Genomic DNA, 91,099 nt, shown 5'->3' on the forward strand with positions numbered 1-91,099 from the left:
TCGACGAGCTGGTCGTCGTCGACTCGGGTTCGACCGACCGCACCTCCGAGGTGGCCGCCGCCGCGGGCGCCCGGGTGGTGCACCGGGACGTCATACTTCCGCGCCTGCCCGCCGTGCCCGGCAAGGGCGAGGTGCTGTGGCGCTCCCTGCTCGTCACCCGCGGGGACATCGTCTGCTTCGTCGACGCGGACCTGAGGGACTTCTCGTCCGACTTCGTCTCGGGGATCGTGGGCCCGCTGCTCACGGACCCGGACGTGGACCTGGTGAAGGCCATGTACGACCGCCCCCTCGCCGGCGCCACCGGGCAGGGCGGCCGGGTCACCGAGCTGATGGCGCGCCCGCTGCTCAACATGCACTGGCCGCAGCTGGCCGGCTTCGTGCAGCCGCTCGGCGGCGAGTACGCGGCCCGCCGCTCGCTGCTGGAGCAGCTGCCGTTCCCCGTGGGGTACGGCGTGGAGCTGGGCATGCTGGTGGACGCCCTGCACCTGGTGGGCCTGGACGCCCTGGCCCAGGTGGACGTCGGGGTGCGCAAGCACCGGCACCAGGACGGGCAGGCGCTGGGCCGGATGGCCGCCGCGATCTACCGCACGGCCCAGCTGCGGCTGGCCCGCGGGCATCTGATCCGGCCGTCCCTGACCCAGTTCGAGAGGGGCACGGACGGCTTCGAGCCGCGGACGTACTCCGTGGACACCGAGGAGCGTCCGCCGATGGTGGAGATCGCCGAGTACCAGGCTCGGAAGGCCGCCTGACCGGGGCCGTTTTCGGCCGGGCGCGGCAGATCCGCACGTTTGAGCGTTCGGAGGCCGGGCTAGGTTGAGGCTTATGGCTTCGACGAACGGTGCTGCACAGGTGCTGGTGGCCTCCAACCGGGGTCCCGTCTCGTACACGGTGGGCGAGGACGGTTCGCTGGACGCCAAACGGGGCGGCGGCGGGCTGGTCTCCGGGCTCTCCGCGATCGGCTCCGACGCGGACGCGCTCTGGGTGTGCTCGGCGCTCTCCGACGGCGACCGGGAGGCGGTGCGGCGCGGGGTCGGCGAGGACGGCGTGCGGATGCTGGACATCCCGGCCGACGTGCACGCCGACGCGTACAACGGCATCGCCAACTCGGTCCTGTGGTTCGTGCACCACATGCTCTACCAGACGCCGCTGGAGCCGGTCTTCGACGCGGAGTTCCGGCGGCAGTGGGCGTCCTACGAGGCGTACAACCGGGCGTTCGCCGAGGCGCTGGCCGAAGAGGCGGCGCGGGGCGCGGCGGTCGTGGTGCAGGACTATCACCTGACGCTGGTGCCGGGCATGCTCCGCGAGCTGCGGCCCGACCTGCGCATCGGGCACTTCTCGCACACGCCGTGGGCCCCGCCGGAGTACTTCCGGATGCTGCCGGACGACGTGGCCGGGCAGGTGCTGCGCGGCATGCTCGGCGCGGACCGGCTGGGCTTCCTCACCGAGCGCTGGGCGGAGGCGTTCACCGCGTGCGCCGAACGGTTCGCGGGCGGGCTCGGCGGCACCAGGGTCGGGGTGCACGGCCTCGGCGCCGACGCGGACTTCCTGCGCGAGCGGGCGCACGAGCCGGACGTGGAGGAGCGGATCGCCGCGCTGCGCGAGGAGATCGGCGAGGGCCGCCGCACCATCGTCCGGGTCGACCGCACCGAACTGTCCAAGAACATCGTGCGCGGCCTGCTGGCCTACCGCAGGCTCCTCGAGACCCACGCCGAGTGGCGCGAGCAGGTGGTGCACGTCGCCTTCGCCTACCCCTCCCGGCAGGACCTCGCGGTGTACCGGGACTACACGGCCGAGGTGCAGCGGCTGGCGGACGAGATCAACGCCGAGTACGGAACACCGGGCTGGAAGCCGGTCGTGCTGCACGTCAAGGACGACTTCGCCCGCTCCCTGGCCGCCTACCGGCTGGCCGACGTGGCCCTCGTCAACCCCATCCGCGACGGCATGAACCTCGTCGCCAAGGAGGTCCCGGTCGTCTCCGACGCCGGCTGCGCGCTCGTGCTGTCGCGGGAGGCCGGGGCGCACGAGGAGCTGGGCGAGGACGCGATCACGGTGAACCCCTACGACGTGACGGGCACGGCTACGGCCCTGCACGAGGCGCTGTCGATGCGCCCGGAGGAACGCGCCGAACGCACCAAGCGCCTGGCCGCGGCGGCGACGGCCCTGCCACCGGCCCAGTGGTTCGTCGACCAGCTCGACGCGTTGAGGGGCTGAGCGGCGATGACCGCGAACGCGTTGCCCGAGCCCTTCACGAAGGCCGGGCAGGACGGGCTCACCGCCCTGCTCGCCGATCCCGGCAAGGCACTGATCGCCCTGGACTTCGACGGGACGCTCGCGCCGATCGTGGCCGATCCGGAGCGGGCCCGGGCCCATCCGGAGGCACTCCCCGCGCTGACCGCGCTCGCGCCGAAGGTGGCCGCCGTGGCGGTGATCACCGGCCGGCCCGCCGAGGTCGCCGTACGCAACGGCGGCTTCGCCGACGTGCCCGGTCTTGAGCACCTGGTCGTCCTCGGGCACTACGGCGCCGAGCGGTGGGACGCCCGCAGCGGCGAGGTCGCCGCACCCGACCCGCACCCCGGCGTCGACGCGGTCCGCGCCGAGCTGCCCGGGCTGCTCGAAGGGAGCGGGACCTGGGTCGAGGACAAAGGCCGGGCGGTGGCCGTACACACCCGCCGGGCCGCCGACCCGCAGGCCGCCTTCGAGGCCCTGCGCGAGCCGCTCACCGGCCTGGCGACCCGGCACGGCCTGATCGTCGAGCCCGGCCGCATGGTCCTCGAACTGCGCCCGCCCGGCATGGACAAGGGCGTCGCCCTCACCGAGTTCGCCCGGGAGATCGGCGCCGGCTCCGTCCTCTACGCCGGCGACGACCTCGGCGACCTGCCCGCCTACACCGCCGTCGACACCCTGCGCACCACCGGCACCCCGGGCCTGCTGGTGTGCAGCGGCAGCGACGAGGTGACCGAGCTCAGGGAGCGGGCGGACGTGGTGGTGGACGGCCCGGAGGGTGTGGTGGGGCTGCTGCGAGCACTGGCAAACCGGCTTGGCTGAGGTCGCGCCCCTTCAGGGGCGCGGGGAACTGCGCGAACAACCACGACGCACCCGCACCCCGCAACGGCCGGACACCCCCGAGTCCTCAGCGCTCCGCGCGCCGCGAATCCCGAACCCGCCGCAACCGATTCACCGTCACCGGATCATGCGCCAACGCCCGCGCATCATCCAGCAGGGCATTGAGCAGCTGGTAATACCGCACAGGCGCGAGCCCCAGCTCCTCCCGTATGGCCCGTTCCTTCACACCGGGCCCGGAGAAACCCCGGCGTTCGAGCGCCAGGATGTCCCGCTCCCTGCGCCCGAGCCCCCGCTCACCCGTCTCCTCGTCCATACCCGGCACCGTAACGCCCGCCACCGACAGCACAGCGGAGCTACTCCGCACTCTCCGCCCGGCTCGCCGCCGCCTGGAGGTTGCCGAGGACGCCCGAGGGGCTGCCGCCCGGCGCGACGGCCTTGCCGATCCGCTGCTTGACCTGGGAACTGACGTCCGCCCAGGAGGTCTTGCCGACCGGGTAGAGCTCGGAGGACAACAGCTCCTCCAGGAACGGCTTGAGGTGCCGGTCCTCTTCGGCTGCGGCCATGGTGCCGGACGCGGAGGAGGTGACCGGCAGCAGGTCGTACTCGCGGGAGAAGGCCAGCACGTTCTTCTCGCTGTAGACGAAGTCGAGGAAGTCGCCCACCTGGTCGCGGTGGCCGTTCTTGCGGAACGCCGTCATCCAGTCGGAGACGCCGAGCGTGGACCTGCTCGGGCCCTCGTGGCCCGGAGTGGGCACCATCCCGTACTTGACGCCGCCCTTGGCGGCGATCTTCATCAGCGACGGGTGGCCGTCGAGCATGCCGACCTCGCCCTTGGCGAAGGCGGCGAACGCCGCGGCCCGGTTGAGCCGGCCCGGCGCGACCGGCCCGGTCAGGCCCTTGCCGACCAGGTCCTCCTTCAGCCAGGAGAAGGTGTCGATGTTCTGCGGGGAGTCGATGGCGTAGCTGTCGACGCTGTCGGTGTAGCCGCCCCCGCCGCTGAGCATCCACTGCATGGTCTCGGCCTGCGCCTCCTCCGGGCCGAGGGGCAGCGCGTAGGGGTACTTCACACCCTCCGCCTTGAGCGCCTCGGCGTCCTCGGCCAGGTCCTTCCAGGACTCGGGCGGGGTGATGCCTGCCTTGGCGAAGAGGGCCTTGTTGTAGAAGAGCACGCGCGTGGAGGCGGCGAACGGCATGCCGTACTGCACGCCCTTCACCTGGCCCGCGGAGGCCAGCTGCCCGACGAAGTCGGCCTGCACGGGTATGGAGAGCAGGTCGTCGGCCTTGTAGAGCTGGTTCTTGGCCGCGTAGTCGGCGTACGCGCCGATCTGCGCCATGTCCGGCGGGTCACCGGCGGCGACCATCTCCCGGACCTTGCGGTCGACGTCGTTCCAGGAGTAGACGCTGACGTCGACCTCGACGTCGGGGTGGTCGGCCTCGTACGCGTCGGCCAGCTTGTCCCAGTACTTCTTCGAGCTGTTGGCCGCGTTGTCGCCGTAGTCGGCGGCGACCAGTTTCAGGGTCACGTCGGCGGAGCCGCCCGTGAGGCCGCAGCCGCCGAGGACCGCCGTCATGCCCAGTGCGGACACCACCGCGATCGTTCCTGCCATCCGCCGCTGCACTGCTGTTCTTCCCCAACCCCGGCGTCACCGCCGCCGAAACATTTCGATATCCGGAACAAGGTCTACACCACGTGAGTGGACTAGACCTCTTGCGGGTCCCCGGGTCACACTGTTCCCGTGAGACATGTCATCGCCCTCGACGTGGGCGGCACCGGGATGAAGGCCGCTCTGGCCGGGCCGGGGGGCGAGGTGCTGCACCGGGCCCGCCGGGCGACAGGCCGCGCCCAGGGGCCGGACGCCGTCGTCGCGGGCATCCTCGACTTCGCCGCCGAGCTGCACGCGTACGGCACCGAGCACTTCGGCACGCCCGCGTCCGCCGCCGGCGTGGCCGTCCCCGGCATCGTCGACGAGGCCCGGGGCGTCGCCGCCTACGCGGCCAACCTCGGCTGGCGCGACGTACCGCTGCGCGACCTGCTGGCGCAACGGCTGGAGATCCCGGTCGCCGTCGGGCACGACGTGCGCACCGGCGGTCTCGCCGAGGGCCGGGTCGGTGCGGGCCGGGGCGCGGACCGGTTCCTGTTCGTGGCACTGGGCACCGGCATCGCGGGCGCCATCGGCGTCGACGGCCGGGTCGAGGCGGGCGCGCACGGCTTCGCGGGCGAGATCGGCCACATCGTCGTACGCCCCGGCGGGGCGCCCTGCCCGTGCGGACAGCGCGGCTGCCTGGAGCGCTTCGCGTCGGCGGCGGCCGTGAGCGAGGCCTGGGCCGAGGCCTGCGGCGACCCCGGCGCGGACGCGGCGGACTGCGCGAAGGCGGTGGACTCCGGCGACCCCAGGGCCGGGGCGGTCTGGCAGCAGGCCGTGGACGCCCTGGCCGACGGCCTGGTCACGGCCCTGACCCTGCTGGACCCCCGCACCCTGATCATCGGCGGCGGCTTGGCGGAGGCGGGAGAGACCTTGTTCACGCCGCTGAGGGAGGCCATCCGGCAGCGGATCACCTTCCAGAAACAGCCGTCGCTCGTCCCGGCGGCGCTGGGTGACAGTGCAGGTTGTCTCGGCGCGGGCCTACTGGCCTGGGATCTTCTGGCATCGACCGACCGTATGGAGGTAACCCCCTGATGACGGATGCCCCAGGGGCGCGGGACAGCGTCAATAAGCGGCTCCGCCGCGGAGCGCGACCAGCCACATCCCACCCGCACCCCGCCACATCGGGAACACCCACGGTCCTGGCCGGCGCCACCGTGGTACTCCCCACCGGATCCGTCGAAAACGGCCAGGTGACCATCGACGGCACCCGCATCGCCCGCTCGGCACCGCAAAACGCCCAGGTCATCGACGCAACCGGCCACTACGTCATCCCCGGCTTCGTCGACCTGCACAACCACGGCGGCGGCGGAGCATCCTTCACCTCCGGCTCGGTCGACGACATCCTCAAGGGCATCCACACCCACCGCCTGCACGGCACGACCACCCTGGTCGCCTCCACCGTCACCGGCGACATGGAGTTCCTCACCCGCCGTGCCGGCCTGCTGAGCGAACTGGCCGAGCAGGGCGAGATCGCCGGTGTCCACTTCGAGGGCCCGTTCATCTCCCCCTGCCGCAAGGGCGCCCACTCCGAGGCCCTCCTGCGCGACCCGCACCCCGCGGACGTCCGCAAGCTGATCGACGCGGCCCGGGGCCAGGCCAGGATGCTCACGCTGGCCACCGAGCTCCCCGGCGGCCTGGACTCCGTACGCCTCCTCGCCGACCACGGCGTGATCGCGGCGATCGGCCACACGGACGCCACGTACGAGCAGACGGTGGAGGCCATCGACGCCGGCGCCACGGTCGCCACTCATCTCTTCAACGCGATGCCGCCGCTCGGCCACCGCTCCCCCGGCCCGATCGCCGCGCTGCTGGAGGACGAGCGGATCACGGTCGAGCTGATCAACGACGGCACGCACCTGCACCCCGCCGCGCTGCAGCTGGCGTTCCACCACGCCGGGTCGGACCGGGTCGCGTTCATCACGGACGCGATGGACGCGGCCGGATTCGGCGACGGACGCTACTGGCTGGGCCCTCTGGAGGTGGAGGTCGCGGACGGCGTGGCCCGGCTGGTGGAGGACGGCACGATCGCCGGCTCGACCCTCACCCTGGACCGCGCCTTCAAGCGGGCGGTCACCGTCGACGGACTGTCCGTCGAGGACGCGGTGACGGCCCTGTCCGCCAACCCGGCCCGGCTGCTCGGCCTGGACGACACGATCGGCTCACTGGAGCCCGGAAAACACGCCGACCTGCTGATCCTGGACTCGGCCTACGAGTTGAAGGGCGTGATGCGGCGGGGCGAGTGGGTGGTCGGTCCCCAACTGGGCTGATCCGTCCCGTAGTCGGGAGACGGTGGCCGACTCCAGGACTGGGCCGACCGCCGTCTCTTTGGCATGATCGGGCTACCTGCACGTTCACGTCGGCAAGCGCATCGGGGGAGGTCGGCCCGGGTGATCCTCACGGTCACACTGAACACCGCTCTCGACATCACCTATCGCGTTCGGTCCCTCCGGCCGCACGCCTCGCACCGTGTCTCCGAGGTGACGGAACGCCCCGGCGGCAAGGGGGTCAACGTGGCCCGGGTGCTCGCGGCCCTCGGGCACGGGGTGACGGTGACGGGATTCACGGGCGGGGCGACGGGCCGGGTCGTGCAGGAGAAGCTCGCGGCGGTCCCGGGCGTGGTGGACGAGCTGGTGCCGATCGCGGGCGCGACCCGCCGCACGGTCGCCGTGGTCGACGAGCGCACCGGCGACACGACCCAGCTGAACGAACCGGGCCCGGCGGTCACGCCCGCCGAGTGGTCGGCCTTCCAGGAGGCCTACGCGGACCTGCTCCCCTCCGTCTCAGCGGTGGCTCTGTGCGGCAGCCTGCCGCCGGGCGTCCCGGTGGGCGCGTACGCCGGCCTGGTCCGCACGGCCCGATCCTTCTCGGTCCCGGTCCTGCTGGACACCAGCGGCGAGCCACTGCGCCGGGGCGTCGCAGCCCGCCCGGACATCATCAAGCCGAACGCCGACGAACTGGCGGAACTGACGGGTTCCCACGACCCACTCCGCGCGACCCAGGACGCCCGCCGCCGGGGCGCCGGCGCGGTGGTCGCCTCCCTCGGCTCCGCGGGCCTCCTGGCGGTAACCCGCGACGGCCGCTGGCAAGCCACCCCACCGGCCTCGCTACGAGGCAACCCGACAGGCGCGGGCGACGCGGTGGTGGCAGGCCTGCTCTCGGGCCTGGCAGACCACCTCCCCTGGCCCGACCGCTTGACCCGGGCGACGGCCCTGGCGGCGGCGACGGTGCGGGCACCGGTGGCGGGGGAGTTCGACCGGGGGGTGTACGAGGAGCTGCTGGGAAGGGTGACGGTCTCGGGAGAGGTCAGCGCGGCCTAGCCGACCCTCAGTCCTCGACCTGGCCCGCCTTCAGCCACAGCTTGTCCAGCAGGACATTGCACTTGTCGCCGTCCTGGCAGGACAGCGTGATCGTGTTGGTGCCCTTGTTGAGGGTCGGCCAGGCGTAGGTCTTCGTCCAGCCCTTGGCGAAGTCGCCGTCCGAGGTGTGCGTGAAGTTGCCGAGGTTGAGCTTGTTGCCGAACGGCTTGCCGTTGACGGTGAGGGTCATCTCCTGGTCCTCGTCCACCGTGCTGTAGCGGGCGAAGACCGTGTAGGGGCCCTCCTTCGGGACACCGTTGACGGTCCACGTCACCGAGGAACCGGCCTGGTTGAGGTTCCCGACGTAGATGCCGCCCTCGGACTGGGCGCCCTTGACGTCCTGGGCGAGAGTCGCAGCGCCACCGAGTCGCAGCGCCTTCGCGTCGGTCTCCGGCAGCTCCACCTTGCCCTCGCCGCCCTTGCTCGCCGAAGGGCTCGGCTTCGAGGCCTGGGACTGGGTCGGGTTCGTGCCCACCTCGTCGGACGCGTCGTCCTTGTCCTTGTCGCCGCCCAGCATGGCCACACCGATGCCGATGACGACCGCGGCGACCACCGCGATCGCGCCGATCAGCAGGCCCTTGTGGTTCGGGCCGCGGCCACCCCGGCCGCCACCGCCACCCGCCGGCATCTGCTGCTGCACGGTCTGCGCACCACCCGGCAGCGTCTCCGGCGCCGCGTAATGCGCGTTAGGACGGCCGGCGCCCTGGGCAGTCTGCTGGGGGACCTGGCCGTAGGGCGCGGTCTGAGCGGCCTGCTGCTGGCCGTACGGGCGGGTGCCGACAGCCCGCACCCGGTTGACCGAGTTCGGGTAGCCGTAGCCCCCGGACGGCGGCTGGGCTCCGTTGGCCTGCCCGTCGGCGTAGAGATAGCCGAACGGGTCGTCGTCCTCGGGCGTGCTCGCGCCGTTGTTGCCGGGCGTCATCCCTTGGTCTCCTCAGTCAGGTGCGGTGCATGCGGTACACGGGTGAGTTAGCGAGCCTACCCGCTCCCAGAGACCCAAACGGGTGACTCAGACCGCATCAACTCGCTGACCAGGGCTTCACCCGGCGCGTCTGTGTTGTTTGGGACGAGATCGTTTCTCGACGTACATCCGCTCGTCAGCGGATTTCAACACTTCGTCCGCCGTCATTCCACAGTGTGCCCATCCGATGCCGAAGCTGGCACCGACCCGGACGGCCCGCCCCTCCGCGCGGATGGGCTGGATGATCTCGTTGCGCAGCCGGACCGCGAGGTCCTGCGCGTCGGCGCGCCCCAGCCCGTCGGCCAGGATGACGAATTCGTCACCCCCGAGCCGGGCGACGGTGTCCCCGTCGCGGACGCCGTTGCTCAGCCGCCGGGCGACCTCGATGAGAACCGCGTCACCCGCGTTGTGCCCGAACCGGTCGTTGATCGACTTGAAGCCGTCGAGGTCGCAGAAGAGCACGGCGAGGCCCTTGGTGCCGTCGTCGTGGCTCCCGTCCGGGGCGATGGTGTGCACGTGGTGGTCGTAGGCGTCGTAGGACTCGGGGCCCTGCCGGAAGTCGAAGCCGGGCCCGACCACGTCGAAGTCGGGATGGCCGTAGGCCGCGTCGACGGATTCCACGGCGGTGCGCGGGGACGACGCGCGTTGACAGAGGCGGGCGGACAGGCGCGAGCGCAGCTCCGCGGAGTTCGGCAGGCCGGTGAGCGAGTCGTGCGAGGCGCGGTGGGCGAGCTGGAGCTCGCGGCGCTTGCGCTCCTCGATGTCCTCGACGTGGGTGAGGAGGAAACGCGGGCCGTCGGCGGCGTCGGCGACCACGCTGTTGCGCAGGCTGACCCAGACGTACGTGCCGTCCCGGCGGCCGAGGCGCAGCTCCGCGCGTCCGCCCTCCGCCGAGGTGCGCAGCAGGGTGCCTATGTCCTCGGGATGGACCAGATCGGAGAAGGAGTAGCGGCGCATCGCGGAGGCGGGGCGGCCCAGCAGCCGGCACAGCGCGTCGTTGGTGCGCAGGATCCGGCCGTGCTGGTCGCCGCCCATCTCGGCGATGGCCATGCCGGACGGTGCGTACTCGAAGGCCTGCCGGAAGCTTTCCTCGCTCGCCCGCAGTGCCTGCTGCTCGCGCTCCAGGCGGACCAGCGCGCGCTGCATGTTGGCGCGCAGCCGGGCGTTGCTGATGGCGATGGCGGCCTGGAAGGCGTACATCTGGAGCGCCTCGCGGCCCCAGGCCCCGGGCCGGCGGCCGTTGCGCGGCCGGTCCACGGAGAGCACGCCGATCAGTTCGCCGCCCGCCGCGCTGCCCTGCGGGCCCGGCGCGTACATGGGGGCGAAGAGCCGGTCGGCCGGGTGCCACTCGTCCTCGAAGCGGGGGGCGGGGCCGTCGGTGTACCACTGCGGGACGTCGTCGTCGTCGAGGACCCAGCCCTCGGTGTGCGGTATGAACACCAGGTCGCCCCAGTGCTCGCCCATGCCGAGGCGGCGCTCCCAGGACTCGCGCGAGCCGACCCGGCCGGTGATGAGGGCCTCGGCGGCGGGGTTTCCGGCGAAGGCGGCGACGACGAGGTCGCCGTCCGGCCGTACGAGGTTCACGCACGCCAGCTCGTACCCGAGGGCGGTGACGACGCCCTCCGCGACGGTCTGCAGTGTGTCCGCCAGGCTGCGGGCCGTGTTCATGTCGGCCATGACCTGGTGCAGTTGTCGCAGGGACGCAAGACGGACGTAGGGCTCCGACTCGGTCTCCATGCTCGCCCTCCCCCCGAGTACTCGCAGCGATTCAAGGGTTCTCGTCGGCGTATCGCCCCGGCAGCTTCCCCGCCACTGAATCACAGCGCGCTGCTCACTCGGTACACAGGGTCAACAATTCCTGCCCCTTGTGACTCAAGTCACAGGCAAACCTGAACAATTGAGTGGAGTTTCTGCGTTTTCACGTACGTCTACCGAACGCAAACTTTGTCGGATTGCGCACAGCTATTTCCCCGGTACCCGCCCCGGGGCCGCGGATGTCCGCCGGTGGTCCTAAGACCGTGATCGGGCGGGAGTCCGATGCGGGGTCCGCGGGGCGGAGATTAGCGTTCCGGGTGTGCCGAACACTCCCGCTGCCACGTCCCCGATCATTCCGCCGCCCGCCTCCGGGCATGCTGAGGGGGTGAGCAACGACGAGTTCCGCGCCGCCATGTCCCGGCTGGCCTCGGGCGTGGTCCTGGTGACCGCGCAGGAGGCGCCGCTCGACCCGGACGACCCCACGGCGCCGGGCGGCGAGGACGTGGGCATGACGGCCACGGCCTTCATGTCGGTGTCCCTGGATCCACCCCTGGTGCTGGTGAGCCTGCGGGAGGGTTCCCGCATGGACGAGCTGCTGGAGGAGCAGGACCTGTGGGCGGTCTCGGTCCTCTCCGAGAGCCAGCGGCACATCGCGGGCCGCTTCGCGATGAAGGGCCGCGTCAGCGACCGGCTGCTGTTCGCGGACATCCCCTTCACGCGCGGCGAGTACACCGGCTCCCCGCTGGTCGGCGGCGCCCTGGCCGTTCTGGAGTGCCGTACCGAACAGCGTGTGCCCGCCGGTGACCACACACTGGTGATCGGCCGCGTACTGACGGCGGGGGTGCCGAGCGCGGAGGGGGGCCCGCTGGCGTATTTCCGGGGCCGGTACCGGCAGTTGGACTGAGAAAATCCGTTGCCCCGGGCGCGAACCGCTTGCCTAAGGTTCCCGCATGAACATGACCACGACCGGCCCGCGCCTCGAAGAGATCACCGCCGCGAATCTCGACGCCGCCCTCGGCATCCGCGTCCGTCCCGACCAGGAGCACGCGGTCGCCCCGGTCGTGAAGTCCCTCGCCGAGGCCTACGTCCATCCCGGCATCGCCTGGCCCCGCCTGATCGTCGACGGCGACCGCCCGGTCGGCTTCCTCATGGCCTTCCTCGACATCGACTGGTACGAGGACGGCAGCGTCCGCCGCTCGGGCCTGTGGCGGCTGAACATCGCGTCCGGGGAGCAGGGCAAGGGGTACGGCCGTTTCGCCGTCGAGTCCGTCGCCGCCGAACTGCGCCGGCGTGGCAGCGCGCAGCTCTACGTCACCTGGCACCCGGGCCCCGACGGCCCGGGCGACTTCTACCGGGGACTCGGCTTCCGCCCGAACGGGGAGGTCAGCGGGGGCCAGACGGTGGCGGTCCTGGAACTGCCGGTGCCCCAGCGGTCCTGAAAGCCGCCTGGCCCGAGCGGTTCCGAAAGCTGCCCGAGCCCCAGCCGTCCCGAAGCTGCCCCAGCCCCAGCCGTCCCGAAGCTGCCCCAGCCCCAGCCGTCCCGAAGCTGCCCTAGCCCCAGTTCCGCGCGGAGCGCCCCTGCTTCGTCTCCGAGCGCTGCTTCTTCTCCCGCAGCCGGCGTTCGTTGATGCCCCGGGGGATCCGGGTCGGCTTGCGGGGCTTGGGCGGGGGCGCGGTGGCCTCGGCCAGGAGCGCGGTGAGGCGTACGGCCGCGGCCTCGCGGTTGCGCCACTGCGAGCGGTGCTCGGAGGACCGCACGGTGACGACCCCGTCGACCAGCCGCCCGGCCAGCCGCTCCAGGGCCCGCTGCTTCCACACCGCCGGCAGCGCCTCGGTCTTCGCCAGGTCGAAGCTCAGCTCGACCTTCGAGTCGCTGGTGTTGACGTGCTGCCCACCCGGCCCCGACGACCGCGAGAAACGCCACATGAGCTCGGCCTCGGGCAGGGAGACGGAGCCGCGGATGACGTGGTGACCGGACATGCCGTCCATGTTCCCGCTTCTGTCCCGTCCACGTCATCCCAATAACGGCGAGTAAAGAAAGTAAAGGACCTGGAACCTCGCGTACCCCTCTCCACGTTCATGGGGGTAGCTGTAGCTTCGGTGCCGCAGCTTCTTCGCCGCACGTAAACGAGGGAAGGGACTCCCAACAATGGCTGTAAGCCTGTCCAAGGGTGGCAACGTCTCGCTCACCAAGGAGGCTCCGGGCCTGACCGCCGTCACCGTGGGCCTCGGCTGGGACGTCCGCACCACCACCGGCACGGACTTCGACCTCGACGCCTCGGCGATCGCGGTCAACACGCAGGGCAAGGTCTACTCGGACGCCCACTTCGTCTTCTTCAACAACAAGCAGACGCCGGACAACTCCATCGTGCACACCGGCGACAACCGCACGGGCGAGGGCGCCGGCGACGACGAGGCGATCAACGTCAACCTCGCCGCCCTCCCGGCCGACATCGACAAGATCGTCTTCCCGGTCTCGATCTACGACGCCGAGAACCGCAGCCAGAACTTCGGCCAGGTCCGCAACGCCTACATCCGCATCGTCAACCAGGCCGGCGGCGCCGAGATCGCCCGCTACGACCTGTCGGAGGACGCGGCGACGGAGACGGCCATGGTCTTCGGCGAGCTGTACCGCAACGGCGCCGAGTGGAAGTTCCGCGCGGTCGGCCAGGGCTACGCCTCGGGCCTGGTCGGCATCGCCCAGGACTTCGGCGTGAACGTCTGACACACGCCTGAGCGTTGTGAAGAGACCCCCCGGGCCGGACAACCGGCCCGGGGGTCCTCCTCAGGGGCGCGGGGAACTGCGCCACCGGCCACAACCTGCCCGCACCGAACAGAGCACCTGAGCCCCTACGGCGCGTCGAAACCCTCCCCACCCGGGTACGTTCCCCACGTGATCCTCGACCTTCTGCCGCCGGCCCCGCTCGGCGATCCCCTCCTCACCGAGCTGACCGCCCTCTACGCCTCCAACCACGCGTTTCACACCCTGACCGGCGACTTCCCCGACCCGAAGGACATCCGCCCCGAGCAGGTCGCCGCCGCGCTCTCGGCGGAGCGGGAGCAACCCGGCACCGAGATCCTGCTCGCCCGCAGCTTCGGCCGGCTCATCGGCATCGCCGTCACCCTCGCCCACGACCCCGACCCGGCCGACCCGGACCCGTGGATCGGCCTGCTGATGGTGGACGCGCAGCTGCACGGCCAGGGCCACGGCCGCCGCCTGGCCGCACTCGTCGAGGACCGCTTCCGCGCGGCCGGCCGCAACGCCGTCCGTCTCGCCGTCCTGGCGAACAACCCGAAGGCCCTGGCCTTCTGGACCGCCCTCGGCTACGAGATCGTCGACCACCGTGAGGATCTGCGGCACGGGCGCCCCTGCGCGGTGTTGCGCAAGGAGCTGACCACGTCGTAGGGCCCTCAGGGCCGCTCCGGCTTCCCCTCCCCGTACAGCCAGCCCTCCCAGATCCCTTCCAACTCCGCGCCGGGCGCCCGCTTGCCGACATAGGCCGTGAAGTCGGCGGTGTCGGCGTTCCCGTACCGGTGCGTCGCCGCCCACCCCTTGAGGATCGAGAAGAACCGGTCGTCCCCGACGGCCTGCCGCACCTTCTGCAGCACCATCGCCCCCCGCCAGTACACCGGAGGGTCGGAGGTCCGCGCGGCGCTCGGCGGGTCCGCCGGCGGGAACTCCCAGATCTCCTCCCCGGCCTCCTCCGTGTCGAAGTACTCACCGGAGTACACCTCGTCGAACGTCTCCTGGGCGCTCCGTCCGCCGTGGTCCTCCTCCCACAGCCACTCCGCGTACGTCGCGAATCCCTCGTTGAGCCACATGTCCCGCCAGCTCTCGGGCGTGACGGAGTCGCCGTACCACTGGTGGGCGAGCTCATGGACGAGGAACGTGATGCCGGGGGCGCCGGGGAACACCGGCCGGCTCTGGGTCTCCAGGGCGTAGCCGACGAAGCCCGCGCGGTCGACGATCGCGCCGGTGGTGGCGAAGGGGTACGGCCCGAACCGCCGCTCCGACCACCGCAGTACCTCGGGAAGCCGTCCGAGCACGGGCCGGCTCGCCGCCGCCTCGGCCGGGTCGACGGCCGTGTACACGGGCAGGCTCCCGGCCCGGGAGCGGCTGATGTCGAAGCGGCCGATCGCGAGGGTGGCGAGGTAGCTCGCCATCGGTTCACCGCTGTGCCACACGAACGTGGTACGCCCCCGCGCGGTCGTCTCGCTCCGCAACTCCCCGTTGGAAACGGCCCGCAGGCCCTTCGGCACGGTCACCGTGAGGTCGTACGCCGCCTTGTCGGAGGGGTGGTGGTTGCCGGGGAACCACGCCATCGACCCCGTCGGCTCGCCCAGTGCGAGCGCCCCGTCCGAGGTGCACAGCCAGCCCTCCTCGGAGCCGTCCGGGTCGGTGACGGTCTCGGGCGTCCCGGAGTAGCGGACGGTCACGCGGAACGTGTCGTCCCGGTCGATGTCGCCGCGCGGCCGGACGGTGAGTTCCTGCCCGGCGCGGTTCCAGCGGGCGGCGTCGCGTCCGACGGTGATCTGCTCGACCTCCATGCCGAGCAGGTCGAGGTTGAAGGCGGAGAGGTCCTTCGTCGCGCGGGCGGTGAGGGTGGCCGTGCCGGTGAGGTGGTGGGCTCCGGGGTCGTACGCGAGGCGCAGGCCGTAGTGGGTGATGTCGTAGCCGCCGTTGCCGGCCTTCGGGAAGTAGGGGTCGCGGACGCCGGAGCCGCCCGGGGTGCCGTGCACCCCGCCGCCGCAGGCGGTGAGGGCGAGGGCGCAGACGAGCAGGGTGGCTGCGGGCAGGGTGGGGACAAGACGTACAGATCGGGCCACGTTCGCGATCCTACGGGCGCGTGACACCATCACCTCCGTGCTCGACATCGGCTACGCCCTCTCCAACCGCTTCCCCGACCCGCCGCAGACCGACTACCGCCGCGCGGACGTCCGGGCACTGCGGCACGACCTGTTCTGCGGGGACGTCTATCTGGCGGACACCAAGACGGATCACGAGGTGTCCACAGCCTGGGGATGGGTGCCGGTGCTCGACTTCGCGTGGGCGCTGTGCGACATCGTGGAGCGGATCGACCGGGACCCGGCGGGCTCCAGGGCGTCCCGGCCGCAGCGGGCCGAGCTGGACTTCACCGAGTCGACGGACCGGATGCTGTTCGAGCGCCGCTTCGGCTGGGTGGACATCGAGGCCGACTGGATGCGCGCGGAGGAGCCCGCACTCACCGTCTCCCACAGCGAACTGCGCCGCGAGGCCCGGGACTTCCTGCACGACCTGATCGCCGACCTCACCGACCTCCACGACGACCTCGCGGAAAACCCGGCGATCTGGACTCTCCAGGCCCGCTACCCCCGCCTGCCGTAGCCGCCGCCGGGCTCAGGCGGCCTCGGTCCCCGGCTCAGGGGGCCTCAGCCCTCGACGCGGATCCCCCATTGCGCCGCGAGCACCGGCGCCAGATCCAGCAGCTGCGCCGTGCTGATCACCGCCCCCGACAGCCGGTCCAGGCCGCGGCTGATCTCCAGCGACGCGGCGCCGCGCAGGTCGACGTCCGTGAGGGTCGCCGCGTGCAGGTCGGCGCCCTTCAGGGCGCAGTCCACGAACTCCACGCGCTCCAGGCGCGCGCCGCCGAAGTCCGGCTCGACCAGGACGCAGCCCTCGAAGACGACGTCTCTGAGCCGGGCCGTGCGCAGGTTCAGGTAGTCGATCTTGCCGCCGCGGATCAGCACCCGCTCCAGCACCGCCCCGTGCAGCTGCGGTCCGCCGAGCCGGGCGTCGGTCAGCTCCACATCGCGCAGGGTCGCCTCGGCGAGGTCGGTGCCGACGCCCCGGACGCCGGTGAGGACCGAGTCCAGCAGACGGGCGTGCCGCAGCCGGGTCTCGTCCAGCTCGCAGCCCGTCAGGGCACAGTCCATGAAACGGGCGCCCGCTCCGTCCTGCCCGGAGAGGTCGGCGCCTTGGAACTCCAGCCCGTCGTAGTCCCCGTCCGGCTCCAGCTCACCGCCCCCGAACGGCTCCAGCACCGGCAGCCGCACCTCCGGTCGCCGCGCGCCCTTCACACCCGTACCGCCCGCCGCTCTCCTCGCCATGTCCCCATGCTGCACCCCGCCACTGACAATCGCCCTGACCTGCATGGACACCGGTGATGTCACATTCCGGCGCCCTCGATCGGTCGTACTGCGGAAGGCACGCCGGAAGGCGGCCCCGACCCGAGGGAGATCCACGTCATGCACCGCATCACCGTCATCGGCGGCGGCTTCGCCGGACTGACCGCGGCCATCACCGCCGCCGAGGCAGGCGCCGAGGTCACCCTCCACGAGGCCCACCACACGCTCGGCGGCCGGGCGCGCACCGCCGAGGGCCCGTACCGCACCAACGAGGGCCCGCACGCCCTCTACAACGGCGGCCCGCACTGGGCCTGGCTCCGGCAGCGCGACCTCATCGGCCCGCTCGCCCCGCTCCCGCCCCTGGAGGCCGCCCGGCTCCGGCTGCGGCACCAGGGCGTGCTGCGCCGCACCCCGCCCCTCGCCCTGGTGAAGCTGCTGCGCCGGACGGGCCGGCAGGCCCCCGTGGACGCCGACTTCCTGACCTGGGCGACCGGCATCGCGGGCGAGGAGGGAGCCCGGGCCGCCGCCCTCCCCCAAGCTCTCGGCTTCGCTCGAGCAGGGAGGTGCCCCCATCTCGGCGGTCGCCCTGTTCCACCACGACCCCGGGTCGCTGTCGGCCGCGTTCGTGCAGGAGCGGCTGCGCCGGGCCACCAAGCTGCCGCCCGAGGCGCACCACCCGCGCGGCCGTTGGGCGAGCCTCATCGACCGGATGGCCGACCGCACCTGGAACCTGGGTGTCCGGATGGAGACCCTGTCCCGCGTCGAATCGCTCCCCACCGACACACCCGTCGTCGTGGCCACCTCCCTCGACGCCGCCCGCCGCCTGCTCGGCGACGATTCCCTGAGCTGGCCGAGCGGCCGTACCGCCCTCGTCGACCTGGCCGTGCGCACCCGCCGCGGGGACGCCTTCGTGGTCTCCGACCTGGACGCACCGGGCTGGCTGGAGCGGTTCACCGCCCAGGACCGCAGCCTCGCTCCGGCCGGGGAGCAGCTGATCAAGGGGCAGATCCCCCTCGCCCCGCACGAGTCCAAGGCCGACGGCACCGCCCGCGCCGAGCAGTTGCTCGACCTCGGCTTCCCGGGCTGGCGCGAGCGGCTCACCTGGCGGCGCGAGTCGGTGGCGAACGGCCGTACGGGCGCGGTCGACCTGCCCGGCACCAGCCGGCGCGACCGGCCGGCCGTGGACCGGGGCGACGGGGTCTACCTCGCCGGCGACCAGGTCGCGGCCCCCGGAGTGCTGTCGGAGGTGTCCTTCAACAGCGCCCTGACTGCGGTCTCCCTGGCTCTCGGCCGACGCGAGCTTGACCTCAAGCAAGCTTGAGGTTGAAGGCTGGTCGCATCGAACGCCCTGTCAGAGGAAGCGAACGCCCTCCAGAGGAGTCGCCATGTACGCCATCCGCCTGCACGCCTTCGGCCCGGCCGAGAACCTCACCTACGAGGAGGTCGAGGACCCCCGGCCGGGTCCCGGCCAGGTGCGTATCGCCGTACGCGCGGCGGGCGTCCACCTCCTGGACGCCGCCCTGCGCGAGGGCATGCCGGGCGGCCCGGCGAACGAGCCGGCGACCCTGCCCACGGTCCCCGGCCGCGAGGTCGCCGGCGTCGTCGAGTCCCTGGGCGAAGGAGTCGCCGGGCTGTGGCTCGGCAAGCGGGTCGTCGCCCACCTCGGCTTCGTCCCGGGCGGCTACGCCGAACTGGCCGTCACCGAGGCCGAGCGCCTGCACGAGATCCCCGGGAACCTCGACTTCGCCGAAGCCGTGGCCATGATCGGCACGGGCCGTACCGCGATGGGGATCCTGCAGTTCGCCGACCTCGGCCCCGACTCCGTGGTCGTCGTCCCGGCCGCCGCCGGAGGCATCGGCACCCTCCTCGTGCAGTACGCCAAGAACGCCGGCGCGACCGTCGTGGGCCTCGCGGGCGGGCCGGAGAAGACCGCCCGTGTGCAGGCGGGCGGCGCCGATCTCGCCGTCGACTACAAGGACCCCGCCTGGCCCGCGAAGGTCCGCGCCCATCTCGGCGGCAGGGCCGCGACCGTCGTCTTCGACGGGGTCGGCGGGGACATCGCCCGCGAGGCCGTCGCCCTCCTCGGCCCGGGCGGCAGGCACATCGTCTTCGGCTGGTCCGGCGAGGGCATCCACTCCGGCGGCCCCTACCTCGTCGACGGCGTCTCCGAGCAGGTCCTCGGCCCGGCGATGCTGGGCAAGGCCGGCGGACCCGACCCCCTGCGCACCCTCGAACTGCGCGCCCTCACCGAGGCCGCCGCCGGCCGGCTCACCCCGGCCGTGCAGCGCTTCCCGCTCGCCGAGGCGGCGGCCGCGCACCGCGCGCTGGAGACCCGCGGCACGACCGGGAAGGTGGTTCTGGAGCCATGACCCGACGCCCCGCAGGCGGCGACGATTGCGCGGATGCAGGCCGCTCCGATCCATGGTCTTCTGACCAGATGAGTGTCACCCGGACAGGCGCGGACGGCCCTCCCGTGGACACCGACCCGCGCCGCTGGTGGGGCCTGGTCGTCATCGCCCTGGCCCAGCTGATGGTCGTGCTCGACGCGACCATCGTGAACATCGCCCTCCCGTCCGCACAGCGCGACCTCGGCATGTCCGACGGCAACCGGCAGTGGGTCATCACCGCCTACACCCTCGCCTTCGGCGGACTGCTCCTGCTGGGCGGCCGGGTTGCCGACCTGGTCGGCCGCAAGCGGACCTTCGTCATCGGGCTGATCGGCTTCGCCGCCGCCTCCGCGCTCGGCGGCGCCGCCACCGGAGCGGGCATGCTCTTCGGCGCCCGCGCCCTCCAGGGCGTGTTCGCCGCCCTTCTGGCCCCCTCCGCGCTGTCCCTGCTGACGACGACCTTCACCGACCCCAGGGAACGGGGCAAGGCCTTCGGCATCTACGGCGCCCTGGCCGGCAGCGGCGCCGCGCTCGGCTTCATCGTCGGCGGTCTGCTCACCGAGTACCTGGGCTGGCGGTGGTGCCTCTACGTCAACGTGCCCATCGCGATCGCCGCCGTCCTCGGCGCGCTCGCCCTGCTGCACGACCGCCCCGGCCACGCCGGCGCCCGCCTCGACGTCCCCGGCGTCCTGCTCGGCTGCGGCGGCCTCGTCGCAATCGTCTACGGCTTCAGCGAGGCCGAGTCCCGCGGCTGGACCGACCCGATGGTGCTGTCGCTGTTCGCCGGGGGCGCCGTCCTGCTCGCGGTGTTCGTGTGGTGGCAGTCCCGGGCACCCATGCCGCTGCTGCCGCTGCACATCATCCGCGACCGCAACCGCGCCGGGTGCTTCCTGACCATGGCACTGGCCGTGATCGGCATGTTCGGCCTGTTCCTGTTCATGACGTACTACCTCCAGGCCGTGCTCGTGTACTCCCCCGTCAAGACGGGCCTGGCCTTCCTGCCCCTCACGGTCGCCATCATCATCGGCTCGACGCAGATCTCCGCCCGGCTGCTCCAGCGCGTGCCGCCGCGCATGCTGATGGTCCCCGGCATGCTCCTGGCGGCGGGCGGCATGGTGATCCTCACCCGGATGACCACGCACTCCTCCTACGCCACCGAGATCCTGCCCGCGCTGCTGCTGCTCGGCCTCGGCATGGGCCTGACGTTCATGCCGGTCTTCGCCACCGCCACCGCGGGCGTCGCCCCGCACGACTCGGGCGTGACGTCCGCGACGGTCAACACCTCGCAGCAGGTCGGCGGCTCCATCGGCACGGCCCTCCTCAACACCATCGCGACGACCAGCACCGCCACCTACGTCACGGCCCACCTCACCAACCCCTCGGACCGCACCCGGGTCGTCCGCGAAGGCGTCGTCCACGGCTACACCGTCGCCATCTGGTGGGCCGCCGGCATCATGCTGCTGGCCGCACTCATCGCGGGCCTGATGGTGACGACGAAGGCCCCGAAACACGGCGCACCGGCCGACGCGCCCGTACCGGAACCGGCGACGTGAGGGGCGGGGGGCCCGCCCCGGCCTGAGGGGACGGGGTCCCGCCCCGGCTCGGGAGGGGACGGGAAGCCCGGTACCGGAGGGGGACGGGAGGCCCGGTACGGGAGGAGACGGAAAGCCCGGTACAGGAGGGGACGGGATCCCGCCCCGGCTTGGGGGGTGCGGAGCCCGGCGAAATTCGCATGCCCGCCCCGGCGCCCCCCACTACCGTGCCGGGAGTGATCGACATTCCCCGGGAACTGGCGGCATCACAGGAGAAGTTCAACGGCGAGGCGGGCCGCGCCTTCATCGCCGGGCTGCCGGAGCAGACGGCCCGCTTCCTCGGCCACTGGGACCTGAAGCCCGACGGTCCCCCGATGCACGGCGTCTCCGCCCTGGTCGTCCCGGTCATCCGGACCGCCGACGGCACCCCGGCGGTCCTCAAGCTCCAGATCCTCGACGAGGAGAGCGAGGGCGAACCGGTCGCGTTGCGCGCCTGGGACGGCGACGGAGCCGTCCGCCTCCTCGAACACGACGAGCCCACCGGCACCATGCTGCTGGAACGCCTCGACGAGACCCGCATGCTGTCCCAGGTGCCGGACGCCCACCAGGCCGTGGTCACCATCGCCGAGCTCCTGGCCCACCTCACGTCCTTCCCGGCCCCACCCGGCCTGCGCCGCCTCGGCGACATCGCCCAGGGCATGCTCGAACGGACCCCCCGGGCCCTGGGCCGCATCCCCGACCCCGAGGCCCGCCGCCTCGTCGCCGACTGCGCGGCCGCCGTACGCGAGGTAATGGACGAGCCGGGTGATCGCCTCCTGCACTGGGACCTCCACGACGAGAACGTCCTCGCCTCCGGCCGCGCCCCCTGGCTCGCGATCGACCCCAAGCCCCTCGCCGGCGACCCCGGCTTCGAACTGTGGCCCGCCCTGGACAACCGCTACGACCCCGACGACATCCTCTGGCGCTTCGACGCCATGACCGACATCCTCACCCTGGACCGCGACCGCGCCCGCGCCTGGACCCTCGCCCGCCTCCTCCAGAACACCCTGTGGGACATCGAGGAGGGCCGCCCGATCGACGACGCCCGACTGGAGATCGCCCGACGGCTCCGCCATCGGCCCGCTCCCCGGTCACAGTGGCTCCGCGACTGAGTCAGCCCATCGACGAAGGTGTTCGGGTCAGGAGGCCAGTACGCCGCCGAAGACGGGAAGGTTGCGGATCACGCTCCACAGGAGCAGCACGGCGAGCGCGGCCCGCCCCCACCACACCGGGAGAACGCGTGGCCGGAACCTGCCGAAGACGAAGCGCAGCCACACCACCACACCGACCGGCAGAAAAGCGAGCAGCAGGGCGTTGTGGTCCGCTGCCGCCGCCATGTGACCGCGGGTGAGTTCGTGCAGCGCACGCAGGCTCCCGCAGCCGGGGCAGTCGAGTCCTGTGACGGCCCGGAACGGGCAGGCGGGGAACGGACCGGGTCGGGCGGGATCCGCAAGGGCCGTGGCGACGGCGACCGCCGCCAGAAGGAGGGCACCCAACCACGCTTCGAGGGCGGCCCGTCCGCGCGGAGGGCGGCACCCTACGGTCATGGCGCGGGCATGTACTCGGTGGAGGTGTCGGACCCGTGCCGTCCTTGTGCCGACTCGCCACGTGCCGTCGCCACGGACTCCAGGCCAGCCGGACCGGCTTCTCGCGCTGCACGGGCATGCACTGGGCGGCCAGCTCCCCGCGTTCCGTGTCCAAGACCCGGACGACGCCGTCATCACAGGCGACGGCCAGGAGGTTCGCGGGCCCGAGTGCCATGTGCCCGCAAGGACCGACCTGGGCGACCGGCCGCGACTTCGGGGGTGCCGGCGGGGAGCCGCCGGGCGGCGTATGCGGCCTCGGTGACCCGCCCTCCCCCTTCGGGGGCGTCGGCTGCGAGGCGAATATCTGTACCGTCTCGGACGCGAGAAACAGCACGGGTGTGGCCCACTCCAGAGTGCCTTGGCGGACCTTCACCTCTTCGCGGGACAGACGCAGTGGAGCACGTGCCACGTGCCGCTGCTCAACGCCCTCTCGAGATCCTTATAACGGTCCCCGGGCAACCAGTGAACTTCCACTTTCTGCAGGACCTGCACGATCCGATCCCGCTCCTGCTGCGCCTCCAGCGGCGGAAGGTCCTCCGGGAGTGCCGAGACACCCAGTACCCGAAGCGGCAGGGCCAAGGGCATCGGCGAGATCGGGTTCATGAGCCGCAAGTCCCGCACCACGGGTACGCGAAGCGCGAGATAGTCATGGCGAGCCGGATCGACCATGTACTCCCACGGGATACGCGAGACCTGCGGGCCGTCCGGCCGCAGGAGTACGCGCAGCGACTTTCCCTGCTCTCCGGCGCGGATCCGGCACCGGTCGAACTGCGTGAAGATCTGATCCCGCAGGATGGTCCCGGCCAACAGTTTTCCGAATTCGCGAACGGATTGCTCCGGCGCCGACGCGCCCCGCACAATGTTCAAGCTGTACGACTTCACCAACCAGTGGCACACCCGATGTTCCGGTGCGTCCACTCGGCCGTCGGGCGGTCAGGGCATGAACGACGGAATACTTCCGAGGGCATCCGGCGAAGACCGGCGGCGCGCGAAAACCCCAGGCCAGATGATCTCTGACCTGGGGTTCAGGGAGCCCCCTGTCGGATTCGAACCGACGACCTACGCATTACAAGTTGTCCGATCTTGGTCCGGGGGTGTCCGCCGGAGTCCGCGAAGCGTGAGACATCGCCGCTCAGACAGGTCTCCGACTTTGCGGGACGCCAACGGACGTCAGTGGAATCAGGGCCTATTGAGACCAGGATTGAGACCAGGACGAGTTGGCTACGGTCGCGAACCAGTCCGGGCGGCCGAGACGCCCAAAACATCAGGCCCATGCCGACGGCTGCGGCTGTTGCGGGACGGCTTAGCCCTAGGAGCAGTAAGGACCCGGGATCACTCCGCAAATGTCACATGTACGCTCACCAGGATTCACATATGCGGTTCTCCCCCGTGCAGGCAACTGCGGTCCGCAGCAAAGTATCTGATGCGGACCGCAGTCGTTCCTGATGCCTACTTGGCTAGTTCATCAATCCGCCAACCAACGATTCCGGATGATCCCGCAAGCCCCTCGACATCAATCTCGATTTGCGCGGTGACATCCATAATACGTTGACGGACTGGGACACTGTCGCATGCCACGGTCTGCCGCTCTGGGCGTTTCATGGTCACAGTGAGGCGGACCTCCCCCACCCCTGAGCAGACAACAGCAAGCGCGTAGGACTTGCCGCTCGACAAGGCCGGGCGGTGGTGGATTCCGTCGCTTACGCGCTCGAATCCCGACTGCACAAACAGGTCGTCAAGTTCGTCGATTTCTACAACCCCTAGCGCCTCTTCCGCCCGCTTCTCGAGGACCTTCCTCTGGTCATTTGTCACAGAGGGGGAAGCGCTGGGTTTGGGATTTTTTGACGGCCCGCCGTTATCCTCAGGCTCGCCACTGCATCCAACGAGGAAGGCAGCAGACAGGATCGGGACGAGGAGGGTAGCACCGCGGCGCGTGAACCATTTTCCGTAGATCATGTCCGAGTTTCCCAATAACGCCATCCGACCTCCCTGGTCGGCATCTTCACGCTACCGGACCCAAGCTTCTTCTTGCCGCAGCGGTTGGCACTCGTCTCGTACTTTACCCAGCTATACCTCTCACCCCAGGAGCCGTACTGCATGTGCCCGTAGTACCCGCTCTTGATGCGCCGGGAGTACTTGTGCCCCGTTCCAATGCCGAGCTCGCCAACCACCTTGGCGCCAAACTCCGTCTTGGCCTTCGCGAGGAGAACGCCGGCCTCGGCCGTGATGGTCCCGCTCAACTCAAGGCTGATCTTGCCGGATCTCGTGACCTCGACCGTCATCGTCCCACCCGGCCCATCCTTGTATGAGGTGCCGTTCCACCAGGACGGGATGAAATAGTCCTTCTTCCGACCCGAAAGCGCGTACCACTTCTTGTAGGGGTTGTCGCAACGCTGCGTCCCTACATCACCCTCGCCCGTCGCTTCTGGCAGAGCGTTGAGCTCCCTCTCGGCGGCCATCTCTTGGGCCGACATCACAGGCCCCTCGACCGCAGTGCTGCTCGTCTCCTGGGTGACAATTTTTTCTGGCGTGACTCCCTCAGGAGGTGTACCAACCGGCTCCTCAACCGCATAGGAAGTAGCCGTCATTACTGCCCCGAGGGCCAACACTGTGGCCGAAACGAGTAAGCGTCGCGCCGGTGTTCTAGGCAAGTGGATTCCCCTCCCATGCCGCCTGGATTGGCGGCCTGAGAGGAACATACAGCGTTACAGTTATGACAGTCAGTCGATAGTAGATCTAGTGAGGGAAACTTGAGGTTGGCGAAGCAGTTGATTCACACCTCAACTGCCCACGCTGCCATGCGTCGAATCGAGCAGTTCATCCGCCGGGCTGAATCAGAGATCCTGGCCTGCACGTCCAGCGTGCTCGAACGTGCCGCCGCTGCCAAGCATCAGCCAATGTAGGGAGCCGTGCGGGCCCCCGGCGATACGTGAAAGGCCGCTCCACCTGTCCAAGGACGCCATGCGACGCATGGGCGAGTTCTTCGTGCCCGCGCCCTCGACCCCGGATCCGGGCCCCACTGAGACCAGAACTGAGACCGCCGACACCCGCGCGGCCCGTGCCCGGCGCCGCCGCCGCCTCCGCTGACGACAAAACCCCAGGTCGGACCACACCCGACCTGGGGTTCACCAGAGCCCCCTGTCGGATTCGAACCGACGACCTACGCATTACAAGTGCGTTGCTCTGGCCAGCTGAGCTAAGGAGGCGGGTGCCGTGCACCGCGTTGCCGCGCGTGAGGGCGGCACCACTGTACACAGAGCCCGTTACGCCGAGCCACGGCGTTCCGTCCCCTCGGCCGCCTCCCCGACCTCGTAGGCGAACCGATACGCCACCGCCGTCTCACCGGGCCGTGCGGTGAAGTCGCCCTTCCCCGTGAGGCCGGTCAGCTCTCCGCTCCCCGACCCCGGCACCACCTCGAAGGTGCAGTGCACGGCCCCGTCCTCGCCGAACCACCCCCGCTCCTCCACCGCGAAGCTCCCCTCACGACCGTCGACGCGGCCGGTGAGGAGTTCCATGCCGCTGAAGGATCCGGCCTTCGCGGTGACGTAGACGATCGCGTACTCGCAGATCGTCCCGGCTGCCTCGATGCCGCCGGTGAAGGTGTTCCGGACCGAGGCGTGGGCGAGGCGGGGGTTCGCGTCCTCGCCGGGGCCGATCACGCGTTCCTGCCAGTCGGCGAAGGTGAAGTGGCCGGTGGTGGTGGTGAGGGTGGTGCCGGGCATGGGTGGTCCTCTCGGTCGGCTCCGTATGTCCTCGACCAGCCTGGACGCCGTACCTGACATCTCCTGTCAGGTACGGCGGCGCATGCCGCGACAATGGCCTCCATGCGCGCCGACCGGCTCCTCTCCCTGCTCCTGCTGCTCCAGAACCGCGGGCGGATGACCGCGCCCGAGCTCGCCGCCGAGCTGGAGGTGTCGGTGCGGACGGTCTACCGGGACGTCGAGGCACTGGGGGCGGCCGGCGTGCCGGTGTGCGCCGACCGGGGGCCCGAGGGCGGCTACCGGCTGGTCGACGGGTACCGGACGCGGCTGACCGGTCTGACCGACGCCGAGGCCGGTTCGCTGTTCCTCGCCGGGATGCCCGGTCCCGCGCGGGACCTCGGGCTGGGCGCGGTCCTGGCCAGCGCCCAGCTGAAGGTGCAGGCGGCACTGCCCGCGGAGCTCGCCGGCCAGGCGCGGCGGGTGCAGGAGCGGTTCCATCTGGACGCGCCCGCCTGGTTCCGGGAGGCCGACCCGGTGCCGTGTCTGGAGGCCGTGGCGGCGGCCGTGTGGGAGCGGCGGGTGCTGCGGCTGCACTACCGGCGCTGGCGCGGCGAGGTGCGCCGGGAGGTGCGGCCGCTGGGGCTCGTCCTGAAGGGCGGCATCTGGTACCTGGTCGCCCTGGCGGAGGAGACCGTGCGGACCTACCGGGTCTCGCGCGTGCTGGCCGTGGAGGACACGGGCGAGGTCTTCGAGCGTCCCGTGGGGTTCGACCTCGCCGCGTGCTGGGCCGAGTCCTCCCGTCGTCTGGAGGCCGCCCTGCGCCAGGACACCGCCCGGCTGCGGATCTCGCCCCGCGCGCGGCGGCTGCTGCCGATGCAGTTCGGCGCGGCGGGCGCGCACGCCCTGGAGAGCGCGGGCCCGCCCGACGGGGACGGCTGGGTGGAGGTGGAGCTGACCGTCGAGTCGGAGGCGGTGGCCGTGGGCGATCTGCTCCGGCTCGGCCCGGAGGCGGAGGTGCTCGGTCCTCCCGGGCTCCGGCAGGCGGTGGCCCGGGCGGTCGCGGTGCTCGCGGACCGCTACGGGGAACCAGAAACGAACAGGTCCGATCAGCCGTAATGTGCCGCCTCGAAAATTTCCGCGAAGTTCACAGGCCCGGAACTACTGACAGACGTGTGAACGCCGGGTACCGTCCTGAGCCAGTTCACACGCGTGGACTACACCACAACGGCAATCACCGTCGTGGCACCGCCTTCCTACTCGGATCGTCCGGCACGTTCCTGCCGGTAGAAGGGGTTCATTCACCATGGCCACTGTCTCGTTCGACAAGGCGACCCGGATCTACCCGGGTTCCACCAAGCCCGCCGTCGACGCGCTGGAGATTCACATCGAGGACGGCGAGTTCCTCGTCCTCGTCGGCCCCTCCGGCTGCGGCAAGTCCACCTCGCTCCGCATGCTCGCGGGGCTCGAGGACGTCAACGGCGGAGCCATCCGCATCGGCGACCGCGACGTGACGCACCTGCCGCCCAAGGACCGGGACATCGCCATGGTGTTCCAGAACTACGCGCTCTACCCGCACATGACCGTCGCCGACAACATGGGCTTCGCGCTCAAGATCGCCGGCGTGAACAAGGCGGAGATCCGGCAGAAGGTCGAAGAGGCCGCGAAGATCCTCGACCTCACCGAGTACCTGGACCGCAAGCCCAAGGCCCTCTCCGGCGGTCAGCGCCAGCGTGTCGCCATGGGCCGGGCCATCGTGCGTGAGCCCCAGGTCTTCCTCATGGACGAGCCGCTGTCCAACCTGGACGCCAAGCTCCGTGTCTCCACGCGTACGCAGATCGCCTCGCTCCAGCGCCGCCTGGGCATTACCACCGTCTACGTCACCCACGACCAGGTCGAGGCCATGACGATGGGCGACCGCGTGGCGGTCCTCAAGGACGGTCTGCTCCAGCAGATCGACACCCCGCGCAACATGTACGACAAGCCCGCCAACCTCTTCGTGGCCGGCTTCATCGGCTCCCCCGCGATGAACCTCGTCGAGGTGCCGATCACCGACGGCGGCGTGAAGTTCGGCAAGTCGGTCGTTCCGGTGCAGCGCGACGCGATCGCCGCCGCCACCGACAAGACCGTCACCGTCGGCGTCCGCCCCGAGCACTTCGAGGTGGCCGGCGCGGACGCCGAGCTGGGCCTCGCGGTCACGGTGAACGTCGTCGAGGAGCTCGGTGCCGACGCGTACGTCTACGGCACCGCCAAGGTCGGCGACGACTCCAAGGACCTCGTCGTCCGCGTCAGCGGCCGTGACGTCCCGGAGAAGGGCAGCCAGCTGCACGTCGTGCCCCGCTCCGGCGAGACCCACGTGTTCTCGACGTCGACCGGTGCGCGCCTGTCCGACTGATCAACCAGCGAACGCACAACCCCGGGTGAATCACCCAGGTTGACGAAGAGGGCCCCGCGGCGTGCCGTGGGGCCCTTCTCGTTGTCGACAAATACCCCGGCAGACCGGACGTTTCGAGCGTTGTGCGTCAACCCCCTACCCAGAAAGCGGCCCTTTCTCATCCCCCGAACCGGTGACTAAATGTCTACAAACCATTACCGGGCGCTACCCTCACACGCGTGAAGCACTCCATGAACCAACAGACGCGACGCGGCCGGGGCCACGCCCGCCGGATCGGCCGCACCCTCGCTTTCGTCCTGCCCGTCGTCCTGGTGCTCTCCGGGACACTCGCGGTCACCCGGGTCAACTGGTCGGGGAACTCCACGGACCCGGTGCTCACCGCCGCGGACACCTCCGTGGGCACACCGCGAGCCGCCAAGCGCGCGCCTCAGGAGATCCTGCGCGACAAGCTGCTGACCGAACTGCAGGAGGAGGACCCGGGCGTCGCCCTCAGCCACCTCCAGCAGGCCGTCAACGGCCGCCCGTCGCTGGCGAAGCACTGCGCGTCCATCGCCCGCGCCCTCGGCCAGGCCGCCGTCGCGGTCTACGGCCCCACCCGCGCCCAGTCCTACGCGCGCCCGGTCTGCGACACCGCCTTCGCCACCGGCGTCGCCGCCGCGCACAGCTGAGCACACCGCCCTGCCACCGGGTGGGAAGTCCATAACGGCCGACGCGGGATCGATCGTCGGCCGCAGTCCCGGGCGGGACGCCACGTACAGTTCGTGTCCATGAGCGATCCGAGCGCCGCGTCCCGCCCCGTTCAAGCCGTCGTTCTGGCCGGTGGCCAGGGCTCACGGCTGCGTCCCTACACCGACGACCGGCCCAAGCCGATGGTCGAGATCCCCGGGACGGGGACGCCGATCATCGGCCATCAGCTGTCCTGGCTCGCCGACGAGGGTGTGACGGACGTCGTGGTCTCCTGCGGTCACCTCGCCGAGGTGCTGCAGAAGTGGCTGGAGACCGCCGAGTTGCCCGTCTCCGTCACGACGGTCGTCGAGCCGGAGCCCCTCGGGCGCGGCGGCGGCCTCAAGTACGCCGCGGCGCACCTTCCCCACCCCGACCGGCCCTGGTACGCGACGAACGGCGACATCTGGACGCGGTTCTCGCTGCGGGACATGGCCGATTTCCACGCCGAGCGGGACGCCGTCGCGACCCTGGCGCTGGCGCGGCCCCGGCTGCCGTGGGGCGCGGTGCAGACCGACGGCTTCGGGCGCATCACCGACTTCATCGAGGCACCGCCGTCGACGTTCGAGATCAACGCCGGCGTGTACGTCTTCTCCCCCGAGTTCGCCGGGCTGTTGCCGCACCGGGGGGACCACGAACGGACGACGTTCCCTCATCTGGCCCGTGAGCGGCGCCTGGCCGGGTTCACGATCCCCCAGGGGTCGTACTGGCGGGCCATCGACACGGCCAAAGACCTGACCGAGGCGGCGAAGGAACTGACGGCGCTGGGACGCTGAGGGCTCCGCCGGTTGCGCCGGTGGGCGAGGAGCCTGCCCTTCTTCAAGGAACTGCGGGCGTTTGAGCGCCGACAGCCCGGCCGGTTGCCTTCCGCCGGCGGCTGACCGCTCGTCGTGGCTCGTCACGCGGTTCCCCGCGCCCCCTGTTCGCTCCGCTCTGCCGCAGTGCATACGGCACCTACCGCGACTGTGGACGCGGGAAAGCCGCCCGGGTGGTCCAGGCGACGACGAAGGCCGGTGCCACGGAGATCAGCGCCATCCACGGGAGCGCCCCCACCGGGAAGGCGCTCAGCAGCCCCCCGGCCAGGGCCCCTCCCCCGATGCCCAGGTTGAACGCGGAGACGTACCAGGAGGACGCGGCGTCGGGCGCGGTGGCTCCCAGGCGGAGGACGCCCGACTGCAACGTCACCGGTAACGCGGCGAAGGCGACGCCCCACAGGGCCACGGCCGCCACGGCGAGTGGCTGCAGCCGGACGCTCGCACCGAGCAGCACCAGTGAGCCGGCCAGCAGGGCGATGGTGCCGAGCAGGACGGTGTGCGGGCGACGGTCCACCAGGACACCGCCGAGCCATGTCCCCAGGAAGCCCGCCAGTCCGTACACGGCCAGGAGCATGCTGGTGGCGGCCTCACCGAAGGCGGCGGCGTCACGCAGGAGGGGGGGTCACGTAGGTGTACACGGTGAAGTGCCCGAGGACGAGCAGCGCGGTCGCCGCCACCATGCGGGGCAGGCCGGGCAGGCGCAGCGCGCCGCCGGGTCCCGTCGACTGCGGCGGGGCGGGGCGGTGGGGAATGCCGGGCAAGAACCGCTGGGCGGCGGCGAGTGCCGCGAGACCGAGGACCGCAGCGGCGCAGAAGGCACCGCGCCATCCGACGACGCCGCCGAGGACCGTGCCCAGGGGGACACCCAGCACGAGGGCCGCCGAGTTCCCGGCGAAGACGGCAGCTGTCGTGCGGCCAGAGCGGCCGGGCGGGGCGAGAGCGGCCGCGTATCCGGCGACGATCGACCAGAAGACGCCGTGCGCCATGCCGCACAGGAACCGGCCGATCGCCAGTACCGGGTAGCTCTCCGCGGCCGCGGAGAGCACGGTGCCGAGGGAGAAGACCCCGCTCACGGTCATGTAGAGGCGCTTGCGCGGCCAGCCGGCGGTCCAGTGAGTGAGCGGAGCCGCCGTCAGGCCGACGGTGAAGGCGTACACGGTGACCAGCAGCCCCACCCGTGATCGCGCGACCCCCAGATCGTCGCTGATCGGCGTCAGCAACCCGACCGGCAGCAGTTCCGTGGTGACGACGACGAAGGTCGTGGTGGCGAGCACGAGCAGGCCGGCCCGGCGTCGGCCCGGCGACGTCAGGAGCGGACCGGCCTGATCCGTGAGGAGTGGTGCGCTCACGCCGACGTGGCGGGGAGCGCGGCGAGGAACTCGCGTACGTGGCGGAGCCAGGTCGCGCGGTCCGCCGGGTTCAGGATGTGGGCGGCGCCGGGCAGTTCGATCAGCCGGGCGCCCGGGATGCCTTCCGCCAGACGGTACGAGCTCTCGGGCAGCACCAGCCGGTCGCCGGTCGGCGCCGCCACCAGGGTGGGGGCGGACACCCGCGCCAGATCGGCCCGGACGTCCACACGGGAGACCAGGTCGAAGTGGTCCAGCATGCCCGGCGGCATCGCGGCCAGAGTCCGGGCGACCGGTTCGTCGAGGGCGGCCGGTTCGAGGTCCGCCAGGTCCGCCGGGGGCATGCAGGACAGGAGGGCGAGCCGTGCCACGTCCTCCCACCGACCCGCGGCTGCCAGGGACTTGATCAGCCGGGCGGCGAGCGCCAGGACGGGGTCGGCGGCAGCGAAGCCGGCGGTCAGGACGAGGGCCCGCACACGGTCGGGGTGCCGTGTGGCGATCCGGACGGCCACGGCGCTGCCGAGGGACTCCCCGAGGACGGCGAACGAGTCCTGCCCGGCCGCGACGGCGGCCGCGACCAGGCGATCGGCGAGATCGTCCAGGCTCAGGGGTCCGACGGCCACGGCGGAGCCACCGGCCCCGGGGTAGTGCGGGCCGACCAGAGTGTGGTCCTGGGCGAGATCCTCGAGGACGAGGCCGAAGTTCCCCTCGATGCTGCCGCCCGCGCCGTGCGCGAGCAGCAGCGCGGGGCCGCGCCCCTGCACGAGAACGTCGAGGTGAGAGCTGGGAAGCGCGTGATCAGTGGTCATGGCGCCGACGCTAAACTCCGACATCAGTGTCAGAGTCAAATCGCGGCGCGATAAGAGGAGAGCGGGAATGAGGCGACCGGCATGCGCATGAAGGAGATGGTGCGGCGCACCGGCGTCCATGAGCGACTGCTGCGCTACTACGAGCAGCAAGGACTCCTGGCGCCCGACAGGCTGCCCAGCGGTTACCGCGTCTACGGCGAGTCGGACGTCGAGACAGTGCGCCGCATCCGCTGTCTGCTGGCGGCAGGCCTTCCGACCGCTCTGATCTCTCAGGTTCTGCCGTGCATCCGGGCGGACGACGAGCGCCTCATGCCCACCTGTCCGGACCTGCTCGCCCAGCTGCGCCAGGAGGGCGAGCGCATCACCCGCGCCATCGAGGACCTCCAGGCGTCCCACGCGATCCTCGACTCCATCATCGCCGCCGGGCCCCCTGAGGGAGCCGGGACACCGATGTCGCCCGCCTAGCGTGAGAAGGCCCCGCGTCAGTGTGATGCGGGGCCTTCAGGCGTTCTGGTTCGGGTGCTAGCCCAGCAAGCCGCCCACCAGGCCCGGGCGGCCCGTGGAGGAGGAGCCTCCGCTGCCCGAGCCGCCCGTCGAGCCCGAGCCGCCCGTCGCCGTGCCGCCGGAGGTGGGGCCGGTCGTGGTGCTCGGGGCCTGGTCGGCCGGGGAGGTCTGCCGGGGCGGTGCCTGACCCGCGGTGCCCTGGGTCTGACTGGGGGAACCGCCGGTGACGGTGCCGGTGTCGCGGGTGGCCCCGGGCCTGGTCGTGGTACCCGCGCTGGGGCTCGCCGAGCCGGCCGTGGCGCCCTGGGTGGGCGAGGAGGAAGCCGACGGGGTCTGCTTCTGCTTGCGCTTGCCGGGCTCGCCCGGGAGCGGGGAGCCGGGCAGCTCGTTGCGCGGGGCCTCGCCGGGGCCCGGGACGACGACCCGGTCCGCGTCCCGCACGGCGCCACCGAGCAGCGAGCCGACGAGGAGGGTGACGCCGGTGGCGATGGCGGTGACGAGGGCACCGCGCCGCAGCACGTAGCGGCGCAGGTCCCAGATGTCGGCGCGGGGGCCGAGACGGCGCCAGGCACTGCCGGCCAGGCGGCCGTCGACGGAGTAGACGGGGGCGCCGGCGATGATCAGCGGGGACCAGGCGGCGAGGTAGATGATGTCGGGGGTCTCGTAGGCGGGGACGCTCTTCCAGCTGACCGTGACCAGCAGCGCCGCCGACAGCAGGGCGCCCAGGCAGGCGGCGACGCGCTGCCAGCAGCCCAGCACCGTCAGGACGCCGACGATGACCTGCGCGAAGGCGATGACCAGGCCGGCGCCGACCGGGTGCTCGAGGGCGAACTGGCGCAGCGGCTCGGCGACTTCCCACGGGTGCAGGGTGTTGAGCCACTTGACCATGGAGCCGCGCTTGCCGCCTTCGAAGTAGACGGGGTCGCACAGCTTGCCCATGCCCGCGTAGATGGAGATGAAGCCGAGGAAGACGCGCAGCGGGAGCAGGACGACGCCGAGGTTCATCCGGCGCCCGGGGTAGTAGGCGTGCCGGGCCGGGTCGTCGCCGTGCCGCTTGCCCCGGCGCCCGAGGCCGTCCGCTTCGGTGTCGGACTCCTCGAACCCGCCGTCGGCGTAGGCGGGTTCGTCGTAGGCGCTGCCGACCGTGCGCATGGGCGGCAGCAGCCGGGCGCCGTCGGCGGGATCGTGCGTGCGTTGCGGGCCGACGACCGGGGTCTCGACGGTCTGGGCGAGATCGCCCTCGTAGCCGTCGCCGCCGTAGCCCGCGCCCTGGTATCCGGGGCCGTCGTAGCCCGGGCCCACGCGGGAGATCACCTGGGTGGCTCCGGCGTCGGATGCGGGCTCGTCGGCGTGGCGGACGCTCTCGTGCCGCACGGCCTGCAGGAGCCGGTGCGCGCCGGTGTCGTCGGGGGCGGATCTGCCGCTCCAGACGACGGGCCGGCGGCGGGCGGTGGCCCCGTCCGCGCCGCCCCTCACCTGGGGGATGCGGGCGGTGTCCTCGGTGGCGGTCAGATGCCGTGCGACCCGGGCGGACTGGACGCGACGCGTCGAGACGCCCAACTGCACGCGGAAACTCGCGTGATTGACGATGACCTGCGCCGGGTCGCTCGGCACCTTCACCATGCTCAGCGCGGGAGCGTCGTCGAGTCCCGACGAGCGGTCCCCCGTGGGTGTGCGGGGTGTTCTGGTGTCCACACTCATCTAACCGAGTGACGTCGCGTTAGGACACTGCTTTGACCCGCCGGATCTGTCCGGACCCCGTCAAGCTTGCCCTTGTCGCCCCGATGACACCGGAATTACCCCGTTCGGGTGAAGTTCCGGACGCTTGTTCAGCGGCGTCGGCGAGCCGCCTCGTACAGCACGATCCCCGCCGCCACACCGGCGTTGAGCGACTCGGCGCCACCCGGCATCGGGATCCGCACCCGGTGGTCGCAGGTCTCCCCGACCAGCCGGGACAGCCCCTTGCCCTCGCTGCCGACGACGATGACGACGGGGCCGTCCAGCGCCGGAAGCTCACCGATCTCGGACTCGCCGTCGGCGGCCAGGCCGACGACGGTGATGCCGGCCTTCTTGTACGCCTCCAGGGCCCGGGTCAGATTGGTGGCGCGGGCGACCGGGGTGCGGGCCGCCGCACCGGCGGACGTCTTCCAGGCACCGGCCGTCATACCGGCCGCGCGGCGCTCGGGGACGACGACGCCGTGACCGCCGAAGGCGGAGACGGAGCGGACGACCGCGCCGAGGTTGCGCGGGTCGGTGACGCCGTCCAGGGCGACGATCAGCGGGTCCTCGCCCTCGTCGTGGGCGGCGGCCACCAGGTCCTCGGGGTGCGCGTACTCGTACGGCGGGACCTGCAGGACCAGGCCCTGGTGGTTGAGGCCGTTGGTCATCCGGTCCAGCTCGGGACGCGGGGCCTCCATGAGGTTGATGCCGCCACGCTCGGCGGCGACCTGGAGGGCCTCGCGCACCCGCTCGTCGTTGTCGATGAACTGCTGGACGTAGAGGGTCGAGGCCGGGACGCCCTCGCGCAGCGCCTCCAGGACCGGGTTACGCCCGACGACCAGCTCCGACGTGCCCTTGCCGCCGCGGCCGCGCACGGTGGGCCGGCGGACGGCCTGCTTCGCCTTGGCATTGGCGACGCGGTTCTTCTTGTGCCCCTTGCGCATCTCGGCGGGCGGGGTGGGTCCCTTGCCCTCGAGACCCTTGCGCCGCTGGCCGCCACTGCCGACCTGCGCGCCCTTCTTGCCGGACATGCGGCGGTTGTTGGCTGCCATGACCTACCTGTCTCTGCTGTCGCCGTGAGGCGGTGAAGTGCGTACGTCTGTGAAGTGTGCCGCCCGGAGGCCCGGACGGCACAATCGATCTTCCGGCCGCGGCCGGGCTAGCGAGGGCCGAGGCTCCAGCGCGGGCCCTGCGGGCTGTCCTCGATGACCAGGCCGGACTGGCTCAGCTGGTCGCGGATGGCGTCCGCGGTGGGCCAGTCCTTGCGGGCCCGGGCGGCCTCGCGCTGGTCGAGGACCATGCGCACCAGCGTGTCGACCACGCCGTGCAGGTCCTCGCCGCGGTCGCCCTCTCCGGCCCACTGGGCATCCAGCGGATCGAGGCCGAGCACGCCGAGCATCGCGCGGACCTCGGCGAACCGGGCCACGGCGGCTTCCTTGTCGTCGGCGGCCAGCGCGCTGTTGCCCTGCCGGACGGTGGTGTGCACCACGGCGAGGGCCTGCGGCACGCCCAGGTCGTCGTCCATGGCCTCGGCGAAGGCGAGCGGCACCTCGGCGGCGGGCTCGACAACGCCGGCCTTCTCCACGACGCGCTGCACGAAGCCCTCGATCCGCGCGAACGCCGACTCGGCCTCGCGCAGCGCCTCCTCGCTGTACTCGATCATCGAGCGGTAGTGCGGGGTGCCGAGGTAGTAGCGCAGCACGATGGGGCGCCAGCGCTTGACCATCTCGCTGACCAGGACCGAGTTGCCGAGCGACTTGGACATCTTCTCGCCACTCATGGTGACCCAGGCGTTGTGCACCCAGTACCGGGCGAACTCGTCGCCGTAGGCCTTGGCCTGGGCGATCTCGTTCTCGTGGTGCGGGAAGACCAGGTCAAGGCCGCCGCCGTGGATGTCGAAGGCGGCCCCGAGGTACTTGTGCGCCATCGCCGAGCACTCCAGGTGCCAGCCGGGCCGGCCGCGTCCCCACGGCGTCTCCCAGTCGGGCTCGCCGGGCTTGGTGGCCTTCCACATGGCGAAGTCGCGCGGGTCGCGCTTGCCGGTGATGCCCTCCTCGGCGGGCTGCCGCATCTCGTCGAGGTCCTGCCGGGACAGCTCCAGGTAGGAAGGCCAGGAGCGGACGTCGAAGTAGACACTGCCGTCGGCCTCGTAGGCGTGCCCGCGCTCGATGAGGCCGCGCATCATCTCGACCATCTCGGTGATGTGGCCGGTGGCACGCGGCTCGTAGGTGGGCGGCAGGCAACCGAGCACGGTGTAGCCGTCGTTGAAGGCCCGCTCGTTCTCGTAGCCGATGGCCCACCAGGGGCGCTTCTGGTCGGCCGACTTGGTGATGATCTTGTCGTCGATGTCGGTCACGTTCCGCACGAACGTGACGTCGTAGCCGCGGTAGGCGAACCAGCGGCGCATGATGTCGAAGTTCAGCCCGGAGCGGATGTGGCCGATGTGCGGGGCGGCCTGCACGGTGGCACCACACAGGTAGATCGAGACGCAACCCGGCTGGAGCGGGGAGAAGTCACGGATCTGCCGGGCGCTGGTGTCGTACAGGCGAATAGTCACCCCTCCAGGGTAGTGGGCCACGGGGTGTGCCTCGGGTACTTCCCCTCGGGGCGTCCGGATTCGTGACACACACAACGGGAACGCCCCGAGCGCCCGCCCTCAGCCGGTGCGTACGACCAGGGCCGTGGCCACGGCCATCAGTCCTTCCTCCCGGCCGGGGAAGCCCAGCCCGTCCGTCGTCGCGCCCGAGACCGACACCGGGGCTCCGGCCGCCTCCGACAGGAGCTTCTGCGCCTCGTCCCGGCGCTTGCCGATCTTCGGGCGGGGACCCACCACCTGTACGGCGATGTTGCCGATCCGGAAGCCGGCCTCGCGCACGATGCGCGCGGCCTCCGTCAGGAGGGTGACCCCGGAGGCGCCCGACCACTCGGGGCGGCCCGTGCCGAAGTGCTGCCCGAGGTCGCCGAGGCCGGCGGCGGAGAAGAGGGCGTTGCAGGCGGCGTGGGCGACGACGTCCGCGTCGGAGTGGCCGGCCAGACCCGGGCCGGCGTCCTCCCACTTCAGGCCGGCGCACCACAGCTCACGGCCTTCCTCGAAGGCGTGGATGTCGGTGCCGATGCCCACCTGGGGCAGAACAGGCTGGTCAGAAGCCATCGTTGAGCCTCCTGCGGGCGAGGACCGCCTCCGCGAGGACCAGGTCCAGGGGGCGGGTGACCTTGAAGGCCTCCTCGTGGCCGGGGACGGCCACGACCGTGCGGCCGAGCTGCTCGACCATGCCGGCGTCGTCGGTGACCTCGCCGGTCACCGTCTCGTGCGCCCGGACCAGCGTGGCCCGGTCGAAGCCCTGCGGGGTCTGCACCGCGCGCAGCAGCGCGCGCTCCGGCGTGGCGACGACCGGCTCCGGCTCGCCGGGGGTGCCGGCGGGCTGGACCTGCTTGACGGTGTCGGCGAGCGGCAGCGCCGGGACCACGGCCGGGGCGCCGTCCCGTACGGCCTCGATCACGGCGTCGACCGTGTCCACCGGCACCAGCGGCCGGGCCGCGTCGTGGACCAGCACGATGTCGTGGCCGGGCGGCAGCGCGTCCAGGCCGAGCTTCACGGACTCCTGGCGGGTCCGCCCGCCCGGGACGACGAGGAAGTCCGTCCGCTCGGGCAGGGCGTGCGCGTCGAGCAGCGACCTGACCTCGGCGGCGCCGTCGGGCGGTGCCACGACGACGACCAGCCCGACGGCGCGGGAGGCGGCCATCGCGCGGACCGCGTGGATCAGCATGGGGGTACCGCCGAGCGCACGGAGCGCCTTGGGGGCGCCCGGGCCCAGCCGGACACCACGGCCGGCGGCCGGGATCACGGCCGCCGTTCGGGCCGTGGAGGGGCCGGCGGACGGCGAGGGACGCGAATCGTCAGACATCGGTTCCTGTCAGGTTTGTGTGCTGGCCTGGCGTGGGTATGGCCTGGAGGAGTGCCGGGCGCGACGCGCTCGACCGGACCCTTCCGTGACGCTGGTCGAGCCGGCTGCCCGGGCCCGGCACCCCTGAACACCGGGGCGTGAGTGATAACACATTCCGGGGTGACGGCGCATCGGCGCCGGGGTACGAACATGCCGCAGCGCCCGGCGACAGGAATTTCGTCATCGGGCACCGCGGCATTTCGATGTGCAGGCGCGCGCTTGATCAGCTTCGACCAGCAGCCTTGATCAGCAGCTTCGATCGGCGCAGAGCGCTGAGCGACGGGCTTCGCCTCAGGAGGCGAGCACCTCGTCGAGCAGAGCCTCGGCCTTGTCCTCGTTGGTGTTCTCCGCCAGGGCGAGCTCGCTCACCAGAATCTGGCGGGCCTTGGCGAGCATGCGCTTCTCACCGGCGGAGAGTCCGCGCTCGCGCTCACGACGCCACAGGTCACGCACCACTTCCGCGACCTTGATGACATCGCCCGAGGCGAGCTTCTCCAGGTTTGCCTTGTAACGACGGGACCAGTTCGTGGGCTCCTCGGCGTACGGTGCGCGCAGCACCTCGAAGACCCGGTCCAGCCCGTCCTGACCGACCACATCACGCACGCCGACGAACTCCGCATTGTCCGCTGGCACACGTACCGTCAGGTCGCCCTGGGCGACCTTCAGCACCAAGTAGGTCTTGTCCACGCCTTTGATCTGGCGAGTTTCGATGGCCTCGATCAGCGCGGCCCCGTGATGGGGATAGACCACGGTGTCGCCAACCTTGAACGTCATGTGACAGGTACCCCTTCCGTGGCTATCCAGAGTAACACGGAAACTGCGGGTTCTGAATGGCGTTTTCGCAGGTCAGGGCATATCTCGGGGCTTGACAACTCTGACAGGAACGTGCTTCGGACAGGGATCGGAAGAAGGTATTCGCAGGTGGGAGCGGCTCTTCGGGGCGAGTGAAACGCGTACGTTACACACATCCGGAGCATCCTCCAGAGGGCCGAACATCCCCATATGTCTGGTTCCGTATGATCGACTTCCGCTACTCCGTTCGGCGGCCCGAGCCGGGTTCCGGTCGAATCCGTAATTGATCACAAGGTGCCCCGGCGGGCCGTCGGTGATCAATTCCGGGGCGCCCGCGCATTCCTTCACGGAACATTTGCGGTGCCGCCCGGGTCTCTTATGTGAATGCCGGACGGACACCACACCAATGTTGACGCGGGAGTCGTGTGGGACTCAGGTGGGATCACGGGAGTCACGTGAGACTCAGGTGGGATCAACGGTGCCGGGGGGTCGGGTGCGGCCGGACGAGGACGGCTCGGTAACCTAAGGCCCGCTGACAGACACTTAGAGCGGCCTTTTCGGCCGCTCCGCTCGAGTCAAGGAGTTGCCGCCGCCGTGAGCAGCAGCCTTCGACGCGGCACTCTCGCCGCGGCCGCCATCGCGTTCTCGATCGCCTCGCTCGCCGCGTGCGGCGCCGGCACCGATGCCCAGACGCTGGAGATCAAGCCGGACAACGCGGCGACGAGCGTCGGAGACATCAAGGTCCAGAACGCGATCGTCATCACGCAGCCCGACCTCGAGTCGACCGGCCCGGCCGCGATCTCCGCGACCCTCTTCAACTCCGGCAGGACGGCCGAGACGCTGGAGTCCATCACGCTCCCCGGCACCGGCAAGACCGCCGAGCTCAAGCCCGCCAAGGGCGGCAGCCTCAGCATCCCGCCCGGCGGTTCGCTGATCCTGGGTGGCAAGGACAACGCCACGGCGATGCTGCCGAGCAGCCGTGAGGCCGTGCGGGACGGCAACGCCCAGAAGGTCACCTTCACGTTCAGCAAGACGGGTGCCGTGGGCCTGCAGGCGTTCGTCGTCCCCGCCGAGCACTACTTCAAGGAGTGGGGCCCGACCGAGGTGCCGGCCGCGCCGGGCGCCTCGTCGTCCCCGTCCGGTTCGCCCTCGGGCTCGCCGTCCGGTTCTCCCGCCGAGGGTGAGTCGGGCGCGCCCGCGGGCGGTGAGACGCCGGGTGGCCACCAGGCGTCCGGCACGCCGACCGACGCGGCCTCCGCGAGCGCCGGCGCCGGGCACTGAGCAGACGCGACACGAAGGGCGGGGCCTCTCCCGGGAGAGGCCCCGCCCTTCGTGTCGCCGTCGTACGCGGCCGGCTTACGGCTCGAACTTGTAGCCGAGACCGCGGACCGTCACCAGGTAGCGCGGGGCGCCCGGGTCCGGCTCGATCTTCGCCCGCAGGCGCTTGACGTGGACGTCGAGGGTCTTGGTGTCACCGACGTAGTCGGCACCCCAGACGCGGTCGATGAGCTGCATGCGGGTCAGGACGCGGCCGGCGTTGCGCAGCAGCATCTCCAGCAGGTCGAACTCCTTGAGCGGCAGGTCGATCTTGGTGCCGCCGACCGTGACCACGTGCCGGTCGACGTCCATGCGGACCGGACCGGCCTCCAGGGCCGCCGGGGTGACCTCCTCGGGCTCGCCGCGGCGGCGCAGCACGGCACGGATCCGCGCGACCAGCTCGCGCGAGGAGAACGGCTTGGTGACGTAGTCGTCGGCTCCTATCTCCAGTCCGACGACCTTGTCGATCTCACTGTCCTTGGCGGTCACCATGATGACCGGGACGTTGGAACGGCCGCGCAGCTGGCGGCACACCTCTGTGCCCGGCAGGCCGGGCAGCATCAGGTCGAGCAGGACGAGATCGGCGCCGTTGCGCTCGAACTCGTCGAGTCCGTCGGGCCCGGTGGTCGCGACCGCGACCTCGAAGCCCTCCTTGCGGAGCATGTACGACAGGGCGTCGGAGAAGGACTCCTCGTCCTCGACGACGAGCACTCGGGTCACGGAAGGACCTCCGGGGCGGGAAGCGTTTCGTACGCTGTTGATTCGGGGGATGTGGGGGTGGACCGCCCGGCCTCCTCGTCGAGGCCCGCGCCTCCCGCGCGTGTCTCTCGGGCGGGCTGCTGCTGTGCGCCGCGGGCCGCACCGGCCTCAGGCAGCCGCAGGGTGAAGGTGGAGCCCTGGCCTTCGGCGCTCCACACCGTGACCTCCCCGCCGTGCGAGGCGGCCACGTGCTTCACGATCGCCAGCCCGAGTCCGGTGCCGCCGGTGGCACGGGAGCGGGCCGGGTCGACGCGGTAGAAGCGCTCGAAGATGCGCTCCTTGTCCTTGTCGGAGATGCCGATGCCCTGGTCGGTGACGGCGATCTCGATGTGGTCCCCGCCAGGGGCGTTCACACTGCGGGCCGCTATGCCGACGCGGGTGCGGGCGGGTGAGTAGTTGACGGCGTTCTCGACGAGGTTGCCGAGCGCGGCGGCGAGCTGGCCGCGGTTTCCCCAGACGCGCAGGTCGGCGGTGCCCCCCGCGGCCATCGTGATCTGCTTGGCGCCGGCCTGGTGCCGGCAGCGGTCGACGGCCTCGGCGACCAGCTCGTCGACGCGGACCGGCTCGGCGTCCTCCAGCGGGTCGTCGTTCTGCACGCGCGAGAGGTCGATGAGCTCCTGCACCAGGCTGGTGAGCCGGGTGGCCTCGATCTGCATGCGCCCGGCGAACCGCTGGACGGCCTCGGGGTCGTCGGAGGCGTCCATCACGGCCTCGGAGAGCAGCGAGAGGGCTCCGACCGGCGTCTTCAGCTCATGGCTCACGTTGGCGACGAAGTCGCGGCGGACCGCTTCGATGCGGCGGGCCTCGGTGAGGTCCTCCACCAGCAGCAGCACCAGCCGGGAGCCGAGCGGCGCGACCCGCGCGGAGACGGCCAGGGCCTCTCCGCGTCCGGTGCCGCGCCGTGGCAGGTCCAGCTCGACCTGTCGTATCTCGCCGTCCCGCCGGGTGTCCCGGGCCATCTGCAGCATCGGCTCGACCGCGAGCTTGCCGCCACGGACCAGGCCGAGGGCGTACGCCGCCGAGCTGGCCTTGACCACGGCGTCGGCCTCGTCGAGGACGACGGCGGACGACCGGAGCACCGACAGGACCGTGTCCACGCCGGGCGGCAGGATCGCATCGGTGTGCAGGGAGCTACGGGTGGGGCGCTTCTGCTCGCGCTCACTGAAGCGGAACGCCAGCATGGCGATGACACCGGTGAGCACCCCGGCGATCGCAGCCGCTGCGGCGACCGCCGCGTTCACGTCCATGCACCCAGGTTAGGCATGGCTCGGGCACCCTCCACAGCCGTCGGGGTGCGAGCTCGAACACTCGTCGCCCAGAGTTCACCTTGGAGCCAGTATTGGTTCATTTGGGATGCCGGAAACGGACGCGTACGAGGCGGAACGTGGGAGCGTGGGGTTCGGACCGCCGGTAATACGACGGTCGTACCGCCGGTTGTCCGGTGGGCCCCGGCCCTTGGACCCCCGACTGAGACGTACGAGAGGGAAAGCCTGATGCGGGACGCGTACCACGAGGAACTGGACTCGATCGGCGACAGTCTGGTGGAGATGGCCCGGCTGGTCGGGTCGGCGATCGGGCGCGCCACGACCGCCATGCTCGACTCCGACCTGAAGCTGGCCGAGAACGTCATCGAGGCCGACCAGCGGGTCGACGAGCTGCAGCACGACCTGGAGGCCCGGGCCATAGCCCTGCTGGCGCGGCAGCAGCCGGTGGCGACGGACCTGCGCATCGTCGTCACGTCGCTGCGGATGTCGGCCGACCTGGAGCGCTCGGGCGACCTCGCCCAGCACGTGGCGAAGCTCGCGCGCCTGCGCTACCCGGACCGCGCGGTCCCGAGCGATCTGCACGCCACCATCCTGGAGATGGGCCAGCTCGCGCAGCGCCTGATGGCGAAGGCCGCCGAGGTGATCATCACCAAGGACGTCGACCTGGCGCTCCAGCTTGAGCAGGACGACGACGAGATGGACCTGCTGCACCGCACGCTCTTCCAGCACCTGATGGACGACCGCTGGAAGCACGGCATCGAGACGGCCGTGGACGTCACGCTGCTCGGCCGTTACTACGAGCGGTTCGCCGACCACGCGGTGTCGGTCGCCAAGCGCGTGGTGTACCTGGTGACAGGCGAGCACGCGGACGAGCTCCAGGCGGATGTGCAGCCGGAGATCCAGGCGGCCCCGGGAGCGGAGAGCGCCTGACGGCCCGGTCGGTCCGGTCGGGGAGCCGCCCGGTCGGTCCGGTCGGGGGGCGGTCCGGTCGGTCCGGTCGGGGGGCCGGTCGAGGGGTCGGCTGAGGCCGCCCGGGAGCGGGGTCGGAGCCGGGCGCCAGGGCCGGGGCCGGGGCGCGGGGACGCCTCAGTGCGCCGTTGATGCGCCCGGCGGGGCGGGCATCCAATGGGCACAGGCACCAGCCTCGAGGAGGGACCCATGGCCGAATCCCCCAGCACCACGCCCGACCCCGCCCGGCAGCGTGAGACCGAGCAGCCCGCCGAGATCAGGAGCCTGCCCCTGATCGCCGCGTGCGGCTGCGGCTCGGGCTGCGGCTGCGGGTGCCAGTCGGGCAGCCCCTGCCAGTGCGGCTGACGCCGGCGCTTCGTCGTCCGTACGACCTGTGGGGCCCCGGCGGTGTCGCCGGGGCCCCTCGGTGTGGGGTCGCCCGGGTGGCCGTGCGGGCGGAGCATGAGAGGTAGGCAAGGAAGGAGGCGCGAGGCATGCCCAAGTTCATGGATGTCCATCGCGGCATGGAGGGCATCACGGAAGAGCAGCTGCGTGAAGCCCACAACGCGGACCTCGCGATAGAGAAGGACGAGCAGGTCCACTTCGAGATGGCCTGGGCGGATCCGGAGTCCGGCCATGTCTACTGCCTCTCCGAGGCCCCCTCGGCCGAAGCGGTCCAGCGCATTCACGAGCGCGCCGGGCACAAGGCGGACGAGGTGCACCCCGTGCCGTTGACGGTGCGGTGACCTGCCCGGCCCGCGGTTCCCGGCGTCGCGTCCCCGCCCGCCGGGTGCCGCCGGACACGGCCCGTCAGCGCCGCCGGCCGGCGTTGAGGCGGGCCGCCTGGCGAGTCAGGTAGTCGCGTTCGGCGAGGTTGGGGGCCTTGCGGGCGGCCTCGACGTACAGCCGGGCCGCCGTTTCCGGGTCACCGTCGCGTTCGTGGAGATAGGCCGCCACCGCGTCGTAGCGGGGCAGCGAGTCGTCCAGTGCCGCGAGCGCCGCGAGACCGGCGCGCGGTCCGTCGGCCTCGCCCACGGCCACCGCCCGGTTGAGCCGGACGACCGGGCTTTCGGTGAGGCGCGCGAGTTCGTCGTACCACTCCACGATCTGCACCCAGTCGGTCTCCGCGGCGGTGGGCGCGTCGGCGTGCAGCGCCGCGATGGCGGCCTGGGCCTGGAACTCGCCCAGCCGGTCGCGGGCGAGTGCCGCCTGGAGGATCCGGACGCCCTCGGCGATCAGGCGCGTGTCCCACCGGCCGCGGTCCTGCTCCGCGAGCGGCACCAGGCCGCCGTCGGGCGCGGTACGGCCGGCGCGCCGGGCGTGGTGGAGCAGCATGAGCGCGAGCAGCCCCGACACCTCGGGGTGGTCGATCGCGGCCGCGAGCTGCCGGGTGAGCCGGATGGCCTCGGCGGCCAGGTCGAGGTCACCGGAGTAGCCCTCGTTGAAGACGAGGTAGAGGACGCGCAGCACGGTCGCGACATCGCCGGGCTGGTCGAACCGCACGTCGGAGACGGTGCGCTTGGCGCGGCTGATCCGCTGCGCCATGGTCGCCTCCGGCACCAGGTAGGCCTGCGCGATCTGCCGGGTGGTGAGCCCGCCGACGGCGCGCAGGGTGAGCGCGACCGCGGACGACGGGGTCAGCGAGGGGTGGGCGCACAGGAAGTACAGCTGGAGCGTGTCGTCCACGTCGGACGTGGGTCCGGGCGCCGGCTCCTCCTCTACGAGGTCCTCACGTCGGCGGCGGGCGCTGTCCGCGCGCGCCTGATCGAGGAACTTCCGCCAGGCCACGGTGACCAGCCAGCCCTTCGGGTCCCGCGGCCAGTCGGCCGGCCAGACGCGGAACGCCTCGATCAGCGCGTCCTGCACGGCGTCCTCGGCCGCCGCGAAATCGGCTCCGCGGCGGACGAGGATCGTGAGCACGCTGGGCGTGAGGCTGCGGAGCAGTACCTCATCCATGGACGGAGCACTCCGGAATGGTGGGCGGGGCGGTCAGGAACGGGCGCACCTCCAGCCACTCGTGGATCGGCTTCCCGCCCGCCCCGGGGGCGGCCGACAGTTCCCCGGCCAGCTCGACGGCACGGTCGTAGCCGTCGACGTCGATGATCATCCAGCCGGCGATGAGGTCCTTGGTCTCGGCGAACGGCCCGTCCGTGACCGGCGGGCGTCCCTCACCGTCGTACCGGACCCACGCCCCCTCGGGGGCGAGCGCCTGGCCGTCGACGAACTCGCCGGTCTTCTCCAGCCGCGCCGCGAAGTCGTTCATGAACTGGATGTGGGCCGAGATCTCCTCGGGCGTCCACTGGTCCATCGGTACGTCGTTGACCGGGGACGGGGCGCCTCGGTAGTGCTTGAGCAGCAGGTACTTCGCCATGGTGGTTCTCCTCGGTGCCGGTGCGGCCCATCTTGGCCGCTTTCACCCCGGGGACGGAGCCGGACGCGGGTTCTCGACATCGCCGCAGAAGTTTTTTCCCAGGGAGATGTTCACTGCCCGACGCGGCCGTCGATCCGTTCGCGCAGGAGGTCGGCGTGGCCGCAGTGCCGGGCGTACTCGGCGATCTGCGCGACCAGGATGTCGCGGAGCTGGATCTGCCCGCCGGGTTCGGGGCCGTAGTCGGAGTGGCCCGCGTTGCGGGTGCCGAGGTCGGTGATGCCGGCCAGGAAGCGGTCGGTGCGCTCGGTCTCGGCACGCCATTGCCGCCAGGCCGCGTCCACGACCGCCTGGTCGGCGACGGCACCGTTGAAGTCACCGTCCCGGTCCTCCTCCGTGCGGTACAGCTTCGGCGCGTCCTCGCCGGCCATCACCCGGCGCAGGTGCCGCTCGTCCTCGGTCAGGTGCCGCACCAGTCCGAGCAGGGACATCGTGGACGGCGGGACGGATCGCCGGGCCATCTGCTCGGCATCCAGGCCCGCGCACTTCATCTCGAAGGTGAGGCGGTAGTTGCGCAGGTAGTCGAGGAGGATGCCGCGTTCGTCGACGGGCTGGGCGTCGGTCTCGCGGGGGTCGTCGTCGGGGTCGACCCACATGTCGGGGTAGACGGTCGCCCGTGTCCACCGAGTCGTGTCCGCTGCCGCGGGCGTCACTGCTTCGCCGGTGTGCTCACCTGAGACCATGCGGGCATGGTGGCCGAAGTGGGACGGGCCCGCCACCGAATATCGGGGCGCCGGCCGATGTGCTGGGCTTTGGAACGTCTGCCGGCCTGCTGGGTTCCGGACGTCAGCCCGACCCGGTCCACCCACCGCCCCTCCACGGGCATCAGACCGCCATGCGCTCGTCGCTGCGCGTACCCGGAGCGGACGGCCCGACCACCCCGTTGACCACCCGGCAACTGAGGTGATCACCACGGCGGACCGCCGGCTGGTCTCATAGGACCATCAGCCATCGAAGCGGTTCCAGTCGATAGGGAGACCGGCCAGCGGTGCCAGGGCGCTTCGGTGGGTGGCGCCGGCCCAGACACCGAATGTGGGTGGGTGCCCAGGGCCAGAAGGGACGCAGGGGCACAAGGTGCAGCGCTTCGGTGAGTTGCTCGACCTGTGGTGCAGTGAGCTTGCCGGGCAGAGCGAGGTAGTCGACGCCCATGGAGGCCTCGAAGAGGGAGAACTGGATCAGGAAGCCGCCGAGCGGTTCCTGTTCGGCGACCGGCTCCTCGTCGACTTCACGGTCCAGGCAGTCGGATCGGCGTCAGGTCCCTCAAGCGTCCAACCGACGAATCTCAACCCCGCGTCGAACCCACTTCCAACACCGCATGCGAGGCTGACAGGCGAGTGGGTTCGTCATCTCTCCGTACGGAATCGGCGAACCCACGCGTTTCCGTCTCCGCGACTTCAAGGTGATCAACACGTTTCGGGCGGGCCCAGTGCGGGACGGCCCCCGGCGACATCCTGCGAGCGGCACAGGGGTTCGCGTCGTGAGGATGATGGCCGGAGCACCAGTGGTGCGCCTTGCATCAGATGCCCCTGTGTCCGACTTGGGCGACAATGGCTATGAATACACGGCTTCCTCTACGGCGAAATGAGGGAGAACAGTGGGCCTCAACACGCATTTGACCGACGCACAGGAGCAAGCGTTCAAAGAGAACGCGGACGACCTCGCACAGCTGGAACCTCAGCTGGACGAGGTGCGCAGGACGGCCATGTCCCGCCTGGAGAGCGCGGGGCTGGCGGGTGGACCGGACATACTGAACTGCCTGGTCTGCGTTGTGTGTGAGGGGTGGACCCGTGGCAGCAACGGCAGATGCGGCAGTTGCTCCCACGGCTGGTTCTCCCACAACGTGAGATAGCAGTGGGTCATGCGCCGGCCCGTCAGCAAGCCCGTCAGAGGTGCCGCTTGGCCGCCCTGACCAGTCGGCTGATGTCGTCACGAGTCCTGCCCCTGACGTCATCGAGTTCCGTTCTGCCGTCTGCCTTGGACAGCACCGTGACGTCTGCGAGCACGTCCTCCGCGGCCTGACTCAGCGTCTCGTCGTCGGTGAGCATCTGTACGCGAAACAGTGCCTCTTGGGCGTTGGATCGTAGATCGTAGGCGCGGATCCGCACCGTGTCGGGGTCCTCCGGTGGTGGCTGTTCGTGTTCGCAGAACCAGAGGTGAACCAGGCAGCGGCGATAGTTGACCAGTGCGCCGGCGTAGGCGGAGTAGGCATCGAGTCGCTCTTGTCGCAGCTTCTCCTGACGGGCGAACCGATGGCCCCTGTCGGCGGTGCGCTGCTGGAACGCCAGCGTGATCCCCGAACCGAGCAGCGTTCCCAGGACGGCTATGCCGCTGGCGATGATGGTCTCCACATCCCCAGCTGATCACGCATGGCCGTCCTCCGTGGGGTGTTGCGTACGGGCCGGCCCAGCTGCTCGGGCGGAAGCTCCTGGAAGGACGGCGTAAGTGGGCATACGCACGCCTGTGCACGATCCCGGGTAGCGGTAGCCCGTCGGGGCGGACTGAGGCCCTCGCGAAGCTGCTGAACGCGGCTGACTCAACTCGCCCGCGACTTGAACGGCCCTAGGCCAACAGGTTCCGGGTACCGAGGGGCTTCACGGTTTTTCGCGTATCTGATGCCGGGTCAAGTCCGTCTGACGTCCCTAGTCAGGAAGATCTCAAATCTGTCGGACGGGCGGCACACTCTGAGCCCCGCCACACTATCTGGGAGAGTCATGACAAGTAGGTTCACCGAGTTGGCCGTTGACTGCCACGATCCGGAGGGGCTCGCGGTCTTCTGGTGCGAGGTCCTGGACTTCAAGGTGATCGACCGGAGCGAGGGCAAGGTCGAGATCGGCTCCTGGGTTCCGACCGTCGAGGATGTTCGGGTCCGTCAGATGTCGCCCACCCTGCTGTTCATCCAGGTGCCCGAGGGCAAGACCGTGAAAAACCGACTTCACCTCGACGTCAGCCCGATCGACGGCAGCACCGAGGACGAGGTGACCAGATTGCTCGGCCTCGGCGCCACCAAGACGGATGTGGGCCAGGGCTCAGACCGAAACTGGGTGGTCATGGCAGACCCCGAGGGCAACGACTTCTGCGTCCTGCGCACCCTGGCACCGCAGAACTAGGCCGCGAGCGGGCACCCGCACCCGTCACACACTGCAACTATGACGTTGCCGAGAAGACCTCAATGCCAGTCACCGGCCCGCAACAAGGCCCGAAGGCGCCTTCGGAATGGCGCGCAGAAGTCGGGGAGGAGTAGAGACTGGGCTTTGGTTTCCTCGGCCTCCATCACCGTGCAGATGGCAGTAGCCGATCCACCCGGCCGGGTTTCCGCACGCTCGTCCTTGCCGTGTCGCCCCAGCGCAACGCCCAATGAAACGAGTTTGGCAGACGAAGACCCCTGAACTGCGCCATAAAATGCAGTTCAGGGGCCTGATCGGCATTCTTACTTCTTCTTCCCCTGGGTCTTGTCGGGGATCTCCGGGAGCTGGGTTTTTGCTGATCAGGGGCGGTGTTCCGGTGCGCTTGGTGGTCGTCGTTGGTCGTCATTGGCCACTGTCGAGCGACCCCGGACGGCCCAGAGACGGCCCAGCGATGGGGGCCGTTCCCCTGCTACACCGGGCTATCGTGCCATCGTGACAAGCGCGACGGAGCGTCCCCTCCTTTTCCTCGACGTTGACGGTCCACTGATCCCGTTCGGGCTGTCGTCCGGTCGCCCTCAGGCCGCTGCCACAAACGCCTCGGGAAACCCACTGCTGACGCGACTCGACCCTGGGCTCGGATCTCGCCTCACAGCCCTGGGATGCCACCTCGTGTGGGCTACGACCTGGATGGAGGAGGCGAACGAGGTCGTCTCCCCACGCATCGGATTGCCCAGGCTGCCCCTGGTGGAGTGGCCGACCTCTCACGCCGACGAGGGCCCGCGTGGCCTGCACTGGAAAACGCGACACCTCGTCGAGTGGGCCAATGGCCGACCGTTCATCTGGGTCGACGACGAGATCAGCGCCATGGATCGTCTGTGGGTCGATGCCAGTCATTCCGGACCGTCACTGCTTCATCGCGTCGACCCGGCCAAGGGCCTCACGGACGCCGACTTCACCGCGCTCGCCGACTGGCTGCGACTCGTCATACCGAGATGAGCACCGCTTCAGGAGTTCGATCCATCCCCGGCACGGTGGGGCCTTCCTTCGTGCATTGGGACCACGAGCAACCGCCGACATCCGCAGCTGTTCTTAGCCGTTGATGTCAGCGTTGGATGTCATTCAGATCATTTAGAGAGCACCAGGAGGATCAGTTGTAGGGGCATCATGACGAACGCGAGCGACAGCAGCAGTCCGCCGGCCAGCGTCACGCCCGCTGTGCGCCACAGCAGTGTCGAGGCTGTCAGTGAGCAGACGGCCCTGTCGGGCTGCTGACGGTCGTAGACGACTTCGATGCGTCTCGGGTTTCCGCCAATGCGCCTGGCCGCGTAGTCGGGCTCGATCTCGTGCGTCCTGTCCTCCAGGTCGGTATACCGGAAGAACGTCCGCTTGCCCTCTCTCCGGGCGAATGCCGCGACGACCGTGACACCCCGCCTGCGCACGGTCCACCGCTTCCACGCCCACCGGAGCGAGGGCACCACGATCAGCAGACCGAAGAGGGCGGGCACCACCCCGAGCAGCCACCACGCCGCCTGCTGTGGTTCGCCGGCCCACGCCAGCAAGGCGAGTCCGCCGACGTATACGAGAAGGAGAACGATTCCCGCAGCGCGTTCACGGCGTGTCAGCCCCAAGCCCTTCTTCCGGCCGGAGGTGCTGACCGGCCGCTCCTCGACCAGGGCCGCCCCGCCGTGCGCCGGACCGCTGCTGGACCGTGCCCCGTTGGTCACCTCGACGAGCCGGCCCGCTTGGGTGGCGTCGCGGCCTTCCAGGGTGAACACGAGTCCCGGAGCGTCGTCCACGCCCCACAGCGCGATCTCGACCGAGCGCCGCCCCCGGCCCACGGCTCGCGCCTCCTCCACGGCCTCGACCGGTATCCGCCGCCGCAGCCCCTTCTGCTCCAGAACTACGGCCCGGCCCTCCAACCACATGGTCTCGCCGTACCCGCGCAGCGTGATCGACGGCAGTGGCGACAACGGCGGTGACGGCTCATGCCGACGGGACATCAGGACCTCTTTGTTTGGATCCGGAGGGGGTGGCACGAGAACTCCAAAGCATCCCACGTATCCGCCCCAGGGAGCGTCCGTCACCGTGAACCGGCTGGCGGACACCGTTTGCCTCGCCGAGATCCTGGCTTCCTTGTAGGAGCTGCCGCCCCTACGGAAGGCCCGGACACCGCTTCAACTGACGGTACGGCGGCCAAGGGGGGCGGGAATTGAGGGTCCCCGGATTTCGCCGCCTGTATCGAGGTCGGTGCGCTTGTCGTTCACCCGCGGAGCCTTCACCTCCACGGTCCCGGCCGCGGTGGTGACCTTCCTCGGCTGGGGATAGCCGTTGCGCACTACCAGCCGCCGCCCGTTCTCGTCCCGTTGGTCGGCCAACTCGGTGATGTATGCGTTGACCTCGGCTTCCAGCGCGGCGGCCAGCATCCTGCGGGCGCCCTCCCTGACGATCTCGTCCAGCAGCGACGACCCATCTCGCGTGGCGCCGTCTTCGTTGACTACGGTGAGCATGAAGGTGCCTTCCCGACCGACGCCGCGAACGTCGGTCTTGCTCGGTGACCGAGGCTGACGCGGCTCACCTGCAGTGGCGACGTGGAATTCGGCGTGACGCGGAGACCGGCGTCCGTGGCTCATACGCCAAGCCATGGTCCACCTCGGCGGCGGCTGCGGTCTCCGCCAGGGGGAGATCCTTGGCATCGCCGTCGACGCGATCGACTTTGCGGCGGGCACGCTCCACGTGGTCCAGCAGCTCAAGCTGAGCCGCAGCAAGCCCGTGTTCGCCCCACCCAAGGGCGGCAAGCTGCGGGACGTGCCGCTGCCCGGTCCGGTCGCTGATGCCCTACGGGGACAGATGAAGCGGTTCCCGCCGGTGGAGATCACCTTGCCATGGAAGGTGGCGGACGGGCCTCCGGTGACCAAGCGGCTGATCTTCACCGGCCCGCGTGGCGGTCATGTCTGGCGGACGTCCCTCAACGAGGAAGTGTGGAAGCGGGCGCTCGCCTCGGCCGGCGTGATCCCCGAGCGCAAGCCGGGCGAGTCTTACGCCGAGTCCCGCGAGAACGGCATGCACGCCCTCCGCCACTTCTACGCCTCGGTGCTCCTGGACGTCGGGGAGAACATCAAGGCCCTGGCCGAGTACCTCGGCCACTCGGACCCAGGTCTGACACTTCGCGTGTACGCGCACCTGATGCCGTCCAGCCAGGAGCGCACCCGCAGGGCGGTCGCCGCCGTCTTCGAAACAGCGCCCATGGCCTGATGAGGCATTGAGCAGTTGCGCGAGATCCCCTCACGAATGGTTTCGCGCAACCGGGCTCGTGCTCGCCTGCCGTGGTCAGTTGGGTGAGTTATCAACGGGACGGACTGCTCATAGCAGACGGTGTAGCCGTGGTCAGGGCCGGAGCTGAAACCGTCGGCACCGGAGCAGGTGAATCACTCGTAGGTGCTCCACCGTCCCCCAGACCGAACAAGAAGCTCAGGATGAGAACGCACGCTCCGACGGCCGTGATTGCCATGGCCAGGTCACCCTTAGTGGCTCGCCCCTCATGCGCGCCGCTGCTTCGGTGGTACACGATGCAGCCGATGAGGACGCTGACCGCGACAACGAGACCGTTGACCGGGGGAATGTGAAAGGTCACTGCGGGGCCCTTACCTCGATGAAGGCCCTCCCACGGGCCTCTACTGTCGGGGGAGCGCCTCGAAGTAAGGTCCAGATAAGGACTCGTCACGCTGTGCGTACTCTTCCGTACGCAGAGAGTCACCCTCGAGGGCTTTTTTTTGAGGCCCGCCGCTGTGAGAAAGCTGTGGCGAGTGTACCGCTCTACGCGTTCCTTTCACGTGGCTCACCGGCAGGGTGTAACCCCCCAACTCGCCTTCGCCGTAAGGCCTACGACGCCACGTCACCTGCAGACCTAAGTACTGTGACGGCCCGAACACAACAACAAGCCCCCTACCAGCGGACAACCCGCAGGTAGGGGGCTTCTACAGCGCTGCTTACTTCTTCTTCCCCTGGTTCTTGACCGCCTCGATAGCCGCTGCAGCCGCCTCCGGGTCGAGGTACGTGCCGCCCGGGTTCAGGGGCTTGAAGTCGGCGTCGAGCTCGTAGGAGAGCGGGATGCCCGTGGGGATGTTCAGGCCCGCGATGTCCGCGTCGGAGATGCCGTCGAGGTGCTTGACCAGGGCGCGGAGCGAGTTGCCGTGGGCCGCGACCAGGACCGTGCGGCCGGTCAGCAGGTCGGGGACGATCGCGTCGAACCAGTACGGCAGCATGCGGACGACGACGTCCTTCAGGCACTCCGTGCGCGGGCGCAGCTCCGGCGGGAGGGTCGCGTAGCGCGGGTCGGAGAACTGGGAGTACTCGGCGTCGACGTCCAGCGGCGGGGGCGGGGTGTCGTACGACCGGCGCCACAGCATGAACTGCTCCTCGCCGAACTCGGCGAGCGTCTGCGCCTTGTCCTTGCCCTGCAGGGCACCGTAGTGGCGCTCGTTCAGGCGCCACGAGCGGTGGACCGGGATCCAAAGACGGTCCGCGGCCTCCAGGGCCAGCTGGGCCGTGCGGATCGCGCGCTTCTGGAGGGACGTGTGGACCACGTCGGGCAGGAGGTCGGCGTCCTTCAGGAGCTCGCCACCGCGGACTGCCTCCTTCTCGCCCTTCTCGTTGAGGTTCACGTCCACCCAGCCGGTGAACAGGTTCTTCGCGTTCCACTCGCTCTCGCCGTGGCGGAGGAGGATCAGCTTGTACGGTGCGTCGGCCATGCCTCAGAGCGTAATCCACGCTTTCGCCCGTTCGCGTGGCTGCCCGGCAGGCGGACGTTTGACGGGATCTGTTAATTGAGTGGCCCCCGTCAACCATCCACTTGTAGCTTCCCTTGTAACTTGCGCATGCCGCCAGTGCTGCTTACATGCGCCATCCACGCCTGTCGCTTCCCGGGGGATCCATGCCGTACGCCCTGCGTGCCCGACGCGCCGTCCGGGAGACGGTGTCCGGTCTCCCCAGCGCGTTCTGGTGGCTGTGGACCAGCACGCTCGTCAACCGCCTCGGCGGCTTCGTCGCCACGTTCATGGCGCTGTACCTGACCCTCGACCGCGGCTACTCCGCCACGTACGCCGGTCTGGTCGCCGCCCTGCACGGGCTCGGTGGGGTGGTCTCCTCGCTGGGCGGCGGGGTGATGACCGACCGGCTGGGCCGGCGGCCCACCCTGCTGATCGCGCAGTCCTCGACCGCCGTGTCCGTCGCGCTGCTGGGCTTCGTGCGCGACCCGGTCGCGATCGCCGGTGTCGCCTTCCTCGTCGGCATGGCGAGCAACGCCTCGCGGCCCGCCGTGCAGGCGATGATGGCCGACATCGTCCGGCCCGAGGACCGTATCCGCGCCTTCTCCCTGAACTACTGGGCCATCAACCTCGGCTTCGCCGTCTCCTCCATGGCCGCCGGGTTCATCGCCGAGGTCAGCTACCGCGCCGGATTCCTGATCGAGGCGGGGATGACGCTGGCCTGCGCGATCCTCGTCTTCCTGCGGCTGCCGGAGTCCAAGCCGGCCGAGCGGGTGGTGACGGCGGGCGTCCGGGACGACTCCGTCAGCCTGCGCACCGTCCTGCGCGACGGGCGGTACATGAGCGTCGTCGGACTGTCCTTCCTCGTCGCGATGGTCTTCCAGCAGGGCTCGGTGGGGCTGCCGGTGGCCATGGGCGAGGCCGGCTTCTCCCCGGCCGAGTACGGCATGGCCATCGCCGTCAACGGCGTGCTGATCGTCGTCCTGCAGATCCCGGTCACCCGCTTCATCCAGCACCGCGATCCGCGCCGGCTGCTGATCGTCTCGTCCGTCCTCGCGGGGTACGGCTTCGCGCTCACCGCCTTCGCGGGGTCCCTGGGCGTCATCGCGCTCACGGTGTGCGTGTGGACCCTGGCGGAGATCGTCAACGCGCCGACGCAGACCAGTCTCGTCGTACGGCTGTCCCCGGTGCACGGGCGCGGGCGCTACCAGGGCATGTACACGATGTCCTGGTCGGTGGCCGCACTCGTCGCCCCGCTGCTGTCCGGGTTCGTCATCGACCGGTTCGGGGCGGCGTGGCTGTGGGGGCTGTGCGCGGTGGTGGGGACGGCTGCCGGGGTGGGGTACGCCGTGCTGATGCGGCGCCTGCCCGGCGAGGAGAAGGTGGCCGAGCCGTCGGTGGGGGTGCGGCCGCAGCCGGAGGTCGGTGCGGGGTGAGGCGGGACCTGCCGTCGGGCGTGGCGGCCGTCCCGGCGGGATGCCGCGTCCTCATGTGAGGTGTCGTTGAGGCTCGCGACCTCGTGACCCACCGGCCCGTCACATCGGCAGGGAGTACAGCCGTACCCGCCCTGGAGGCCAGTGCGCGTCGTCGTGCAGGGGCGTCACCATCGTGCGCAGCGGCATGGTCACCACGCCGGAGCCGGGCTGTTCGACGAGTACGTCCGTGTCGAGCGGGTGCCATCCGAGGCGCTGGTACAGCGGCACGAGGGAAGGCCGGCAGAACAGGAGCGCGTGCCGAGGGCCCTGCGTGCGAGCGTGGTCGAGGGCTGCCGCGAGCACGAGCCGGGCCAGGCCGCTGCCCCGTACATCGGGCGCTACGGCCACTCCGCCCACGCCCATCACCTCGGCCTGCTCGCCCTCGACCGCGACCGGCAGTCGCAGCAGACCGGCATGGGCCACGAGCCGGCCGTCGAGCCGGACGCCGAAGTGGTCCTCCTTGGGGAGCCAGGTCAGACCGGCCGCGGCAACGCCGAAGGGGTCGTCGCCGCTGCCGAGGATCTCGTCCTGCTCGGTCTTCGTGTAGCTGGAGAGCCGGGTGACGGCCGGTGCCCCAGGGGGCTCGTTCGCGGTCGGATTCGCGGACGGGTTCGCGGACTGGTGCGCAGACATACCAGCATCATGATCCAGAGCTGCGCGGCCGACGCCGGCAGGTTTCCCCCTCTCCGGGAACGGCCGCCCACGACGCCCCCTCCACAACCGGCCGCACTACCCGTCCACGAACCCGAGCTCCGTGTCCGGTCGGCACTGCGGGCAGGCCTTGACCCCGTCGGCGAGGGCGCGCCGGGCATGGTCGCGGTCGACGCCCTTGCTTCGCCGGCCCGCGTTCCAGCAGCCGCCGACATGGACGTACACGGCTTCCTGTCCGGACAGGCCGTGCTCGATCAGCCAGTCCGGCGCGGGGGGCCGGGCCAGGAGACCGCGCCGGCGTTCGGTCTGGCGGCGCTCCTCGTCCGCGATCCACCGGCGGGTGCGTGCCAGGTCGCGCTCCTGCACGCGCTGCAGGAAGCGGAGCAGCGCGAGCCGCGACTCCGGGTCGTTCATGCGTTCGATTCTAGGAGCAGGGTGCTCCCTCGGCCCACCCCCACCCCGACCCCCATCTCCGGGTACGGCACCTTCGGGTCCTCCGGCAGCCCACGCCGGTGGCACCTGGAAGGCGGCGGGGTTACCTCCGAGGTAATCGACGCGCCCCACGCACCCCGGCAGGCTGGGTGCCATGACACCTGCCGACACCGCCGAAGCCACCCGCTCCACCGTCCGGAAGTTCCTCGAGCTCCGGCTCGCCGGCGACACCGAGGGGCTGACGGCTCTCTTCGCCGACACCGTCGACTGGGTGCTCGCCGAAAACCCCGCCGTGCCCTGGATCCGGCCTCGGTCCACCGCCGCCGAGTGCGCGGCGCAGGCCGATGAGCTGGCCCGGTACACCGTCCCCGAGGACGCCCGCGCCTCCGTCGACACGTTCCTCGTCGACGGGACGGACGCCGTGTTGATGGGGCATCTCTCCGGGACCGTCCGGGCGACCGGCAAGCCCTTCGCCGGACCCTTCGCACTGCGGCTCACCGTCGAGGGCGGGCGGATCACCCGGCACCACCTGTACGAGAACAGCGTGTCGATCGCCGCGGCCTGCACACCCTGAGCCCGGCGCCGGACCACCAGGACCGAAGGGGCCACCCGTTGACCGGCCCCGCACGCCCTACGGCCCGGCGCGTGGCCGCGCAGGGCCGTAGCGAGGTCACCCCCCGCCCTCACCCCGCACGACCCGCACGTACTGCCGCCGGTCCTCGTCCCGCACGACCACCCCCAGCCGCAGCAGTTCCCCGCGCAACTCCCGGGCGTCCTCGGCGCCGCCCTCCTCCGTGCGAACCTGCGCGCGGGCCCGCAGCAGGGCGTCCGCGCCCGTGGGCAGGCCGGGGATGCCGGGGACCCAGCGGCGGAACTCGGCGCGGTGCGGATCCTCCTCCGCCCACGGGTAGCCGTGTGCGGTGAGGGTGTCCGCCAGGCGCCGCCAGTTCAGGCCGCAGTTCTCCCGCGCCAGTTCGAGGCTGTCCGGGCCGAGCAGGACGAGCTGCTTGCCGTCCCGGAAGAACACGGAGATCCCGTCGCGGGTGAAGTCCTGGACGCTGTCCCGGACAGCCAGGGTCACGTGGGTGTCGTGGACGCGGACGGACAGCGACTCGTGCACCCCCATGAAGCCGAGCAGCAGGCCGCCGAGCACACCCACCGCGGTCGTACCGAGGGTCAGGGCGGGTTCCGGGACCGAGGTCAGCAGTTCGGCCGGCCCTTCGAGCGGCGCCCACGGCAGGGCGAGCAGCAGGCGGGCGAGGAGCGGGAGCAACGCGCCGGCCACGGCCCCGCAGGCGACGCAGAAGAGCACGATGACCCAGGCCGATTCGGTGAGTTCCGTCGCCCTGCCCGCCTGCGGGCGGGGGCCCTTCCGCATGGGAACGTTCCTGGCTTCCTCCATACGGCCAGTCTCCTCAGCGGCCGTCCGCCCTGTCGTCAGCCGTTGGTCTACGCCCCCGCGACTTTGGTCGCCGGCCCGACTCCCCGGCTCACGGGTGCATCCGCGTCCCCTTCACCACCTTGTCCACCGCGTTCTTCGGGCCGTACACGGCGAGCCCCACCAGGTCCAGGTCCGCGGTCGGCACGGCTCGTACCGCGGCGCGGTTGTCGCGGTCGTTGCCCGTGGCGAAGAGGTCGGAGGTGAAGACCGCGCGGGGCAGGGCGCGGGAGAGGGCACGGGTGTGGGCGGCGGTCAGGGTCTCCTTCGTGGCCTCGAAGACCATGACCGGCTGGCGGAACATGGGGAGGTAGGGCACGCCGTCCGCGTCCTCGTACGGTTCGCCGATCACCTCGGGAATCTCCGTTCCGAGGCCGCTGACCAGGAACGATGTCACGTTGAGGCGCTGCCAGGGCTCCAGGTCCGCGCGCAGCAGTACGGCGATCTTCGTGTCGAAGCGGATCGGCTCCGGGGAGGGTTCGGTGTCCATGCGCCGAGCGTGCCCGCCGGTCCCCGCCGGGGTCTTGTACGTTCTTTGCATGGCCTCCGAGTCCTCCCGGATCGTCTCCGCCTGGCGGCCCGCCGTCGAAGGTGTCGTCGAGGTCTTCCACGCGCGGTTCACCGAGTACGCGTATCCGATGCACGTCCACGACTCCTGGACGCTGCTGATCGTCGACACCGGCGCCGTGCGGTACGACCTCGACCGGCACGAGCACGGCACCCCGCACGACACCGTGACGCTGCTGCCGCCGCACGTGCCGCACAACGGCTCGCCCGTCACCGCCGAGGGCTTCCGCAAGCGGGTGCTGTACCTCGACGGGACGTACCTCGGGGACGAGTTCATCGGGGCCGCCGTCGACCGGCCCGATCTACGCGATCCGCTGCTGCGGCGGCGGGTGGGCCAGGTGCACGGCGCGCTGGGGCGGCCCGGTGCGGAACTGGAGGCCGAGAGCAGGCTGTTGTTCGTCGGGGAGCGGTTGCGCGGGCATCTGCGGAACGAGTCCGTCGCCGCTCGGCCGGCCGATCCCGTGCTCGCCCGGCGGCTGCGCGAGCTGCTCGACGAGCGGATCGTCGAAGGCGTCGTACTGCGCGAGGCGGCCGGGCTGCTCGGCGCCCATCCCGCCCATCTCGTCCGGGCGTTCAGCACGGCCTACGGCATCGCCCCGCACCAGTACCTGACGTCCCTGCGGGTGGGGCGCGCCCGGCGGCTGCTCCTGGAGGGGCACACTCCGGGCGAGGTGGCGGTGGCGACCGGGTTCTACGACCAGTCGCACCTCACCCGGCACTTCCGGAGGCTGGTGGGGGTGCCCCCGGGACGTTACCGGGGCGGTACCGGGCCTGATTAGCGCTCGGGGCGCTGGGTGAGGTGGGCGAACGCGTCGAGGTTGCGGGTCGACTCGCCCCGCGAGACCCGCCACTCGTACTCCCTGCGGATCGCCGAGGCGAAGCCCAGCTCCAGCAGGGTGTTGAAGGCGCCGTCGGAGGCCTCCAGGACCTGGCCGAGCAGGCGGTCGAGTTCGTCGGCGGTGACGGCGGACAGGGAGAGGCGGCCGGTGACGTAGACGTCGCCGTGCTGGTCGACGGCGTAACTCACGCCGTACAGCTTGAGGTTGCGCTCCAGGAGCCAGCGGTGGACGCCCTGCTCGTTCTCGTCGGGGTGGCGGATGACGAAGGCGTTCAGGGACAGGGAGTGGCGGCCGACGAGCAGGGAGAGCGTCGTCTTCAGCTTGCGGGTGCCCGGGAGCTGGGCGACGTAGGTGCCGCGCTCGGGGCTCTCCCACTCCAGGTCGGCGTCCTTGAGCACTCCCTCGATGACCTGTGCCGCACGCTGTTCCTGATCGGTTTCACCCATGCAGCGAGCGTACGCGACGGCGGTGCGCCTGCATCGCGGCCGTGTAGACGTCCGCCGTGGCGGCCGCCGCCGTGTCCCAGCCGAAGGACTGGGCGTGACGGGCCGCCTGGTCGCCCAGCCGGGGCACGAGCTGCGGGTCGTCGGCGAAGTCGCGCAGTACGCGCGCGTAGTCGGCCGGGTCGTGGCCGCGGACGAGGAAGCCGGTGTGCCCGTCGCGCACGGCGATCGGCAGGCCGCCGACCGACGCCGCGAGCACCGGAGTGCCGGCCGCCTGCGCCTCTATGGCGACCAGGCCGAAGGACTCGCTGTAGGAGGGCATGACCAGCACGGAGGCGGCGCGGAACCAGTCCGCCAGCTGCTCCTGGCCGACCGGCGGGCGGAACCGTACGACGTCCGCGATGCCCAGGCGCGCGGCCAGCTTCTGCAGGCCCTCGGGCTTGGCCAGGCCACTGCCGGAAGGGCCGCCGACGACGGGCACGAGGATGCGCGAACGCAGGTCGGGGCGCTCGTCGAGGAGGACGGCGACGGCCCGCAGCAGCACGTCGGGGGCCTTCAGCGGCTGGATGCGGCCGGCGAAGAGCGGGATCAGCGCGTCCCTCGGCAGGCCGAGACGGGCCCGGGCCGCGGCACGGCCGTCGGCGGGCGAGAAGCGGCCGAGGTTCACACCGGGGTGGACCACGGCGACCTTGTCGGCGTCGGCCGTGTAGTGCCGCACCAGTTCGTCGGCCTCTTCGGCGGTGTTGGCGATGAGGCGGTCGGCGGCGGCCACGATCTGGGTCTCGCCGATGACGCGGGCGGCCGGTTCGGGGGTGTCACCGTCGGCCAGGTTGGCGTTCTTGACCTTGGCCATGGTGTGCATGGCGTGCACCAGGGGGACGCCCCAGCGCTGGGCGGCGAGCCAGCCGACGTGGCCGGAGAGCCAGTAGTGGGAGTGGACCAGGTCGTAGTGGCCTGGGCGGTGGTGGGCCCAGGCCTGCATCACGCCGTGGGTGAAGGCGCACAGCTGGGCGGGGAGGTCCTCCTTGTTGAGGCCCTCGTAGGGGCCGGCGTCGACGTGCCGGACGAGGACGCCGGGGGCCAGCTCGACGGTCGGCGGGAGGGCGGCGGCGGTCGCGCGCGTGAAGATCTCGACCTCGATGCCGTGCGCGGCGAGACGCTGGGCGAGTTCGACGATGTAGACGTTCATGCCGCCGGCGTCGCCGGTGCCCGGCTGGTGGAGCGGCGAGGTGTGCACGGAGAGCATGGCGACGCGGCGGGGCCTGCGGTGCAGCCGCAGCCGGGCCGGCGACGACGCGGAGCGCCGGCCGAGCCTGCCGATGTACTGGCTCACGTGGCGTTCCTCCTCGCTCCGGGCATGCCTTCGCAGGGCGCACGGTGCCCTCCGACGGGGTGCAACACCGGAGCGAGGCGCTCCATTTCCCGATTCGGTAGTTTTACCGAATCATTACCGCTTGTCGCTCAACCGTTCGAGGGCGGGCGGCTCCGCCGGCCGGCACGGCCGCACGGGGATCCACCCGGGCCGCAGGAGGTCGCGTCAGGGGCGGCGCGGGGCCGCATACCCTCGTACGCATGACACCCCGCGCCGCCACCCGCCCCCTCGGCACGGTGACGCGTGGGACGACCAACCCCAACCGGCTGCGCCGCATGGACCGCTGGATCGCGGCCACGCACGGCGTCGAGCTGCGCCGCGCCCCCGACCCGGTGGCGGTCGACCTCGGGTACGGCGCCGCCCCCTGGACCGCCGTCGAGCTGTTGCAGCGGCTGCGTACGGTCGCGCCACGCGCGCGCGTGGTCGGCGTCGAGATCGACCCGGCCCGGGTCGCGGCGGCGCTGCCCTACGAACGGGCGGGGCTCGCCTTCCGGCACGGCGGCTTCGAGATCCCGGTCCCGCAGCGACCGCTGCTCGTCCGCGCGGCGAACGTGCTGCGGCAGTACGAGGAGGGCGAGGTCGCGGCCGTGTGGTGGCGGCTGTGCGCACGGCTCGCACCGGCCGACCCGGCGACCGGGTCGCGCGGCGGACTGCTGGTCGAGGGGACCTGCGACGAGATCGGGCGCCGGCACGTATGGGTCGCCCTCGGCCCGGAGGGACCGCGCACGGTCACCTTCGCGACCCGGCTCGCCTCCCTGGAGCGTCCCTCCGACCTGGCGGAGCGCCTGCCGAAGGCGCTCATCCACCGCAACGTCCCGGGCGAGCCGGTGCACGCCTTCCTGCGCGACTTCGACCGCGCCTGGGCGGCCGCCGCGCCCTACGCCTCCTACGGCGCCCGGCAGCGCTGGATCCGCGCGGTACGGGACCTGACCGCCGACTGGCCGGTGGCGGACGGACCGGCGCGATGGCGGCAGGGCGAAGTGACGGTGCGCTGGGAGGCTTTGGCCCCGGGCGCCTGATCACTCCCGTCCCGACACGGCCCGTTGGAACGATCTCTTTGAGTCCTTCGTCACACAGACGGGGAGATCGTCACGCCGGGGCATACCGCCGCCGGGGTGGCGGGAAGGACTACCTCTGTCGCTTTCCGAGCCGACGTGGCAGCATCCCCAGGCGAACCACAAGTTACTGATGGTTAATCAGTTTGGGGGCTGAGGTATGGGAACGGGCAAGCGTGGCCTGATGGCGACCGCGGTGGCCGTGGTCTGCGCGGTCACGGTGCTGGCGGCACCGGGCACGGCGTTCGCCACCCCCACCCCCTCACCCACCCCCAGCGCGGGCCCGGCCCTCGCACCCGCCAAGGACCTCGAGGCCGTCCGCAAGAAGCTCGACACGCTCTACCGCGCCGCGGGCCGCGCCACCGACGAGTACAACGCCGCCGACGAGAAGGCCGACAAGCAGTCCGCCGAAGTCGTCGAGCTGGCCAAGAAGATCGTCAAGGGCCAGGAGAAGCTCCGGAAGCTCAAGGACCGCGCGGGTGCCGCGGCCGCCGCCCAATACCGCGGCGGCGGACTGCCGCCCGAGGCCCATCTGGTGCTGAGCGACGACCCGCAGGACTTCCTCGACGGCGCGGGCCGGGTCCGCGAGGGCCACCACGCGACCAAGGGCCTGCTGGGCGAAGTGACCCGCACCCAGGAGGACTTGGAGCAGTACGCCAAGGACGCCTCGGCGCAGCTGAAGAAGCTGCAGGCGGGCCGCAAGGCCAAGGCCGCCGCGCAGAAGAAGATCGAGAAGCAGATCGCGCAGGCGGAGAAGCTCGAGTCCGCCCTGCAGAAGGAGGAGCAGGAGCGCCTCGCCGAGCTGGAGAAGGAGGCCGCGAACAGGGCGCAGACCGCCTGGCTCGGCTCCGGCATCCTCGAAGACATCAACGGCAAGGCCTCCGAGCAGGGCAAAAAGGCCGTGAAGTACGCCACGGCCCAGATCGGCAAGCCGTACCAGTGGGGCGCCGAGGGCCCCAGGACCTACGACTGCTCGGGCCTGACGTCACAGGCCTGGATCTCCGCCGGGCGCGGGATCCCGCGCACCTCCCAGGAGCAGTGGAAGCGGCTGCGGCACATCGACATCCAGGACATGCGCCCCGGCGACCTCATCATCTACTTCGACGACGCCAGTCATGTCGCCATGTACATCGGCGACGGGGCGATCGTGCACGCGCCGCGCCCCGGGCGGACCGTGACCATCGCGGGCGCCGGAACCATGCCCATCCTCGGGGTGGTGCGGCCGGACGCCGACGCCGGCTGAACGCGGACGGCGGGCGAGTGACGTACGGGGGACCGCACAGGGCCGCACACCGAACAGCCGGGCGCCGCACACCGGATATCGGACATCCGCGGTGACCTGCCCCACGTGACCCACCGCACGCCGCGCCACGAGCAAACCGCGCGCTGACGTGACGTTCGTCATCCCCGCAGCATCTCCGAGCTGTCCAACTGCTGCGCATATCGCGGCATATGACACGGGCCGATGGCACAGCGGCGTGGCTCACACCATTCCAATGCGGCGCCGACACCCGCTATGGTCCCGCTCGGTGGGTCGAGGTCCCTCGCCCCACCGTGCCCTCGGGGGGAGGGAAGGAACCCAAGACGATGCCCGTACCCATACCGCGGCAGAGAGCGATCCCGGCCGTGGAGAGTGGTCAGGCGCAGGCCGCGTCCCCGCGCGGCGGCTCGGCCGAGGAGCCCGTGAAGGACGCCTCGCCCGCAGGCCGCACGCAGGACACCGCCGGGAACACCACGGACAAGGTGGAGAACAACACCGCCCACACCAACCTGACGCTGCTGCTGATCGAGGACGATCCGGCCGGTTCGCCGATCGTGCCGGACATGCTCGACCAGGCAGGCAAGCCGATCCGCGTCCGCACGGCCCGCAACCTGACGGAGGCCGGCCGGCTGCTGACCGACGACGTCCACTGCATCCTGCTGGACCTGGCGCTGCCCGCGCCGGGCCATGGCGACTCCGAGGACGAGCTCGCCGTGCTCCGGCACGTGCTGGAGCTCGCGCCCCGGCACGCCGTCCTGGCGCTGACCGCGTCCGGCGACGCCGAGCGCGGCGCCGAGGCGGTGCGGGTGGGTGCCCAGGACTACCTCTTCCGCGACGAGCTGGACGGCAGGCTGCTGAGCCGGGCGATCCGCTACGCGGTGGAGCGCAAGCGCTCCGAGTCGGCTGAGCGCCGGCTCGCCGAGGGCCGGCTGCGCGCGCAGGAGAACCGCCGCCTGGAGCGCGGCCTGCTGCCGACGCCGCTGCTGGAGGGCTCCTCGCTGCGGTTCGCCGCCCGTTACCGCCCGGGCCGCTCGCGCGCGCTGCTCGGCGGCGACTTCTACGACGTCGTGCGCACGCCGGACGGCACGGTGCACGCCATGATCGGCGACGTCTGCGGGCACGGCCCGGACGAGGCCGCGCTCGGGGTGGAGCTGCGGATCGCGTGGCGGGCGCTGACGCTGGCGGGCCTGTGCGGCGACCAGCTGCTGGGCACGCTGCAGCAGGTGCTGGAGCACGAGCGGGCCGACGACGAGATCTTCGCGACCCTGTGCACGGTGGACATCGCGCCGGACGGCCGCCGCGCCGGGCTGTGCCTGGCGGGTCACCCGTCGCCGCTGCTGGCCCGCCCGGGCAAGCCGGCCCGCCTGCTGCCGTACGACAACAACGGACCGGCCCTCGGCCTGCTCCCCGGCGCCCGCTGGCCCCGTATGCAGGTGGAGCTGGGCGCCGAGTGGAGTCTGATGCTCTACACCGACGGCCTGATCGAGGGCCACATCGGCCGGGGCCGGGAGCGGCTCGGCCAGGACGGCATGACGGAGATGATCCGCCGCCAGTTCGCCGAGGGCCTGCGGGGCGAACAGCTGCTGCGGGCGGCGGTGAACGAGGTGCGCGACCTCAACGGCGGCGAGCTGACGGACGACGTGGCGGTGCTGCTGCTGGACCGGGTGCCGTAGCTCCCGGACGGGCTGGGCCGGGTGCCGTAGCTCCCGGACGGGCTGGGCCGGGTGCCGTAGCTCCCGGACGGGCTGGGCCGGGTGCCGTAGCCTCCCGGTCGTGCTGGGCCGGGCGCCGCAGCGCCGGCCCTCCCGCTCCGAGGGTCTTTACCGGCCGCCGTTCCACGGGCCGTAGGGGCCGTCGCTGCTGGAGCCGCGCCCGGCGCGGCCGCCGCCCGGGAGGGCCCGGATCGCGGGCCGCACGTCGACCATGTACACGATCGTCGCGATGAGGCCGATGATCGGCAGGAACGACAGGATCGGGAAGAGCAGGTTCACCACGAAGGCGATCCCGAGGACGATCAGCCAGAAGGGCTTGGTCTTCTTGTCGGCCGCTCGGTAGGCGTCCTCCCGGCGCACAGCCGCGTCGAACAACGCGAAGCCGCTGAAAACGATCAGAGCCATGCTCAGAAGCCACATCAACCCTGCGAAGCCCTGCATCAGCACAACGTCCACCACCTGACTCGGCTCGTCCTACCCGGTCACCGTACCCGTACAACGGGCCGGGCACCCTCAGGGTGCCCGGCCCGTTGTGGCCGCTCCGCCGTACTACTTCGCGGGCGGGGTGGTCTTCTTGGCGGTGGCCGGCTTGCGCACCGGGGCCTTCTTGGCGACGGGGGCCTTCTTCGCCTGGACGGCGGCGGCCGGCTTCGCCGGCTCCTCCTTGACCTCGACCGGCTGCGGCCTCGGCTTCGGCTCGACGGCCACGGCCAGCTCCTCGACGCCCTCGGCGACGTCCTCGATGCTGTCGGCGGCCTCGCCGCGCCAGGTCCGGACGGCCTGCTCGCCGTGCTCGGCGACCTTCTCGTAGGTCTCGCGGGCCTTGACGGCGTACTCGGCGGCCACGCCGACGCCGCGCAGCGCGAAGTCCTGGGCGCTCTCGCCGAACTTCTTCAGGTCGGAGTCGATCGTGCTGCCGAGCTTCTTGATGTCGACGTCGATGGAGCCGATGAACTCCGTGACCTTGGTCTGCAGGGTCTCCTGCGTCTCCTTGACGCGGGCGGAGGCCTCCTTGGCCCGGGCGGACGCCTTCTCCTGGACGGCCTTGGTGTCGGTGTTGCGTACGGCGTCGAACCGCGCGGGGGCCTCGGAGCGCAGCTGCTCCACCAGGGCCGGCACCTTCTTGGCCTGCTGAAGGGCGAGGTCGGCGGTACCTGCGGCGAAGTAGAGCGGGGTCGGGTTGCTGAGGGTCTTGCGCAGGTCGTCGGTGATGGCCATGGTGATGGTCCTCCCGGATTCTGTATCGCTTGAGGATTCGGCTGAGGGTTGTGTGATCCGCGGCGGGCGGCCCATGCCCTGGTCCGGCTCAGCCGGCCGTCTGCTGCGGATCGGTGTCGCTGCCGCCGGTGCTCTTGCGGGTGCGGCGGGTGGCGGTCGTACCGTCGTCGTTCGTGCTGTCGCTCTGTTCGGCGCTCTTGCGGCTGCGGCGCCGGGCGGACCGACCGCCGTCGGCCGGGCCGGCCGCGGGTATCCCGGTGCCGGGAGCGTCCCCGTCGACGCTCACCGCACCGTCTGCGGTGACGACACCGACGACGCCGGCACCGCCCGCCCCGTCCGCACCGTCGTCGGCCCCGAACCCGTTCTCCTTGCGGAAGGACTCGTAGATCTGCAGCAGCACCTGCTTCTGCCGCTCGTGCAGCGTCGGGTCGGCGAGGATGACGGCACGCGTCTCCACATCGTCCCGATCACGCTCGGCGTCGAGGATGCCGGCCCGGACGTACAGCGTCTCGGCGGAGATCCGCAGCGCCTTGGCGACCTGCTGCAGCACCTCCGCGCTCGGCTTGCGCAGCCCGCGCTCGATCTGGCTGAGATACGGATTGGACACCCCGGCGGCATCGGCGAGCTGCCGCAACGACAGCTGCGCAGTGCGCCGCTGCTCGCGCAGATAGTCACCGAGATTGCCGACGTTGAGCGATGCCATGCCTCCACAGTGCAGCACTCCGCTAACTATTGCAAGCACCCGCTTGCAAAAGTGCGCCAGAGCACTCGGCTGTCGCCCCTCCGCCTGCTCCGGCACGTCCTGACGCGGCACGACTGTCGTGTCAGCGGAACAGGGCGCCATGGTCCGACGCCCACTGCCGGAACGACCTGGCCGCGGACCCGGTGACCCGGGAGACGGTGTCGTGCACCTTCAGCAATGCGTCATTGACGTCCCCGCCCATCAGGTCGAGGACCGCGTCCGCGGTCTCCTCCTCCAAGAAGGAAGCCAGCTGCCGGTGGGCTTCCTCCCGGCTGATCTCGATGCAGGCCACATCCCGCCCCGACGCGGCAGCGATGGCCGCGACTTGCTGCCGAACCGTCACGCGTCCCGGCCCGGTCAGTGCGTACGTCCGCCCCCGATGGCCCGGCTCGGTCAGCGCCGCACGGGCCACCGCCGCGATGTCCGCGGGGTGGACGGTGGGGAGACCGATGTCCGCGTACGGCGCTCGGACCACGCCCTGATCGCGGATCGACTGCGCCCACCACAGGGCGTTCGAGGCGAACTGCGTCGGCCGCAGGACGGTCCAGGCCATGCCGCTGTCCTTGAGCAAGTGCTCGACGACCTGGATCTCGCGGGCCGCGGGCAGATGTGGATGAGTCTGCACCGTGATCGACGACACGAGCACCACATGCTCCACGCCTGCCTGCCGGGCAGCCGCCAGGACCTCCGCTTCCGCCCCCATGCCGGACAGCAGGAACAGCGAGCGCACTCCCTCCAGCGCGGCCTTCCGTGACTCCGCCCGCGCGAGATCGCCCTCGACGGCCACGATCCCTTCGGGGAACGCGGCCCGTCGCACCTCACGAGTCAGACCTCGCACGGGTGCGGCACCGGCCAGGTGCAACTCCCCCAGGAGAGCACTTCCGATGTTCCCGGTCGCGCCGGTCACGAGGATCATCGTCATCTCTTCCTGTCGCCAACCGGTGATCACGTACACGGCACGCTAAGACCTCGATCCCACTTGAGGTCAAGGAATCAGCCCCACGGTCGGTGAGAGCGGGGCTAGGAACGTGCGGGTTGGTTGGCGATCAGAAGAGTGCTGCCGGCAGGGCGGAAGCCCAGGCGTGCGTACATGCGAGCGACGGCGTCCTGCGCATAGGCGAGGAAGACGGTGGTCACTCCGTGGTCACGCGCGTGGCCGGCCAGGGCCGTCGTCACGGCGGCTGCGAGGCCCTGGCGGCGGGCGGTGGGAAGGGTGCCGATGCCGCCGATCTCGGTGGTGGCGTTCGCCGGGTGGTAGTGGCCTGCGGCCAGCGGGGTGCCGTCCGGGGCGAAGGCGGCGACCAGCGTTTTGTGTCCGGCGCGGAGAGTGGGGCGGACCGTTGCCACCGTGCCGTCCCGCATCAGTTCCCCGGCCACCTCCGCCAGCTCCTTGCGACCTGCCGGTTCCATCACCGTGCCCTCCTTCGCGAAGGCCAGGCGGGGAAGGGCGAGGACCGCGGGCAACGCGGGGTCGTCGGCGGTCAGCACGCGGAGCGTCACGCCCTCCGGCAGCGGCCGCGAGGGGAGCCGTTGGCGCGGATCCAACACCATCAGTGGGCGTTCCGCCACGGGCAGGCCGGCGGCCTCGACACGGGAGCGCAGCATCGGTGCCGCCTCGGCCATCCACTCGAAAGCCTCCGGCACGCCGAGCTCGCGCTGCCGTGCCCTCACCCGGGCGATGTCAGCGGCGGTGACCGCCGAGGCCCCCTCCGCGGTGGGCTGGGCATGACTGGGACCGCCGTAGTACGGGGCACCTGGCTTCCTGCGCACGAACAGCCGTAGAGGACCGAACTCTTCGGTCTCGGAGAACAGCAACGGCACGGTGGAGTAGTACTGCTCGATACGGGCAGACAGCGAGTCGCTCATGCGGCGCATCCCACCATGGATAACGAAGACCGGCACTCCGGAGAGAAGTCATCGTCCGTGAGTGGCCTTCCTCCGTACGGCCGGCCACGTAGAACAATCAGGCCAGGAACGAGTGCAGACCGGCCACCGCGAGGGTCTGCTCGGCTTCGTAGGCCTCGAAGGTGCTCACACGTCGGAAGCCGAGGCGGGCGGACAGGTCGAGGGAGCGGGTGTTGGCCGTCTGGGTCACGATCAGGACCGGCTGATCGGGCAGTTCGGAGGCGGCGGCTCGCAACGCGGCGGTGGCTGCCTCGAAGGCCAGTCCCGTACCCCAGGCGGCGCGGCGCAAGACGTAGGTCAGTTCCAGTTCCCCGCCCTCCTCGGTGACGTGTCCGGGGAGGTCGGCGGGGCGTCGGTGGATCAGGAGTACCCCCGCGAGGTCGTCGGTCGTCCGGTCGGCGATGACGAAGGTGCGGGGCTCGTCGGTGACGTGGGCGACGCCCATCGCTTCGAAGTGCTGCTCGACCGCACTCCGCGGCCTCGGGCCACCGAGGTGTAACCGGACCTGGGGATCGGTCTGCAGCTCGATGAGCCCGGCGCGGTCGGCGTCGTGCGCCTTGCGCAGCCGGAGCCGGGGCGTGGTGATCTCCGTGGTGGACAGGGTGGGTGAGGTGGCCACCGAGGCCGGAGGGTTCGGTGTGTGCGGTGTGTGCGGTGTGCGCGGTGTGTTCGACGAGGTCATGCAACCCATCCTGACCGAGCCGCCGCCCCTCGGCCCGGGGGTTCGTTCACCGGACTGACCGACCGCCTCATTCGGGCTCGGCGAGGCCCCCGACGATGCAGAAGGGATGCCCCGCCGGATCCGTGAGCACCCGCCACCTGTCCGCGTTCGGTTGATGCTCCGGCTTGCCGGCGCCCAGCTTCAGCAGCCGTGTCTCCGTCTCGTCCAGATCCGCGACCCGGAAACAGCAGTGCAGCTGTTGGGGAACGGCAGGGTCGGGCCAGCTGGGAGGCCGGTGGTCGTCGATCCGCTGGAAGGCGAGGGAGAGGCCGTTCTCGCCCTCCAGTGCGGCGAAGTCGGCGTCCGACTCCGGATGCAGATCCATTCCGGTGGCCTGCTGATAGAACACCGCCAGGGCGAGCGGATCGGCGCAGTCCAGGGTGATCGCGGTCAACTTCATCCGGCGAGCACCTCCTGGCAGTCCGCCCAGGCCGGTTCGCTCAGCAGGGGGCGGACGCGAGTGAAGAGGTCGAGGAGTTCGGGGCCCCACCGGTCACGGAAGGCGGGATCGAGGCGAGCGAGGTCGATCTCGTTGGCGGCGGACAACTCGGCGAAGTCCCGCCGCGCCTGCGGCTCCGGGGTGTGGCTCCGGCCGGTGAACCGGCCGTGAAACGGTCCGTCGGCCTCCGCCAGCGCCGGATAGGTGGCCCCTCGATCGCACGAGGCGTACAGGTACACCAGAGCCTCGGCCTCGGCACCGACCGCCGCTGCGAGTTCGCCACGGCGATCCAGGGGCAGCAGGGCGTCCGGAAAGCCGTCGGTGCCGTAGAACGCGTGGCACAGTCCCGCCAGTTGGAGGGCCGGGCGGGCGTCCCACGCGGCGAGTTGCCTCTGCACCCGCGTGAGGTGGGCGAGGAGGGTGCCGCCCGGGTGGGCGATGTCCGCCGCGCCGAGCCCGCTCAGGAGCGCGACGGCCGGTCCGGACGCGGCAAGGGAAGCAGGCACAGGGTGGAGTCCTTCCAGCAGTGGTCGGGGCAGCACCAGCAAAGGGGTGGCACCATCAAATCTGTGGACGGACCGGGCCGGCCATCGGTTTGATCCACGTCATGACGACTTCGCGGCAAGCCCTGGTCCGGGCCGCCGCCCGGAACAACGCCGAGTGGTGTGCGGCGATGTGCCGGGCGCACGGGGTGCCGGGCGGGTTCGGGCCCGACGCCTGGGCCGCCCCGGTGCGGACGCCGCTCTTCTACCCCGACGCCGTGACGCTGGGGCCGGACGCCGACCCCGACGCGCTCACCGCCCGGATCGACACGGCCTCGCCCGGTGCCTCGGTCAAGGACAGCTTCGCCGACCTCGACCTGGCGGAGGCCGGGTTCCGGGTACTTTTCGAGGCGCAGTGGATCCACCGGCCCGCCGGGTCGGCAACGGCGGCACCGGATCTCGAATGGGACGTGGCGGGCGACCCGGCCACGCTGCGTGCCTGGGCGCTGGCCTGGGACGACGGGGCGGGGAACGCGGACCTGTTCCGGCCCGGGCTGCTCGCCGATCCGGAGACCTTCGTGATCCTGGGACGCTCCGCCGGCGACACCGAGGGCAGAGTGGTCGCCGGAGCGGTCGCGAGCCGCAGTGAGCAGGTGGTCGGCGTCTCCAACGTCTTCGGGCCGGACGGCGGGCCCGACGCTGCCTGGCCTCTCGTCCTGCACGCACTCGCCCGTCTCTTCCCCACCCTGCCCGTCGTCGGCTACGAGCAGGGCGACGATGTGGCAGTCGCACTCCGGCACGGCTTCGAACCGGTGGGGCCGTTGCGGGTGTGGACGCACGGCGGGTAACCCTCTCAGGCGTCCTCAGCGTTCCGGCCCGGGCACACGCATCCCCCGCGACTCGGCGACCCGCAGCGCGTCGGTCAGGCACTCGGCGAGACGGAGGCCGGCGAAACGGACCTCGGTGTACGGCGAGTTCGGGTCGTCCAGCACCTTGCGGGCGAGGCGGAGCACGTCGGTGCCGGTGGCGAGCTGGACGGCTTCCAAGTCGTCGGCGAGACGGGAGAGGTGGCTGCCGTTGTCGTCGGTCACCAGGTAGCAGGGGTTGCCTTCCGCGGAGAGCCAGGGCAGAAGCCGGGGTGGCGGCGTGACGTGGGCCGGACCCGTGGGGCGTTCCATCAGGCGGCCACCTTCACAAGGGCCGGGCGGCGGCGTTCCTCCAGAGCGGTTTCCTGTTCATGGGCGGCGAGGTAAGGGCGGACGAGGGAAGAGGCGGTCCCGTCGAGAGGGCCGTGCAGGCCGTACGGGGAGCGGTGGCGGGGGAGCTGCGGCGGCTGCGATGCGGAGGGGCAGCTGACGAGGGTGAGGTGCACGTGGGGGAAGAGGTTCCTGCGGGGGCGGCACCGACGCCGTTTCCCGGTGCCGGGGGCGAAGAGAAGGCGCAGCCATTGAAGGGCCCGGGGGATAAGGTCGTGCATGTCGACGCTCCTTGTAAGCGTTGGCCGTGCCCCGGGAGGTCTAGCCACCTCGCCGGGGTCTTTTCGGTCTTCGACGCTACACCTGTATATAGCCCTCTGCATACAAGTGCAGAGGGATCCACACGATCGGGCAGGTGTCTACCGCTCTACGTTGGACGTATGAGCGATACCGAAGCGTCGAAGCCCACTCTGGACCCGATGAGCGCGAGACCGCTCTACATGCAGTTGGCCGACGTCATCGCCGGGAAGATCGCATCCGGGGAGCTGGCGCCGGACAGGCCCATCCCTTCCGAGAACCACCTTGCCGACGAGTACGGCGTAGCACGACTCACCGCGCGACGGGCCGCACAGGAACTCCGTGAGCGCGGCCTGATCGTCACCGTGCGAGGCAAGGGCTCCTTCGTCGTCGAGCAGCCAACCGGTGCGGCACCGGAGGGAAGCGAAAGGACCTGAAGACGTTCCTCGGTCGGAGGATCGCTCGGTAACTGCGTCCCACTACATGCCACATGCCTCTGCTCTCTCTACGCCTTAGTGCGGTGCGAGGCGCCCTCTGCGGCACAGTGAGGGAATGACAGAGCTCCCGCGCTACGAGTACGTGAAACTCGCCGACGCCATCGCCGCGGACATCGCGTCCGGCAAGCTGCCGCAGGGGGCCGCGCTGCCGGGCGAGCGCGCCATGACCGATCTGTACCGCGTGAGCATCGGCACGGTGCGTCGCGCCGTCGTCGAACTCCGGAAACGAGGGCTCGTCGCCACCCTGCCCGCGAAGGGGACCTACGTCATCGGGATGCCGGAGGCAGTCGGCGACACCCCCGAGGAGAACGAGCCGAACGGCTGAGGACCCCGCCCCACCGGGCCCGTCCCGTTACTGCGGCTTGCACGCCAGAAACGTCCCCGCCCGCCGCTTCGACCCGCCCTCCGGCTCCTGCACCACCCGTGTCGTGACCACCAGCCCGGCCCGGGCGAGCAGTTCCGCGATCCGGTCCGGCGGCAGCAGGTGCGACTCGTAGGACACCGGATGGTCGCCGTACGCCCGCGTCGGGCGCAGGTGTTCGCCGTCGCCCACATGGCCCGCCAGCATCAGCCGGCCCCCGGGCGCGAGGACGCGGTGGAACTCGGCGAACACGGTCGGCAGCCACTGCGGCGGGGTGTGGTGGGTGGAGTAGTACGCCAGGATGCCGCCGAGTTCGCCGCTGCCGATCTCCAGTGCGGTCATCGAGCCGACGGTGAAGCGGAGTTCCGGGTACGCGGCCCGGGCCAGTTCGATCATCTTCGGCGACACGTCCACGCCGAACACCGGGACTCCCAGGGCGGCCAGGTGTGCCGTCACCTTGCCGGGGCCGCAGCCCAGGTCGGCGACCGGTCCGAGGGAAGCCGTGAGTTCGGCGAAGGCGGCCAGCAGGGTGCGGGAGACCGGGTCCAGCTCGGCCGGCTCCGGCACGAGTCGGGCGTAGTCGGCGGCGACGGTGTCGTAGGAGTCGCGGACGGCGGTGACGTGGGAGGGCTCGGTCATGCCGCGAAGGTAGGCGACGGCACTGACACCGCGTACTCCGATGCCAGTACGCCGGTTTACTCCCGCCGTAAGACGCCCGTACCGCCCCTTCCCCGGCACGGTGACGGCGTGAAGCCGAACCCGAAACTCAGTCGCCCCGCCCGCCGGGCCGTGCTGGTCGTCCACGTCACCGCCTCCGCGAGCTGGCTCGGGCTCTCGCTCGGGCTGCTCGCGCTCGGGACCACCGCGGCTTCCGACGGATCCGCCGTGACCGTGGAGGCGTCCGTCCGTGCCATGAAGCTCTTCGCCGACTGGCTCCTGATCCCCGTCGCGCTGCTCACGCTCCTCAGCGGCCTGGTGCTGTCGCTGGGCACGGTGTGGGGTCTGGCCAGGTACCGGTGGGTGTACACGAAGTTCTGGCTGACCCTCGCCACGACCACCGCCACGGTGTTCGCCCTGCGCCCCGGGGTGAACTCCGCGGTCACCGCCGTCGCCGCGGGCGGGCCGCTGCCGGACGCCGGTGACGTGCTGTTCGGGCCGGTCGTGTCGCTGTCCGCCTACGTGTTCATGACGGTGATCTCCGTTCTGAAGCCCTGGGGGAAGACGCGGCGCGGCAAAAGGCCCCGTCCCGAAAGGCCAGGCCTACTTGCCTAAAGGCTTTAGGCAGATGCACACTACCTTCAGGCAGAAGGGAGGGTCCTCATGGCACGCGTGGGACTGACGCCGGAGCGGCTGACCGAGGCGGGCGCGGAACTCGCCGACGAGGTCGGCTTCGACCAGGTCACCGTCTCCGCGCTCGCGCGGCGGTTCGACGTCAAGGTCGCGAGCCTGTACTCGCACGTGCGCAACTCCCAGGACCTGAAGACCAGGATCGCCCTGCTCGCCCTCACCGAACTCGCCGACCGCGCCGCCGACGCCCTGGCCGGTCGGGCCGGCAAGGACGCCCTGGCCGCCCTCGCGAACGTGTACCGCGACTACGCCCGGGCACACCCCGGCCGCTACGCCGCGGCCCAGCTGCGGCTCGACCCGCAGACTGCGGCCGCCAGCGCCGGCGTCCGGCACGCGCAGATGACCCGGGCGCTGCTGCGCGGCTACGACCTGACGGAACCGGACCAGACCCACGCGGTCCGGCTGCTCGGCAGCGTCTTCCACGGCTACGTCAGCCTGGAGCTCGGCGGCGGTTTCAGCCACAGCGCCCCGGACACCGAGGAGACCTGGGCCCGGATCCTCGACGCCCTCGACACGCTGCTGCGGAACTGGCCCGCGGCCCCCACCGACCCCCGAGGCTGACACCCATGCACACCGAGCACGACTGGATCACCACGCCGCTCACGGCGGACCTGCTGCGCGGCGCCCTCGACGTGGAGCGCACCGAGCACGGTCTGCTCCCCCACCGCCTGCCGGCCCGGGCCCGCGCGCAGAACACCAACGCGCAGCTGGCGATGGCCGAGGCCCAGCCCTCCGGCGTACGGCTGGTGTTCCGTACCGCCGCGACGGCCGTGGAGCTGGACACGCTGCGCACCAAGCGCGACTACACCGGCTTCCCGTCGCGCCCGGACGGACTGTACGACCTGCTCGTCGACGGCCGCCCGGCCGGCCAGGCCGCCGGGACCGACGGCAACGTCCTGACCGTCGACCTGGCCACCTGGCAGGGAGAGCTCACGTCCGGTCCGGTCGGCACGGTCCGCTTCACGGGCCTGCCCGCGCGGGACAAGGACGTCGAGATCTGGCTGCCGCACAACGAGACCACCGAGCTGGTCGCCCTGCGCGCGGACGCCCCCGTGGCGCCCGCGCCGGACCGGGGGCGCCGGGTGTGGCTGCACCACGGCAGTTCGATCAGCCACGGCTCCGACGCCGCGAGCCCCACGGCCATCTGGCCCGCGATCGCCGCACTGCGGGGCGGTGCGGAGCTGGTCAACCTCGGCTTCGGCGGCAGCGCGATGCTCGACCCGTTCACCGCGCGCGCCATGCGGGACGCCCCGGCGGACCTGATCAGCGTCAAGATGGGCATCAACATCGTCAACCAGGACGCGATGCGGCTGCGCGCGTTCGGTCCCGCCGTGCACGGCTTCCTCGACACGATCCGCGACGGGCACCCGGACACCCCGCTGCTGCTCGTCTCCCCCATCCACTGCGCCATCCACGAGGACACGCCCGGTCCCACCGCCCCGGACCGCGAGGAGATCGGCAAGGGCCGCCTGGTCTTCGCCGCCATGGGCGACCCGGCGGAGACGCCCCTGGGCAAACTCACCCTCACCGTCATCCGCGAGGAGCTGGCACGCATCGTCGAACAGCGCGCCGCCGACGATCCGAACCTCCACTACCTGGACGGCCTCGACCTCTACGGCGAGAAGGACGCCGCCGCCCACCCCCTCCCCGACCACGTCCACCCGGACGCGGCCACCCACCGCCACATCGGCGACCGCTTCCACGAGCTGGCCTTCGGAGACGGAGGACCCTTCGCCGCGGCGTAGCGACCGCCCGGCCGGGGCAGGCCGGCCGGGGCAGCCCGGTCAGTCCTCGAAGCCCTGGTCCGCCAGGATCCGGCCGATGCGCGCGCGGTGGGCCGACTCCCAGTCGTCCAGGGACTCCGCGGCCTCCTTGGCCAGCTTGGCCCGGGCCGCGGCCAGGACCTCCTCGCGCCGCGCCCCGGGGACGACCACGACGCCCTCCTCGTCGGCGACGACCGTGTCGCCCGCCTCGACCTCGACCCCGCCGCAGCGCACCCGCTCGTTCAGCGGCCGTGCGGCCGACTTGGTGCCGGGGATGGGGATGACACCGCGGGCGAACACCGGAAAGCGCAGGTCCCGGACCTCGGCCAGGTCGCGGATCAGCCCGTCGGCGACGAACGCGGTGATACCCCGGCGCTGGGCGACGGCGCACACGTTGCCGCCGGCCAGGGCGTAGTCCAGGTCGCCCGACTCCACGACGACGACGGAACCGGACCCGGCCCGGTGGATCGCGGCGTGCAGCATCAGGTTGTCGCCGGGAGGGCACCGGACGGTGAAGGCCGGTCCGGCCACCCGGGGCACCGGCCCCCACAGCGGCCGGATGCCGATGTCCATGACCTGCCCGCGGCCCAGCAGATCGGCCAGCGTGGTCGTGGGTATCTCCGTGAACGCGTCGACGTCAGCCATGACACGGGACCCTAGCCGTCGGAGATTCCCCTAGAAGGGCAGTGGCTTCCCCCGCACCACCTCCAGCCGTGACACCGCCCGGGTCAGCACCACGTACAGCCGGTGCAGCCCCCGTTCCTCCGCCTCGGCGATCGCCGCCGGCTCGACCGCCACGACCTGGTCGTACTCCAGGCCCTTGACCACGCCCGCCGGCACCAGCGCGACCCGCGCGCCGAGTTCGTGTGGGCCCGCCGCCTCGATGCCGGCCGCGTCCAGGGCCGCCCGCACCCGGGGAACGTCCCCGTCCGCCGCGACGACTCCGACCGAGCCCTCCCGGACCAGCGCGTCCCGCACGGCCGCCACGACCGCCCCGGGCACGCCGTCCGGTGTCGTCTCCCGCATCCGCAACTCCCCGTCGCCGCGCAGCGAACGGGCCGCCGGCACGTCCACCTCCAGCCGCTCCAGCAGCCGGTTGGCGAGCCCCACGACCGCCCGCGGCACCCGGAAGCCGGTGGTCAGGGCGATCACGTCCGCGTCCGGTTTCCCCAGGTGCGCGAGGACCGTACGCCATGACCGCGCCGCCCACGGTGTCGTCCCCTGCGCCAGATCGCCGAGCACCGTCAGCGAACCGAAGCGGGCCCGGCGGGCGATGGCCCGGCACTCCATCGGGGAGAGGTCCTGCGCCTCGTCGACGACGACATGCCCGTACCCCTCGGGATGCCCGATCAGCCCGGCGACCTCGTCGAGCAGCACCAGATCGGCGGCCGAGAAGCGCGCCGACTTCCAGGACCGGGGCGGCCGCCGCCACAGCAGCGCCCGCTGCTCACCGGCGTCGAGGAGCCCCTCGGCAGCCGCCGCCAACACGTCCCCGTCGCCGAGCAGTTCCGCCACGACCTCCTCGGGCCGCACCCGCGGCCACACGGTGTCGACGTACGCCGACACCGGCCGCGCCCGCTCGATCCGCCGCACCCAGGCGGCGGTGGGCGGCCCGGCCCGCCGCTCGGCCTGCTCGCGCAGACACCGCACGATCCGCGCCCGCACCCGCTCCCGCCCGACCTCGTAGGGCGGTTCCTCCTGCCGCACCCGGTCCACGATCTCCGCGAGCACCCCCGCCGGGACCCGCCACCGGTACGACCCGTCCGGCACGGCGAGCGACGTCCCGCCGCCGTCTGGGCGCACCCGCGCGTAGAGGGCCCGGCGCAGCACCTCGGCCATCCGGGCGTCGTGCTTCACGACCGCGGCCGGCTCCTCGTCCACGCCCCGGACCGGGCACCGGGCGATCTCCTCCCCCAGGGTCGACTGCCGCACACCGGTCTCACCGAGCGCCGGCAGCACCTCGGCGATGTACGAGAGGAAGGTGCGGTTGGGGCCGAGGATCAGCAGGCCGCCGCGCCGGATGCGCTGCGGGTGCGTGTAGAGCAGATACGCGGCCCGGTGCAGCCCGACGGCGGTCTTGCCGGTGCCCGGCGCGCCCTGCACACACACCGACACCGCCAGGTCCGCCCGTACGAGGTCGTCCTGCTCGGGCTGGATCGTCGCGGCGATGTCCCGCATGGGGCCGACCCGGGGCCGTTCGATCTCCCGGGCGACGATCTCGCTGTCCCGCGTCTCCCCGCGCTCCAGGTGCTCGTCCTCCAGGCCGGTGAGGTCCGCGGAGTCGCCCCGGCTGCCGGGCGCCCAGCCGAACCGCCGCCGCACGGCGACGCCCTGCGGGTCGCGGGCCGAGGCCTGGTAGAAGGCGCGTGAGACGGGCGCACGCCAGTCGACGACGAGGGGCGGTTCGGCCGGGTGCTCGGAGATCCGCAGCCGCCCGATGTGCAACGGCCCGTCCCCGCTCTCCAGGGCTCCGAAGAACAACGGCCCCTCGGGCAGTTCCCGCAGCGCCTTCGCCCGGCTGCGCAGCCGGTGTCCGAGGACTTCGGCATCGGCCCCGGACGCGGACACGTCCTCACCGATGACGACCTGTTCACCGGCGCCCTCGACCATCGCGGCGAGGGCGGTCCGGCAGCGCTCGTGGTGGGCGCGTTCCGTGTCGAGGGCGTGCTGGAGGGCGGGCTCGGTCGAGGTCATTCCACCGAGCGTACGCGAAAACGTGACCGAGTTAAATAATTTACCGAGTTTCACTGTGGAGGTTCGGCGGCAGCCCGGCCGTGAGCCGCCCGAACGCCCGCTCCGCGGCCGCCACCGCGTCCGGCCGCACGTCCGCCACCCGCTCCCCCGCCGCGATCCGCCGCCAGTTCTCCAGGGCGAGCACCCGCAGCACGGCCATGATCTGCCCGGCCGCCAGCCGCGCGTCCAGGTCACCCCCGAGCACCTCGGCGAGCGCGGCCTCCGACCGCTCCTGGTGCGCGTACGCCCGGGCGACCAGGGAGGGCGTCCCGTACAGCAGGGCGTGGAAGGCGAGCACGTCGGGATGGTCGCTGAGCCCGGTCACCGGATCCCCCCGCTCCAGCCCGGCCACGAAGTGCCGCCGCAACGCCTCCACGGGCGCGGTCCCGGCCTCCGCGACCACCCGGGCGGCCTCGCCCTCGTGGTCGGCGATCCGGTACAGCACCAGATCCTCCTTGGCCGGGAAGTACCGGAACAGCGTCGGCTTGGAGATCTCGGCCGCCGCCGCCACCTCCGCGACGGACACCGAATCGAACCCCTTCTCCAGGAAGAGCCGCACGGCGATGTCCGACACGGTCTCGTACATCCGCTGCTTCTTGCGCTCACGCAGGCCGGGGGTGCTCATGCCCGGGAGCCTACGCAGTGCCGGACAGCGGCCGGGAGACTAGGCGAAGGCGCGGGCGAGGCAGGGGTTCGCCGTGGAGGGCGTGGGGAGGCCGAGGGAGGCGGTGGCCGCGGCGAGGGTCACCGCGTAGGAGTCCACCGCCCGCCGGACGTTGGGGGCGTCCCGGCTCGCTCCGGTCACGATGCGGTCCAGGTCGACGTAGGCGGAGCGCACGATCTCCAGCCAGCGGTACACCTGCCGGTCCCTGCGCCAGTCGTGGGTGTACTCGGCCGGCAGCAGGCGCTCCCAGCGGCGGAACATCCGCTCCCTGATCTCCGGCCGGGTCGGCGTGAGGTGCATGTGCCGGACGAGGTCGTAGAGGGGATCGCCGACCACGGCCATCTCCCAGTCGATGATGGTCAGCGCCAGGTGGTCGTCACGGCGTACGAGGTTCCAGGGGTTCAGGTCTCCGTGCAGCAGGGCGGGCTCGCGCTCGCTCACCTCGTGCCGGGACAGGATCAGCCGCAGGCGGTCGGCGTCGGGCAGTCCGAGGTGGCGCGCCAGTTGCTGCGACTCCTTCGGCAGGTCCCGCACCAGGGCGACGAGCTGCTCCCGCAGCCAGTGGTGGAACCGGCCGTCGCCGGCCGTCGGGTCGACCTGTCTGTACCGGACCCGCGTCAGGGCGCACAGCTGGTCCACCAGGCCGTCGGCCTCGTGCGGCAGCAGGCCGTGGACGGGGTGGTCGGGGGGCCGTCCGACGTCCCTCGGCCCGACGTAGGTGTGGAAGGCGATGGTGTCGCTCTGCGGCGTCTCGCCCAGTGCGAGCACCCTCGGCGCCGCCACGTCGGCGGACGACTCCTCGATCGCCCTGAGCACGGCGTGCTCGCTGAGGAAGCCTCGCTCCCGCCGGCACACCTCGGGCAGCTTCCGCCGGACGACCACGGGTGAGTCGACGCCCGGCACGGACACCACCGTGTTCAGGTGGGCGGTTCCCTTGAACACCCTGCCCGCGGGAGCGGCTCCCTCCGCCAGCAGGGCCTGCCGCACCGCGGTGGACGGAAATCCGGGGCGCTCCGGCACGCGCCGGTCGGGCCTCCATTCGAACGCCTTCGCGATCCAGGCCCGGCCGCTGAGGTCCCCGTTCGTGCGCGACGCCAGCCACCGGAAGAGGGCCCGCCTGGTCTCGCCCCCGCGCGGCACCTTCGTGAGACGCAGCGGTTCCGCCGCCGCCTCCAGGGCCCGGCGCACCTCCGCGGTCGCCTCGTCCAGGCTCGTCTGCGTGAACGATTCCTCCAGGGAACGGGCGGCCCGCATCACGTCCGGGAAGACGGACTGGGCCCGCTCGAAGGCCAGGTAGTGCCGGAGGTCCCTGGCGAGGCCGTTGACGGCGGCCGGACGGACGCCCTGCATGGCCCCGGCCCACGCGTCGACCACTTCGCCCCACTGCTCGGCCGGGTACCGCATACGGATGAGATGCGTCGCGAGGTCGTGCAGCGGGTCGCCGTAGGTGGCGAGCTCCCAGTCGACACAGACGAGGGGCGCCTCACCCGCGTAGGACACGATCACGTTGTCGCGGTGCAGGTCGGCGTGGAGCAGGCTGTACGGCCGCCGGGCCATCGCGGGAACCCGTCCGGCCAGCCCGGCGAGCGCGTCCTCGGGGATGCCGAGCGCGGCGAACAGACCGCCGAAGGCCGCGCGGTTGGGCCGTCTGATCTGCCGGTCGGCCAGATGGACCAGCGTCTGGAGGAAGCCCTGGCTGTCCGTGTCGTTGCGTGGCCAGACGGGCGGGAGGGCGGGCAGCGCGCCACGCCGTACGTGGGTCATCCGGGCGAGCAGACCCGCCAGGGCCTGGACGAGCAGGGTGTCGACGGGCTTGCCGTCGCCGCAGACGCCGGAGAGCGGAACACCGTCCACAAAGCTGTGGACGGCGAATCCGTCCAGCTTGAGCAGGCACTCGGGCACGTGGGGGAGGACTCCCCGGACGGCGTCGAGGATCTGCGCCTCGTCCTGCCACGTCCGGATGGCGACGGGCAGCGCGTCCGGACGCCGGATCCGGACGGTCACCGTCGTGCCCGCTTCACGCCCGGCCAGGCGGGCCATGTCCTCCGTGAGCGGCAGGACGTAGTTCCGGTGATGGTGGCCGCCGGTCGCCTCCCCCGTCTCGGCGGCCCGTTGCACGAAGGCCCGGCAGAGGGCGTCGTGCGAGGCGCGCTCCCCGTGCGGAGGACGGGGACGAGGGGGTGCGCCCACTGGCCGCTCCGGAAGTACGAGAAGGGGGGACGGTAAGGCAAACCGTAAGGTCGCGGCCGGTGCCGCGCATGGCGGAGTGAGCCGACAAGGGGGTTTGCCACCCATCTGCATGAGGTGGCGCGAACCAGTTCGATGGCGGACCGGTTGGCCCATTCACATACGAACGAGGACGAGCGTTTGACTCAATCGCTGCACGGTGCGGGAATGCTACACCCGGCCACCCCTCGCCCCTCTCCAACCTCCCCCGTGCCTTTTCGCCACTGAGGGCGCTCGGACGCGTCTACGTGCGCAGCAGGCTCAACAGCGGCTCCAGGGACTCCAGCACCACGTCGGCCCCGGCCGCCCTCAGGAGCTTGGCCTTCCTTCCGTTGCGCGCGTAGCCCAGGAAGGGCACCCCGGCCCGCCCGGCGGCCTCGTGGTCGGAGGGCGTGTCTCCGATCATCAGGGCATCGCCCGATGCCACCCCCATCGCGTTCAGCGCCCGGTTCAGGCAGTGGGGATCGGGCTTCAGGTGGCGGAGTTCCCGGGTCCGGCCGTAGAAATGGGGAGCGAAGCAGTCCACGAGGCCGCGGCGCTCGAGGTACGTGCGGACCACGCGCGGCGAGTTGTTCGTCGTGATCGCCAGGCGGGCGCCCACGGCCGTCCAGGTGCGGATCAGCGGGTCCGCGTACGCGGTCGGCCACGCCGAGGAAGCGGCCCGCAGTTCCTCCTGGGTGAGACGTTCCTCCAGCTCGGCTACCAGGTCGCTGCCGGGGTGCCGGCGGTCCACGGCCCGCAGCACGACCTGCGGGTCGAGGGACTCGCGCTCGGTGTCGGTCAGCAGGCCGTGCAGGCCCCGGCTCTCGAGCCAGGAGACCAGGCCGGTCGCCACCTGCTCCGCCGAATGACCGGCGAACAGCCGGCAGATGGGCCCGTCGAAGTCCCAGAGCACCACCCGCGCGCGTCTGGCCAGATCGCGAAGTTCGCCCGGATCGTTCTCGGTCTCGATTGTCACCGCATCAGTCTGCGCCGCATCAGGAGTCACTAGGAGAGTGTCAGGTCCGTCGTGATGGTTTCCCAGAGGGCGTTGAACCACTTCTGGGATTCCTTTACGAATGCCGCGTCCCGCCGCCCCGTCCGCTCCACGAAGGAGAAGAGCAGGGACTGGGAGCCGAGGACGTCGTACATGTCCAGGGTCTGGCTGCCCCATTCCTCCTCGCGCCTGGTCAGCATGTAGTAGCCGATCAGGGCCTCCTCCTCGTTGAGGAGGTACAGCTTCACCGGCGGCGTGAAGGGCAGCGCCCGGAACGTGACGTGCACGTCGATGCCGTGCGTCGAGCGCAGCGCCCGCAGGTTGTGCTGGAGGACCTGCCCCTGGGCGTTGCGCATGGCCAGCCAGCGCTGGTGGACCGGGTTGTCGTCGCCGTGGGCCTCGACCGGTACGGGGAACGCCAGCTCGATGTCCCGGGACGGGACCAGGATGCGGACGTCGATCGACTCGGGGTGGATGCGGCCCTCGTGGATCAGGCGCAGCGGCTCGCCGATGGCGACCATCAGCGTCTCCGCCGTGTGGCAGACCACGTCGACACGGACCCGCCGGGCCGAGAACGCCTCGGTCAGCCGCGGGGCCAGGCCCACCATGGTCGGCTGGGGTTCGCCGCGGGCGGGGGCCGGGGTGGCGACCCGTGGCGGGCTGCCCTTGCTGACGTCGCTGAGGAGACCGTCGTCCTGGAGGGCCCGCAACGCCTGGCGGACCGCGCCGCGCTCCACGCCGAACTCCTTGGCGAGTTGAGTCTGGGTGGGCAGCCGGTCCCCCGGCTTGAGCTCGCCGGCTCGGATGCGTTCCCGCAGGCTGTCGGCGATCTCCTGGGGCGATGACCTCCTGCTGCCGTTCGCTGCCACGTTCTTCGCCACGCTCTCCTGGGTCACAACCAAACGCTACAACTTTGATCCATCTGACGGGAGTTGCTTGAAAGTTGTTTATAACTAGGGGCCAAGTGGGGACAACTTAAGCAGAGTTGGTTGCCAACTTCTTGAAGTTGGCGGAAGTTTTGCTTCCGGACTTCCGAAGGGGGAACACCGATGCCCGCCCTCGCTCTCCTCTCCGCCGCCTTCGTCGTCGCCTTCGAACAGCTCGTCCAGTGGAAGTACGGTCCGGCCGGCCTCGTGGGCCTGATCCTTCTCACCGTCGGCGTCAAGGCCAAGAGCCCGGCCGTCAGCTCCGCGGGAGCCGTCGTGCTCGCGCTGCTGATGACGGGGCCCGCCCGATGAGTCACCGCACCGCACCGGAACGACCCGTGGGGGACGTCAGCCCGTGAGCACCAGCTCCGAACTGATCGTCTCCCACAGTGCGTTGAACCACAGGTGCGACTGCTCCACGAACGTCGTGTCGCGCAGCCCGGCGCCCTGCCGGAAGGCGAACAGCATGGACTGGGTGCCCTGGGCGTCGTACAGCGCCGGCTGCTCGTGATCGGTCTCGGCCTCCCGGCGCGTCAGCGTGTAGTACGCGAACAGCGCCTCCGTGCCGTTCAGCAGGTACAGCTTCACCGGCGGGGTGAAGGGCAGCGCCCGGAACGTGACGTGCACGTCGATGCCGTGGGTGGCGCGCAGGGCCAGCAGGTTGTGCTCGAGGACCTGCCCCTGGGCGTTGCGCATCGCCAGCCACCGCTCGTGCACCCAGTCGTCGCCGCGCCCCTCGACCGGCACCGGGAAGGCCAGGTCGATGTCCCGGCTCGGCAGCAGCACCCGGACGTCGACCTTGGCCGGTTTCAGCCGTCCGGCGTGGATCTGCCGCAGCGGTTCACCGATGGCCAGCGTGAGGGAGATGGACGTCAGGCACACGGCGTCGATCTCGACGTGCTCCGCCGCGAACGCCTTGGCGATCCGGGGAGCGAGAGCCACCGTCGTGGGCCGCGGCGGCGCTTGCGGGCCGGTCAGCGCACCGGCGGGGTCGGGCGCGACGGTCGCCGGGCTGCCCTTCGACACGTTGGTGAGCAACCGCTCGGACTGCAAAACCCGCAGTGCCTGCCGCACCGCACCGCGCTCGACACCGAACTCGTGAGCCAGCTGGGCCTGGGTGGGCATGCGCTCACCCGGGCGCAGCGCCCCCGACCTGATCCGGGCGCGCAGCTCGTCGGCCACCTGGTGATGTGTTCTCTGTGGCCGTCCTGACCTCTTCCGTCCGTTGACGGAGTCATGTTCCGGGTCCACAACCGAACAGTACAACTTCTCGCCATCTTCCGGCAGTTCAGGGAAAGGTGGTTATGAGCCGCTTCCAAGCGGAGATAAGTACAGAGAAGTTGGTAGCCAACTTGGGGAACATGGTCAGACCTTCAAGGAGGTTGGCCACCCGCCCAGGGACTCCCTTCCGGAGGGGAGCCGGGAGTCCCGCCCGGCCGACAGGGCCGCACGACAACCACAACTGAACAGCTCGCTACGGATGCGGGTCCCCAGCACACCGGCAGGAAGGGAGCGGCTCAGAACATGTCCGGGCACCAAGGCCGCCTGGACGTACGCAGCAGGGCGTCGGCCTTCCGGGCGGCGCCCACTCGTCCTTCGCGCACCCGCCCCAGTGCCGCCAGCCGCACCGCCGACTCGTCCCCGAGCCACAGCGCCGACAACTCGCCCACCCCCAGCTCGAGTTCCGCGCTCTCGGTGGTCGGCGTGCAGGACGCCCCCTCGGGCGAGGCCTCCAGCCGGTAGCGCCCGCCGGTCAGCCCGTCCGCGCCGGCGACCTCCAGCACCAGAGCCCCCTGACCCTCGTACGTCCGCGCCTCCAGCGCCCGTTCGACGTCCAGGATCCGCACCCACAGCCAGTCCGCCAGCGAGGTGATCCGGGCCGCCCTCGGGTCGGGCAGGAAATGCGGGAGCAGGTCGTCGGGCGCCCGCCGGCCGCTCTTCACCTTCACGACCCAGTCGACGGAGCAGACGTACTCCCACAGCGCGCGTTCCGCGGCCGGTGTCCTGCCGATCAGCCACCGCACGGTCGCCGTGTTCAACGGCTGCTTGGCGTCGCCCCAGTTGTCGTCCACCTCGTAGGCGGCCATGCCCTCGACCTCGCCGGACGCCGAGCGGTACACGGCGTAGAAGGGCTGCTTCCACGACGGGTCCCAGCGCAGGACGCCGGTGTTCGTCTTCCACCACGTCTCGTCGCGGTCGATGGCGCCGGGCAGGCCCCGGCGCAGCCGCTCATGCAGTTCGGGGCCGAGCTTGCGGGCGTCCTCACCCTCCACCAGATCGATCCGCCCGCCGTCCGCCGGGCCCGCCCAGCGGGCGTCGAGGCCCGCGCGCGGCACGTCGACCGTCCACTCCGCCATCCAGGTCGCCGGCCCGAAGCCGTAGCGGCCGTAGATCGGGTACTCGGCGGCGATCAGCGTCGCGACGACGTCCCCGCGGTCCTTCGCGGCCGCCAGGTCCTTCGCCATCATCCGGCTGAGCAGTCCGCGGCGGCGGTGGGTGGCGGTGACGGTGACGCCCGAGATCGCGTCGGCCGGTACGACGGCCCCGCCGACGGCCGTCAGCTCCTGGTCGAAGGAGCGGAAGGTCGCCACACACCTGCCCTGGTCGAAGGCCCCGAGGTAACGGCCCTCGACGAACCGCTCGCGCCGGCCCTCGACCTCCTCCTCGGAGAGCGCGGCCGCTCGCAGGAAGCCGGTGTTCACGGCCCGCAGCCAGTCGGCGAACTCGCCTTCGGTGATCGGGCGTACGTCGATGCCGTCGGCACGGGGCATGGGGGTCATGACCTCACGCTAGGCACAGGGCCGGTCGGTGTCGCGTGAATATCCGACCGGCCCTGCACCCGGCCGCGGGGCTCCAGGAACCTGCCGGGCGGGCCGCTCAGCAGGGCGCTGAACGGCCGCGCGGCGTGTTCCCCGAGCGCCGCGGCCTCCGGCAGCCGGCCCTGGGCGGCTCACACCAGCAGGTCGTCGACCTGCGCCTCCCCCTCGCGGTAACGGCGCGCGATCTCCGCGCCGCACTCGTCGGCCCTGCGCTGGAGCCGCCGGCGGCGCCGGGAGACCTGCTGCTCGTGCCGCTCGAGCCGCCCCATCGCCGTGTTCAGCTCCAGGTCCGTGCGAGCGTCCAGGTCGGACAGCTCGACCTCGGCGAGCATCTCCGCGGCCAGCCGCCGGTACTCCTCGCCCTGCGGGGTGCCCAGGGTGACGTGGCGGGCCGAGGAGCGGTGCCGGGCCGGGGCGTCCCGCAGGATCTCCGCCAGCCGCTCCACCACCGAGGTCTCCTCGGCCACGGCTACGGAAGCGGCGTCCGCCGGGGCACGCCGGGTCACCTCGGCGCGCAGGATGTCGATGCGCCCCTGGAGCAGCCGCCGCAGATAGCTGAGGTCGGCCTCGTCGCGCTGGGCCTCGCGGCGCAGCGTGCGCAGCTCGGGCAGGCTCAGCGCGGGCAGCTCCGGTCCCGAGGTGTCCGAGGGCAGCCGCGGGCTGTCCGTGCGCTGTGTGGGCGGCCGGTGGTACTCCGACGCGCCGATCCCCGTGTACGTCGACCGGAAAGCCGCCTGCTGCTGTCCGGTGCTTGATGTGCTCATGTGCCTCAACCGTCCCCTCGACCGGTGTGTGCAAGCATCGTGCCACCCCAAGTGGCCGCTATGGGAACGAGTGCCCCCGATAGACCCCAGATGGGCGGTATAGCAGCAAAATACGTCCGTGCAGGGGCTGTTGGCGCCCGCGCAAACCACCCTTTCGGGCCATGCGCCGACCGGCCGAGGCGCGGATGTCACCGCCCTGCATGATGGACGTATGCGAGCAGTGGTGCAGAGGGTGGACGGCGCGAGCGTCGTCGTGGACGGCGAGACCGTGGGGGCGATCGAGGGCGAGGGACTGTGCGTCCTCGTCGGCGTCACCCATGAGGACACCAAGGAGAAGGCGGCCCAGCTGGCCCGCAAGCTCTGGTCGATCCGCATGCTGCACGACGAGAAGTCGTGCAGCGACATCGACGCGCCGCTCCTGGTGATCAGCCAGTTCACCCTCTACGGCGACGCCCGCAAGGGCCGCCGCCCCACCTGGAACGCCGCCGCCCCCGGCGACGTGGCCGAACCGCTGGTCGACGAGGTGGTCGCCCAACTGCGCTCCCTGGGCGCGACGGTGGCCACGGGCCGGTTCGGAGCGGCGATGAGGGTATCGCTGACGAACGACGGCCCGTTCACCGTGCAGATCGAAATCTGACCCGAAAGATCTACAAGTCCTACGGCTCGACGACGACTTCCTGCGCCGCGGCGGTGTCCCCGGCCACCAGGGGGGCGTCCGGCGCCACGTTCCGCTTCACCAGGGCGAGGGCGACCGGGCCGAGCTCGTGGTGGCGGGCCGACGTCGTGATGAAGCCGATCTTGCGGCCGTCGGGGCCGTCGTCCGCGAGCCGCAGCTCCGTCCCGGCCACGGGGAGGTGGACCTCGCTGCCGTCCAGGTGCAGGAAGACCAGGCGGCGCGGCGGCTTGCCCAGGTTCTGCACCCGGGCGACCGTCTCCTGCCCCCGGTAGCAGCCCTTCTGCAGGTGCACCGCCGAGCCGATCCAGCCCAGCTCGTGCGGGATGGTGCGGTGGTCGGTCTCGAAGCCGAGCCGGGGCCGGTGCTGCTCCACGCGCAGCGCCTCGTAGGCGAGGATCCCGGCGGGCGGCCCGGCCTGCCCGGCGAACGCCTCCAGACCGGCACGCGGCAGGAACAGATCCCGGCCGTGCGGCGTCTCCCGCACGACGGCGTCCTCGGGGACCTCGGCGATGGAGCCGGCCGGGAGGTGCACCACGGCGATGTCGTCGGTGCGGTCGGCGACCTCGACCTTGTAGAAGAACTTCATCGACTCCAGGTACGCGATCAGCGCCTCCTGGGTGCCCGGCTCCACATGGGCCCAGACCGTCGCGCCGTCGTCGACGAGGTACAGCGCGTGCTCGATGTGGCCGTTCGCGGAGAGGATCAGCGCCTCGGTCGCCCGGCCCGCCGGCAGGTCGCTGACGTGCTGGGTGAGCAGCAGGTGCAGCCAGGCGAGCCGGTCCTCGCCGGTGACGGCGACGACTCCCCGGTGCGAGAGGTCCACGAATCCGGTGCCGTCGGCGAGGGCGCGCTGCTCACGGAACAGGTCCCCGTAGTGGGCGGCGACGCCTTCGTCCACGCCCTCGGCGGGGACGGCGCCGGGCAGGGTCAGCAGGGGGCTCTTCATATCCGTAAGCCTACGACTCGGTAGTTGAAGCCTTGAGCGTGCAGTCCTTACACCGGCCGAAGATCGCGAAGTGCTTCATGTCGGTGTCGAAGCCGAAGGTCTGGCGCAGCTTGTCGGTGAACTCGGCGGCCACCGAGACGTCCGCCTCGATCACGTTCTGGCAGTCCCGGCAGACCAGGTGGAGGTGGTGGTGCCGGTCCGCGAGGTGGTACGTCGGCGCCCCGTGCCCCAGGTGCGCGTGACTGACCAGACCGAGCTCCTCCAGGAGCTCCAGCGTCCGGTACACCGTCGAAATGTTGACCCCCGACGCCGTCTTCCTCACTTCCACGAGGATGTCGTCGGGGGTCGCGTGCTCAAGGGTGTCCACGGCTTCGAGCACGAGTTGCCGCTGCGGGGTCAGCCGGTAGCCGCGCTGCCGCAGATCACTCTTCCAGTCGGTGCTCACCACACCCAAGAGTCTAGGACCACTCGCACGGGACCGGTCGAGGAAGGCGTGCGGCTACTTGAAGAAGGCGATGCCGTCGTCCGGCATGTCGTCGGGCAGGGCCTTGGCCCAGCGCTCGACCTCCTCCGGGGTCACGACCTTCTTCAGGTGGGCGGACATGTAGGGGCGCAGTTCGACCTCGGGGGTCTGCTTCTCGCCGACCCACATCAGATCGCTCTTGACGTAGCCGTACAGCCGCTTGCCGCCGGTGTAGGGCTGGGAGGCGGCCGTGCGGGCCACCGCGTCCGTCACGAGGTCGATCTGCGGCTTCTTGTCGGCCAGCTCGCCGTACCAGATCTCGATGACGCCGTCGTCGCGGGTCATCGTCACCTCGACCTTGCGGCCGGCGTCGATCCGCCAGTAGCCGTGCTCGGACTCCAGGGGACGGACCTTGTTGCCGTCCTTGTCCAGCACCCAGCTGTGGGACCGGTACTCCAGGAAGTCCCGGCCGTCGTGGGTGAAGGCGACCTCCTGCCCGAAGTTGCACTTCTCGGAGCCGGGGAAGTCGTGCACGCCGGCGCCCGCCCAGTCGCCGAGGAGGAAGGCGAGCGGGACGAGGTCCTTGTGGAGGTCGGACGGGATCTCGATCATGGGAACTTCCTAGACGGGGGTCAGCGCTGGCCCTGGTACAGCTTCTTCACGGTCAGTCCGGCGAAGGCGAGGACGCCGACGGCGACCAGGACCAACAGGATTTCGAAGAAGATCTCCACGGGGTGCTCCTTGAGCGGGGGTGCGAACGGTTGCACAGGGCCGAGCCCAGCTTACGCGGGCCCTTTCGGCACTACGATTCCGGCTATGGCGAAGAAGCTGGTGATCAAGGTGACGGCGGGGGCCGACGCCCCCGAGCGGTGCTCCCAGGCGTTCACGGTGGCGGCGGTGGCCGTCGCCAGCGGCGTCGACGTCTCCCTGTGGCTGACCGGTGAGTCCGCCTGGTTCGCGCTGCCCGGCCGGGCAGCGGAGTTCGAGCTGCCGCACGCGGCTCCCCTGCCCGACCTGCTGGACTCCCTCCTCGCGGGCGGCCGGGTCACCCTGTGCACGCAGTGCGCGGCCCGCCGCGACATCACGGAGCAGGACGTCATCAAGGGCGTGCGGATCGCGGGCGCGCAGGTGTTCGTCCAGGAGGCCATGGCGGACGGGACGCAGGCGCTCGTCTACTGAGGCTCCGTGGCGTCCGTGTACAGGCAGAACGGATGCCCGGCCGGGTCCAGCAGCACCCGCACGTCGTCCTGCGGCTGGAATGCGGCGAGCCGGGCCCCGACGGCGACGGCCCGGGCGGTCTCCCGTTCCAGGTCGTCGACCTCGATGTCGAGGTGGATCATCATCTGCTGCCGGCCGGGGCCGCTCGGCCAGACGGGCGGCACGTACGCGGGCTCGGTCTGGAAGGACAGCCCCGTGCCACCGCCGGGCGGCCGGATGTGCACCCAGTCCGGGCCGTCCTCGCCCGGCCGTACGGCCCAGCCGGGCAGCAGCCGCAGGTAGAAGCCCGCCAGTTCACGGGCGTCCGGTGCGTCCAGAGTCGCCGCCGCCAAGCGCATGTCCATCCCCCCGGGCCGGTTCAGTACCGGCGCTTCTTGCCGTCCAGCTCGTCCCACCACTCGTCGGACTGGGGATCCCCGGAGGGGTCGTCCCACCAGCGGTCCTCAGGGCCCCGCCGGTTCGCGACCATGGCCGCCACGGGCGGGATGACCATGGCGACCACGCACATCCCGACGGCGACGGGAACGGACCACAACCGCACGACACCCCAGGCCAGCACGAAGAGGCCGATGCAGAGGCCCATCATCGCGAAGTACGTGTGACGCCGGCGTGCGTACATACGTCCAGCGTAGGGGGTTTCTGACGGATCTCCGCGGCGGGGGGCCCGCGCGGGGTTCCGGCCGGAAACCCCCCAG

Annotated in this window: 100 protein-coding genes, 1 tRNA gene and 4 pseudogenes (1 of these 105 running past the window's edge); 43 read left to right on the top strand and 62 right to left on the bottom strand. The window is 71.2% G+C overall.

Translation table 11 applies throughout. The features are described from left to right. The 3 genes from ABTX60_RS29580 to otsB form a co-directional block, all read left to right on the top strand. Positions 1–749, top strand: partial view of a glucosyl-3-phosphoglycerate synthase gene (locus ABTX60_RS29580; protein WP_352100069.1) — the 3' portion only. 196 nt of this gene lie to the left of the window's left edge; only the last 749 of its 945 coding nucleotides appear in the window; the start codon falls outside the window, past its left edge; its stop codon occupies positions 747–749. 73 nt (positions 750–822) lie between these two features. Beyond that, positions 823–2,211, top strand: coding sequence for an alpha,alpha-trehalose-phosphate synthase (UDP-forming) (locus ABTX60_RS29585; RefSeq protein WP_352100070.1), 1,389 nt, complete (start codon positions 823–825; stop codon positions 2,209–2,211). 6 nt (positions 2,212–2,217) lie between these two features. Next, the gene (otsB, locus tag ABTX60_RS29590) at positions 2,218–3,045 is read left to right on the top strand and encodes a trehalose-phosphatase (RefSeq protein WP_352100071.1); all 828 of its coding nucleotides are present in this window, start codon (positions 2,218–2,220) and stop codon (positions 3,043–3,045) included. A gap of 85 nt (positions 3,046–3,130) precedes the next feature. Here the strand turns inward: otsB and ABTX60_RS29595 are convergent, their stop codons facing one another. Next, positions 3,131–3,376, bottom strand: a complete 246-nt coding sequence (locus tag ABTX60_RS29595; protein WP_352100072.1) for a DUF3263 domain-containing protein — start codon at positions 3,374–3,376, stop codon at positions 3,131–3,133. A gap of 40 nt (positions 3,377–3,416) precedes the next feature. Then, positions 3,417–4,670 (bottom strand): ABC transporter substrate-binding protein, encoded by a 1,254-nt coding sequence (locus tag ABTX60_RS29600; RefSeq protein WP_352100073.1) that lies wholly within the window; start codon positions 4,668–4,670, stop codon positions 3,417–3,419. 129 nt (positions 4,671–4,799) lie between these two features. Between ABTX60_RS29600 and ABTX60_RS29605 the strand changes: the two genes are divergently transcribed. From ABTX60_RS29605 to ABTX60_RS29615, 3 genes are all read left to right on the top strand, one after another. Beyond that, positions 4,800–5,741 carry an ROK family protein gene (locus ABTX60_RS29605; protein ID WP_352100074.1) on the top strand — a complete coding sequence of 314 codons (942 nt, stop codon included), beginning with the start codon at positions 4,800–4,802 and terminating at the stop codon, positions 5,739–5,741. Next, a complete protein-coding gene (gene nagA / locus ABTX60_RS29610) occupies positions 5,741–6,976 on the top strand; it encodes an N-acetylglucosamine-6-phosphate deacetylase (RefSeq protein ID WP_352100075.1) in 1,236 nt (411 codons plus the stop codon). Before ABTX60_RS29605 ends, nagA begins: the two co-directional genes overlap by 1 nt. A 120-nt stretch (positions 6,977–7,096) precedes the next feature. Beyond that, complete coding sequence (locus tag ABTX60_RS29615; protein ID WP_352100076.1) at positions 7,097–8,026, top strand: 1-phosphofructokinase family hexose kinase; 930 nt, start codon at positions 7,097–7,099, stop codon at positions 8,024–8,026. A gap of 7 nt (positions 8,027–8,033) precedes the next feature. On the opposite strand, the gene ABTX60_RS29620 is transcribed toward ABTX60_RS29615, so the two are convergent. Further along, the gene (locus ABTX60_RS29620; RefSeq protein ID WP_352100077.1) at positions 8,034–8,987 is read right to left on the bottom strand and encodes a carbohydrate-binding protein; all 954 of its coding nucleotides are present in this window, start codon (positions 8,985–8,987) and stop codon (positions 8,034–8,036) included. Positions 8,988–9,104: 117 nt separating this feature from the next. Next, on the bottom strand, positions 9,105–10,763 hold the full coding sequence (gene cdgB / locus ABTX60_RS29625) for a diguanylate cyclase CdgB (RefSeq protein ID WP_352100078.1): 1,659 nt from the start codon (positions 10,761–10,763) through the stop codon (positions 9,105–9,107). A gap of 337 nt (positions 10,764–11,100) precedes the next feature. On the opposite strand from cdgB, the gene ABTX60_RS29630 reads away from it, so the two are divergent. Both ABTX60_RS29630 and ABTX60_RS29635 read left to right on the top strand, forming a co-directional pair. Further along, positions 11,101–11,685: a flavin reductase family protein gene (locus ABTX60_RS29630; protein ID WP_352100079.1), complete on the top strand. Its 585-nt coding sequence runs from the start codon at positions 11,101–11,103 to the stop codon at positions 11,683–11,685. A 52-nt stretch (positions 11,686–11,737) separates the two neighbouring features. Continuing rightward, positions 11,738–12,220 carry a GNAT family N-acetyltransferase gene (locus ABTX60_RS29635; protein WP_352100158.1) on the top strand — a complete coding sequence of 161 codons (483 nt, stop codon included), beginning with the start codon at positions 11,738–11,740 and terminating at the stop codon, positions 12,218–12,220. Between the two features lie 112 nt (positions 12,221–12,332). Here the strand turns inward: ABTX60_RS29635 and arfB are convergent, their stop codons facing one another. Beyond that, positions 12,333–12,770, bottom strand: coding sequence for an alternative ribosome rescue aminoacyl-tRNA hydrolase ArfB (gene arfB / locus ABTX60_RS29640; protein WP_352100080.1), 438 nt, complete (start codon positions 12,768–12,770; stop codon positions 12,333–12,335). Between the two features lie 160 nt (positions 12,771–12,930). Between arfB and ABTX60_RS29645 the strand changes: the two genes are divergently transcribed. Together ABTX60_RS29645 and ABTX60_RS29650 are read left to right on the top strand one after the other, a co-directional pair. Beyond that, on the top strand, positions 12,931–13,506 hold the full coding sequence (locus ABTX60_RS29645) for a TerD family protein (RefSeq protein ID WP_010035999.1): 576 nt from the start codon (positions 12,931–12,933) through the stop codon (positions 13,504–13,506). 168 nt (positions 13,507–13,674) lie between these two features. Continuing rightward, on the top strand, positions 13,675–14,187 hold the full coding sequence (locus ABTX60_RS29650) for a GNAT family N-acetyltransferase (RefSeq protein WP_352100081.1): 513 nt from the start codon (positions 13,675–13,677) through the stop codon (positions 14,185–14,187). Positions 14,188–14,192: 5 nt separating this feature from the next. Here the strand turns inward: ABTX60_RS29650 and ABTX60_RS29655 are convergent, their stop codons facing one another. Beyond that, positions 14,193–15,638 carry a M1 family metallopeptidase gene (locus ABTX60_RS29655; protein WP_352100159.1) on the bottom strand — a complete coding sequence of 482 codons (1,446 nt, stop codon included), beginning with the start codon at positions 15,636–15,638 and terminating at the stop codon, positions 14,193–14,195. Positions 15,639–15,645: 7 nt separating this feature from the next. Here ABTX60_RS29655 and ABTX60_RS29660 point away from each other — a divergent pair, with 7 nt between their 5' ends. After that, the gene (locus ABTX60_RS29660) at positions 15,646–16,146 is read left to right on the top strand and encodes a hypothetical protein (protein WP_352100082.1); all 501 of its coding nucleotides are present in this window, start codon (positions 15,646–15,648) and stop codon (positions 16,144–16,146) included. A 44-nt stretch (positions 16,147–16,190) separates the two neighbouring features. Here ABTX60_RS29660 and ABTX60_RS29665 read toward each other — a convergent pair whose 3' ends face one another. Continuing rightward, a complete protein-coding gene (locus ABTX60_RS29665; RefSeq protein ID WP_352100083.1) occupies positions 16,191–16,868 on the bottom strand; it encodes a pentapeptide repeat-containing protein in 678 nt (225 codons plus the stop codon). 138 nt (positions 16,869–17,006) lie between these two features. Here ABTX60_RS29665 and ABTX60_RS29670 point away from each other — a divergent pair. The 4 genes and pseudogenes from ABTX60_RS29670 to ABTX60_RS29685 all read left to right on the top strand — a co-directional run bounded on the left by ABTX60_RS29670 (position 17,007) and on the right by ABTX60_RS29685 (position 21,956). Further along, positions 17,007–18,207, top strand: a pseudogene (locus ABTX60_RS29670) (NAD(P)-binding protein). A 64-nt stretch (positions 18,208–18,271) separates the two neighbouring features. Further along, positions 18,272–19,255 carry a zinc-binding dehydrogenase gene (locus ABTX60_RS29675; protein ID WP_352100084.1) on the top strand — a complete coding sequence of 328 codons (984 nt, stop codon included), beginning with the start codon at positions 18,272–18,274 and terminating at the stop codon, positions 19,253–19,255. 68 nt (positions 19,256–19,323) lie between these two features. Further along, on the top strand, positions 19,324–20,826 hold the full coding sequence (locus ABTX60_RS29680; protein ID WP_352100085.1) for an MFS transporter: 1,503 nt from the start codon (positions 19,324–19,326) through the stop codon (positions 20,824–20,826). 179 nt (positions 20,827–21,005) lie between these two features. Then, complete coding sequence (locus ABTX60_RS29685) at positions 21,006–21,956, top strand: aminoglycoside phosphotransferase family protein (RefSeq protein ID WP_502992422.1); 951 nt, start codon at positions 21,006–21,008, stop codon at positions 21,954–21,956. Positions 21,957–21,983: 27 nt separating this feature from the next. Here the strand turns inward: ABTX60_RS29685 and ABTX60_RS29690 are convergent, their stop codons facing one another. From ABTX60_RS29690 to ABTX60_RS29705, 4 genes are all read right to left on the bottom strand, one after another. Next, positions 21,984–22,340 carry a DUF2752 domain-containing protein gene (locus ABTX60_RS29690; protein WP_352100087.1) on the bottom strand — a complete coding sequence of 119 codons (357 nt, stop codon included), beginning with the start codon at positions 22,338–22,340 and terminating at the stop codon, positions 21,984–21,986. Positions 22,341–22,799: 459 nt separating this feature from the next. Continuing rightward, positions 22,800–23,312 (bottom strand): hypothetical protein, encoded by a 513-nt coding sequence (locus ABTX60_RS29695; protein WP_352100088.1) that lies wholly within the window; start codon positions 23,310–23,312, stop codon positions 22,800–22,802. 567 nt (positions 23,313–23,879) lie between these two features. Then, a complete protein-coding gene (locus tag ABTX60_RS29700; RefSeq protein ID WP_352100089.1) occupies positions 23,880–24,386 on the bottom strand; it encodes a DUF6023 family protein in 507 nt (168 codons plus the stop codon). Then, a complete protein-coding gene (locus ABTX60_RS29705) occupies positions 24,383–25,018 on the bottom strand; it encodes a hypothetical protein (protein ID WP_352100090.1) in 636 nt (211 codons plus the stop codon). Before ABTX60_RS29705 ends, ABTX60_RS29700 begins: the two co-directional genes overlap by 4 nt. A gap of 332 nt (positions 25,019–25,350) precedes the next feature. Between ABTX60_RS29705 and ABTX60_RS29710 the strand changes: the two are divergent. Beyond that, positions 25,351–25,517, top strand: a pseudogene (locus ABTX60_RS29710) (tyrosine-type recombinase/integrase); the annotation flags it as partial. A gap of 45 nt (positions 25,518–25,562) precedes the next feature. Here ABTX60_RS29710 and ABTX60_RS29715 read toward each other — a convergent pair. Continuing rightward, positions 25,563–25,636: transfer RNA gene (locus tag ABTX60_RS29715), tRNA-Thr, on the bottom strand. A 57-nt stretch (positions 25,637–25,693) separates the two neighbouring features. Next, entirely contained in the window at positions 25,694–26,152 is a 459-nt protein-coding gene (locus tag ABTX60_RS29720) for a DUF3224 domain-containing protein (RefSeq protein WP_352100091.1), read from the bottom strand. A 102-nt stretch (positions 26,153–26,254) separates the two neighbouring features. Here ABTX60_RS29720 and ABTX60_RS29725 point away from each other — a divergent pair, with 102 nt between their 5' ends. The 4 genes from ABTX60_RS29725 (at position 26,255) to ABTX60_RS29740 (ending at position 30,022) form a co-directional block, all read left to right on the top strand. Then, entirely contained in the window at positions 26,255–27,247 is a 993-nt protein-coding gene (locus ABTX60_RS29725; protein WP_352100092.1) for a helix-turn-helix transcriptional regulator, read from the top strand. 187 nt (positions 27,248–27,434) lie between these two features. Next, positions 27,435–28,523, top strand: a complete 1,089-nt coding sequence (locus tag ABTX60_RS29730; RefSeq protein ID WP_352100093.1) for an ABC transporter ATP-binding protein — start codon at positions 27,435–27,437, stop codon at positions 28,521–28,523. Between the two features lie 218 nt (positions 28,524–28,741). After that, complete coding sequence (locus tag ABTX60_RS29735; RefSeq protein ID WP_352100094.1) at positions 28,742–29,191, top strand: hypothetical protein; 450 nt, start codon at positions 28,742–28,744, stop codon at positions 29,189–29,191. Positions 29,192–29,290: 99 nt separating this feature from the next. Then, positions 29,291–30,022, top strand: a complete 732-nt coding sequence (locus ABTX60_RS29740) for a nucleotidyltransferase family protein (protein ID WP_352100095.1) — start codon at positions 29,291–29,293, stop codon at positions 30,020–30,022. Positions 30,023–30,200: 178 nt separating this feature from the next. On the opposite strand, the gene ABTX60_RS29745 is transcribed toward ABTX60_RS29740, so the two are convergent. From ABTX60_RS29745 to ABTX60_RS29755, 3 genes are read right to left on the bottom strand one after another with little or no spacing between them, the layout of a single operon-like run. Next, positions 30,201–30,623: an MFS transporter gene (locus ABTX60_RS29745; RefSeq protein ID WP_352100096.1), complete on the bottom strand. Its 423-nt coding sequence runs from the start codon at positions 30,621–30,623 to the stop codon at positions 30,201–30,203. A gap of 43 nt (positions 30,624–30,666) precedes the next feature. Then, positions 30,667–31,410: an MFS transporter gene (locus ABTX60_RS29750; protein WP_352100097.1), complete on the bottom strand. Its 744-nt coding sequence runs from the start codon at positions 31,408–31,410 to the stop codon at positions 30,667–30,669. Further along, a complete protein-coding gene (locus tag ABTX60_RS29755) occupies positions 31,407–32,216 on the bottom strand; it encodes an alpha/beta fold hydrolase (protein WP_352100098.1) in 810 nt (269 codons plus the stop codon). Before ABTX60_RS29755 ends, ABTX60_RS29750 begins: the two co-directional genes overlap by 4 nt. Before the next feature lie 81 nt (positions 32,217–32,297). Between ABTX60_RS29755 and ABTX60_RS29760 the strand changes: the two genes are divergently transcribed. Continuing rightward, the gene (locus ABTX60_RS29760; protein ID WP_352100099.1) at positions 32,298–32,681 is read left to right on the top strand and encodes a MerR family transcriptional regulator; all 384 of its coding nucleotides are present in this window, start codon (positions 32,298–32,300) and stop codon (positions 32,679–32,681) included. Between the two features lie 57 nt (positions 32,682–32,738). On the opposite strand, the gene ABTX60_RS29765 is transcribed toward ABTX60_RS29760, so the two are convergent. The 6 genes from ABTX60_RS29765 to ABTX60_RS29790 all read right to left on the bottom strand — a co-directional run bounded on the left by ABTX60_RS29765 (position 32,739) and on the right by ABTX60_RS29790 (position 39,157). Beyond that, complete coding sequence (locus tag ABTX60_RS29765) at positions 32,739–34,421, bottom strand: DoxX family protein (protein WP_352100100.1); 1,683 nt, start codon at positions 34,419–34,421, stop codon at positions 32,739–32,741. 128 nt (positions 34,422–34,549) lie between these two features. Continuing rightward, on the bottom strand, positions 34,550–35,491 hold the full coding sequence (rlmB, locus tag ABTX60_RS29770; protein ID WP_352100101.1) for a 23S rRNA (guanosine(2251)-2'-O)-methyltransferase RlmB: 942 nt from the start codon (positions 35,489–35,491) through the stop codon (positions 34,550–34,552). Positions 35,492–35,598: 107 nt separating this feature from the next. Continuing rightward, the gene (cysS, locus tag ABTX60_RS29775) at positions 35,599–36,996 is read right to left on the bottom strand and encodes a cysteine--tRNA ligase (protein ID WP_352100102.1); all 1,398 of its coding nucleotides are present in this window, start codon (positions 36,994–36,996) and stop codon (positions 35,599–35,601) included. Positions 36,997–37,095: 99 nt separating this feature from the next. Further along, the gene (ispF, locus tag ABTX60_RS29780) at positions 37,096–37,590 is read right to left on the bottom strand and encodes a 2-C-methyl-D-erythritol 2,4-cyclodiphosphate synthase (protein WP_097217387.1); all 495 of its coding nucleotides are present in this window, start codon (positions 37,588–37,590) and stop codon (positions 37,096–37,098) included. After that, positions 37,580–38,344 (bottom strand): 2-C-methyl-D-erythritol 4-phosphate cytidylyltransferase, encoded by a 765-nt coding sequence (ispD, locus tag ABTX60_RS29785; RefSeq protein WP_352100103.1) that lies wholly within the window; start codon positions 38,342–38,344, stop codon positions 37,580–37,582. Before ispD ends, ispF begins: the two co-directional genes overlap by 11 nt. Before the next feature lie 330 nt (positions 38,345–38,674). After that, on the bottom strand, positions 38,675–39,157 hold the full coding sequence (locus tag ABTX60_RS29790) for a CarD family transcriptional regulator (RefSeq protein ID WP_003953493.1): 483 nt from the start codon (positions 39,155–39,157) through the stop codon (positions 38,675–38,677). 612 nt (positions 39,158–39,769) lie between these two features. Here ABTX60_RS29790 and ABTX60_RS29795 point away from each other — a divergent pair. After that, entirely contained in the window at positions 39,770–40,456 is a 687-nt protein-coding gene (locus tag ABTX60_RS29795) for a copper chaperone PCu(A)C domain-containing protein (RefSeq protein ID WP_352100104.1), read from the top strand. A 75-nt stretch (positions 40,457–40,531) separates the two neighbouring features. On the opposite strand, the gene phoP is transcribed toward ABTX60_RS29795, so the two are convergent. Together phoP and phoR are read right to left on the bottom strand one after the other, a co-directional pair. Beyond that, the gene (gene phoP / locus ABTX60_RS29800) at positions 40,532–41,203 is read right to left on the bottom strand and encodes a two-component system response regulator PhoP (protein ID WP_020271862.1); all 672 of its coding nucleotides are present in this window, start codon (positions 41,201–41,203) and stop codon (positions 40,532–40,534) included. Positions 41,204–41,208: 5 nt separating this feature from the next. Further along, positions 41,209–42,498: a two-component system sensor histidine kinase PhoR gene (gene phoR / locus ABTX60_RS29805; protein ID WP_352100105.1), complete on the bottom strand. Its 1,290-nt coding sequence runs from the start codon at positions 42,496–42,498 to the stop codon at positions 41,209–41,211. A gap of 246 nt (positions 42,499–42,744) precedes the next feature. Between phoR and phoU the strand changes: the two genes are divergently transcribed. The 3 genes from phoU (at position 42,745) to ABTX60_RS29820 (ending at position 44,210) form a co-directional block, all read left to right on the top strand. Further along, positions 42,745–43,446 (top strand): phosphate signaling complex protein PhoU, encoded by a 702-nt coding sequence (phoU, locus tag ABTX60_RS29810; protein WP_352100106.1) that lies wholly within the window; start codon positions 42,745–42,747, stop codon positions 43,444–43,446. Between the two features lie 228 nt (positions 43,447–43,674). Next, positions 43,675–43,830, top strand: a complete 156-nt coding sequence (locus ABTX60_RS29815; RefSeq protein ID WP_167345925.1) for a hypothetical protein — start codon at positions 43,675–43,677, stop codon at positions 43,828–43,830. 128 nt (positions 43,831–43,958) lie between these two features. Beyond that, complete coding sequence (locus ABTX60_RS29820; RefSeq protein ID WP_053670838.1) at positions 43,959–44,210, top strand: SCO4226 family nickel-binding protein; 252 nt, start codon at positions 43,959–43,961, stop codon at positions 44,208–44,210. Between the two features lie 64 nt (positions 44,211–44,274). On the opposite strand, the gene ABTX60_RS29825 is transcribed toward ABTX60_RS29820, so the two are convergent. From ABTX60_RS29825 to kilB, 4 genes are all read right to left on the bottom strand, one after another. Beyond that, complete coding sequence (locus tag ABTX60_RS29825; protein ID WP_352100107.1) at positions 44,275–45,420, bottom strand: RNA polymerase sigma factor; 1,146 nt, start codon at positions 45,418–45,420, stop codon at positions 44,275–44,277. Continuing rightward, positions 45,413–45,835, bottom strand: a complete 423-nt coding sequence (locus ABTX60_RS29830) for a YciI family protein (protein ID WP_344466356.1) — start codon at positions 45,833–45,835, stop codon at positions 45,413–45,415. The genes ABTX60_RS29825 and ABTX60_RS29830 overlap by 8 nt, the downstream gene beginning before the upstream one ends. A gap of 110 nt (positions 45,836–45,945) precedes the next feature. Continuing rightward, the gene (locus tag ABTX60_RS29835) at positions 45,946–46,575 is read right to left on the bottom strand and encodes a DinB family protein (RefSeq protein WP_352100108.1); all 630 of its coding nucleotides are present in this window, start codon (positions 46,573–46,575) and stop codon (positions 45,946–45,948) included. A 1,200-nt stretch (positions 46,576–47,775) separates the two neighbouring features. Beyond that, entirely contained in the window at positions 47,776–48,240 is a 465-nt protein-coding gene (kilB, locus tag ABTX60_RS29840; RefSeq protein WP_352100109.1) for a plasmid transfer protein KilB, read from the bottom strand. Between the two features lie 363 nt (positions 48,241–48,603). On the opposite strand from kilB, the gene ABTX60_RS29845 reads away from it, so the two are divergent. Both ABTX60_RS29845 and ABTX60_RS29850 read left to right on the top strand, forming a co-directional pair. Then, entirely contained in the window at positions 48,604–48,999 is a 396-nt protein-coding gene (locus ABTX60_RS29845) for a VOC family protein (protein ID WP_352100110.1), read from the top strand. Positions 49,000–49,509: 510 nt separating this feature from the next. Further along, a complete protein-coding gene (locus ABTX60_RS29850) occupies positions 49,510–50,013 on the top strand; it encodes an HAD domain-containing protein (protein WP_352100111.1) in 504 nt (167 codons plus the stop codon). Positions 50,014–50,141: 128 nt separating this feature from the next. Here the strand turns inward: ABTX60_RS29850 and ABTX60_RS29855 are convergent, their stop codons facing one another. Both ABTX60_RS29855 and ABTX60_RS29860 read right to left on the bottom strand, forming a co-directional pair. Next, entirely contained in the window at positions 50,142–51,017 is an 876-nt protein-coding gene (locus tag ABTX60_RS29855) for a hypothetical protein (RefSeq protein WP_352100112.1), read from the bottom strand. Positions 51,018–51,203: 186 nt separating this feature from the next. Next, a pseudogene (locus ABTX60_RS29860) lies at positions 51,204–51,524 on the bottom strand (transposase); the annotation flags it as partial. A gap of 127 nt (positions 51,525–51,651) precedes the next feature. Here ABTX60_RS29860 and ABTX60_RS29865 point away from each other — a divergent pair. Then, a pseudogene (locus ABTX60_RS29865) lies at positions 51,652–52,269 on the top strand (tyrosine-type recombinase/integrase); the annotation flags it as partial. A 734-nt stretch (positions 52,270–53,003) separates the two neighbouring features. Here the strand turns inward: ABTX60_RS29865 and ABTX60_RS29870 are convergent. Continuing rightward, positions 53,004–53,765, bottom strand: coding sequence for a phosphoglyceromutase (locus ABTX60_RS29870; protein ID WP_352100113.1), 762 nt, complete (start codon positions 53,763–53,765; stop codon positions 53,004–53,006). A gap of 182 nt (positions 53,766–53,947) precedes the next feature. Between ABTX60_RS29870 and ABTX60_RS29875 the strand changes: the two genes are divergently transcribed. Continuing rightward, positions 53,948–55,216: an MDR family MFS transporter gene (locus tag ABTX60_RS29875; protein ID WP_352100114.1), complete on the top strand. Its 1,269-nt coding sequence runs from the start codon at positions 53,948–53,950 to the stop codon at positions 55,214–55,216. A gap of 99 nt (positions 55,217–55,315) precedes the next feature. On the opposite strand, the gene ABTX60_RS29880 is transcribed toward ABTX60_RS29875, so the two are convergent. Continuing rightward, complete coding sequence (locus tag ABTX60_RS29880) at positions 55,316–55,888, bottom strand: GNAT family N-acetyltransferase (protein ID WP_352100115.1); 573 nt, start codon at positions 55,886–55,888, stop codon at positions 55,316–55,318. A 96-nt stretch (positions 55,889–55,984) separates the two neighbouring features. Continuing rightward, positions 55,985–56,320 carry a DUF6233 domain-containing protein gene (locus ABTX60_RS29885; protein WP_352100116.1) on the bottom strand — a complete coding sequence of 112 codons (336 nt, stop codon included), beginning with the start codon at positions 56,318–56,320 and terminating at the stop codon, positions 55,985–55,987. Between the two features lie 172 nt (positions 56,321–56,492). Here ABTX60_RS29885 and ABTX60_RS29890 point away from each other — a divergent pair, with 172 nt between their 5' ends. After that, entirely contained in the window at positions 56,493–56,912 is a 420-nt protein-coding gene (locus ABTX60_RS29890; protein ID WP_352100117.1) for a nuclear transport factor 2 family protein, read from the top strand. A gap of 96 nt (positions 56,913–57,008) precedes the next feature. Here ABTX60_RS29890 and ABTX60_RS29895 read toward each other — a convergent pair whose 3' ends face one another. Both ABTX60_RS29895 and ABTX60_RS29900 read right to left on the bottom strand, forming a co-directional pair. Further along, on the bottom strand, positions 57,009–57,716 hold the full coding sequence (locus ABTX60_RS29895) for a YqeB family protein (protein ID WP_352100118.1): 708 nt from the start codon (positions 57,714–57,716) through the stop codon (positions 57,009–57,011). 112 nt (positions 57,717–57,828) lie between these two features. Continuing rightward, on the bottom strand, positions 57,829–58,266 hold the full coding sequence (locus ABTX60_RS29900; RefSeq protein ID WP_352100119.1) for a DUF2000 family protein: 438 nt from the start codon (positions 58,264–58,266) through the stop codon (positions 57,829–57,831). A gap of 49 nt (positions 58,267–58,315) precedes the next feature. On the opposite strand from ABTX60_RS29900, the gene ABTX60_RS29905 reads away from it, so the two are divergent. Further along, entirely contained in the window at positions 58,316–59,122 is an 807-nt protein-coding gene (locus ABTX60_RS29905) for a helix-turn-helix transcriptional regulator (protein ID WP_352100120.1), read from the top strand. Here ABTX60_RS29905 and ABTX60_RS29910 read toward each other — a convergent pair. Further along, complete coding sequence (locus tag ABTX60_RS29910) at positions 59,119–59,628, bottom strand: type III secretion system chaperone family protein (protein WP_352100121.1); 510 nt, start codon at positions 59,626–59,628, stop codon at positions 59,119–59,121. The two genes, ABTX60_RS29905 and ABTX60_RS29910, sit on opposite strands and share 4 nt — an antisense overlap. After that, positions 59,621–60,958, bottom strand: coding sequence for a D-inositol-3-phosphate glycosyltransferase (mshA, locus tag ABTX60_RS29915; protein ID WP_352100122.1), 1,338 nt, complete (start codon positions 60,956–60,958; stop codon positions 59,621–59,623). The genes ABTX60_RS29910 and mshA overlap by 8 nt, the downstream gene beginning before the upstream one ends. A 239-nt stretch (positions 60,959–61,197) precedes the next feature. On the opposite strand from mshA, the gene ABTX60_RS29920 reads away from it, so the two are divergent. The 3 genes from ABTX60_RS29920 to ABTX60_RS29930 all read left to right on the top strand — a co-directional run bounded on the left by ABTX60_RS29920 (position 61,198) and on the right by ABTX60_RS29930 (position 64,986). Continuing rightward, positions 61,198–62,016 carry a class I SAM-dependent methyltransferase gene (locus tag ABTX60_RS29920; protein WP_352100123.1) on the top strand — a complete coding sequence of 273 codons (819 nt, stop codon included), beginning with the start codon at positions 61,198–61,200 and terminating at the stop codon, positions 62,014–62,016. Between the two features lie 196 nt (positions 62,017–62,212). Beyond that, on the top strand, positions 62,213–63,295 hold the full coding sequence (locus ABTX60_RS29925) for a C40 family peptidase (RefSeq protein WP_352100124.1): 1,083 nt from the start codon (positions 62,213–62,215) through the stop codon (positions 63,293–63,295). Between the two features lie 344 nt (positions 63,296–63,639). Next, positions 63,640–64,986 carry a PP2C family protein-serine/threonine phosphatase gene (locus ABTX60_RS29930; protein WP_352100125.1) on the top strand — a complete coding sequence of 449 codons (1,347 nt, stop codon included), beginning with the start codon at positions 63,640–63,642 and terminating at the stop codon, positions 64,984–64,986. 147 nt (positions 64,987–65,133) lie between these two features. Here the strand turns inward: ABTX60_RS29930 and ABTX60_RS29935 are convergent, their stop codons facing one another. From ABTX60_RS29935 to ABTX60_RS29970, 8 genes are all read right to left on the bottom strand, one after another. Beyond that, a complete protein-coding gene (locus tag ABTX60_RS29935; protein WP_352100126.1) occupies positions 65,134–65,466 on the bottom strand; it encodes a DUF2516 family protein in 333 nt (110 codons plus the stop codon). A 108-nt stretch (positions 65,467–65,574) separates the two neighbouring features. Next, the gene (locus tag ABTX60_RS29940) at positions 65,575–66,243 is read right to left on the bottom strand and encodes a hypothetical protein (protein WP_352100127.1); all 669 of its coding nucleotides are present in this window, start codon (positions 66,241–66,243) and stop codon (positions 65,575–65,577) included. An 88-nt stretch (positions 66,244–66,331) separates the two neighbouring features. Beyond that, positions 66,332–66,946, bottom strand: coding sequence for a helix-turn-helix domain-containing protein (locus tag ABTX60_RS29945; RefSeq protein ID WP_352100128.1), 615 nt, complete (start codon positions 66,944–66,946; stop codon positions 66,332–66,334). Between the two features lie 121 nt (positions 66,947–67,067). Further along, on the bottom strand, positions 67,068–67,901 hold the full coding sequence (locus ABTX60_RS29950; RefSeq protein WP_352100160.1) for an NAD(P)H-binding protein: 834 nt from the start codon (positions 67,899–67,901) through the stop codon (positions 67,068–67,070). Positions 67,902–68,005: 104 nt separating this feature from the next. Further along, positions 68,006–68,851, bottom strand: a complete 846-nt coding sequence (locus ABTX60_RS29955) for a GNAT family N-acetyltransferase (RefSeq protein ID WP_352100129.1) — start codon at positions 68,849–68,851, stop codon at positions 68,006–68,008. A 97-nt stretch (positions 68,852–68,948) separates the two neighbouring features. Next, entirely contained in the window at positions 68,949–69,572 is a 624-nt protein-coding gene (locus ABTX60_RS29960) for a GNAT family N-acetyltransferase (protein WP_352100130.1), read from the bottom strand. Positions 69,573–69,639: 67 nt separating this feature from the next. Further along, positions 69,640–70,011, bottom strand: coding sequence for a VOC family protein (locus ABTX60_RS29965; RefSeq protein WP_352100131.1), 372 nt, complete (start codon positions 70,009–70,011; stop codon positions 69,640–69,642). Next, a complete protein-coding gene (locus tag ABTX60_RS29970; RefSeq protein ID WP_352100132.1) occupies positions 70,008–70,556 on the bottom strand; it encodes a DUF6817 domain-containing protein in 549 nt (182 codons plus the stop codon). The genes ABTX60_RS29965 and ABTX60_RS29970 overlap by 4 nt, the downstream gene beginning before the upstream one ends. A 101-nt stretch (positions 70,557–70,657) precedes the next feature. Between ABTX60_RS29970 and ABTX60_RS29975 the strand changes: the two genes are divergently transcribed. After that, positions 70,658–71,380 carry a hypothetical protein gene (locus ABTX60_RS29975; RefSeq protein ID WP_352100133.1) on the top strand — a complete coding sequence of 241 codons (723 nt, stop codon included), beginning with the start codon at positions 70,658–70,660 and terminating at the stop codon, positions 71,378–71,380. A 15-nt stretch (positions 71,381–71,395) separates the two neighbouring features. Here ABTX60_RS29975 and ABTX60_RS29980 read toward each other — a convergent pair whose 3' ends face one another. Together ABTX60_RS29980 and ABTX60_RS29985 are read right to left on the bottom strand one after the other, a co-directional pair. Next, complete coding sequence (locus ABTX60_RS29980; protein ID WP_352100134.1) at positions 71,396–71,710, bottom strand: hypothetical protein; 315 nt, start codon at positions 71,708–71,710, stop codon at positions 71,396–71,398. Next, the gene (locus ABTX60_RS29985) at positions 71,710–72,009 is read right to left on the bottom strand and encodes a hypothetical protein (protein WP_352100135.1); all 300 of its coding nucleotides are present in this window, start codon (positions 72,007–72,009) and stop codon (positions 71,710–71,712) included. Before ABTX60_RS29985 ends, ABTX60_RS29980 begins: the two co-directional genes overlap by 1 nt. 159 nt (positions 72,010–72,168) lie before the next feature. On the opposite strand from ABTX60_RS29985, the gene ABTX60_RS29990 reads away from it, so the two are divergent. Together ABTX60_RS29990 and ABTX60_RS29995 are read left to right on the top strand one after the other, a co-directional pair. Continuing rightward, a complete protein-coding gene (locus ABTX60_RS29990) occupies positions 72,169–72,462 on the top strand; it encodes a GntR family transcriptional regulator (RefSeq protein ID WP_352100136.1) in 294 nt (97 codons plus the stop codon). Positions 72,463–72,577: 115 nt separating this feature from the next. After that, positions 72,578–72,847, top strand: coding sequence for a GntR family transcriptional regulator (locus ABTX60_RS29995; protein WP_352100137.1), 270 nt, complete (start codon positions 72,578–72,580; stop codon positions 72,845–72,847). 27 nt (positions 72,848–72,874) lie between these two features. On the opposite strand, the gene ABTX60_RS30000 is transcribed toward ABTX60_RS29995, so the two are convergent. After that, positions 72,875–73,522, bottom strand: a complete 648-nt coding sequence (locus tag ABTX60_RS30000) for a class I SAM-dependent methyltransferase (RefSeq protein WP_352100138.1) — start codon at positions 73,520–73,522, stop codon at positions 72,875–72,877. A gap of 108 nt (positions 73,523–73,630) precedes the next feature. Between ABTX60_RS30000 and ABTX60_RS30005 the strand changes: the two genes are divergently transcribed. Genes ABTX60_RS30005 through ABTX60_RS30015 form a run of 3 tightly spaced genes read left to right on the top strand, consistent with a single transcriptional unit; the run spans position 73,631 to position 75,975 of the window. After that, positions 73,631–74,155, top strand: coding sequence for a DUF2269 domain-containing protein (locus ABTX60_RS30005; RefSeq protein ID WP_352100139.1), 525 nt, complete (start codon positions 73,631–73,633; stop codon positions 74,153–74,155). Between the two features lie 48 nt (positions 74,156–74,203). Further along, positions 74,204–74,791, top strand: a complete 588-nt coding sequence (locus tag ABTX60_RS30010; protein ID WP_352100140.1) for a TetR/AcrR family transcriptional regulator — start codon at positions 74,204–74,206, stop codon at positions 74,789–74,791. Positions 74,792–74,796: 5 nt separating this feature from the next. Beyond that, positions 74,797–75,975, top strand: a complete 1,179-nt coding sequence (locus ABTX60_RS30015) for a GDSL-type esterase/lipase family protein (protein WP_352100141.1) — start codon at positions 74,797–74,799, stop codon at positions 75,973–75,975. Positions 75,976–76,014: 39 nt separating this feature from the next. On the opposite strand, the gene ABTX60_RS30020 is transcribed toward ABTX60_RS30015, so the two are convergent. The 6 genes from ABTX60_RS30020 to ABTX60_RS30045 all read right to left on the bottom strand — a co-directional run bounded on the left by ABTX60_RS30020 (position 76,015) and on the right by ABTX60_RS30045 (position 83,494). Continuing rightward, positions 76,015–76,638, bottom strand: a complete 624-nt coding sequence (locus ABTX60_RS30020) for an RraA family protein (RefSeq protein WP_352100142.1) — start codon at positions 76,636–76,638, stop codon at positions 76,015–76,017. Positions 76,639–76,668: 30 nt separating this feature from the next. Then, entirely contained in the window at positions 76,669–78,687 is a 2,019-nt protein-coding gene (locus ABTX60_RS30025) for a HelD family protein (RefSeq protein WP_352100143.1), read from the bottom strand. A 40-nt stretch (positions 78,688–78,727) separates the two neighbouring features. Beyond that, positions 78,728–79,351 carry a TetR/AcrR family transcriptional regulator gene (locus ABTX60_RS30030; protein ID WP_352100144.1) on the bottom strand — a complete coding sequence of 208 codons (624 nt, stop codon included), beginning with the start codon at positions 79,349–79,351 and terminating at the stop codon, positions 78,728–78,730. A 39-nt stretch (positions 79,352–79,390) separates the two neighbouring features. Further along, positions 79,391–81,580, bottom strand: coding sequence for a phosphotransferase family protein (locus ABTX60_RS30035; protein WP_352100145.1), 2,190 nt, complete (start codon positions 81,578–81,580; stop codon positions 79,391–79,393). A gap of 280 nt (positions 81,581–81,860) precedes the next feature. After that, positions 81,861–82,574, bottom strand: coding sequence for an HAD family hydrolase (locus ABTX60_RS30040; RefSeq protein WP_352100146.1), 714 nt, complete (start codon positions 82,572–82,574; stop codon positions 81,861–81,863). A 29-nt stretch (positions 82,575–82,603) separates the two neighbouring features. Continuing rightward, positions 82,604–83,494, bottom strand: coding sequence for a FadR/GntR family transcriptional regulator (locus ABTX60_RS30045; RefSeq protein WP_352100147.1), 891 nt, complete (start codon positions 83,492–83,494; stop codon positions 82,604–82,606). Between the two features lie 147 nt (positions 83,495–83,641). Between ABTX60_RS30045 and ABTX60_RS30050 the strand changes: the two genes are divergently transcribed. Continuing rightward, positions 83,642–83,830 (top strand): hypothetical protein, encoded by a 189-nt coding sequence (locus ABTX60_RS30050; protein ID WP_030849031.1) that lies wholly within the window; start codon positions 83,642–83,644, stop codon positions 83,828–83,830. A 36-nt stretch (positions 83,831–83,866) separates the two neighbouring features. Here the strand turns inward: ABTX60_RS30050 and ABTX60_RS30055 are convergent, their stop codons facing one another. The 3 genes from ABTX60_RS30055 to ABTX60_RS30065 all read right to left on the bottom strand — a co-directional run bounded on the left by ABTX60_RS30055 (position 83,867) and on the right by ABTX60_RS30065 (position 87,101). Then, entirely contained in the window at positions 83,867–84,784 is a 918-nt protein-coding gene (locus ABTX60_RS30055) for a FadR/GntR family transcriptional regulator (RefSeq protein ID WP_352100148.1), read from the bottom strand. 251 nt (positions 84,785–85,035) lie between these two features. Continuing rightward, positions 85,036–86,298, bottom strand: coding sequence for a GNAT family N-acetyltransferase (locus ABTX60_RS30060; protein ID WP_352100149.1), 1,263 nt, complete (start codon positions 86,296–86,298; stop codon positions 85,036–85,038). 170 nt (positions 86,299–86,468) lie between these two features. Continuing rightward, entirely contained in the window at positions 86,469–87,101 is a 633-nt protein-coding gene (locus ABTX60_RS30065; protein ID WP_352100150.1) for an RsiG family protein, read from the bottom strand. A gap of 211 nt (positions 87,102–87,312) precedes the next feature. Here ABTX60_RS30065 and dtd point away from each other — a divergent pair, with 211 nt between their 5' ends. Then, a complete protein-coding gene (gene dtd, locus ABTX60_RS30070; protein WP_030242984.1) occupies positions 87,313–87,738 on the top strand; it encodes a D-aminoacyl-tRNA deacylase in 426 nt (141 codons plus the stop codon). 19 nt (positions 87,739–87,757) lie between these two features. Here the strand turns inward: dtd and ygfZ are convergent, their stop codons facing one another. Genes ygfZ through ABTX60_RS30085 form a run of 3 tightly spaced genes read right to left on the bottom strand, consistent with a single transcriptional unit; the run spans position 87,758 to position 89,798 of the window. Beyond that, the gene (gene ygfZ, locus ABTX60_RS30075) at positions 87,758–88,723 is read right to left on the bottom strand and encodes a CAF17-like 4Fe-4S cluster assembly/insertion protein YgfZ (RefSeq protein WP_352100151.1); all 966 of its coding nucleotides are present in this window, start codon (positions 88,721–88,723) and stop codon (positions 87,758–87,760) included. A gap of 10 nt (positions 88,724–88,733) precedes the next feature. Next, positions 88,734–89,171, bottom strand: coding sequence for a Fur family transcriptional regulator (locus tag ABTX60_RS30080; RefSeq protein ID WP_352100152.1), 438 nt, complete (start codon positions 89,169–89,171; stop codon positions 88,734–88,736). 51 nt (positions 89,172–89,222) lie between these two features. Continuing rightward, positions 89,223–89,798, bottom strand: a complete 576-nt coding sequence (locus ABTX60_RS30085; RefSeq protein ID WP_352100153.1) for a heme-binding beta-barrel domain-containing protein — start codon at positions 89,796–89,798, stop codon at positions 89,223–89,225. Between the two features lie 204 nt (positions 89,799–90,002). Here ABTX60_RS30085 and ABTX60_RS30090 point away from each other — a divergent pair, with 204 nt between their 5' ends. Further along, entirely contained in the window at positions 90,003–90,365 is a 363-nt protein-coding gene (locus ABTX60_RS30090; RefSeq protein WP_344466453.1) for a DsrE family protein, read from the top strand. On the opposite strand, the gene ABTX60_RS30095 is transcribed toward ABTX60_RS30090, so the two are convergent. Further along, on the bottom strand, positions 90,359–90,742 hold the full coding sequence (locus ABTX60_RS30095; RefSeq protein ID WP_352100154.1) for a VOC family protein: 384 nt from the start codon (positions 90,740–90,742) through the stop codon (positions 90,359–90,361). The two genes, ABTX60_RS30090 and ABTX60_RS30095, sit on opposite strands and share 7 nt — an antisense overlap. A gap of 20 nt (positions 90,743–90,762) precedes the next feature. Further along, a complete protein-coding gene (locus ABTX60_RS30100) occupies positions 90,763–91,023 on the bottom strand; it encodes a DUF3099 domain-containing protein (RefSeq protein ID WP_114253859.1) in 261 nt (86 codons plus the stop codon). Between the last annotated feature and the right edge of the window lie 76 nt (positions 91,024–91,099).

The organism is Streptomyces sp. NPDC126510 (genome assembly GCF_040302345.1).
Lineage (GTDB): Bacteria > Actinomycetota > Actinomycetes > Streptomycetales > Streptomycetaceae > Streptomyces.

What these genes read in the sequence shown, in the direction of transcription:
- ABTX60_RS29585 (WP_352100070.1), top strand. Translation starts at nt 823, where the DNA reads ATGGCTTCGACGAACGGTGCTGCACAGGTGCTGGTGGCCTCCAACCGG.
- otsB (WP_352100071.1), top strand. Translation starts at nt 2,218, where the DNA reads ATGACCGCGAACGCGTTGCCCGAGCCCTTCACGAAGGCCGGGCAGGAC.
- ABTX60_RS29595 (WP_352100072.1), bottom strand. Translation starts at nt 3,376, where the DNA reads ATGGACGAGGAGACGGGTGAGCGGGGGCTCGGGCGCAGGGAGCGGGAC.
- ABTX60_RS29600 (WP_352100073.1), bottom strand. Translation starts at nt 4,670, where the DNA reads ATGGCAGGAACGATCGCGGTGGTGTCCGCACTGGGCATGACGGCGGTC.
- nagA (WP_352100075.1), top strand. Translation starts at nt 5,741, where the DNA reads ATGACGGATGCCCCAGGGGCGCGGGACAGCGTCAATAAGCGGCTCCGC.
- ABTX60_RS29620 (WP_352100077.1), bottom strand. Translation starts at nt 8,987, where the DNA reads ATGACGCCCGGCAACAACGGCGCGAGCACGCCCGAGGACGACGACCCG.
- cdgB (WP_352100078.1), bottom strand. Translation starts at nt 10,763, where the DNA reads ATGGAGACCGAGTCGGAGCCCTACGTCCGTCTTGCGTCCCTGCGACAA.
- ABTX60_RS29635 (WP_352100158.1), top strand. Translation starts at nt 11,738, where the DNA reads ATGACCACGACCGGCCCGCGCCTCGAAGAGATCACCGCCGCGAATCTC.
- arfB (WP_352100080.1), bottom strand. Translation starts at nt 12,770, where the DNA reads ATGGACGGCATGTCCGGTCACCACGTCATCCGCGGCTCCGTCTCCCTG.
- ABTX60_RS29645 (WP_010035999.1), top strand. Translation starts at nt 12,931, where the DNA reads ATGGCTGTAAGCCTGTCCAAGGGTGGCAACGTCTCGCTCACCAAGGAG.
- ABTX60_RS29655 (WP_352100159.1), bottom strand. Translation starts at nt 15,638, where the DNA reads ATGGTGTCACGCGCCCGTAGGATCGCGAACGTGGCCCGATCTGTACGT.
- ABTX60_RS29665 (WP_352100083.1), bottom strand. Translation starts at nt 16,868, where the DNA reads ATGGCGAGGAGAGCGGCGGGCGGTACGGGTGTGAAGGGCGCGCGGCGA.
- ABTX60_RS29675 (WP_352100084.1), top strand. Translation starts at nt 18,272, where the DNA reads ATGTACGCCATCCGCCTGCACGCCTTCGGCCCGGCCGAGAACCTCACC.
- ABTX60_RS29680 (WP_352100085.1), top strand. Translation starts at nt 19,324, where the DNA reads ATGAGTGTCACCCGGACAGGCGCGGACGGCCCTCCCGTGGACACCGAC.
- ABTX60_RS29685 (WP_502992422.1), top strand. Translation starts at nt 21,006, where the DNA reads ATGCCCGCCCCGGCGCCCCCCACTACCGTGCCGGGAGTGATCGACATT.
- ABTX60_RS29700 (WP_352100089.1), bottom strand. Translation starts at nt 24,386, where the DNA reads ATGATCTACGGAAAATGGTTCACGCGCCGCGGTGCTACCCTCCTCGTC.
- ABTX60_RS29705 (WP_352100090.1), bottom strand. Translation starts at nt 25,018, where the DNA reads ATGACGGCTACTTCCTATGCGGTTGAGGAGCCGGTTGGTACACCTCCT.
- ABTX60_RS29720 (WP_352100091.1), bottom strand. Translation starts at nt 26,152, where the DNA reads ATGCCCGGCACCACCCTCACCACCACCACCGGCCACTTCACCTTCGCC.
- ABTX60_RS29725 (WP_352100092.1), top strand. Translation starts at nt 26,255, where the DNA reads ATGCGCGCCGACCGGCTCCTCTCCCTGCTCCTGCTGCTCCAGAACCGC.
- ABTX60_RS29730 (WP_352100093.1), top strand. Translation starts at nt 27,435, where the DNA reads ATGGCCACTGTCTCGTTCGACAAGGCGACCCGGATCTACCCGGGTTCC.
- ABTX60_RS29740 (WP_352100095.1), top strand. Translation starts at nt 29,291, where the DNA reads ATGAGCGATCCGAGCGCCGCGTCCCGCCCCGTTCAAGCCGTCGTTCTG.
- ABTX60_RS29755 (WP_352100098.1), bottom strand. Translation starts at nt 32,216, where the DNA reads ATGACCACTGATCACGCGCTTCCCAGCTCTCACCTCGACGTTCTCGTG.
- ABTX60_RS29760 (WP_352100099.1), top strand. Translation starts at nt 32,298, where the DNA reads ATGCGCATGAAGGAGATGGTGCGGCGCACCGGCGTCCATGAGCGACTG.
- ABTX60_RS29765 (WP_352100100.1), bottom strand. Translation starts at nt 34,421, where the DNA reads ATGAGTGTGGACACCAGAACACCCCGCACACCCACGGGGGACCGCTCG.
- rlmB (WP_352100101.1), bottom strand. Translation starts at nt 35,491, where the DNA reads ATGGCAGCCAACAACCGCCGCATGTCCGGCAAGAAGGGCGCGCAGGTC.
- ispF (WP_097217387.1), bottom strand. Translation starts at nt 37,590, where the DNA reads ATGGCTTCTGACCAGCCTGTTCTGCCCCAGGTGGGCATCGGCACCGAC.
- ispD (WP_352100103.1), bottom strand. Translation starts at nt 38,344, where the DNA reads ATGTCTGACGATTCGCGTCCCTCGCCGTCCGCCGGCCCCTCCACGGCC.
- ABTX60_RS29790 (WP_003953493.1), bottom strand. Translation starts at nt 39,157, where the DNA reads ATGACGTTCAAGGTTGGCGACACCGTGGTCTATCCCCATCACGGGGCC.
- phoR (WP_352100105.1), bottom strand. Translation starts at nt 42,498, where the DNA reads ATGGACGTGAACGCGGCGGTCGCCGCAGCGGCTGCGATCGCCGGGGTG.
- phoU (WP_352100106.1), top strand. Translation starts at nt 42,745, where the DNA reads ATGCGGGACGCGTACCACGAGGAACTGGACTCGATCGGCGACAGTCTG.
- ABTX60_RS29815 (WP_167345925.1), top strand. Translation starts at nt 43,675, where the DNA reads ATGGCCGAATCCCCCAGCACCACGCCCGACCCCGCCCGGCAGCGTGAG.
- ABTX60_RS29820 (WP_053670838.1), top strand. Translation starts at nt 43,959, where the DNA reads ATGCCCAAGTTCATGGATGTCCATCGCGGCATGGAGGGCATCACGGAA.
- ABTX60_RS29825 (WP_352100107.1), bottom strand. Translation starts at nt 45,420, where the DNA reads ATGGATGAGGTACTGCTCCGCAGCCTCACGCCCAGCGTGCTCACGATC.
- ABTX60_RS29830 (WP_344466356.1), bottom strand. Translation starts at nt 45,835, where the DNA reads ATGGCGAAGTACCTGCTGCTCAAGCACTACCGAGGCGCCCCGTCCCCG.
- ABTX60_RS29835 (WP_352100108.1), bottom strand. Translation starts at nt 46,575, where the DNA reads ATGGTCTCAGGTGAGCACACCGGCGAAGCAGTGACGCCCGCGGCAGCG.
- ABTX60_RS29845 (WP_352100110.1), top strand. Translation starts at nt 48,604, where the DNA reads ATGACAAGTAGGTTCACCGAGTTGGCCGTTGACTGCCACGATCCGGAG.
- ABTX60_RS29855 (WP_352100112.1), bottom strand. Translation starts at nt 51,017, where the DNA reads ATGTCCCGTCGGCATGAGCCGTCACCGCCGTTGTCGCCACTGCCGTCG.
- ABTX60_RS29870 (WP_352100113.1), bottom strand. Translation starts at nt 53,765, where the DNA reads ATGGCCGACGCACCGTACAAGCTGATCCTCCTCCGCCACGGCGAGAGC.
- ABTX60_RS29875 (WP_352100114.1), top strand. Translation starts at nt 53,948, where the DNA reads ATGCCGTACGCCCTGCGTGCCCGACGCGCCGTCCGGGAGACGGTGTCC.
- ABTX60_RS29880 (WP_352100115.1), bottom strand. Translation starts at nt 55,888, where the DNA reads ATGTCTGCGCACCAGTCCGCGAACCCGTCCGCGAATCCGACCGCGAAC.
- ABTX60_RS29885 (WP_352100116.1), bottom strand. Translation starts at nt 56,320, where the DNA reads ATGAACGACCCGGAGTCGCGGCTCGCGCTGCTCCGCTTCCTGCAGCGC.
- ABTX60_RS29890 (WP_352100117.1), top strand. Translation starts at nt 56,493, where the DNA reads ATGACACCTGCCGACACCGCCGAAGCCACCCGCTCCACCGTCCGGAAG.
- ABTX60_RS29895 (WP_352100118.1), bottom strand. Translation starts at nt 57,716, where the DNA reads ATGCGGAAGGGCCCCCGCCCGCAGGCGGGCAGGGCGACGGAACTCACC.
- ABTX60_RS29900 (WP_352100119.1), bottom strand. Translation starts at nt 58,266, where the DNA reads ATGGACACCGAACCCTCCCCGGAGCCGATCCGCTTCGACACGAAGATC.
- ABTX60_RS29905 (WP_352100120.1), top strand. Translation starts at nt 58,316, where the DNA reads ATGGCCTCCGAGTCCTCCCGGATCGTCTCCGCCTGGCGGCCCGCCGTC.
- ABTX60_RS29910 (WP_352100121.1), bottom strand. Translation starts at nt 59,628, where the DNA reads ATGGGTGAAACCGATCAGGAACAGCGTGCGGCACAGGTCATCGAGGGA.
- ABTX60_RS29920 (WP_352100123.1), top strand. Translation starts at nt 61,198, where the DNA reads ATGACACCCCGCGCCGCCACCCGCCCCCTCGGCACGGTGACGCGTGGG.
- ABTX60_RS29925 (WP_352100124.1), top strand. Translation starts at nt 62,213, where the DNA reads ATGGGAACGGGCAAGCGTGGCCTGATGGCGACCGCGGTGGCCGTGGTC.
- ABTX60_RS29930 (WP_352100125.1), top strand. Translation starts at nt 63,640, where the DNA reads ATGCCCGTACCCATACCGCGGCAGAGAGCGATCCCGGCCGTGGAGAGT.
- ABTX60_RS29935 (WP_352100126.1), bottom strand. Translation starts at nt 65,466, where the DNA reads ATGCAGGGCTTCGCAGGGTTGATGTGGCTTCTGAGCATGGCTCTGATC.
- ABTX60_RS29940 (WP_352100127.1), bottom strand. Translation starts at nt 66,243, where the DNA reads ATGGCCATCACCGACGACCTGCGCAAGACCCTCAGCAACCCGACCCCG.
- ABTX60_RS29945 (WP_352100128.1), bottom strand. Translation starts at nt 66,946, where the DNA reads ATGGCATCGCTCAACGTCGGCAATCTCGGTGACTATCTGCGCGAGCAG.
- ABTX60_RS29950 (WP_352100160.1), bottom strand. Translation starts at nt 67,901, where the DNA reads ATGATCCTCGTGACCGGCGCGACCGGGAACATCGGAAGTGCTCTCCTG.
- ABTX60_RS29955 (WP_352100129.1), bottom strand. Translation starts at nt 68,851, where the DNA reads ATGAGCGACTCGCTGTCTGCCCGTATCGAGCAGTACTACTCCACCGTG.
- ABTX60_RS29960 (WP_352100130.1), bottom strand. Translation starts at nt 69,572, where the DNA reads ATGACCTCGTCGAACACACCGCGCACACCGCACACACCGCACACACCG.
- ABTX60_RS29965 (WP_352100131.1), bottom strand. Translation starts at nt 70,011, where the DNA reads ATGAAGTTGACCGCGATCACCCTGGACTGCGCCGATCCGCTCGCCCTG.
- ABTX60_RS29975 (WP_352100133.1), top strand. Translation starts at nt 70,658, where the DNA reads ATGACGACTTCGCGGCAAGCCCTGGTCCGGGCCGCCGCCCGGAACAAC.
- ABTX60_RS29980 (WP_352100134.1), bottom strand. Translation starts at nt 71,710, where the DNA reads ATGGAACGCCCCACGGGTCCGGCCCACGTCACGCCGCCACCCCGGCTT.
- ABTX60_RS29985 (WP_352100135.1), bottom strand. Translation starts at nt 72,009, where the DNA reads ATGCACGACCTTATCCCCCGGGCCCTTCAATGGCTGCGCCTTCTCTTC.
- ABTX60_RS29990 (WP_352100136.1), top strand. Translation starts at nt 72,169, where the DNA reads ATGAGCGATACCGAAGCGTCGAAGCCCACTCTGGACCCGATGAGCGCG.
- ABTX60_RS29995 (WP_352100137.1), top strand. Translation starts at nt 72,578, where the DNA reads ATGACAGAGCTCCCGCGCTACGAGTACGTGAAACTCGCCGACGCCATC.
- ABTX60_RS30000 (WP_352100138.1), bottom strand. Translation starts at nt 73,522, where the DNA reads ATGACCGAGCCCTCCCACGTCACCGCCGTCCGCGACTCCTACGACACC.
- ABTX60_RS30010 (WP_352100140.1), top strand. Translation starts at nt 74,204, where the DNA reads ATGGCACGCGTGGGACTGACGCCGGAGCGGCTGACCGAGGCGGGCGCG.
- ABTX60_RS30015 (WP_352100141.1), top strand. Translation starts at nt 74,797, where the DNA reads ATGCACACCGAGCACGACTGGATCACCACGCCGCTCACGGCGGACCTG.
- ABTX60_RS30020 (WP_352100142.1), bottom strand. Translation starts at nt 76,638, where the DNA reads ATGGCTGACGTCGACGCGTTCACGGAGATACCCACGACCACGCTGGCC.
- ABTX60_RS30025 (WP_352100143.1), bottom strand. Translation starts at nt 78,687, where the DNA reads ATGACCTCGACCGAGCCCGCCCTCCAGCACGCCCTCGACACGGAACGC.
- ABTX60_RS30030 (WP_352100144.1), bottom strand. Translation starts at nt 79,351, where the DNA reads ATGAGCACCCCCGGCCTGCGTGAGCGCAAGAAGCAGCGGATGTACGAG.
- ABTX60_RS30050 (WP_030849031.1), top strand. Translation starts at nt 83,642, where the DNA reads ATGCCCGCCCTCGCTCTCCTCTCCGCCGCCTTCGTCGTCGCCTTCGAA.
- ABTX60_RS30060 (WP_352100149.1), bottom strand. Translation starts at nt 86,298, where the DNA reads ATGACCCCCATGCCCCGTGCCGACGGCATCGACGTACGCCCGATCACC.
- ABTX60_RS30065 (WP_352100150.1), bottom strand. Translation starts at nt 87,101, where the DNA reads ATGAGCACATCAAGCACCGGACAGCAGCAGGCGGCTTTCCGGTCGACG.
- dtd (WP_030242984.1), top strand. Translation starts at nt 87,313, where the DNA reads ATGCGAGCAGTGGTGCAGAGGGTGGACGGCGCGAGCGTCGTCGTGGAC.
- ygfZ (WP_352100151.1), bottom strand. Translation starts at nt 88,723, where the DNA reads ATGAAGAGCCCCCTGCTGACCCTGCCCGGCGCCGTCCCCGCCGAGGGC.
- ABTX60_RS30085 (WP_352100153.1), bottom strand. Translation starts at nt 89,798, where the DNA reads ATGATCGAGATCCCGTCCGACCTCCACAAGGACCTCGTCCCGCTCGCC.
- ABTX60_RS30090 (WP_344466453.1), top strand. Translation starts at nt 90,003, where the DNA reads ATGGCGAAGAAGCTGGTGATCAAGGTGACGGCGGGGGCCGACGCCCCC.
- ABTX60_RS30095 (WP_352100154.1), bottom strand. Translation starts at nt 90,742, where the DNA reads ATGCGCTTGGCGGCGGCGACTCTGGACGCACCGGACGCCCGTGAACTG.
- ABTX60_RS30100 (WP_114253859.1), bottom strand. Translation starts at nt 91,023, where the DNA reads ATGTACGCACGCCGGCGTCACACGTACTTCGCGATGATGGGCCTCTGC.